Below are 114,670 nucleotides of genomic sequence, written 5' to 3' on the forward strand. Positions count from 1 at the left end.
GGCCGCCGACGACCAGTGAACGTCCGTTGGATTGAAGAGTCACGTCCTGAACCATGCCAGGCCCTGTTAGGACTGTCAGGCGCCCCTGGTCGCCGAATGCGGTGTCGAGTTGTCCATTGGCCTCGAATTGAGCCAGTCCCCATGCGGGGCGCGCCGGGCCGGAGAAACTGTAATTGGTTGTTCCAGCAGCCAGAATCTTGCCGTTTCGCCTGACGATCAGACCTGCGAGGCCCCCGCCCCCAAAACTGGCCCCAGCATCGGCGCGGCCCGTCCCACCCCCGAAAGTCCAGTCAGGTGTACCTGCAGCATCAAGACGCGCGACAGTAAAGCCGATGTCATCGAACACACCACCAATCACGATCCGTCCATCAGCCTGAATGTCCAGTGCCAATACCGGCCCACCCGCAAAGGGGTAAGCGACGCCGTCCTGACCGAAGGTGGGGTCGAGGGCACCATCCATCAGATACCGTGCCACCACGGCATATACCCTGCTCTCTCCTGCGACCTGAAAAAAATCACTGCCACCCACAATAAGCCGGCCCTGCGTATCCAACCGCAGCCGTTGTGCGCCCCCAGAGCCGCGTAGGGGTGTCTGCACGGTGCCGTTCTGGCCAAACGTGGTGTCCAGTTGCCCCGCTGCACTCAGGCGCAGCAGGGTAATGGCTGACGTGGGTACGTCGTGTGAGATGGCGGCAACCACTATCCGGCCATCGCCTTGCACCACCAGATCAACAGGAGTGTCCCGACCTCCCAGATTGACCGTGACTGAGCCGCCCAGTCCGAAGCTCTGGTCGGGGGTGCCGTCACTAAGCAACCGAAAGACCTGAATATCGTCTGTATCGGAAGCCCCGGTCACGATAATTCGTCCATCAGACAGGATCCCGAGACCGATGAGCGGATTCGGGCCGAGCAGCGTGTAACCTCCTGCCCCGAACGCGGGATCCAGGGTGCCATCTGCAAGGTACCGGGTGACCACGCCGCCTCCAGCACTGCCTGCCACCACGATCCGGCCGTCAGCCATGACGACGGCCCTCTGAGCAATCTCATCGACACGCTCCAGCAGATCCGTCGTGACCACGCCGTTCTGTCCGAAAGTGGAGTCTGGGACCTGTTGCGCCGTCAGGGAGCGGGGCACACCGTTCGGGCCTGCCAGTGGGGCAGTGTTTGGGGCGGCCGGTGGGGCGCAGCTGGGGACGAGAGTGGCCAGGGCAAGGCTGAGGCCGAGCAGCAGACGGGACGGGGTGAGGCTGTGTGGGCGGGCCATGATTCCCTCCTTGGACGCCAGGGGCAGGCGATCCAGGAGCAGGGTGACAGGTGGCCAGTGACCGGAGCGTGACCGCCTGGGACAGGTAAGGATCTCGCCAGACGCCAAAGAGATGGACGCAGCCTGGCAGCCGCGTCCTAGTGGGCGTCGTGGCCCAGTTGTGGTGGCGCGCCCTGTAGGACTCGAACCTACGACCGACCGCTTAGAAGGCGGTTGCTCTATCCAGCTGAGCTAAGGGCGCATGAAAAAGGGCTCCCGGGTAGGGGAGCCTTCCTGGAGCGGGATCACGGATTCGAACCGAGGCCAGAAGCTTGGAAGGCTGCTGTGCTACCACTACACCAATCCCGCAGGGTGCGTCGTGTCGTCGGGGGGTGGTCGAGGCGACAGGATTCGAACCTGCGACCCCTTGGTCCCAAACCAAGTGCGCTACCGGCCTGCGCTACGCCTCGTGACCGTATACTCTCCCGTCGAACGCGCGTCGTGAACTATAGCAGAGATTGCGCGTGGGGGAAGGGTGTTGTGTGCATGAGGAGCGTATGCTGCGTCATTGTGAGTGGCGCGCGCGTGAAGACGTTCCTGGATCTGGTGAAGTTCGAACACACGGTGTTCGCCCTGCCGTTCGCGTATGCGGGCATGCTGCTGGCGAGCATGCAGGTGAACGGCACGGGCTGGCCCGGATGGCACGTCCTGGTGTGGGTGACGGTGGCGATGGCGGCGGCGCGCACGGCGGCGATGGGAGCCAACCGTGTGATTGACCGCTTCATCGACGCGCGCAATCCGCGCACGGCGGGTCGGGAGGTGCCGAGCGGGAAGGTCAGCCCGGCGCAGGCGTGGGCGCTGGTGGTGGTGAGTCTGGTCGTCCTGGTGGTCGCGGCGGCGCAGCTGAACCCGCTGTGCCTGGCGCTGTTGCCGCTGGCGGTGGTGTTCCTGATCGGCTACCCGTACACGAAGCGCTTCACGTGGCTGTGTCACGCGTGGCTGGGCGTGACGGACGGCGCGGCGGCGGCCGGGGGCTGGATCGCGGTGACCGGGGAGTTCGCGCCGCCCGCGTGGGCGCTGTGGGCCGTCGTGATCTTCTGGATGATCGGTTTGGACGTGATCTACGCGACGATGGACCGGGATTTCGACGTGGCGAACGGTATCAGGAGCATTCCGGCGCGCTTCGGGATTTCGCGGGCGCTGCGGATCGCGGCCGCCAGCCACGCGCTGACGTTCGCGCTTCTGCTCCTCGTGGGCGTGCTGGCGGGCGCGAGCGTCTGGTATTACCTCGCGGCGCTGGCGATGGGCGGCATCCTGCTGTTCGAGCACCGGATCGTGAACCCGAAGGATCTGGCGCGGGTGAACGTGGCGTTCTTCGACGCGAACATGTGGCTGGCGCTGACCATGCTGGCCGGCGTGGTGGTGGACGTGGCGTGGCGCACCCTGACTTGATACGGACTCCGATTGAGTGGAGTGCAGAAATCCTTCAGTCCGAACGGATACGAGTGGAAGTCAAACGGCTTCCGGGCGTGGAGCTGGCATCCCGGTGCCCTTCCCGGTGGTTGACGAAACAGACGGAAGCCGGATGAGTGGTGCTGAGTACCGCAGCGCTGGGCTGGACTGGGTGCCCCTGGACGCCGCGCAGGCCTTCGTGGACGGGGACGAGCGCCGCGCGGCGGTGCTGCTGGCCCGCGCGCGGGACGCGCAGCCCGCCGGGAGTGTGGCGTGGGCGCAGCTGGAACGGCTGTATGGCCTGACCCTGATTCATATGCAGCGTGAGGTGGAGGGCACCTTCGCGCTGGAACGGGCGGACGCGCTGCTGGACGCGGCGGGGATGCCTCGGCCTGATCTGGAGGTACTGGACCGGCGGGCGCCCGGTGGGCCGCCTGAACGCTAGACTGGCGCGCATGACGGACGCGGTGCGGGCGGGTGTGACCCTGGAAACCTCGGAGCGGGACTTCGCGGCGCGGTACGCCGAGTTCGCTGCCCAGGGCACGCTCTACCCGTCGCGGGAGGGCAGTCCGCTGCTGGAGTTCGGGGTGGCGGGGCGGGTACTGTACCTGTTTGACCGCAGCGGGCCGTACGCGGCGCAGCCCGGTCCGGCGCGGCTGGTGGTCCACGGTGTGGTGGAGGACGGCGGGCTGCACCGGCTGGACGGCGGAGAGCACCAGGAGCAGGTGCAGACCCTGGGGGTCTCCGGGGTGGAGGGCCGTGGGCGGGTGCTGGCCGTGTGGCGGCAGGGGTTCGTGGTGCAGGCGCGCCTGCCGCTGGTGCTGGGCTCGTTCACGCCATTGCCCGACGTGCAGGTGGGGGACTGGGTGGCGTTCCGGACGATGCCGCCCCTGCATGGTTTTGTCCCGGTCTGACCGGGTGCAGGGGCGCTGACGAGAGATGAGCCGGGAAGCAGCCGGCTAGGTGTCGCAGGTCCTGACCTGACAGACCACACCCGGTCTGTACCTTAGGCGGTGACAGAAGACAAATTTTTCTTCACTCAGTCGATTTAACGTCGAAGTGAAAACATCTTCCCTTTCTCCTCACGGTCCTTCATGATGGAAGCGTCCCCATGAACGAGTCGCTGCTCCCCCTCCCCGGCTCCCAGCCGCATGCCACCCCGGCCTGCATGGTGCTGGTCGATCTGGTCGGCAGTACGTTGATGGCGCAGACCCTCGACCTGGGCAGTTACATGGCGCTTATGCAGGAATTCGTGCAGGTCATGATCCTGACCCTGGAGGCCCGCGGAGGGCAGGTCCTGCAGCACCAGGGTGACGCCGTACTGGCCTGGTGGCCCGCCGCGCAGGCGGCGCAGGCCTGCGCCGCCGCGCAGGAGGCGCATATCCGTGCCGGGCGGCTGGCGCTGGCCGGGCATCTTGGGCAGCGGCTGCGGCTGCGCGCCGGGATCTCCAGCGGTGACGTGCTGATGGGCGTAGTCGGGGGACAGATGAGTGCCTACGGCTTGCCCGTCAACTACTCTCGCCGCCTGTGTGACGCGGCGCAGGCCGGGCAGACCCTGATCTGCGACGCGGTGCGCGCGCAGGTGCCGCAGCTGCGGTCAGTGCCCTGTCCGCCCCTGGCCCTGCAGGGCTTCGGGCCGCGCTGCACGGCCCACCGTCTCCTGGACAGCCCGGAGTCGGGGACGCGCATGAAAGTTGATTAAGCGCCCAGGCGGCCTTCTCATGAGAACGCTCCCTAGACTGCGGGCATGGAACGCAAGCCCCTGGTCTTAGTCATCGAGGATGAGAAAGACATCGCTCGATTCATCGAACTTGAACTCGCTGCCGAAGGTTACGCCACGGAGGTCGCCTTCGACGGCGTCACCGGGCTGTCGAAATTCCGTGAAGTCAACCCCGACCTCGTCATCCTGGACCTGATGCTGCCCGTTCTGGACGGCCTGGAAGTCGCGCGGCGCATCCGCAAGACCAGCAACACCCCAATCATCATCCTGACCGCCAAGGACGGCATCCAGGACAAGGTGGAGGGCCTGGATTCCGGCGCCGACGACTACCTCATCAAGCCCTTTTCCATCGAGGAACTGCTTGCCCGCGTGCGCGCCCACCTGCGCCGCGTGAACCCGGCCGTGACCGGCGAGGTGCGCGTGGCCGATCTGGTCATGAACCTCGACGGGCGCGAGATCTTCCGCGGTGGACGCCGCGTGGAACTGTCCGCCAAGGAATTCGAACTGCTCGAACTGCTCGCCCGCAACCCCGGCAAGGTCTTTTCACGCTTCGAGATCGAGGAGAAGGTCTGGCCCGAGTACACCGGCGGCAGCAACGTCGTCGACGTGTATATCGGCTACCTGCGCCGCAAGCTGGAGGAGGGCGGAGAGCGCCGCCTGATTCACACCGTGCGCGGCGTGGGCTACGTCCTGCGCGAGGAGTAAGCGTGCGGCGGGTGGGACGCGCGTGGACTGTTCGCGCGTCCCTCATGCGCCCAGCCTCTACACTGCCCCGCATGACCGCCCCGACCCGGAGCCCCGCATGACGCTGCGCTGGCGGCTCACGCTCTTCTACACGGCGCTGCTGGCTTTCCTGCTGACCGGGGTGGGGGTCATCACGCTGTACATGATGCGCGTGAACCTGATCAGCGGGATCGACAGCGACCTGAACACGACGTACAAGCAGTTCGTGACGTACCTCGTCAAACCCATCGGCCCGGACGACCAGACGGCCCGCATTCCCACCGATCAGCAGCAGCTGACCGCCCAGGGCAACGGGCAGTTCGACCAGATCGGGCAGGCCAAGCTGCTGGCGCGCTACTACTTCTCAAATTCCAGCCTGGCGGTCGAGGAACTCTCCTTCTACTCCCGTCAGACCCTGCTGGATGACCTGAAGGCCGCGCGGACGCCAGACGCCAAGAAGAAGCTGTTCGACTACCTGGCCGGCCTGCGGGAGGACTCCCGCCGCTCCTTGGCCGTGGACATCAACCGGCCCATCACGCTCAGCGACGCTGAGCTGGACGCCCTGATCAATTCTACGGACGGCCGCCTGCGCCTGAACCGCCTGATTGCCGACGCGCCCAACCGCGAGCCGACCCTCATGCGGCTGCTGGTGGTGCTGGGCCCCCTCACGAACACCGAACCCAGCCGTAACGCGGGGATCGGCCAGAACTTCCAGAACGAACCGCCACTGAGTGTCGTGTACGTGGCCCGCAGCCTGAAGACCGTGCAGAGCACCCTGGATGACCTGCGGCAGGTCGTCATGCTGCTGTTCCTGACGGGACTGTTCACGGCGGGGACCGGCGCGTACCTGCTGGCCGGGCAGGCCCTGTTGCCCCTGCGCCGCGTGCAGCGGGCCGCCGAACGGATCGGCGGGCAGAATCTCACCGAGCGGGTGCCCGTCCCGCAGACCGGCGACGAGGTGGAATCCCTGGCGACCGCGCTGAACGCCATGCTGGGGCGTCTGGAGGGCAGCTTCGAGGCGCAGCGGCGCTTTACCAGCGACGCCAGCCACGAGCTGCGCACGCCGGTCACCGCCATCAGCGGGCACGCCAGTTACCTGCTGCGCCGCACCAATCCCACCGGGCAGCAGCAGGAAAGCCTGAAGATCATCCAGAGCGAATCCGCACGGCTCACGAACCTGATTGCCAGCCTGCTGCAGCTGGCCCGCTCGGACAGCGGGGCGCTGGCCCTGCAGCGCGGGCCGATCCTCTCGGCCCTGTTCCTGGCGGAGATCGTGCGTGAACTCGCGCCGCTCGCGCAGGCCCAGCAGACCACGTTGACCAGCGTGGGCGAGGACGTGACCTTCGAGGCGGACGCGGACCGCCTGAAGCAGGTACTGATCAATCTGGTCAGCAACGCCCTGAAGGCCGGCGCGCAGACGGTGACGCTGCGCAGCGAGCGGGTGGATGCCGACGTGCGCCTCAGCGTGCAGGACGACGGCCCGGGCATTCCCGAGGATCAGCTTGAGCGTCTGTTCGACCGTTTCTACCGTCTGGAGGACAGCCGCAGCCGCGACCAGGGCGGCGCGGGCCTGGGCCTGAGCATCGCGCGCGGCATCGTGGACGCCCACGGCGGGCGCATCTGGCTCGACAGCGAGGTGGGCCGGGGGACCACCGCGTACGTGCAGCTGCCGGTCGGGAACGTGCCGGAATTCGATCTGGACGACGTGCCGTAATCAGTCCCGCGGTGAACTCAACAGGCACGCCGCCGGGGGATCCATCCCCGGCGGCGTGCCTGTCGACTCTGCGTCTTACCCGTGCCGGGCAGCGAGGGCCGCGCCGATGACCCCGGCGTTTCCGGCGAGCTGCGCGCGGCGGATCGTGACGGGCGCGAAGCCCTGCGCGTACTCGTCCGCGGCGGCCTGCACGCCGTGGAAGAAGTAGTCCCCGACGCTGGCCACGCCCCCGCCGATCACGAAGACCTCGGGGTCGATGGTCTTCTGGAGGTCCGCCAGCGCGATGCCGATGTAGCGCAGCGCCTGTCCCACCACGCGCCGCGCGGCCGGGTGGCCCTGCTGCGCGAGCTGGAAGGCCTCGGCGGTGCTCACGTCGCGGTTCAGGGCGAAGCTGGCGTCACGGGCGATGGCCGTGCCGCTGGCGACGGCCTCCAGCGCGCCGTCCAGGCCCGCGCCGCTGACCGGGCCGCCCGGCAGGGCCGTGATGTGCCCGATCTCGCCGGCGATGCCGTGCCGGCCGCGCCAGATGCGGCCGTTCAGGACGATGCCGCTGCCGATGCCGGTGCTGACCGTCACGTAGATGCTGCTCTCGGCGCCGCGCGCCGCGCCCAGGTGCGCCTCGGCGAGCGCGGCGGCCTTGGCGTCGTTCTCCAGCACGACGCGCTGCCCCAGGCGGTCGCGCAGGCCGTCCACCATGGGCACGTCGGTGAAGCCGTAGATGTTCGGCGCGAACTTCACGCGGGTGCGGTCCGCGTTCAGGGGGCCGGGGATGCCCACGCCGATCAGGCGGGCGTCCGGGTGGCGCTCCTGGAGGCGGCGCACCTCGCCCGCGATGGCGTCGAGCACGCTCTCCCAGCCGGTGTCCGGGGTGGGAATCATGTGCGCGTCGTGCAGTTCGTCGCCGCGCAGGACGCCGCTGGCGATCTTGGTGCCGCCCACGTCGATGCCGATGCTCAGGGGTTCAGTCAGGTTGGTCATGGGAACTCCGAAGGAAATGAAAGCGGGGAGAAACAGCGCGCGTGGGGCGGGAGCGCTTCCAGCCTCGCCCGGGGCCACCACGGGGGGAACCGGGAGGCGGCTGATCGCCCCGGGGCCGGACGCGCGGCCGGACGGGTGACACTCTGCCCCTGCAATCTACCCCGCCTGACCCCCGCCCGGCCCGGCGTCCTCTGCATGGGTCACCGGGCCGGACTCCGCCTCGTCCACGGCCTCGTCCTCGAAGCCCAGCAGGGCCAGCGCCTCGGGCAGCTGCACTTCCGGCACGTACAGGCCCACGTCCCCCATGTAGCCGCCGGTCTCGATCTCGATCACGGGGCTGCCCATCGACCACTGGAAGGGCGTGCGTACCACGCTCACCACGCCGCCCTCCAGCAGCGTGCGCCGCCAGCCCTCGGCCAGCAGACGCGGCAGGGTGTCCACCCGCACCCACGGGTCACCCTGGTACAGCACCCGGTCCTCGAACGTGGCCATCAGCGCACGCTCCGGTGGGCCACCCGCTCGGCGAAGTCCTGCGGCAGCGCGCGGGGCGCCCCCTGCTCGTCCACGCGGACCTGCACGGACCGCGCGAACGCGCACGGTACCCCGTCGGCCCGGATCAGGGCCACGCTCGTCCAGCTGGTGCGGCCCACCCGCTCGATCAGGGTGTCCACCGCGACCTCCTGCCCCTGGCGGATATCGCGCACGTAGTCGATCTCCAGCCGCGCCAGCACCGAGCGGTCGTCCGCGCCGCCCCCCACCTCCCGCGAGAGGGCCATGCGGCCGACTTCCAGGAATTCCGCGTAGCGGGCGTTGTTCACGTGGCCCATGGCGTCCAGGTCGCCGTAGCGCAGCTGGATGACCGAGCGGCTCGCGTCCTCCCAGTTCAGCGCCGGGAGGCGCGAGGCGGCGGGCGTGACGGCAGCAGACTGACTCATGCGGCCCAGTGTAGTCCGCCGCGTCCGGTCTTCCCACGCGCCCGTCACATGCGGGCGCTATGCTGCGCGTCGTGACCGACCTGCCCCCCCCACCGCCGCCGCGGCGCGACTGGTGGCGGCGACTGCAACGCCTGCCGCTGAGCATGATGCTCGCCAGCGCCCTGCTGGGGCTGGGCATCGTGCAGTTGACCTTCCAGCTGGGCCACAGCCTGTACCGCACCAGCATCTGGACGAGCGACACCCAGGCCACCCGCCTGCGCATCCAGGGGCTCCAGAGCGACATCGAGGAGCTCCAGGACGCCGTGAAGGCCGCCCAGACGCCCGAGCACCTGCGGGAACTGGCCCGCTGCCGGGGCTACGTGGGTGCAGGCGAGCAGGTCATCGTGGCCCGCTCGGCCCCCACCCCCGACACGCCCAGCGAGAACTGCCAGGCGCTGCGGGTGCCGTAGACGCGATCAGAGACCGGTCTGACCCAGGGTCGGCCAGCATCCACGCAAGAGGCGCGACCGCCCGGAAGATGTCCGGGAGGTCGCGCCTCGGATCACCGCCTGGGTTACGCGCCGGGCTGCGTAGCGCTCTTGCTCAGGGGCACCGGGATGTTGCCCTTGTCCTCCTGCGGCTTGGGCAGCAGCAGCAGGTCCAGCACCTGACCCACCCGCTCGAAGGTGTGGATGCGCAGCTCACCGCGGATGCTCTCGGGCACGTCCTGGAGGTTCGGCTCGTTGTCTTTCGGCACGATCACCTCGCGGATACCGCCCTGGTGCGCGGCCAGCAGTTTCTCCTTCACCCCGCCGATGGGCAGCACGCGCCCGCGCAGGCTGATCTCGCCGGTCATGGCGACGTCCATCCGGACCGGGCGGCCGGTGATGGCGCTGATCACGGCCGTGGCGATCGTGATGCCCGCGCTGGGGCCGTCCTTGGGCGTGGCGCCGTCGGGGAAGTGCACGTGCAGGTCCATGGTCTTGTGGAACTCGGGGTCCGCGCCGTACTCGGCGGCGTGGGCGCGCAGGTACGCGATGGCCGCGCCGACGCTCTCCTTCATCACGTCCCCCAGCGAGCCGGTCATGACGATCTTGCCGCTGCCGGGGGTGGCGAGCGCCTCCACGAGCAGCATGGTGCCGCCCACGCTCGTCCAGGCGAGGCCCTGCGCGACGCCGACCTGGGGTTCTTTCTCCATCTTGTCCGGGCGGTGCAGCGGCACGCCCAGGTAATCGGGCACCTGCGCGGCGTCGATGACCTTCAGGCCGTCCCAGGGCTGCTCCAGCAGTTCACGCGCGGCCTTGCGGGCCAGCTTGCTCACCTGACGGTCCAGGTTGCGCACGCCGCTCTCGGCGGTGTACTCCTCGACGATGCGGTTCAGCGCGGCGTCGGTGACCTCCAGGCGGCCGGTCAGGCCGTGCGCCTTGATCTGCCGGGGCACGCGGTAGCGCTTGGCGATCTCGACCTTCTCGACCTGGGTGTAGCCGGGGATGTTGATGATCTCCATGCGGTCCAGCAGGGGCCGGGGGATGGTCTGGAGGCTGTTGGCGGTCGTGATGAACATGACCTGCGACAGGTCGTACGGCACTTCCAGGTAGTGGTCCTGGAAGGTGTGGTTCTGCTCGGGGTCGAGGACTTCCAGCATGGCGCTGCTGGGGTCGCCGCGCCAGTCGCTGCTCATCTTGTCGATCTCGTCGAGGAGGATCACGGGGTTCGTGACGCCCGCGTTCTTCATCGCCTGGATGATGCGGCCAGGCATCGAGCCGATGTACGTGCGGCGGTGACCGCGGATCTCGGCCTCGTCGCGCACGCCGCCCAGCGCCATACGCACGAACTTGCGGTTGAGAGAACGGGCGATGCTCTTGCCCAGGCTGGTCTTGCCGACCCCGGGAGGGCCGACGAGCACCAGGATCGGGGCGCGCAGCTCGGCGTCGTCGGTGCGTTCCTCGGCCGCGCGTTCCTTGCGGGCCTCCTCGGTCTCGCCGGGCTTGTGGGTCAGCTGACGCACGGCCAGGAATTCCAGGATGCGGTCCTTGACGTCACCCAGCGCGTAGTGGTCGGCGTCGAGGATCTCGCGGGTGCGGGCGATGTCGAGGATCTCCTCGTCGCGCTTGCTCCAGGGCACGTCGACCAGCCAGTCGATGTAGTTGCGCACGACGGTGCTCTCGGGGCTGCCGCCGGGGGTGCGCTCCAGCCGCGTCAGTTCCTTGAGGGCCTTCTCCTTGACGCTCTCGGGCATCCCGGCCTGCTCGATCTTCTCGCGCAGCGCCTCGACCTCGGCCGGGCCGTCCTCGCCGCCGCCGAGTTCCTTGCCGATGGCCTTCATCTGCTCGCGCAGGTAGTACTCGCGCTGGTTGGCGTCCATCTGCTCCTTGACGCGCCCGGCGATCTTCTTGTCCATGTTGAAGCGCTCGGTGTCGCGCGACAGGAACTTCAGGGTGGCCTCCAGCCGCTCGCGCAGGCCCACGGCCGAGAGGATCTCCTGCTTCTCCTCGGGCGTCCAGGTGGCGTGGTGCGCGACCTGATCGGCCAGCGCGCCGCCGTCAGTCAGGGCCTTGATGCCCTCAAGCTGGTAGTTGTCCAGGCGCAGGTTCTTGTTCTGGCGCTGGTACTCCTCGAAGGCCGACTTGATCTCGCCGATCAGCACGGGAATCTCGCGGCTGTCGTCGGCGGGGACGGCCTGCGTCTCGGCGCGGACCCGCATGTAGGCGCTGGGGACCTCGTCGAGTACCCGGGCGCGTTCCTGCGCCTCGATGAGCACCTGGTAGGTGTTGTCGGGCATGCGCACGACCTGCTTGATGACGGCCAGGACGCCCATGTCGAACAGTTCGGCGCGGGTGGGGTCGTCGGTGCGGGCGTCACGCTGGGTGAGCAGCAGGACGCGGCGGTCCGAGGCCTGCGCTTCGTCCACGGCGCGTTTGCTCTTGGGGCGGCCCACGTCGACGTTCATGGTGACGCCGGGCAGGATCACGATATTTCTCAGTGCGACGACGGGAAGTTCCCAGATCATGCTTGCTCCTTAACGGCCGCGCGCTGGGCGCGGGAATACTTGAGTGTAACGCGGGGGGTCATGAGACGACACCCCCGCACGGTGTCCCCAGAGTGTAGGGACTGGTGCGGGGGCGTGCTGTAACCTCTATCGCTATGCTCAGGCAGACTTCTTGAGTCCCTTCGACTCAAGTAGTTCCATGGGGGTGTCGATGTGCGCCGCGTCGAAGCGCAGCTCCTTCAGCCCCTCCACCGGCAGCTCGAACAGCAGGTCCGTCATGGCCTTTTCCAGCACCGCCCGCAGGCCGCGCGCCCCGGTCTTGCGCTCGCGGGCCCGGCGAGCCACCTCGCGCAGCGCCTCGTCCGTGAAGGACAGGTCCACGTCCTGGAAGCCGAACAGCGCCTGATACTGCGACGCGATCGCGCCCTGCGGCTCGGTCAGGATGCGCACCAGCGCCTCCTCGTCCAGATCCTGAAGCTGCACCACCAGCGGCAGGCGCCCCACGAACTCCGGGATCAGCCCGAACTTCACGAGGTCCTCGGGCAGGAAGCGCAGCTCTTCCTTCTCGTCGCCCTTGTGCTCGGCGCCGAAGCCCACCGCGCGCACGTTCGTGCGGCTGCGGCCGATGTCCGCGATCCCGTCGAAGGCCCCGCCCACGATGAACAGGATGTTCTTGGTGTTCACCTGCACGAGTTCCTGCTGCGGGTGCTTGCGGCCCCCCTGCGGCGGCACCTGCGCGACCGTGCCCTCGATGATCTTCAGCAGCGCCTGCTGCACGCCCTCGCCGGACACGTCGCGCGTGATGCTGGTGCCCTCGGACTTGCGGGCGATCTTGTCGATCTCGTCGATGTAGATGATGCCGCGTTCGGCGGCCGCCACGTCGTACTCGGCGGCCTGCAGCAGGCGCACGATGACGTTTTCCACGTCGTCGCCCACGTACCCGGCTTCCGTCAGGGTGGTCGCGTCCGCGATCGCGAAGGGCACCTCCAGCATCTCCGCGAGGCTGGACGCCAGCAGCGTCTTGCCGGTCCCGGTCGGCCCGATCAGCAGGATGTTGCTCTTCTGCAGGTTCACGTCCGGGTGCGCCAGCCGCTGGTAGTGACTCACGACCGCCACCGCCAGCGCCTTCTTCGCCTCGTCCTGACCGATCACGAACTCATCGAGGTACGCCTTGATCTCGCGGGGCGTGGGCAGCTCGTCCAGGCTGAAGTCCGCGCCGCCCTTCGTGCGGTTCTGCTTGACCAGCTCGTGCGCCCGCTCGGTGCACTCGTTGCAGATGAACGCGGCGCGGCCCGGCGCCTCGATCAGCTGCGCGATCTGCGGATGTTGCCGCCCACAGAACGAGCAGCGGTCCCCTCCCTTCGTCATACGCTGTCCTCCTGCGCCCGCGTGCGGTCCACCACACTGTCGATCAGGCCGTATTTCATCGCCTCGTCGGGCGACATGAAGTAGTCACGCTCCATGTCCCGCATCAGCTTGTCGTGCGGGATGCTGGTGTGCTCGTGGTAGATGCCCACCAGCTTGTCCCGCAGGTGCAGCACCTCCTTGGCCTGCACCTCCAGGTCCGGGGTGTTCCCGCGGAAGCCCGCCGACCCCTGGTGGATCATGATCCGGCTGTTCGGCAGCGCCATGCGCTTGCCCTTGTCCCCGGCCATCAGCAGCACGCTGCCCATGCTCATCGCGATGCCCACGCAGATCGTCGACACGGGCGCCTTGATGTAGCGCATGGTGTCGTAGATCGCCAGGCCCGCGTACACCTCGCCGCCGGGGCAGTTGATGTACATCTGGATCTCCTGCTCCGGGTTCTGGGAATCCAGCAGCAGCAGCTGAGCCACGATGGTGTTCGCCATCTGCGACTCGATCGGCGTGCCCACGAAAATAATCCGGTCCTTGAGCAGGCGGGAGTAAATGTCGTACATCCGCTCGCCGCGCCCGGTCTGCTCGATCACGTAGGGAATCACGCTCATGGCAGCGATTATCGCACGGGTCGGGAAAGCGAACGTAGGCCAGACCTGACTTCATCCGGTGGGCGGGGACCCGCCCCCGTCCGCCAGATGGCTTACGGCCGGGCCAGCGCGGCAGCCGACGCCCCCCGCCGGGGGCGGGGGGCACGTGGCACGGCGCTGACGGCTCAGTCGACGATCAGGGGGATCAGGACGGGGTTGCGGCCCGTGACCTTGCGCACGAAGCGGCGCACGGCGCCATACATGTCGTCGCGGACGTCTTCCAGACGCTTCTTCTCGCGCAGGCCCTGCTCGATGGCCTCCAGCGCGACCTTGCGGATCTGGGTGTCGAGTTCGCGGTTGGCGCGCACGAAGCCGCGCGAGACGATCTCGACGTGCGGGGTGGGGTGCAGGACGGCCGTCATGATCAGGATGCCCTCCTGGCTCATGTTCACGCGGTCGAGCAGCACGTCGTCCCCGATGTCGCCCACGCCCAGGCCGTCCACGTACACGGCCCCGGCGGGCACGGTCCCCGTGACCTTGAAGTCGTCCTGTGACACGCGCACGACGTCGCCGTTGCGGGCGATCAGGGTGCGTTTGGGCGGGCGGGGGAGGGTCTGGGCGAGGCGGGCGTGGTTGATCTGGTGGCGGGGTTCGCCGTGCCACGGCAGGAAGTACTTGGGCCGCGCGAGGTTCAGCACGGTCGCGAGTTCCTCCTGGCTGCCGTGCCCGGAGGCGTGCACGCGGTAGTTCGGGGGGTAGTAGACATCCACGCCGATCTCGTACAGGCGGTTGATGACGAGGTTCACGGCTTCCTCGTTGCCGGGGATGGGGTTGCTGCTCAGGATGACGCTGTCGCCGCGGCGCAGGGCAATCTTGGCGTGGTTGCCGAACGCGAGGCGCGACAGGACGCTCATAGGCTGCCCCTGGCTGCCGGTGCAGACGTACAGCACCTGCTGGTCCTGCAGGCCGCCGACCTCGTCGCTGGCCAGGAACGGTTCGGGAAGTTCCATGTAGCCCAGGGTCTGGGCGACCTGGGCGTACTTGATCATGCTGCGCCCCTCCATGACCACGCGGCGGCGCTGGCGGTGGGCGATGTTGATGACGTTCTGCACGCGGTGCACGTTCGACGCGAAGGTCGTGAGGAACACGCGGCCCTTGAGGCCCGCGATCAGGGTTTCGAGCTGACGGGCGACCTCGGCCTCGCTGACGGTGCGGCCCTGGCGCTCGGCGTTCGTGGAGTCGCTCATGAGCAGCATGACGCCGTCCTTGCCGGCCTGCTCGATGCGGGCGAGGTCGCTGAGCTTGCCGTCGCTGGGTTCCTCGTCGAGCTTGAAGTCCCCGGTGTGCATCACGACGCCCGCCGGGGTGGTGAGCAGGTACCCGGCGTTGTCGGGGATGGAGTGGGTCATGCGGAAGAACTCCACCTGGAAGTGCATGCCGATCTTGACCGTCTCGCTGAGGTCCACCTCGCGCAGGTCCACCTCGCCGTCCTTGATGCCGAACTCGCTGAGTTTCTCGCGCACGAGGCCCAGGGTCAGGCCCGCGCCGTAGACCGGCACGCGCGGCAGGCGGGGCAGGATGTACGGCAGGCCGCCGATGTGGTCCTCGTGCCCGTGGGTGAGGATCCAGCCTTTGATCAGCCCGGCGTGCTGCTGCAGGTAGTCGATGCGGGGGATGATCAGGTCGATGCCCATCTGGTGGCTCTCGGGGAACGCGAGCCCGGCGTCGACGACCATGATCTCGTCTTCGTAGCGGTAGGCGGTGATGTTCTTGCCGATCTCGCCCATGCCGCCGAGCGGGATGACTTCGAGGTGTGGGGCCGCGCCCTCGGGGCGGGGAGCCTTGCTGGGGTTGCTCATGGGTACTCCGGGAGACCTGCGTGTGGGGCAGGCGGTGAGAGAAGGCGGGGCCAGGGAATGCGGCCTGAGTGAGTGGATTGTGTCGCCGGTCAGGTGCTGCGGGCAGCGGCCAGGGAAGGCGAAGTGCGCTCAACGTAGCACACCGCGCCAGGGGCGCTGCGCGCCACACCTGACGTGCCGGTCATTTACGGAACTGCAAGGGACCTACATCAAGAAAACATCATGAAGATTTGGTGTCACCCGGCAGTATCATGGTCTCGTGACCCCGCAACGCATTCTCATCATCGAGGACGACCTGGATATCGCCAACGTCCTGCGCATGGATCTGACCGACGCCGGCTTCGAGGTTGACCACGCCGACTCCGCCATGAACGGCCTGATCAAGGCGCGCGAGGAGCAGCCCACGCTGATCCTCCTGGACCTGGGCCTGCCGGACTTCGACGGTGGGGACGTCGTGCAGCGCCTGCGCAAGAACAGCAGCGTGCCGATCATCGTCCTGACCGCCCGCGACACCGTGGACGAGAAGGTGCGCCTGCTGGGCCTGGGCGCCGACGACTACCTGATCAAGCCCTTCCACCCGGACGAACTGCTCGCGCGCGTGAAGGTGCAGCTGCGCCAGCGCACCACCGAGAGCCTCACCATGGGCGACCTGACCCTCGACCCGCAGAAGCGGCTCGTGACCTTCAAGGGTGAGGAACTGCGGCTCTCGCCCAAGGAGTTCGACATCCTGGCCCTGCTGATCCGCCAGCCCGGTCGCGTGTACTCGCGCCAGGAGATCGGCCAGGACATCTGGCAGGGCCGCCTGCCCGAGGGCAGCAACGTCGTGGACGTGCACATGGCCAACCTGCGCGCCAAGCTGCGTGACCTCGACGGCTACGGGCTGCTCCGCACCGTGCGCGGCGTCGGGTACGCCCTGCGCGGCTGACGGTGACGCCCACCGACGCGGGCGGCGCCGCGTTCCACGGCGTGGACGCCCAGGCGCTGTTCGCCGCGCTGCCCGACCCGGTCGCGCACCTCACGGCCGGCGGGCAGGTCACGCTCAACCGCGCCGCCCAGGCCCGGGTGCAGCAGTACTCGGCCACCGGCGACTGGATGGCGCTGTTCCACCCGGGCAGCGTGCCAGCCATTCAGGACGGCGTGCAGGCCGCCCTGCGGGGCGAGACCCGGCAGGTGACCGTGCAGGTCGTGGACACGGTCGCCCCGGGCCTGCTGACCGTGGCGCCCACCGCCGGCGGCGCCCTGCTGCACCTGCATGTGGCGCGTGACCCGCTGGAGGTCGCGCTGGAACTCATGGACGGCATGGGCCTGGGCATGACCGTGCAGGCCCCGGACACCCGCATCCTGCTCACGAACGACGCGGCCGCCCGCATCCTGGGCATGACCCAGGAGCAGCTGACCGGGCGCGACTCCATGGACCCCGAGTGGCGCGCCGTGCACCCGGACGGCAGCGAATTCCCCGGCGAGACGCACCCCAGCGTGCAGGCCCTGCGCACCATGCAGGTGCAGCGCGACGTGCCCATGGGCGTGTACCACCCGGGCGAGGCCACCTGGCGCTGGTTGCAGGTGACGGCCATCCCGCGCCGCGCACCCGGCGCCGAGCAGCCCAAGCAGGTCACCACGGTGTTCGCCGACGTCACCGAGCGCCAGCAGATGCAGGCCGAGGTGCGCCGCAGCGAACGCCGCTTCCGCTCGCTGGTGGAGGCCACCACCCAGGTCGTCTGGAACACCGATCCAGCCGGATCGCTCCAGCCCCCGCAGCCGCGCTGGGAGGCCTTCACCGGCCAGACCACGGCCGAGTACCAGGGCGCCGGGTGGCTGAACGCGGTGCACCCCGACGACCGGGCCGGCGCCAGCCGCGACTGGCAGCGCGCCCTGGAGACCGGCACCCTGTACACCACCGAGTACCGCCTGCGCCGCGCCGACGGCACCTACGTGCCCATGCTGACCCGCGGCGTGCCCATCCTGGACGAACGGGGCCAGCTGCTCGAATGGCTCGGCACGAACACGGACCTGAGCGCCATCCGCGAGGCCGAGCAGGCGCTGCGCACCCTGAACGCCGAACTGGAAGAGCGCGTGGAGGCCCGCACCGAGGAACTCTCCCGCGTCACGCGCTTCAGTACCCTGCTGCTCACCGCTGCGGGCGAGAGCATCTTCGGGCTGGACGCCCGGGGCGTCACCACCTTCGCCAACCCGGCGGCCGCCCGCATGCTGGGCTACAGCATCGAGAGCATGATCGGCCAGGAGCAGCACGCGCTGGTGCACCACCACCACGCCGACGGCAGTGCCTACCCGCTGGAGGACTGCCCGATCCACCAGACGCTGAGTGACGGCCAGACGCGCCGCGTGGAGCGCGACGTCATGTGGCACGCCCAGGGACACGCGGTGCCGGTCGCGTACGTCGTGACCGCCACGCACGACAGTGCGGGCGACGTGAACGGCGCAGTCGTGATGGTGCAGGACATCACCGAACGGGTCCGCGCGCAGCAGCAGCTGCAGGATCTCATCACCGACCTGGAGCGCAGCAACCAGGACCTGGAGCAGTTCGCGTACGTCGCCAGTCACGACCTGCAAGAACCCCTGCGCACGGTGGGCAGCTACACCGAGCTGCTGGCCCGGCGCTACCAGGGGCAGCTCGACCCGCGCGCCGACCAGTACCTGCACTTCATGCAGGACGCCGTGGACCGCATGCGCAGCCTCATTCAGGATCTGCTGGGCTTCGCCCGGCTGAGCCGCACCGAACTGAATTTCGCGCCCGTGGCGCTCGACGACCTGATGCGCGCCGCCCAGCAGAACGTGCAGGCCACCCTGACCACCTCGGGCGGGGAGCTGACCTGGCACACCCCGGACCAGGTGTGGGGTCAGGGGTCGCTGCTCACGCAGCTGCTCACCAACCTGATCAGCAACGGCCTGAAATTCCAGCAGCCCGGCCAACCCCCCGGGTGCAGGTCACGTCCCGGCGGGACGGGGACATGATTCACGTCAGCGTGCAGGACAACGGCATCGGCATCGCGCCGGAGTACCACGCCCGGATCTTCGAGATCTTCCAGCGCCTGCACCGCCGCGAAACGTACGCCGGGAACGGTATGGGCCTGGCCATCTGCCGTAAGATCACCGAGCATCACGGCGGCCACATCTGGCTCGACTCTGTCCCGCACCAGGGCAGCACCTTCCACTTCACCCTCCCGGCGGTACCCCAGCCATGACCCACGACCCTGCCGCCACCGAACCCATCGAGATCCTGCTGGTCGAGGACAACGAGCCCGACGTGCTGCTCACCCTGGAAGCCTTCGAGGACGCGCGCGTTCCCAACCGCATGCATGTCGCCCGTGACGGCGTCGAGGCCCTGCGCTTCCTGCGCCGTGAGGGCGAGCACGCCGGCGCCCCGCGCCCGGACGTGATCCTGCTGGACATCAACATGCCCCGCAAGACCGGCCTGGAGGTGCTCTCGGACGTCAAGGCCGACCCGGCGCTGCGCAGCATCCCGGTCGTCATGCTCACCACCAGTCAGGCGGAGGACGACGTCCGCTCCTCCTACGAGCGGCACGCCAGCGGCTACGTGGTCAAACCCGTGGGGTTCGAGAATTTCCTGGGCGCCATGCGGGCCTTCGAGGCCTTCTGGCTGACCTTCGTGCGCTTTCCCCCGCGCGGCTGATCGGCCCGGCCCCTGCGCCCGTTTAGTCGGCGCGTGGGGCGGGCGGGTGCCGCGGCGACTGTGACCACAGCCTGGACAGACGCGCGGCGCCGGCGCCCTCAGGGCCCCAGCAGCGCCTGGAGCAGAGCCGGGACCGCCTCGCGTGCGCCCAGCAGGGGCGCCCCCCCGCGCGCGAGCACCACCACGACCGCGCCGGACTCCAGGTGCACGCCCAGCCCCGCACGCGCCGCGCGGGCCACCCCGTCATGCCAGCGCACCCCGCCCGGCAGCGCGCCGCGGGCGAACCAGCCCGGAGCGATGCCGCCCACCCCGGCCGGCAGGCCCGGCACGCGCCGCGCGTCCAGCCACGCCGGGCCCAGCTGCCCGGCCAGGTGGGCCTGCCCGAAGCGCAGCAGTTCCGCCGCCGCGCCGAAGAGGCCCCCCGCGCCCACCAGCGGCCCGAAGCCCGTCACGCGGCCGGCCGGCGCCAGCGGCCGGTCAGGCGTGACCCGCAGGCCCAGGGGGCCGGTCACCTCGTGCCGCAGCGCCCGCGCGTACCCCTCGGCGCTGAACGCCTCACCCGCTGCGGCGGCGCAGGCCAGCCCCAGCAGGCCCGCGCCCAGGTTCGAGTACCGGTAGCGCCCGGGCGGCTGAGCCCAGCGCCGCACGCTGCTCACGACCTCGTCCGGCGTCATGGAGGTGTAAGGATCGTAGAAGTGCGTGAAGGTCGTCAGCCCCATCCGGGCCGGGTGGGTCGGCACGCCCGCCGTATGGGTCGCCAGCCCCCAGGCCGTGACGGACCTCGGCACGCGCCGCAGCGGTCCCCCCAGGGCCGAGAGGGGCGCGTGCCACTCCAGGGCGCCGCGCCCCACCAGCGCGCCCGCCAGCGCCGCCGTGAACGGCTTGCTGACACTGGCGAGCTCGCCCGGCGCCTCACCGGACGCGCCCCGCAGCCCGAGCGCCACCTGCCGCGCGCCGCGCGCCGCGCCCACCACGCCCCCCTGTGCCAGCGCCACGCGCAGCAGGGGCCGCAGGGGGGACAGGTCGCGGCCCAGCACACCTTCCAGGTCGCGCAACGTGGCGCGCAGCGGGTCACGGAACATACCCGGCAGCGTACCCGACCGGCGGGCGGCCGGACCGGGCTGAATCTGCCACAAGTGTCAGAGTCTTGCGACGGCGCGCCCGCTACCCTGGCCGCAGGCAGGTCGGATGGGCGCAGTGATGTTCCGTCTGGAGTATCCAGCATTCTCGCCGAGGTTCCGCCCCTGACTGCCCCCGCTGACTGGAGGACCAAGCCCATGCCACGCCGCGTTTCCCCACTGCCCCTGCACCAGCAGGTGAGCCGCCTGTACTTCCGGGTGGTGCTGCCTGCCGTGACCGTGGCGCTGGTGCTGGACGGCGGAACCGGCGCGGCCGTGCTCATCGCCCTGATGCTGCTGGCCGCGCTGGGTGCGGCGCTGCACCTGCTGCTGCCCCCGGCCGGGCAGAACGCGCTGCGGTTCGTGTTCGCCCTGGCGGCCATCGTGTTCGTGATCGCGGTGGCGGTCCTGGCCGGCCAGCCGGGCTTCACCGGCACGATCGACCAGCTGGCCGTGGCCCTGCTGCTGACCCCCGCCACCCTGATGGCCTGGACACTGGTGTTCGCCGATCAGCCGCGCACGGGGCAGATCCTGAATCTCGCGCTGGTGCTGGCCGTCACGGCCCTGATGCTGCGCTGGCAGGCGCTGGGGCTGTCGGGCATGAACCACCACCTGCCGCTGCTCGTGTTGCTCGTGGGCGTGACCGTCACGTACTACGCCAGCACCTTCGCCCTCATGAACGCCCGCTTCCACGAGGGTGAACACGACCGCACCCATGATCCCCTGACCGGGCTGCTCAACCGCCGCGCGTTTCAGGACCGGGCCCGCGCGCACGCGACCCTGCACGTGGCGGTGCTCGACATCGACTTCTTCAAGCGCGTGAACGACGCCCACGGGCACCTGGCCGGGGACCGCGTGCTGCGCGCCGTGGCCGACGTCATCCAGGACACCCTGAACGGGCAAGGTGAAGCGTACCGCTGGGGCGGAGAGGAATTCGTGCTGCTGCTGCCGGCGCCCGTGAACGCGCCCGCCGTGATCGAGCAGGTGCGCCGCGAGATCGCCGCGCGGCACTTCAGTGGCGGTCAGCGCGTGACCCTCAGTGCCGGCCTGACCCGCACCGCGCCCGGTGAGCCGGTGCAGCGGGCCTTCGAGCGGGCCGACGCCGCCCTGCGCGCCGCGAAGGACGCGGGGCGCAACCGCGTGGTGCTCAGCTCGCCCCCCACCCCGCTTGACAAGCGCGCCGCTGGCCGGTAACCTTCTCTCCGCTGGTCCGGTAGTGTAGCGGTTAGCATATCTGCCTGTCACGCAGAAGGTCGCGGGTTCAAATCCCGTCCGGACCGCCAGTAAAGGAAGCGCCTCGGTGAATGCCGCAGGCGCTTCCTTCGTTCACCCCGGTCTTTCATTCCGGTGCGTAGCGCGGGCCGCCGGAACATGAAGGCCGCAATGAGGGCGGGGGATACACGCGGGCGCGCCGGTTTGCCGTATCATGCGCCCGGTTTCGCACGGCGTCCGCGAGCTGCGCTCCGAACCCCGCGCACGGCGAGCCTATCCCCACCGGAGGAGGACGCCCCTCAATGACGACCCCAGCAAGTTTTTCCACCACCGACGCCGCCGAACTGTACCAAGTGCCCAACTGGTCGGGCGGGTGGTTCCGCGTGTCCGACAAGGGCCAGGTGGAGGTCACCCCCACCCCCGGCCTGCACGCGCCCCTGCGCGCCATCGTGGACGAGATCGTCGACCGGGGCGAGAGCCTGCCCGTCATCCTGCGCTTCCCGCAGGTGATCAGCGGCCGCGTGAAGCACCTGAACGAGGCGTTCGGGAAGGCCATCGCGGAGTACGGCTACACCAGCCACTACCAGGGCGTGTTCCCGATCAAGGTCAACCAGCGCCGCGTGGTCGTCGAGAGCATCGCCGCCGCCGGGTATGACTACGCGCACGGCCTGGAGGCCGGCAGCAAGGCCGAACTCGCGCTGTGCCTCGCGCAGCGCATGCACCCCGACGCGCTGCTGTGCTGCAACGGCTTCAAGGACGACGGCTTCATCAAGCTGGCCCTGTGGGGCCGCACCCTCGGCAAGAACGTCGTCATCACCATCGAGAAGTACAGCGAACTCGACCGGATCCTGAAGCAGGCCAAGGCGCTCGGCGTGCGGCCCGCCATCGGCGTGCGCTTCAAACTGCACGCGCGCGGCTCGGGCCAGTGGGAGGAATCCGGCGGGGATCAGGCGAAATTCGGCCTGAACGCCTACGAACTCCTGCGCGTCGTCGAGCGCCTGAAGGAAGAGGACATGCTCGACAGTCTGGTCATGCTGCACACCCACATCGGGTCGCAGATCACCGACATCCGCCGCGTGAAGGTCGCCGTGCGTGAAGCCACGCAGACGTACGCGGGCCTGATCGCCGCCGGGGCGCAGCTGAAGTACCTGAACGTCGGCGGCGGCCTCGGCGTGGACTACGACGGGTCGAAGACCACCTTCTACGCCAGCATGAACTACACCGTGCAGGAGTACGCCGCCGACGTCGTGTACACCGTGCAGGAAACCTGCAAGGCCCGCGAGGTGCCCGAACCCGTGATCGTCAGCGAATCCGGCCGGGCCCTGACCGCGCACCACGCCGTGCTGATCCTCCCGGTCGTGGACGTCACCGGCCCCACCCGCGACCTCGAGGACCTCGCCCCGGCCGACGAGAACAGCCACCAGATCATCAAGGACATGGAAGACATCCTGGCGAACATCACTGCCCGGAACTACCGCGAGTCCTACAACGACGCCGTCGGCGACAAGCAGACCCTCCACAACCTCTTCGACCTGGGCTACGTCACCCTGCAGGACCGCGCGCGCGGCGAGGCGCTGTTCAACGCCATCCTGCGCAAGGTCGCCAAACTCATCCAGAACGAGAAGTACGTCCCGGACGAGCTGGAAGACCTCCAGAAGGTCCTGGCGGACAAGTACATCTGCAACTTTTCACTGTTCCAGAGCCTGCCGGACAACTGGGCCATCCAGGCGCTGTTCCCGATCGTGCCGCTGGACCGCCTGAACGAGAAACCCACCCGGCAGGCCACCCTGGTCGACATCACCTGCGACAGCGACGGCAAGATCGAGAAATTCATCGACCTGCGCGACGTCAAGGCGACCCTGCCGCTGCACGAACCCGGCGACAAACCGTACTACCTGGGCGTGTTCCTGATGGGGGCGTACCAGGACGTGCTCGGCAGCGCCCACAACCTCTTCGGGAAGGTCAGCGAGGCGCACGTCACCCTGCGCCCCGGCGGCCGCTTCCACATCGACCTGTTCGTGCGCGGCCAGAAGGCGCGGCGCATGATCGAGTCCATGGGCTACGAGGAACCCATGCTGCGCGACAGCATTGAGGATCAGGCCGACGCCGCCATCAAGAACGGCATCCTGACCAACGAGCAGGAACACGAACTCCTCGAGGACTACGGTGAGGAACTCCTCGGGTACACGTACCTCGAATACGAGAACTGAGCAGGGAACCAGCGGCGGCCAGGAGGCGATCCCTGGCCGCCGCTCTTTACCGCAGCAGGCGCCGTGCCCGCCACAGCAGCCACGCGGCCGTCACGCCCCCCAGCGCGCCCAGCACCATGGGTCGCAGCGGGTCCGGTTCCCCCCGCTGCGCCGCGTGCACGGGCACCGGACGCCCCAGGTACCACCCGCGCGCCGGCCGCCCCCGCGACTCGAACTGGGCGGCCAGCGCCGACAGCTGCTCGCGCAGCGGCTCACCCGCCATCGGGTGCCCGTGCCCGGTCGCCGCCAGCGCCGGACTCAGCGCCGCCAGGCCGCGCACGGACGCAGCCGCCGCCTCCCAGTTCGGCGTGTAGTACGCCGGTGGACGGCGCACCTCCGTCACCGCGTTCAGCAGCGCCCCGGTCGCCGTCTCCTGCCGGGTCGTCACGAACGCGTCGCCCGCCACCAGCGTCCGGTCCGCGGCCCGCCACAGTGACACGTGCCCGCTGGTGTGGCCCGGCGTGTGTAGCCACCGCCACCCCGGCGCGCCCGGCACCGACCCATCCTGCGGCAGGGGCCGCACGTGCGGCCGGAAGTCAAAGGGGCCCGGCAGGAATGCCGGGGACAGGGCGCTCATCACGCCGCCCACCGTCGGGTCCGGAAACGGGTACGGCGCCACGCCCGTCAGGTGCGGCAGCTCCAGCGGGTGCGCGTACACCGGCACGTCCCACGCCGCCAGCAGGTCCGCCAGCGCCCCCACGTGATCCAGGTGCCCGTGCGTCAGCACGATCAGCTCCGGCGGCCGGTCCCCGTGGACCGAGCGGGCTGCCCGGCGGATCAGGCCCGCCGTGCCCGGCATCCCAGCGTCCACCAGCACCCACGGCCCGCCCGGCTGGCCCAGCAGGAACGCATTCACCATCGGCAGGCGTACCCGCACCAGGTCCGCCCGGAGTGTCTGCGTGCCCCCGAGCGACGACACCGGAGGATGAAGGGGCGCGGGCGGCGTCACGGCAGTCATACCTGAGCGTAGAAAGCCATTCTGTGCCCGGCGTGTCCCCCAGCTTCAGGCGCGCAGACGCCACACACCCCCAGCCATGAGGGGGGCTTCACCCTACCTGAACGTGACCACGCACCCTCCACACCGGGCGCCGCGGCAACGCCCTGCCTGGCCCTGTCGTATAAGAAGGTATGAGCCAGCCCCACCGGGACGACACGGTCATCGAACTGCGGCCCTCCACCAGTCAGGCGCCCGCGCCGAGACCCGTCACCGCCGGGAAGATCGCCCTGGCGACCGGGGGCGGCGTGCTGGCCCTCGCCGCGCTGGGCGGCGCCGCCATCGCCGTGTTCAACGTCGCGCTGACCACCGTCACCATCGGCGCGTTCCTCGTGGCGATCCTGGCCGTGATCTTCCTGATGCCCGCCCTGATCCTCGCGCTGAACGCCGGACGCGTGAAAGCCAAGGAAGCCGTGGCGCGCGCCATGCCGCTGGAAACCCTGATCGTGCAGCGCAAGCAGTTCGAAACGCTGATCGGGGCGAAAGCCGCGCAACTTCAGGAAGCGAACGGGCACATCGAGGACTTCCGCCGCCTGATCGACACGAACCGCCGCGACATGGACGCCGCCGACATCGCCCGCTGGGAAACCGACCTGCAGGTCAGCCGCGACGCGTTCGCCCGCGCGCAGACGCACCTGACCGACCTGCGCGCCGACCTCGCCGAGTTCGACCGGCAGATCCGCAAGGCCCGCATCGACACGCAACTCGCGCAGGCCAAGGGCAACGTCGCCAGCGCCCTGCAACAGGCCAAACTCAGCGCCGAGGACCGCCACGTCACCGAGAGCGCCCTCTCGGAAATCGCCCGCCGCGCCGGACGCAATGCCGCCCTCCTCGATCAGGCACTCGCCGCCGGTGAAGAGAACCGCGCGCTCCGGGCAGGACAGGCGTGAACCGCTCCGCGCGCATCGGCGGGCTCCTCGCCCTGATCCTCCTGATCTGCGGCGCCGTGATCGTCCTCGATCAGACCCGCACCCAGACCGGCGCGGCCAGCACCCCCGCCACTGGCACCCCCGCGACCGGCACCCCCACCCCCACGCCGCCCAGCAGCAACGATGGGTACGGCGACCTGAAGTGACCCCGGAGGCCCCATGAACGCACGCACGCTGCCCCTCCTGACCCTGCTGCTCCTGAGCCCCGCACACGCCGCCACGTTCCTGAACGTCGCCACCGGCAGCGCCACCGGCACGTACTCGACCATGTTCAAGAACATCGGCAAGGTCTGCACCCAGAGCGCCTACCTGAAAGAACGCGGCACCAGCGGCAGCCTGGAAAACATCGACCTGCTCCTCAGCAACGAAGTCTCGCTGGCGTTCGTGCAGAGCGACGTCCTGAAAGCCAAAGAACAGATCGACGGCGACACCCGCGTGCAGAACATCAAAGCGCTGCTGCCCCTGCACAACGAAGAAATCCACCTGTTCGCCCCGCCGCCCGTCACCAAGAAAAGCATCCTGGGCAAAGTCACCACCACCGGCGTCACCACCTACGCCGACCTGAAAGGCAAACGCGTCGCCGCGTGGGGCGGCAGCCTCATCACCGCCCGCGTCCTCAGCGCCAAACTCGGCGTGCCCTACACCGTCACCAGCGTCAAGGACCGCGACGCCGCCTTCAACGCCCTGCGCGCCGGACAGGTCGATGCCGTCCTCGCCGTCGTCGGCCAGCCCGCCACCTGGGTCAAGGACCTCAGCGGCGTGAACCTCGTCCCCATCCCCTACGCGCCCACCCTGAACGGCATCTACACCAGCGCCAAACTCCTGTACCCCAACCTGAGCGCCAGCAGCGTCCCCACCGTCGCCGTGCAGAGCGTCCTCGCCACCCGCGACTTCAAAACCCCCGAGAAGAAAGACCTCCTGCTGAAATACCAGAAGTGCGCCACGAGCAAACTCGTGAACCTGCAAGAAGACGAAGGCATGCACCCCAAATGGCAGGAAGTCACGTTCAAGACGTGGCCCTGGCCTCAATACAAGTAACGGGCTGATGGCAGAAGGCGGATGGCTGGGGAGACCCGGCCATTCTGCATTGATGGGGGAGAGGGGAGGCGGGATGCAGGAAGCGGGGTACGTTGCCTCATGCTGCGTCTGCACGCCTCAGCGCCGTGTGACGTTCAGAGAGAACCCTTGTCGCGCCTGACGAACTCAAGAGTTCTCTGAAGTCTGGGGGCAGTTCCACCGGGGTACCTCTGCGCGCGAAGGAATTCCACTTCCGCCAGCCGCTCCTGGGGCGTTTTCGCCCAGTTCGCTTCCCGGTCGGCGCGGGCGGCGTCCGCGTGCGTGGTGAGCGTCAGGGTGCGGCGTAGGGTCATGACGCAGTATCCCACAGGGGGCTGACAGGGGAGAGGGGCGGTTCTGGCTTTTTGGCTCAGTCCGCCCCCCGTCACCACCCCGCGCCCCAGCAGAAGCGCAAATTATTTCAATTTTACATTCATTTAATTATATAGAGGTCTGCCATTTTCGATGCGATTGATCAAAGCGTCCATATCTTGTGGCGAGTATATTGTCACTCCAATTTTCCCTAATCTATATTCTAGAGACCATCCGAAAATTCTCGCGGGTGGTGCATTATGCCGATGCTGAGAAGGCTCAGCCTGCATACCCTACGTGAGATGCTTGCCTTCCTTCATTCCGCTGCTGTCGAAGCGGCTCTGGCCGAACTCACCACGCCGACCCGTGCCGATACCACGCAGTTCTTCGGTCCGCACCCACTCGAACTGGAGCATGGCCTTCCCCGGGTCCACGCCGTCCTCGCCAAGGATGCCCTTTTTGAGGTCTATTTCAAACCGGAGTCGGAGCACTACTTTCTGGTCCTGATGATGGAGCACCACGGCGGCACCTGGACCATTCGTGGGTGCCGTGCGGAGGCCAGAAGCCGGGTCGCCCTGAGTCTGGTCAGTGGCGAGCTCACCGCTGGAGACATCACGCAGGCCATCGGACTGGAGCCGACCGACAGTTGGAGCACAGGCGACCTTCGACCACGACACATGCAGCACCTGGGACCGTACAGGTTTACGCGGTGGACGTTGTGTCCTGAAGGGGACTTGCCAGGTGAGTTTGAGGACAAGCTGACTCGGCTTTTGGATGTGACCGACCACGCGTCATCACGTATTCGGGCCTTGGGGTCGGTGTGTGACATCAACATCTTGGTGGGGTACCAGGGGTACGCACAGCAGATGTGGGGTTTGCCCATTGAAGCCAGAGACATGGCGCGTATCGCGGCCCTGGGGGCGGGGCTGGACGTCGATCTGTACGCTTCAGGTCCTGAACTGGGGCGCCCACACGAAGCGCCGGATGAACAGGTCCACATCACGCAACCAGAAGGCGGAGCAAGATGACGAGACAGGCCAGCTGAACCATCCCGAGGAAGTTCTCTGCCTTCACCTCATCGCGCGTCCGGACGCGCCGAAAACTCTGCAGCCACGCGATGGTGCGTTCGACCTTCCAGCGCCGCTTGAAGCGGCGCAGCGGACGACCATCCTGCGTTTTGCGACGATTTCGTCGATTGGGCGCAATCATCTCGATACCCAGCGCAGCCAGCTCCACATCGAGACCGTCACTGTCATACGCTTTATCCCCGATCAGCCGTTCTGGAAACAGCATCCCGAACGAGGCGTCCAGCGTGTCCTGCACCAATGTCACTTCTGCTGAACGGGCACTGCAGGTGTGCACCGCGAGCGGCATGCCGCTCGCATCCACCATGATCATGATCTTGGTGCCTTTGCCTTTCTTGGTGGGCCCGACATCCGCGCCCCTTTTTTTGCGGCACTGAAGGTGCCGTCGATGAACGCCTCCCGGAGATCCAAGAGTGCGTATTCCTCGCTGAGTTCGGCGAGTGCCGTGAGGATCGTCAGGAACACCCGCCGTTCCACCCACTCCTGGAAACGGTCGTGGCAGGTGGTCTTGGGTGGGTACTCCCCTTGTGGCAGGGCGGCCCACTGTGCTCCAGTACGCAGCACCCAGAGGATGCCTTCAAGCACCTCGCGATCAGAGCGGCGTGGCCGACCCCGGGGGTACGGTTAATTGGTGGTGGGATGAGAGGTGCAAGGACGGCCCATTGGGCATCACTCAGCCGCATCAGCAGAGTGTGCCGCCCAGTTAGGCGGCACACTGTCACCAAATTTCCGGATCAGCTCTAGCGCAACTTCGTCAACTTCTATAATTGTGCAATCGAGAACCGGTACATTCGACATGACTCCAAATTTGGTAGCAATATATTCGGCAGCCATGGTTAATAAATCCTGTTGACTTTTTGCGTGTTTGAGAATATATAATTTTCCATCATCCCCCACTACTAAATACGGCTGAGTAAGTGAGGGATAGCTCTTCATCACCTCTGCTACTTTTACATACGTTGCGGGCATAGTTGGACTATACGGTCGTTATGCCGCACCGTCTGCCATAGTTATGCATATAATCTGCTATGAAATAGATATAGTATAATAATTACGCCATTGGCGAAATTGGCGCACATTTGTCTATACAGCGATCAGTTGCGTATGATGTGTTCCTACATCCATACGCAACTGAGTAAGTAAAGCTTTACGTCAGCCGTTCACCCATTCCTGCAAGCTCTTCACGCCCAGCGCGTCATCCTTCGCGGCGGCAATTGCCTTCGCCGTCCATTCGGCGGCTTCTTTGGTGCTGACGATGGGCACGCCGCGTTCCAGTGCGGTGCGCAGGTACTCGCTGCCGGTCACGTCGATCAGCAGGGCGGGCAGCTGGTCAGTCTGCTCGCGGGTGACGGTCAGGCCTGCGTCCTGAAGTTGCGTGGCGATGTCGTCCAGTCCGTCGCCGAGCAGCAGGGCGGTGCCGGTGGTGGGGAGGTTGTTTTTCGCGCCGATCTGCGCGCGGTAGAACGCGCGGTAGGGGTCGGTGTCGATGCCCATGCTTTCGCCGGTGCTTTTCATTTCGGGGCCGAGGGTGGGGATGACGCCCTTGAATTTCAGGAACGGCAGGTGCACTTCCTTCACGGAGTACATGGGGGGGTGGGGGTGTCGGTGAGGCCGATCTGTTGCAGGGTGTGGCCGACGGCGATGCGGGCGGCGCTCTTGGCGAGGGGGTGGTTCACGGCCTTGCTGACGAAGGGGACGGTGCGGCTGGCGCGGGGGTTCGCTTCGAGGATGTACGCGGTGCCGTCCTTGATGGCCCACTGGACGTTCATGAGGCCCCTGACGCCCAGTTCCAGCGCGAGGCGTTCCGTGTCGGCTTTGACGCGCGCCAGGATGGCGGGGTCGAGGGTGACGGGCGGGAGGATGCAGGCGCTGTCGCCGCTGTGGACGCCGGCCGCTTCGACGTGTTCCATGATGCCCGCGACGACGGCGGTTTCTCCGTCGCAGAGGGTGTCCACGTCGAGTTCCAGCGCGCCTTCGAGGAACTGGTCGAGGAGGATGCTGGGTTGCCCCTCGACGGCGGCGTACACCTCGTTCAGGTAGGTGGTGAGTTCGTCCATGGAGCGGACGGTGCGCATGGCGCGGCCCCCCAGGACGTAGGAGGGGCGGGCCATGAGCGGGAAGCCGAGTTCCGTGGCGAGCGCGGCGGCCTGATCCGGGGTTTCGGCGACCTTGCCCTTGGGTTGGGGGAGGCCGAGGCGTTCGCACAGGGCGTTGAAGCTGGCGCGGTCCTCGGCCTCGTGGATGGTTTCGGGGCTGGTGCCGATGATGGGCGCGCCGGCGTCCGCGAGTCGCCTGGCGAGTTTCAGCGGGGTCTGCCCACCGAGCTGCACGATCACGCCGACGGGTTTCTCGTGCTCGACGATGTTCATGACGTCCTCGAACGTCAGCGGTTCGAAGTACAGGCGGTCGGCGGTGTCGTAGTCGGTGCTGACCGTCTCGGGGTTGGAGTTGACCATGATGGTCTCGTACCCGGCTTCCTGAAGTGCCCAGACGGCGTGGACGGTGGCGTAGTCGAATTCCACGCCCTGTCCGATGCGGTTGGGGCCCGACCCCAGGATGACGACCTTGGGTTTGTCGGTGCTCGTGACCTCGTCCTCCCACTCGTACGTGGAGTAGTGGTAGGGCGTGAAGGCCTCGAATTCGGCGGCGCAGGTGTCCACGGTCTTGTAGACGGGCGTGGCTTTCGCCTCCTTGCGCAGCGCGCGGACGTCCAGTTCGCTCAGGCCGACGATCTCGCCGATGCGGGCGTCACTGAAGCCCAGGCGTTTGACCTCGCGCCAGATCTCGTACTTCCACTCCCCGATGGGGCCGAGCTGCGTGATCTCGGTCTCGGCGTCGATGATCTCCTTGAGCTGGCTGAGGAACCACGGGTCGATCTTCGTGGCGTCGAACAGCGCCGCCGTGGTCTCGCCCCGGCGCAGGAGCTCCAGCACGGCTTCCAGGCGGCGGGGGTTGCCGTACAGCAGCCCGCGCAGGTCGTCTTCGCTCATGGCGGCGAACGCGCCGCGCACGTCGGACTCGATGCTTCGCATGGCCTTCTGGAGGCTCTCCTTGAAGGTGCGGCCGATGGCCATGACCTCGCCCACGGAGCGCATCTGGGTGCCCAGGGCGTCGGGCGTGCCGGGGAACTTCTCGAACGCGAAGCGGGGGATCTTCGTGACCACGTAGTCGATGCTGGGCTCAAAGCTGGCGGGCGTGCTCAGGGTGATGTCGTTCTTCAGCTCGTCGAGGTGGTACCCGACCGCGAGCAGCGCGGCGATCTTGGCAATCGGGAAGCCGGTCGCCTTGCTGGCCAGCGCTGAGGAGCGGCTGACGCGGGGGTTCATCTCGATGACGATCACGCGGCCGTCTTTGGGGTTCACGGCGAACTGGATGTTGCTGCCGCCGGTGTCCACGCCGATCTCGCGGATGATCGCCAGGGACTGGTCGCGCAGCCGCTGGTACTCCACGTCACTGAGGGTCTGCGCCGGGGCGACCGTGATGCTGTCCCCGGTGTGCACGCCCATCGGGTCGAAGTTCTCGATGGAGGTGATGATCACGACCGTGTCGGCGTGGTCGCGCATGACCTCCAACTCGTACTCCTTCCAGCCCAGGATGCTTTCTTCCAGCAGCACGCTGGTGACGGGGCTGTCGCGCAGGCCGCCTTCCGTGATTGCCAGGAACTCCTCGTAGGTGTGCGCGATGCCGCCGCCCGTGCCGCCGAGTGTGAACGAGGGCCGGATCACGATGGGCAGCCCGATCTGCTTCTGGTACTCGACGGCTTCCTCCATCGAGTGCACCATCTGTCCGCGCGCGGTTTCCACGCCGATCTTCTTCATGGCCGCCTGGAACTCCTCGCGGTCCTCGCCCTTGCGGATCGCGGCGGCGTTCGCGCCGATCAGTTCCACGCCGAACTGCTCAAGCGTGCCGTCGGCGTTCAGGTCCATGGCGAGGTTCAGCGCCGTCTGGCCGCCCAGGGTGGGCAGCAGCGCGTCCGGGCGTTCCTTCTCGATGACGCGGCGCACGAACTCGGGCGTCAGGGGTTCCAGGTACGTGGCGTCCGCCAGGTCCGGGTCGGTCATGATCGTCGCCGGGTTGCTGTTCACCAGCACCACCCGGTAGCCTTCCTTCTTCAGGGCCTTGAGGGCCTGCGTGCCGGAATAGTCGAACTCGGCTGCCTGCCCGATCTGGATGGGGCCGCTGCCGAGAATCAGGATGGTCTGGATGTCAGTACGCTTAGGCATTCCAGAGAATGAGCCTAACACGCCGCGCCCCCCGAAAGGTAAGCCGCATGCAAACTTATGCAGTCATCCGGGACGGTCCATTCCCGGCGGACCCGTTCAGCCGGCGACCTCCACGGCGTCGCGCCCGGCACGTTTGGCCGCGTACAGCGCCCGGTCCGCGCGGCCCAGCGTGCTGTCGAGCGGTTCGCCGGGCCGCCGGTGCGCCACCCCGCAGCTCAGGGTGACCGGCCCCGCCACCGGGTGCGGGTCGCGGCGCAGCCGGTCCTGCAGGCGTTCGGCGGCGGCGCGGGCGGCCGCCGCGTCCCCGTCGATCAGCAGCAGGAATTCCTCGCCGCCCCAGCGCACCACGCGGTCCCCGGCGCGCAGGGCGGCGCGGGCGGCGCGCGCCACGTGGCGCAGCACGTCGTCGCCGACGTCGTGCCCGTGGGTGTCGTTCACGCGCTTGAAGTGGTCCAGGTCGAAGTACACGACGCTGTGCATGCCGCCCGGGGGCTGGGGCCAGTCGTCCAGGGCGCGCCGGCCGGGCAGGCCGGTCAGCGGGTCGCGCAGCGCCTGCGCGGAGCGGCGCTCGGCGCGGGTGACCGCCAGCGCGTAGCGGCGGCGCAGGTGCTGCTGCAGCGTGATCACGGTGAGCAGCGCCGCGTGCATGAGCAGCATCTGGAGCCAGGCGTTGCCGTTGTCCTGCCGCAGGCCGGGCGGCACGTCGGGATTCGTCCAGTACGCGGCGCCCAGCGCGCCCAGCACCAGCAGGTACGCGCCGGACACCGCCAGCGCCGCGCGGGGGGGCAGCGCCAGCGAGGCCACGAGGTACGGCAGCGCCAGCCAGTACGAGTAGCCGCTCAGGCCGTGCGCGGTGTGGTCGACGAGCAGCACCTCGCGCATGCGGTACGTGCCGGCCAGCAGTTCGCCGCCCAGTTCCAGCAGGCCGACGAGCTGGAACCGCTGCGGCGCGCGCCGCAGCCACAGGACGTACCCGGCGTGCTGGACGAGCAGCAGGGCCAGCAGGACCTGATCGGTGGGGCCCACCCGCAGCGGCCCGCTCAGGGCCAGGGTGCAGGCGGTGGTCAGCAGCAGGCAGAGCTGCACGGCCAGCAGGCCCGCGTGGCGGTACTGGGCTTCCGGCGTGCCGTCCGGAACGCGGAACCTGCGCATGGAGCGCAGTCTGGCGTCCCGCGTCTGACGCCGGTCTCACGGCGCGGGGCATGAACCGGGGACCCTGTCTGCATGCGCCGCTCCTGGCCGCCGGCGGGTGGGTGCAGACTGCGCGTATGCCACACCTGCATGACCGCGCGGCCGCCCAGGAGAGCGTCTTCGCCCGCATGAGCCGCCTCGCCGCGCAGCGGGGCGCCGTGAACCTGGGCCAGGGCTTTCCCAGCGCGCCGCCTCCCGCGTTCCTGCTGGACGCCGCGCGCGGCGCACTGGGCCGCGCCGACCAGTACGCGCCCCCGGCGGGTCTCCCGGCGCTGCGCGACGCGCTGGGCGCTGATCTGGGTGTGGACGGCGCGGACGTGACCGTCACCTGCGGCGCCACCGAGGCGCTGCACCTGCTGGCCCTGGCCCTGCTGGGTCCCGGTGACGAGGCCCTGATGCTCGAACCCGTCTTCGACGTGTACCTGCCGCAGGTGGCGCTGGCCGGCGCCCGCGGCGTGACGGTCCCCATGACGCTGGATCCCGCGCGCGGCTGGCAGTTCGACCTGGAGGCGCTGGCGGCGGCCGTCACGCCGCGCACGCGGGCGCTGCTGCTGAACAGTCCCTTCAATCCCACCGGCACGGTCTTTACTGGCGAGGAACTGGCCGGGATCGTGGCGCTGGCCCGCCGGCACGACCTGTGGATCGTCAGTGACGAGGTGTACGACGAACTGTACTTCGGTGCGCGGCCCACCCCCCTGCGGACCCTGGCGCCCGAGCGGACTTTCACGGTGGGCAGCGCGGGCAAGCGGCTGGAGGCCACGGGCTGGCGCGTGGGCTGGATCGCCGCGCCGCCCGGCCTGACCCCGGGGGTACTGGGCCTGCGGCAGATCACGAGCTTCTGCGCGCCCGCCCCGCTTCAGGCGGCGGTGGCGGCGGCGCTGCCCGTGGCGCGGGCGGCCGGGTTCTACGAGGAGCTCCGTCAGGGGTACGCGGGGCGCATGCAGCGGCTGGCCGCCGGGCTGCGCGAGCTGGGCGCGGCGGTGTTCGAGCCGCGCGGCACGTATTTCCTGACCGCCCTGCACCCCAGCTGGACGGCCGAGACGCTGGTGCACGAGGCGGGCGTGGCGGTCATTCCGGGCGAGGCCTTCTACGCGCAGCGGGCGGCGCCGGTGGGCTTGACCCGCTGGGCCTTCTGCAAATCCGACGCAGAGATTGACCTGGCCCTGACCCAGCTGGGCGCCGCGCGCCTCCTGACCGGTGCATGAGATTGTAATAAAGGTGACATCAGCGTTCTGTAAGGGATTTTCCCTTATGCAAACGCGCGGGGCGCGGCTATGCTCCGGGTCATGAAGACCACGATCCTTGGCCTGATGACCCTCACCGCCCTGTCCGGCGCCTCCGCCGCCTCGTACGTCGGCGGCTCGATCGGCTCCGGCGCGACCATTCACTACCAGACCGACCTGACCGGCGCGAGCGCCATGCGCTACGGCCTGAATCTCGACGCCACGAACTTCAACTTCAGCCGCGACAACATCTCCATCGGCGGCAGCGTGGACTACCTGGGCGACTTCGTGGGCACCGGCTCCGCGCTGGGTGGCCTGACCCCCTACTACGGCCTGGGTCTCGGCGCGGGCGTGGTGCTCGGCCAGGGCGGCGGCGTGAGCGTCTACCCCCACGGCACCCTGGGCCTGCGCTACAACGTCACCGATCCCCTCAGCTTCTTCGTGGAGGGCAACATCGGCCCCCGCGTGACCGTGGGTGGCAGCGCTGCCAGTGACGTCCGCCTCGGCAGCGGCGCCCGCATCGGCCTGAACTACCGCCTGCCCTGATCGGTTGGACAGCTGTCCAGTGGCCACCCCTCGTGGGGTGGTCACTTTCGCTTGTCTTCATGAGAGGACCTGACTATCCTCACACCCGATGAAGAACTCCCTGATCGCCACTGCCCTCCTCAGCGCCGCCTCCCTCGCCGCCGCCGACAGCCTCGGCCTGAGCGGCAGCTACACCAAGGGCTTCTACCGCGCCGACGGCGAATCCCTCGACTTCGACGGCTCGTTCGGGGTGGGCCTGAGCTACACCTACGATCTCGACAGCGTGTCGGCCGTGCGTACCCAGCTCGAACTGTTCCCCAACCTGTACGGGTCCGACAAGCTCGGCTTCGGCGGGGAGTTCACCTACCTGCGCAGCGTGACCAGCACCGGGGGCGCCGACGTGTACGTGGGTGGCGGCCTGGGCCTGAACACCGTGTCTGAAAGCGGCGCGACCGACGCCGGCAAGTTCACGGCCCGCCTGACCACCATCAACCCCACCCTGCTGGCCGGCGTGCGTTACGCCGTGGCCCCCGGCTTCAGCGGCTTCTTCGAGCTTGCGGGTGGCCCCTCCTTCCTGCGTGCCAGCGTGAGCGGCGGCTCGGCCACCGTGAGCGACACGGCCACCGGCGCGTTCCTGAAGCCCAGCATCGGCTTCACGTACACCCTCCGCTGAGCCGCGCACCGACCCGGCACTGAATCTTTGCTCTGACGGGAGTCGCCTGCGGGCGGCTCCTTTCTGCTACCCCGGCGCGGCTGGGCTGGACACCTCACTTGACCCCCCGCGCTCCCCCTGCTAGCCTCGTCTGCATAGCTATACGCAATCTGCGTATAACCATACAAGCATATGCAGACCCTGACCTCCCGACGCTGAAGCTGACCGCCTGACCCCCCCCGGGGTTTACAGGCGGCACCTTCACGCCGGGCGGTCTTGTGCTGCGCCTTGCACCCCCTTCACCCAGACAGGAGAGAATCGACCCATGACGAAAGACAAGATCGTGCTCGCGTACAGCGGCGGCCTGGACACCAGCATCATCCTCAAGTGGCTCCAGACGGAGAAGAACTACGACGTGGTCTGCTTCACCGCCGACCTCGGTCAGGGTGACGAGGTCGAGGAAGCCCGCGTCAAGGCCCTGAACACCGGCGCCGTCGCCGCCTACGCGCTGGACCTGCGCGAGGAATTCGTGCGCGACTACGTGTTCCCCATGTTCCGCACCAGCGCCCTGTACGAGGGCTACTACCTGCTCGGCACCTCCATCGCCCGCCCGCTGATCGCCAAGAAAATGGTCGAGATCGCCGAGAAGGAAGGCGCGGTCGCCGTGTCGCACGGCGCGACCGGCAAGGGCAACGACCAGGTGCGCTTCGAGATGACCGCCTACGCCCTGAAACCCGACATCGTCACCGTCGCCCCCTGGCGCGACTGGACCTTCCAGGGCCGCGCCGACCTCGAAGCCTTCGCCCACGAGCACGGCATCCCGGTCCCCACCACCAAGAAGGACCCCTGGAGCACCGACGCCAACCTCCTGCACATCTCCTACGAGGGCGGCATTCTCGAAGACCCCTGGGCCGAACCGCCAGCCCACATGTTCAAACTGACCGTGGATCCCACCGAGGCCCCCAGTGAGCCCGAATACGTGGAAGTCGAGTTCGTCAGCGGCGACCCCGTCGCCATCAACGGCGAGAAACTCAGCCCCGCCGCGCTGCTGGCCAAGGCCAACGAACTGGGCGGGAAGCACGGCGTGGGCCGCCTGGACCTCGTCGAGAACCGCTTCGTCGGCATGAAGTCACGCGGCGTGTACGAAACGCCCGGCGGCACCGTCCTGTACCACGCGCGCCGCGCCGTCGAGAGCCTCACCCTTGACCGCGAGGTCCTGCACCAGCGCGACGCGCTGAGCCCCAAGTACGCCGAACTCGTGTACAACGGCTTCTGGTTCGCCCCCGAACGCGAGGCGCTCCAGGTGTACTTCGACCACGTCGCCTCAAGCGTGACCGGCACCGCCCGCCTGAAGCTGTACCGCGGGAACGTCATCGTCGCCGGCCGCAAGGCCCCCCAGAGCCTGTACGACAAGGACCTCGTGAGCTTCGAGGCGGGCGGCGACTACAACCAGCACGACGCCGGCGCGTTCATCAAACTGAACGCCCTGCGCATGCGCGTCCAGGCCCGCGTGAAAGCCAAAGCCGACGCCGCCGACAAGGAACCCGCCCAGGTCTGACCGTGACGGACGCCGCCCTGCCCCCCCACTGCATCCTGCGACCGGCCACCCCGGCGGACGCGGCGCTGCTGGCCCGTTTCCGGGTGCTGATGTTTCAGGACATGGGGGCCCCGCTGGAGGACGGCACGGAGGCGTTCTGGGCGGCGCACTTCGCGGGGGCTGTCGCGGAAGGCCGCTACCGGGCGGTGATCGCGGAACTGGATGGACAGGCGGTGGCCTGCGCGGGCCTGATGATCTTCCCGACCGTGCCCACCCCCGGCGATCCGTTCGGGCGGCTGGCGCACATTCAGGGCGTGTACACCGTGCCGGAGCAGCGCGCGCGGGGGCTGGCGTCCGCCGTGACCCGCGCGGCGCTGCGGCTGGCGCAGGCCGAGGGGATCGGCCGCGCGAACCTGAACGCGTCCGTGATGGGCGCCGGTGTGTACGAACGGATGGGCTTCACACCCGCGAAGGCCCCCGAGTACCGCCTGAACCTGCGGGAGGCTGCGCTGTGACGCTGCCCGCCGGGTTCACCCTGCGCCACGCCACCCCGGCGGACGCCGCGCTCATTCAGGCGCAGCGGGACGCGATGTTCGTGGACATGGGCAGCGACCCCACGCGGCTGGCCGCCGTGCACGACGCCGGGGTCGCGTGGCACGCTCGCACCCTCGCCTCGGGCACGTACACCGGCCTGCTGATTGAGGGTGGGGGAGAGGTGATCGCCGGGGCGGGCATCCTCTGGACTGACCTCCCCCCGAATGCCGACACGACCGCCACGACCCGCGCGTACGTCCTGAACGTGTACGTGCAGCCCGAGCACCGGGGCCAGCGGCTCGCCCGCGCCCTCATGCAGGCCGCACTCGCGGAGTGCCGCGCGCGCGGCGTGGACATCGTGACCCTGACCGCGTCGGACGCCGGGCGCCCCACGTACGAGGCCCTGGGCTTCACGCCGCAGGCCGAACTGAAACTCCTGATCCCGGGAGGACCGCTGTGACCCTGCGCCCCGTGAACCCGGACGACATCCCCGCCTTCCACGCCGTCATGATGGCCGCCGGGATGGACCCCCGCTCCAGCTGGGTCCGCACCACGCCCGCCGACCTCGAACGGTCCCTGCTGGCCCCCGGCTCGGGCGGCTTCCTGGCCGTGGGCGCAGGAGAGGTCCTGGGCTGCGTCGGCTACCGCCCGGACGGCGACCGCACCCTGACGCTGAACAAACTCGCGACCGTCCCGCAGGCCCGCCGCCTGGGCGTGGGCCGCGCCCTGGTGCGCGAGGTCGAACACGTCGCCCGCATGGGCGGGTACGGGCGCGTGCTGCTGGCAGTCAGCCAGTTCAACCTAGACGTGCTGCCCTTCTACGACCGGCTCGGGTACACCGTCACGGACGAACCCTACGCGCACGCCCACCCGGACAGCCCCGCCCCGGTGGTGCTGGTGAAAGCGGTCCGGGCAGAGGAATCCGCCCCTGACCGCCCGATTCCGCCTCCCTCTGACAAGGACGCCCCATGACCCGACCCCACGGCCGCCCGACCTCCCGCGTCACGCTCATGATCACCTTGGCACTGACCGTGTCTCTCGCGTCGTGTGCGCCCTCCGTGCAGACCGGACCGGCGGCGGTGCGGCCACCGGACATCCGCCTGGGGGCCGCCATGCTGTTCGTACCCCGCGTGAACGTCGCGCAGTTCACCGAGGCCACGCCCGACGACCAGTTCGTGATCTTCCCGGACTGCCGCAACGGTGTGGTGGCCGCTGCCGACGTGAAACGCTTGGGCGTGGAGGGGGCCGCCACAGCCTGCCGTGAAGCGGTCACGCGGGAACGGCAGAAGACGGTCACGGTGGGAAACGCGCTGCCCGTGATGCTGTCGGCGGCAATGATCTTCTTTCTGTATGCCCTCGGCCTCTTGTGATCCCGTGGGCACTGGTCACGCCCGGGCCGGGAAGAATGAGGGCACGCCCATCCGGACAGCCCCGGCCCGGTGGTGCTGATCAAATCTCTTCTCTCCCTCCCCACCTGTGGGAGAGGGCCGGGGTGGGGGGCGTGTGACCCACGTTCCCGCCCGGTTTCAACCGAGGACATGACATGACGAATACGCAGGACAAGAAACTCTGGGGTGGGCGCTTCGCGGAGGCGACGGACGGGCTGGTCGAGCTGTTCAACGCGTCGGTGGGCTTCGATCAGCGGCTCGCGGAGCAGGACATTCGCGGCTCGCTGGCGCACGTGGCGATGCTGGGGCAGGTCGGCATTCTGACCGCCGAGGAGGTCGCGCAGATCACCGACGGGCTGACTGCCGTGCTGGCCGATATCCGGGCGGGCAGCTTCGAGTGGCGCCTGGACCGCGAGGACGTGCATATGAACGTCGAGGCGGCCCTGCGGGACCGGATCGGTCCGGTGGCCGGGAAGCTGCACACGGCCCGCAGCCGCAACGATCAGGTGGCGGTGGATTTCCGGCTGTTCACGAAGGAAGCCGCGCTGGATCTGGCGGACAAGACCCGCGCCCTGCGCGCGGTGATGCTCGCGGAGGCCGAGAAGCACCTGGAGACCGAGGTGATCCTGCCCGGCTACACGCACCTTCAGGTGGCGCAGCCCATCCTGCTGAGTCACTGGTTCATGGCGTACGTGGCGATGCTGGAGCGCGACGAGGGCCGCTTCCGGGACGCCGCCGAGCGGATGGACGAGTCGCCGCTGGGCTCCTCGGCGCTGGCGGGGACGCCCTGGCCGGTGGACCGGCACGCGACGGCTTCGGCGCTGGGCTTCGCGCGGCCCACCGCGAACAGCCTGGACGGGGTGGGCAGCCGGGACTTCGCGCTGGAGTTCCTGTCGGCCTGCGCGATCCTGTCGGCGCACCTGTCGCGCCTGTCGGAGGAACTGATCCTGTACTCCACCTTCGAGTTCGGCTTCATCACCCTGCCGGATTCCCACACGACGGGATCGTCGATCATGCCGCAGAAGAAGAACCCGGACGTGTCCGAACTCGCGCGCGGCAAGGCGGGGCGCGTGTTCGGGAACCTGATGGGTCTCCTGACGGTCGTGAAGGGCACGCCCCTGGCGTACAACAAGGACCTCCAGGAGGACAAGGAGGGCGTGTTCGACTCCTACGACACCCTCAGCATCGTGCTGCGCCTGTACGCCGAGATGATGCCGAAGACCGTCTGGCACGCCGACGTGACCCGCGCGGCCGCCGCGCGCGGCTACAGCACGGCCACCGACGTCGCGGACTTCCTGGCCCGGCAGGGCGTCCCGTTCCGCGAGGCGCACGAGGTCGTCGGCGGGCTGGTCGGCGTCGCCAGCCGCAGCGGGCGGCAGCTGTGGGACCTCACCGACGGGGAACTGCGCGCCGCGCATCCCCTCCTGAACGCGGAGGTCGCGCAGTCCCTGACGGTCGAGGAGAGCGTCCGGGGCCGCGCCAGCTTCGGCGGGACCGCCCCGCACCGCGTCCGCGAGGCCATCGAGGACGCCAGAGCCCGCCTGAACACCTGACTCCGCCCCCTGATCCGGCCCGTCCCCCCACCCTCTGTCCCGGTCCCCCTGGAGGAACCCCATGACCCTGACTGACATGCACGTGAAACTTCGTCAGGCCGCCCCGGCGGACCTGCCCACCGTCCTGGACCTCCTGACCCGCTGCGGCCTGCACACCGCGAGTGTGGAGCTGGAGGCCGGCACCTACTGGATCGCGGAGCTGGACGGCGTGCCCGGCGGCTGTATCGGCCTGGAGCACGGCCAGGGCGTGAGCCTGATCCGCTCGACGGCGGTGGTGCCCGAGGCCCGCAGCCAGGGCCTGGGCCGCGCGCTGGTCCGCTCCGCGCTGACGCACGCCAGCCTGCGCGGGGACCGCACGGTGTTCCTGTTCAGCTCGGAGGCCGGGGATTACTGGACGCGCTTCGGCTTCGGGCCGTCGAGCGCGGCCGAGATCGCGGGCGCGCTGCCGGACGTGCCACAGGTGAAAAGCGGCCTGAGCAAGGGCTGGATCGACGAGGAACTCGTGTGGCGGCTGGACCTGCCGCAGCCCGAGGTGACGCAGGGGTGAGCAGCTTCCCTCCGCGCCACCTGACTGTGCGTGCCCTGTGGCAGTGCTTCCACGCGGCCTTGCGCTATGCTGTCGCCACGCAACACCCGTGTCGACCTGCGGTCACCGAGACCGCCGAGCTTTCTTTCACCGAAGGAGCAGCGCATGACCGATTCCGTGCACGTTCGAATGGCGACCCCCGAAGACAAGGACACCGTGACCCGCGTGTTTCACGACGCGGGGCTGGACACCGAGGCGGCCCTCGCGGGCGGCACCACGTACTGGGTGCTGGAGCGGGGCGGGCAGCCGATCGGCGCGATCGGCCTGGAGCACGGGGACGGCGCGTCCCTGCTGCGCGGCGCGGCGGTGCTGCCCGAGGCGCGCGGTGGGGGGCTGGGCCGGCGGCTGGTCATGAGCGCCGTGGAGTACGCGCAGGGGCGCGGGGACCGCGCGATCTACATGTTCAGCCGGGGCGGCGACTGGAGCACGTTCGGCTTCACGCAGGTGCCGCTGGCGGTCGTGATGGGCGAACTGCCCGACGCGCCGCAGGTGCAGGCCTACCGTTCGCGCGGCGAGCGGCCCGGCGGCACCACCTGGATGCGCACCCTGAGCTGATCTCTGTGGTCCGGGGAGGGCGCGCATGACGCTCTCCCTGGACTCCATCGCGGTGCCGGACATCCACCCGGACGCGCCGCTGACCTTCCGCAAGGCGCGGCTGTCCGACATCGACGCGATTCACGAACTGATCGGGTACTGGGCGGCGCGCGGGCTGATGCTCGTGCGCTCCAAGGCGCTGCTCGCCGAGACGATCCGTGACTTCCATCTGGTGCTGGCCGAGCCGCACGAGGGGCGTCCCGGTGGGCTGGGCGGCGTGTGCGGCCTGCACATGCTCGCGCCGGATCTGGCCGAGGTGCGCGGGCTGGCGATCCACCCGAACATGCAGGGGCGCGGCCTGGGGCGGCAGCTCGTGGCGGCGTGCGAGGCCGAGGCCCGCGCGATCGACCTGCCCGCGCTGTTCGCGTGGACGTACCAGCAGGGGTTCTTCGAGAAGTGCGGTTTCACCCGCATCGAGAAGACGAACCTGCACCCGAAGGTCTGGAGTGAATGCCAGCGCTGCGCGTTCTTCGAGAACTGCAACGAGATCGCCATGTACCGGGAGCTGCGGTGACCGGACGGGCGGCGGGGGCGTCGCCGCAGGTGAGGCACCACCCGATCGGGGGGGCGTGTAGGCTCGCGGGCGTGACCCGATTCCTGCCCGCCCTGACCGTCTCCGCCCTTCTCGCCCTGGGTGCCGCCCAAGCGCAGACCGTCCGGCCCCTGGCCGATGGCCTGCCCGCCGGGGCGCTCCTGACCCTGGAAACCCATGGCGCCGCCCCTGCGTTCAAACGGTTCTTCGGCGCGGCGGATCGCCTGCTGAGCAGCACCGACCTGGGTGAGGACAGCGGCAGCATGCTGGGCGTGGCGCAGGCGGTGCTGGGTGACTCGCTGGGCCGCGAGGGGATCGCCGGGGTCTTCAGCGTGCAGGGGAAGAAGGGGACCTTCCAGCCCGCGCTGCTGGCCGTGACCCGCTCGGGCGCCCTGACGGACGAGCTGCTGGGCGAGCTGCTGCCCGAGAAACCCGGCGCGCGGGTGGGCCGCTACACCTTCTCCCGCGTGGACGGCCTGTTCGCGGGCACCTCGAACGGCCTGACGTACGTGTCCAGCGACAAGGCCCTGCTGATGGCGTACCTGGGCCGCCTGAGCGGCAAGGCTGCCCCGACCCTGGCGGCGTCCGCGCCGTACGCGGCGGCGCAGCGCGCGGCGGGCACGCAGGAACTCGGCCTGTACGCGAACTTCAGCGCCGCCGCGAAGGTCATCCGCTCGCAGCTGGCGCAGGTCATGCTGCCCCGCCTGCTCTCGCCGGTCGTGGATGCCCTGGACACCCTGGGCCAGTTCGCGGGCGGCCTGACCACCACGGCGGGCGGCTGGACGACCGCCAGCGCGCAGGTCGTCAACCAGAGCGGCAAGGACAGGCCGCTGGCGCGCATCCTGCTCGACACCACCGACTTCGGGGTGCAGGGCGTGATTCCCGCCAGTGCCGAAGCGGTGCGGGCGACGGCCTGCCACCCCGAGACCGGCGCCTACCTGGGCCGCTGGCTGACCCGTGTGGACCTGCTCGAACCGTTCGGGTTCCTGACCGACAGCCAGCTCGCCAGTCATCTGGAGCAGGCGGGGCGCTACCTGGGCGACGAGTGCGCGCAGGTCACGCTGGCCGGGGGCCTGAAGGCGGTGCTGAACCAGGAGGATCCGCTGGCCGGGCTGGCGACCACGGTCTCGTACCAGCGGGTCACGGACCGCGCCGCGGCCGACGCGCACCTGCCCGAGTACGCCCGCAGTGTGAACGACGCCCTGGAGGGCCTGCGCGGCACCGTGAAGTCCCTGGCGACGTCCGGCATGGACGCCCTGATGGACGGCGCGATGGCCGACAGGGACACCCAGGCCCTGATGCTGGGCGCGGGCCTGGCCGGGGCCAGCCAGGGGCTGGACGAGTCGCTGGCCGGGCTGAAGATGGTGTACGCCTTCCGGGGCGACTACCTGATCACCGCCTTCAGCCAGGAGGCGCTGGACGCCGCGCTGGCCGAGGGGCCGGTGCTGGCCGACGACGCGGGCTTCCGCGCGGCGGGCCTGACCATGCAGGGCTCGGCGGGCTGGTCGTACCAGCCGGACCCGGCGGACCTGACCGCTCAGGACCTCGCCGGGACGCTGCCCAGGGAACTGAGCGGCGACAAGGCCATGAGCGGCATGCTGGGCGGTGCCCTGACGGCCGGGGCGGACCTCATCAACCGATTTGACGGAACGACCTCACAGCGCTCCGTTTCGGGGAATGTCATTATCGGCAAGGCGAGCGTGCGCTACCGCTGGTGACCCCCCGGGGGCTGCCGCGGTGCCGCGCAGAGCTGAGCCATGAAACGCGTCCGGAGAGGCGCGAATGGAGGAAGCATGATCAGGAAAGAACGGGCCATCCTGGCTCTGGAAGACGGCACCGTGTACCGCGGGTACGCGTTCGGGCACCGCGGCGAGACCGTGGGCGAGGTGGTGTTCAACACCTCCATGACCGGATACCAGGAGATCATGACCGATCCCTCGTACAACGGGCAGATCGTGACCATCACGTACCCGCACGTCGGGAACTACGGCGTGGCGATCTACGACATGGAGAGCAACAAGCCCTACGTGCGCGGCTTCATCAGCCGCGAGTTCAGCGGCGAGTACTCCAACCACCGCGCGCAGCAGTCCCTCGAAGCGTTCATGCAGCAGTACGGCGTGGTGTCCATCCAGGGCATCGACACGCGCGCGCTGGTGCGGCGCCTGCGCACGGGCGGCGTGGTCAAGGGCGTCATCGCGCACCGCAGCTACACGCACCCGGAAGATCCGTACGGCGAGTTCACTCCCGCCGAGGAAGCCGTGTACGTGGGGCGCGCCCGTGACCACCAGGACATCGACGGGCACGACATGACCAGGGAGGTCACGACCGCGCTGCCCTACGCGTTCCCCACCCTGCGCCACGGCAAGCGCGTGGTCCTGATGGACTTCGGGATCAAGCACACCATCATCGAGCGGCTGGCCGAGGTCGGTATCGAGCCCATCGTGGTGCCCGCCCACACCACCCCCGCGCAGATCATGGCGCTGCAACCGCACGGGCTGTTCCTGAGTAACGGCCCCGGCGACCCGGCCCCGCTGGAGTACGCCCACAAGACCGCCTGGGAACTCATGGGACTGCTGCCCACCTTCGGCATCTGCCTGGGCCATCAGATCCTGGGCCTCGCGGCGGGCGGGAAGACCTTCAAGATGAAGTTCGGCCACCGGGGCGGCAACCAGCCCGTGAAGAATCTCTTAACGGGCAATGTGGAGATCACCAGCCAGAACCACGGGTACGCGGTGGACATCGACTCGATCCCCAACGGGGCCTTCGTGCCGACCCACGTGAACCTGAACGACGGCACCCTTGAGGGCATGGCGCACAGCCGCTACCCGGTGTTTTCCGTGCAGTACCACCCGGAGGCCAGTCCCGGCCCGCACGACAGCCGCTACCTGTTCGACCGCTTCATCGAGGAGATCGACGCCTTCGATGGGGGGAACGGTACCCCCATCGTGAAGGCCAGCGCGGGACGTCTGGGGGTTTGACAAACCTGGAGCCGGACCAGATGATGGGCGAGATACGTTTAGGTGAGAAACTTCATATTGAACGCGCGGTCAGTGATAAGCGTGTAAGACTCATGAAGTGAGACCAGTATCCTCGGGGATGTGCCCCGGGCCAACAGCTGTTCCGGAGCAATGAATCATCTGGCGCACACGGGCGCCTCAGCCAGATGAGGAGCGAGTGGCGCGACCGACAGAACGGTGGGAGCAATCCCCCCAGCTGTCGGTCAATTTTTTTTTTCCTGGAGGTGCCCCGACGTGAACCGCCTGCTCATCCCCTTCCTGCTCCTGACGGCCGCCGCCGCGCAGCCGGCTGCCCCGCAGAACGTGACCTTCACGCTCACGCAGGATCTGGTCAAGCGCAGCGTGGACGGCAGCGGACAGACCACGGAGACGATCATCGACGCGCCCAAGACCGTCCTGCCCGGCGACATCCTGCGCGAGGAGGTCACGCTGCGAAACGTCTCCGGCCGCCGACTGGGCGCACTCAGCGTCAATGTCCCGGTGCCTCGCGGCACCGAATTCAGTGTGCTGACCACGCCCGCCACCGACCGCTGGACGGTCACGTTCTCCGCCGACAGTGGCCAGACCTTCAGCGCGCAGCCCAGGCGCACCGTCACCACCACCGAGAACGGGCAGCGCGTCACCCGACAGGTGCCCGCCCCCACGAGCAGCTACACCAACGTCCGCTGGACGATCAGCCGCTTGAACCCGGACGAAACGCTGAAGTTCAGCTTCCGCGTGAAAGTCAAGTAACCCTGCCGACCAGCCCCCCCACGGAGGAAGCCCATGAACAGATCCCTGACCCTCACCGCCCTCATCGCCCTTGCGGCCGGCAGCGCCCACGCCGCCGGCACCGCCGCCGGCACGGTCATCACCAACACCGCCGAGATCGTCTTCACCCCCGAGGGCGGCACCACCTCCACCAAGGTGCCCTCCAACGACGTGACGACCACGGTGCTGCCGGTGCCCAGCTTCACCATCACCCCGAACGACGAGGGCGCCGCCGGGCCGACCTTCCCCACCCAGAACGCCACCCTGCAGCGCACCCTGGTGCCCGGCAGCACCGCCGTGTTCCTATACACCCTGACGAACACCGGCAACGTGCCGAACGAGAGCTACGCCCTGACCAGCCTGACCAGCGGCGCCGCCGGGGCGCCCGCCCCCAGCGACGTGCGCTACTACCCCAAGGCGGCTGACAGCAACAGCGACAACACCCTCGACGCCGCCGAGATCGCCGCGGCCACGCCCATCACCACCATCGGCGGCGTCAACCAGGATCAGAAGAAGGACTTCTTCCAGGTGTACACCGTGCCCGCTACCGCCACCAACGGCCAGCAGCTCGGGGCCGACCCGGTCGGTACGCGCCTGCCCAACAGCGGCGCCGGTCTGGAACCCGCCGCGCCCTACACGCAGCCCACCGACAACGACAACTACAACACCGTCACCGTGGACCGCAAGGACGCCACCCTGATCGGGCCCAAGGACGACGCCGACGGCAACGGCACCCCCACCACGCCCCCCTACGCCAGCTCCGAGGGCGTGACCATCACCCCCAGCGCCAGCGACACCCAGACCGCGCAGGCCACCGCCACCACCACGGCCGTGACCTTCACGAACACCGTGCAGAACACCGGCAACCGGCCCGACGTGTTCGACATCACGGCGGCGCTGACCGGCTTCCCCAGCGGCGCGACCGTCACGCTGCTCAAGCCTGACGGCACCCCCCTGACCGACACCGACGGCGACAGCGTCCCCGACGTGGGCAGCCTCGCCCCGGGTCAGACCGCCAACGTCCTAGTGCGCGTGACCTTCCCGGCCGGCGGCCTGCCCAGCGGCACGCCCACCGCGACCGTGACCAGCACGAGCAGCAACGACCCCACCAAGAAAGACGACACCCGCGACCTCGTGAACCTGCCGGGCCTGTCCTTCGGGAATCCCACCCCCACCCTCGGCGGCGACCCCACGATCCCCGGCACGCCCGAGGCGGGCACGCCCGGCAGCCCCACCAGCCCGATCATTCCGCCCTCGACCTGCACCACGGCCTCCCCGACGATCCGCTCTACGGTGGCCCTGGAGATCGCCAACCTGGGCAGCGCCCCCGACACCTTCGACGTGAGCGGCACGGCGACCATCAAGGTCACCACGGGCCCCGACGTGCCTGCACCCGTCCGGTACTTCATCGACACGAACGGCAACAAGGCCCTGGACAGCGGTGAGCCCGCGCTGACCGACACCAACGGCAACGGCACCGCCGACACCGGCCTGCTGGCCCCCGGCGCGGAGCTGAAACTGATCGCCGCCGTGGACGTGCCCTGCGCCGCCGCCGCGCAGACCATCACCCTCAAGCAGACCGCCAAGTCCCCCACGACCGGCGTGGAGGTCAAGGACACCAACGACACCATCCTGGTCGGCAAGACCGACGTTGCCAAGCCCACCAAGACCGTGGACAAGGCCACCGCCAAACCCGGCGACACGCTGACCTACACCATCATCGGGAAGAACACCAGCAACGCCAACGTCACCAAGGCGTTCATCAAGGACGCCCTGCCGGCCAACACCAGCTTCGTGAGCTTCAGCGCCACGAGCACCGCGACCGGCACCATCCTGTACTCCACCAACGGCACCAGCTGGAGCGCGGCCGCCGTCACCACGCTCGCCGACGGCGACACCGTGTACGCCGGCGTGGACACCAACGGCAACGGCACCATCGACACCGGCGACCTCCTGGCCCCCGGGCAGACCATCACCGGCACCTTCAAGGTCACCGTCAAGTAACCCCTCAGGCGCGCCCGCCCCGTTGTGCGGGCGCGCCCCACCGGGCAGGGGAGACCCCCAGCCGCACCCCTTTTCCTCCCCTGTCCGCCCACAACAGCAGAAACCGCTTCATTGCCCTGACCCCCGGGAGGCACCGTGCGAACCCCCCCACTCCTCACCTTCCTGGCCAGCCTGACCCTGGCGCTGAGCCCGCTGTCCGGCGCGGCCCACGCCGCCGGCACCCCCGCCGGCACCGTGATCCAGAACCAGGCCGAGCTGGAATTCACGCCCGAGGAGGGTGGTCCCCCCACCCGCCTGCCCACCCCGCCCGTGACGACCACCGTGCAGGCCCTATGTGCGGTGAGCGCGCTGCCCAACGGCAGCGTGGCCCAGCCCGGGCAGAGCGCGGCCCTGCTGCCCGGCGAGGCGACCACCTTCCGGTACGTGGTCACGAACAGCGGCAACGCGACCAACACCCTCGCCCTGACGGTGGTGCCCGACGCCGCCTCGCAGTTCACGCCCGGCGACCTGAGCGTGCACCGGGACGCGAACGGCAACGGCCAGATCGACCCGGACGAACCGGCCCTGACCAGCCTGACCCTGGACGCCGACGCAGGCGCCACGCTGCTCGTGCGCGCGAGCACCCAGGCCGCCGACCGGGGCAGCGCCTACCCGAACCTGAGCGTGCGCTGCGCGAGCAACGTCCGCGAACAGCCGGGCGAGGTGGACGAGGACAACGTCGCGCGCCTGACCGTGGGCGACCCGCCCGCCCTGACGCTGGACAAGACCTTCACGCCCGCCGCGCTGCGCCCCGGCGAGGTCACCACCGTCACCCTGACCGCCCGCAATGCGGGCAACGGCGCCTCACGCGCCGTGACGATCACCGACGTGCTGAACACGCCCGAGCTGCGCGACTTCGTGTTCGTCAGCGGCAGCGCCCGCCTGAGCGGCAGCGCCGCCCCCGACGCCACCATCGAGTACAGCGCCGACGGCCAGAGCTGGCAGGCTGCCGAGCCCGCCGCGGTCGGCGGCGTGCGCGCCCGCGTGAACACCCTCGCCCCCGGCGCCACCCTGACCCTGACCTTCGCCCTGCGCAGCCCCGAGGTCACCGGCACCCGCCGCAACGTCGCGCAGCTGCGCAGCGGGGACGTCACGGTGGACGCCCCCGCCGACGTCACCCTGCGCTACCAGCCGCTGATCGCCCTGGGCCCGCTGGGCAACCCCCAGGCGCTGCCCGGCGGGGAACTGAGCAGCGACGACCTCCAGCGCAAGGCCAACGCGCTGCTGAACACCGAGGTCTGCTTCCCGCACACCGCGCAGAACCTCGGTGACCGCCCGGACACCCTCACGATCAGCGGCCGCGTGCAGACCGGCGAGGGCGCGGTGCGCTTCACCGAGCGGGACGGCACGCCCATCCCCGAGCCCTTCCGCACGGACCTCGCCCCGCAGGCCACGAAGGACTTCAACGCCTGCTACGTGCCCCGCAAGGCCAGCGCCAGCTCCGCCGCCGAGGCCTTCCGCGCCGTCCTGACCGCCACGAGCAGCCGCGGCGCCGCCGACAACCTGACCGTGGACGTGCTGACCACCGTCGCCCCCCTGACCCTGAACCCGGTCAAGAGCGGTGACGCGAGCGGGCTGGTCGAACCCGGCCAGGTCATCACCTACACCCTGAACGTCACGAACACCCAGAGCTTCGCCCTGACGAACGTCGAGATCCGCGACAGCCTGCGCGCCCTGCAGATCCTCGACGCCAGCGGCACCCTGATCCGCACCGACCTGCTGGAGTTCATCAGCGCCGACCAGGGCGGCGTCCTGGACGGCGAGCGCGTCGTGTGGCGCCTGACCCGCCTGGACCCCGGTCAGGCCGTGACCCTGACCCTGAAAGCCCGCGTGCCGCAGGGCACCCCGGACGGCGCGCGCGCCGTGAACGTCTTCACGGTCAGCAGCGGCGAACTGACCACCCCCGTGCCCAGCAACCCGGTCGTGAACGGCGTGTTCCGCAGCGCCAACCTGACCCTGGTCAAGACCAGCAGCCCCGCCGTGGTCGCCTACGGGCAGACCATCACGTACACCTTCACCGTCACGAATCGCAGCGCCACCGGCGCGCTGGACACCATCCGCGTGCAGGACACCCTGCCGGCGGGGCTGGTGTACGTCGAGGGCAGCAGCCTCCTGAACGGCACCGAGATCGTCCCCACCGTGGACGGGCGCACCTACACCTGGCTGATCCCGGGGCTGGCGCCCGGCGCGAGCGCCGTGATCACCTTCGACGCGGTCGTCACCCCCGAGGCGGGCACCCAGATCCGCAACAGCGCCGTCGCGACCGCCGTGAGCAACAACGGCGAGACGAAGACGCCCCCCAGCAGCGCCGTGAACACCATCGACCCGCTCATCTTCGGCCGCAACACCGCCGATCTGGTCGGCTACGTGTTCCAGGACGTGAACCGCAACGGGGTCTACGACCGCGCAGTGGACGTCCCGGTCCTGAACGCCCGCGTGATCCTGGCCGGCGGCCGCCTGGCACTGACCGACGCGCAGGGCCGCTACCACTTCCGGAACCTCCTGGAAGGCGAGGTCGCGCTGAGGCTCGATCCGAACAGCGTCGCCTACGCGCCCCTGAGCGTCCCGCAGGACGCTGGACGGCCGGGCAGCCGCCTGCTCTACGTGCGGAACCTGACCAGCGCGGACTTCCCGCTGGCACCCGACGCCGGTGACATCGCCGTGGTGCGCGACACCACCCTGCGCGTGACGAGCACGCTGCCGCTGGCGACCCCGCAGACCCTGACCGTCCGCAAGCAGGTCTTCGAGCAGGAGGCCGGGGTGTACCTCGTGCAGCTGACCCTGAGTGCCAGCGCCGACCTGAGCGGCGTGGAGCTGAACGACCCCCTGCCGCAGGGCGCGACGCTGCTCGACGGACAGCCCGCCCTGACCTTCACCACCCTCCCCGCCGGCGAGCGCGTCCTGACCTACCGCTTCCGCTGGGCCGGGGATCTCAAGGGCGCCGTGACCGACCCGGCCGCCCGCTGGAGGTACTGAGTGAAACGCGCCCTGACCACCCTGACCGCGGCCCTGCTGGGTACGGCCGCCGCGCAGGAAATCTCGACCTCGCTCCCCCTGACCTCGGTCGGCGACAAGCTCATGTGGACGGTCGGCGATCAGGACCTGCGACTGGTCGTGGGCGTCGGCTCGCGCGTGCAGCTGGACGTGTACGGCGCGCAGTTCGACCCGGCCGACTACCGCACGCCGGACCAGTACGGCGACGAGAACTACGACCCCGCCACGCCCAAGGCCCCGGTCGGCAGCACCTTCACCCTGCTCGACGACGGCGGGCAGGTCGTCCGGCAGCAGGAGTTCGGGCAGGGCGCGCAGGACTGGCAGACCTTCCTGAACAGCGACCTGAAGGCCGGCACGTACACCCTGCGCGTGCGCACCCAGGGCAACGGCAAGAACACCTTCGCGCTGCGCCTGACCTCGGTCAGCGCCGCCGTCGAGGCCGACCACCTGAACGTCACGGTGCGCAGCAACGACTGGGTGCCCGCCCTGAACGTCTATAACCCCGGCGGGCCCATGAGCATCCGCATGTACGACGGGGACGGCCCCGGCGAACTGCAGGGCGAGCTGCGCGACGCGCAGGGCAACGCCTACCCCGTCAAGGTCAGCGGGCAGCTCCAGTGGGACGAGATCAACGTGCCCGAGGACCAGGGCAACTACACCCTGTACCTGCGCCAGCCGCCCAGGACCTTCCAGTGGTCGAACTCGGTGGGGTTCGAACTGAGCACCGGCCCGATCCAGATCGTCACGGCCGACACCACCGGCAAGCTGGATATCCGGGCCGAACTGGTCCTCCCGGACGAGACGCTGCCCACCCAGGCGAACGTCACGGTGGGTGAACAGACCTACGCGGTCAATGGGCAGGCCGGGCCCTTCACGCTGCCCGCCCGCGAGTACCCCGTGCAGGCCGAGCCGGTCAAGGGAGCCGAGGTCAGCGTCAACGCGCCGGCCGCGACCGTCACGAAGGGCCAGACCGCGCGCGTGGCCGTGCAGGTCAAACCCAGCCTGAACCTCAGCTTCACCGCCGACAAACCCGAGGTCTGCGTGGGCGACGTGGTGACCTTCACCGCGCGCGCCACCACCGACTTCGAGCGGCAGACCCTGCCCGCCAGCCTGCGCGTGGCGCTGCCCGCCGGGTTCGAGGCGCAGGGCGACACGAGCGTCACCGCCCGCGTGGACGCCGCCCACCCCGGCGTGCTGACCTTCGAGGCCCGCGCCGTGGCCGCCACGCAGGGCGAGGCCCGCGCCACCCTGGCCCCCTGGAACCAGACCCGGACGCTGGGCGTGCAGGTGCTGCCCAGCGCCACCCAGATCGAACTGCGCCGCGCGCCGCTGGCCGCGACCCTCCCCGGCGAGACCGTCACCGTGACCCTCACGCTGCGCAACACCAGCGCCGCGCCCGCCCCCTTCGAACTGACCGACCAGCCCGGCGAGACCCTGGAAGCCCTGGACCCCACCAGCTTCAGCGGCGAACTCCAGCCCGGCGAGGAGAAGACCCTCAGCTACCGCGCCCGCGTGAAGGGGACGGGCGGCGAGCAGGGCCAGCTCAGCGCCACCCTGACGAGCAACTGCGCCACGCAGCAGGTCGTGGGCGGCACCCTCGGCGTCACCACGCCCCCGCCCCCCGCGCCCACCCCGGTCGTCACGCAGACCCGCGAGAGCACGGTCCGCATCCCCTACGACGTGCCCACCACGCGGAACGCCACGCAGGTCATCGTGGCGCACCAGCCGCCCGCCGGGGCCAGCTACGTGCCCGGCAGCAGCCAGCTGAGCGGCCGCCCCCTGGCCGACCCGCAGGTGGGCGCCAGTGGCAAGCTGTACTGGACGACGCCCGGCGCACCCCGGGGCGTCCTGACCTACCGCGTCACGCACGAGGGCAGCCTGCCCGCCCTGCAGAGCCCCGCCCTGGTCGGCCGGTACGCCGGGGGCCAGGTCAGCGTCCTGGTCGGCGAGGGTAACCTGGACGACCTGGGCGCCCTGCAACCGGTGGCCGCCGCGCAGACCCGGGAGAACGGCGGCGCGCTGAAACTCCCGCTGGACGGCGCGGTGTACCGCGACCGCGACCGCGTGACCGTCGTGGTGGAAAGCCCCGAGGGCAGCGAGGAACTCCCCCGCATCAACGGCGTGCCGGTCGATCCGGCCAGCCTGGGCCGCAGGGCGGTGGACGCCGAGCGCGGCACGCAGCGCCAGGAGTTCTACGGCGTCGCGCTGCGCAGCGGCGAGAACATCCTCACCTTCGCCGGGCAGACCGTCCGGGTGTCCCTGGCGGGCACGCCCGTCAGCGCCGAGTTCACGGGCCAGCAGCTCATCGCCGACGGCGTCACGCCCATCCGCGTGGGCATCCGGCTGGCCGACGCCGCCGGGATCGGCACCGCCAGCGGCAACGTCACCGTGCAGGCCACCCTGGAACCCACCCAGCCCGACGCGCAGCCCCGCGTGGTCAGCTATCAGGTGAAACTGACCGACGGCGAGGGCGTGCTGGAACTCGAACCGCTCGCCGCGCCGGCCCACTTCGACGTCCGCGTGCGCCTGGGCGACCGGGTGATCAGCAAGGGCTTCGAGGCGCTGCCCAGCCGCACCCGCGTCGGGATCGGCATGCTGAGCGTCGGCGGGGTCCTGAGCCGCGGCGGGGTCGCGGCCGGCGAGGCCCGCGCGCAGGGCTACCTAGAAACGCCCATCGGGGACGGCAAGCTGTACGTCGCGGCCAGCGGCGCTCTCACCGCCGACCGCACCGCCAGCGGGGCCACCACTGTCCGGCAGGACCGCGACCAGGGCCTGCCCACCACCGCCAACCCCCTCCAGCGCTACCCCACCCACGGCGACAGCAGCGCCGAGACCGTGCCGCTCCAGGGCATCGACCCGGTCGCCGTGCGCTACGAGCACCCGGCCTTCTCGGTCAGCTACCGGCAGGCGCCGCTGCCCATCGACGTGTTCAACCTGGGTGTCACGCCCACCGCCCTGAGCGGATTCACGCGCGGCGCCCCCGCGCAGCTGTCGGGCTTCGTGGCCGCGCTGCCCGGTGACCTGAAACGCGTCACGCTGGACGCCAACGGCCTGCGCGCTCTGCCGCTGCCCGACCAGGACCTGGCGGCCGACAGCGAGACCGTCACGCTGATCCTCACCGACCCCGTGACCGGCGCGCAGGACCGCCGCCCGCTGGCCCGCCTGAGCGACTACACCCTGGACCCCGCCGCCGGTGTCCTGTACCTCCAGCGGCCCCTGAACCTGCTCGACGACCAGGGCCGCACCGTGCGCGTCGAGGTCAGCTACCGCCTGAACGATCCCCTCGGGGCGCGCACCCTCGGCTGGGGCGTGCAGGGCAAGTACCGCGTGACCGACACCCTGAGCGTGGCCGCCGCCGCCGTCAGCCTGGACGGCGTGACCAGCGTGGGCGCGCACGTCCGCTACGACGACGGGAACCGCCGCGCCGACCTGCTCGCCGCGTACGCCGCGCCGGGCACCCTGGTGGACGGCAGCGCCAGCGTGCAGGGCGAGCGTTTCGCCGTGAGTGGCAGCGTGCACTACCAGACCCCGGGCTACGCGGGCCTGAACGCCGGCACCCCCGGCCTGGGCGCCGCCGCGGACGCCACCTACCGCCTGACCGACCGCTTCGCGCTGAACGCCCGCGCCACCTACGCCGCTGCGCCCGCCTCGGATAGCGCCCCCGCGACGGGTGGCGGCGCGGCCGACCTGCGCGGCCTGTACAGCTTCTCACCGTTCACGTTGGGCGCCGGCCTCCGCGCGGGCTTCGGGGATCAGCAGGGCGTGGCCGCCATCGTCAGCGCCGCCTACGCGCGGGACGGGCTGGGCGTGCAGGTCGAGCACGCCCAGGCCATCAGCGGCACCCTGGAGACCACCACCACCGTCAAGGCCAGCGTGCCGGTCGCCGATCACGTCACCCTGACCGCCCGCGACGACATCCGCTGGGGCGAGGGCCAGCGCGCCAGCCTGGGCCTCCAGACCGCGCTGGGCGGCACGAATCTCAGCGTCAGCTACGACCTGCCCGGCGCCGACGGCTGGGGCAACCGCGCCCGCATCGGCGTGGACACCACCTTGCCCGTCAGCGACCGCGCGGCGGTGGACCTGCGCGGCAGCCTGATCCTCGACACCGACGGCGACGCGCAGAACGAGAGCGGCTGGAACGCCGGCGCGGGCGTGCGCTACAAGGCCGACACCCTGAGCGCCACGCTGGCCGCCGACGCCGCCCGCACCGGCGCGGGCCTCAGCGTGGCCCTCAAGGGCGGCGCGACCTACAGCGTCAACGATCAGCTCACCCTGAGTGCCGAAGGCCACCAGATCTTCGGCGCGGGGGCTGGCGCGAACTACGCCGTCTCGGGCGCGCTGCGGGCCGGGCCCTGGCAGGGCCTGAGCTACCTGCGCTACAAGGACGGCGCGCTGGCCGGTGGCACCCCGGAACTGATCGGCGAGGCGAACGTCGAGTACCACGTGCCCCGCTACGCCCTGCGCGCCGGGGTGGCCGGCCGCGCCCTGCTGGACCAGCCGGGCAGCGCCACCTACCAGGGCAGCCTCAGCGGCACCTACTACGTCACCGACCGCCTGGGCCTGGGCCTCGCCGCGCGCGGCCTGACGCAGCCCGCCACCGGCAGCGCCCTGCTCAGCGCCGGCCTGGAAGCCAGCTACCGCGTCCTGCCGGGCACCTGGCTGACCGTGGGCTACAACCCGGTGGGCTTCCAGGGGATCGGCACGAACGTGTACACCCGCCAGGGCGCCTACCTGCGCCTGGACCTGATGCTCGACGACGGACAGATTCCCGCCCCCGCCCCCGATACCACCGGAGGGCGCTGAGATGAGGCCCCGCATGCATACCCTCCTGACCGCTGTCCGGCGCCTGCTGCCCCTGGCGGCCCTGTCCGGCCTGAGTCTCGCCGCCGCCACCACCTGCGCCGCCAGCAGCCCCTGGGTGCAGAGCTTCAACAGCAACGCTGCGCTGAGCAGCGTGCAGAACCACGTGTACGTCACTGACCCGGGCACCGTCACGAACACCTGGGGCAAGTACACCTTCTGGCAGGACATCGACCACACCGGCAACGGCGGCTACGCGCTGTTCCTGAACGTCGCCAACTTCGAGAACCGCAGCGGCGCGCTGCTGAGCACGCCCCGCGTGCTGTTCCAGCAGGTGCTGAACGTGCCGGCCGGCTCGCAGCTGAACTACCAGAACTACGCCCGCACGCACGCCACCGCGCCCGCCCAGCTGCGCTACGAGTTCCTGGACACCGCCAGCGGCACGCTGCTGGCGCGCACCGACGGCAGCGTCCTGACCACCGGCTATACCCTGCAGAGCGTCCCGGCGTTCACCGCGCCCGGCGCGCAGGTCACGCTGCGGATCCTGACCCTGAAAGACGGCGTGAGCGGCGACGCGAACGTCCTGAAGCTCGACGACCTGAAACTCAGCTGCGTGCCGCAGGCCCAGCTCACCCTCACCAAGGGCAGCAACGGCCCCTGGACGCCCCTGCAGAGCGGCGCCACGTACACCCTGACCGTCCGGAACAGCGGCAGCGCCACCACCGCCGGTCTGGTCACCGTGAAGGATCAGCTGCCCACCGGGATCAGTGCGCCCGCCAGCTTCACCCCCGCCAGCGGCTGGACCTGCGCGACCAGCGCCGGCACCGTGACCTGCACCGGCACGCCGAATCTCGCGGCGGGTGCCAGCCTGACCCTGAGCGTGCCCGTGAGCGTCGGCCTGGGGGCCGTCGGGACGATCACCAACCGCGCCAGCGTCGGTGGGGGCAGCGACCCGAACCCCATTCCCGATCCCGCGACCTGCACCTCGACCGCCGGGCAGTGCGCCACGGCCACCACCACCGTCACCACGCCCGCGCCGCCGGCCCCTGTGACCGGCACCTGCACCGTCAGCGCGCCCTTCACGCGCACCTTCGACACGAACGCCGCCAGCGGCGAGGTGCGCAACCACACCTACCTGAGTGACCCGACCGTCGTGAACGCCACCGACGGCACCTACACCTTCTGGAAGGACATCGACCACACCGGCAACGGCGGCTTCGCGCTGTTCCTGAACGTCGCCAACTTCGAAGGGAAGAACGGCGGCGCCCTGAGTACCCCCCGCGTGCTGTTCGAGCAGCAGATCACCGTGCCCGCCGGGGCCGAACTGAGCTACAGCAACTGGGTGCGCAGCCACTCCAGCACCGCCACGCAGCTGCGCTACGTCTTCCGCGACGCGGGCGGCAGCGTCCTCCAGCAGGTGGACGGCGCCCTGGTCACCACCGGCTATACCCTGCAGAGCGTGCCCACCTTCACCAGCCCCGGGTCGCAGGTCACGCTGCAGATCCTGACGCTGAAAGACGGCACCAGTGCCGACGCGAACGTCCTGAAACTCGACGACCTGAGCCTCAGCTGCCCTGTGCCGGCCAGGCCCCAGCTGACCCTGACCAAGACCAGCAACGGCCCCTGGACGCCCCTGCAGAGCGGCGCCACGTACACCCTGACCGTCAGGAACGACAGCGCCGTGACGAGCAGCGGCGCCGTGACCGTCAAGGATCAGCTGCCCACCGGGATCAGTGCGCCCGCCAGCTTCACCCCCGCCAACGGCTGGACCTGCGTGACCAGCGCCGGCGCCGTGACCTGCACCGGCACGCCGAACCTCGCGCCGGGCAGCAGCGTCACCCTGACCGTCCCCGTGACCGTCGCCGCCGAGGCCGTGGGGACGGTCACGAACCGCGCCAGTGTGGGCGGCGGCGGTGACCCCGACCCGATCCCCGACCCCGCGACCTGCGCCTCGACCGGCGGGCAGTGCGCCACGACGACCACCACCGTCACCGTGCCCACGGCGGCGCCCACCTGCGAGAAGGTGTACGCGCTGACGGTCACGCCCGGCGGCAGCACCCTGGACGGCGTGAGCATCAACGAGCTGGACGTCACGGGCAACGTGATCGGCACGCAGATCGCCGCCATCGGCGGCACCTCGGCCACCCTGGCCATCTCCCCGGACGCCCGGCGTTTCTTCGTCGCCACCGACGACAACCGCCTGCGGGTCTATGAGCCCGCCACCCGCACCTGGTACGCGGGCGGCACCTTCAGCGGCGTGTCCGGGCGCCTGGTGCGCATGGCCGTCACGAGCAGCGGCGCCGGCTACGCCATGGACGGCGGCGGGAACCTCTGGTCGTTCACGACCGGCGCCAGCAGCGGCTACGCGGTCACGGCGCTCGGACAGGTGACCAGCGTGTCCAGCGGCGCGCCCAGCTTCCAGGACAACGGGGACTTCTTCGCCGACAGCAGCGGGAAGCTGTACATGATCAGCGCTGTGACCGGCTCGACCAGCATCGACCTGTGGCTGATCACCCCGGCGGGCAGCAGCGCCAGCGCCGAGTACCTGGGCAGCTTCAGCAACCCCGGCCAGAACTCGCAGTTCAACGGGATCGCCGCCAGCCCCAGCGGCATCTACGCCCGCGACAACCTGGGCCGACTGGTGAAACTCGACCTGGTGAACGTCACGTACATGCCGGTCGGCTCGCCCAGCCTGGGCTCCACCGACCTCGCCAGCTGCACCTACCCGGTCCTGGCCCCCAGCCTCGGCGCGGTCAAGAGCGTGACCAAGGTCGCGGGGACGACCGGCGACCGGGTGCAGCCGGGCGACACCCTGGAGTACCGCGTCGTGATCCGCAACAGCGGCACGCTGCCCGCCGGGGGCGTGACCTTCACGGACGCGCTGCCCGCCGGGACGACCTACGTGCCGGGCAGCGCCCGCGTGAACGGCGCCTCGACGACCGTCACGAACGGGGCGAGCACCAGCCTGGGCGGCGCGGCGTACCCCTTCGCGCAGCCGGTCGGGATCTGCTCTGGGCCGACGGCGGCCTGCACCACGCAGGTGCTGAAGATCGACAGCACCCCCGCTGCGCTCGACAACGAGGCGGTCGTGACCTTCCGCGTGACCGTGAATGCCCCGGCCAGCTACCCGGCCAGCGTGCGCAACACCGCCCTGGCGCGCTATGCGGGCGGCCCGACCGGCGGCGTGCCCAGCAACGAGGTCGTGACGCCCGTCTTCGAGCCCGCGAAACTGACCGTCACGAAGACCGTGCAGAACATCACGCGGGGCGGCGCCGCCTCCACGAGCAGCAGCGGCAACCCGGGCGACGTGCTGGAATACTGCATCGCCACGACGAACGTGGGGGGCCTGAACGCCACGAACATCATCTTCAGTGACACCGTGCCGGCCAACACGGCCTTCACGGTGGGCGGCTTCGCCCCCGGGCAGGACCTCCGCGTGACCACCCCTGCCGGCACGGTGTACTACACCGCCGCGGCCGACGGGGACGCCGGACTGCTGAGCAGCGGCAAGGTCACGGTGCAGGGCGGCAGCTTCGTGCTGGCCCCCACCCAGACCGTCACGATCTGCTTCCGCGCCAGCATCCAGTAACGGACTGTCAGCCGGCGGGCCGCTTCCTCCGGGGCGGCCCGCCGTTCATGTGCCCTTGAGAGCGCCGGAGATGGGGCGCGGGCACACCGTCGCGCCGCGCCGGGCGGGGGAGAGTGACCGGCATGCCCGGCGGGACTCAACTCGTGTGGTTCAAGAAGGATCTGCGCGCGCACGATCACGCGCCGCTGTGGGAGGCGGCGCGGCGCGGGCCGGTGCTGCCGGTCTTCATCTACGAGCCTGAGCAGCTGACCCACGAGGAGTTCGCCGGGCACCACCTGACGTACCTGAACGACTCGCTGCGTGAACTGGACGCCAGCCTGCGCGCGCTGGGCACCCCGCTGGTCGTGCGGGTGGGCGAGGCGGTCGCGGTGCTCGACGAGCTGCGCGAGGCGCACGGCGTGAGCGCCGTGTGGGCGCACGAGGAGACCGGCAACGGCGTCAGTTTCGGGCGGGACCGCCGCGTGCGGGCCTGGGCGCGGGCGCGTGGCCTGCCCCTGAGCGAACTGCCGCAGAACGGCGTGATCCGCCGCATGCGCAACCGCGACGGGTGGGCCGCCACCTGGGAGGAACGGATGGGCGCCCCGCAGATCGCCGCGCCCGCGCGGCTGAGCGGCGTGGACGCCGACCCCGGCGGCCTGCGCACCCACGCCGAACTGGGTGTGCCTGCCAACGCCAAGATCATTCCGCCGGGGGGCCGCGCCGCCGCGCTGGACACCCTCGACTCGTTCCTGGCGGCGCGCGGCGTGAACTACATGCGCGAGATGAGCAGCCCCCTGAGCGCCGAGGCCAGCTGCTCGCGCCTCAGCGCCCCGCTGGCCTTCGGGACCGTGTCGCTGCGCGAGGTCGTGCAGGCCACCCGCGTGCGCCTCGCGCAGGTGCGGGGCGACCTGGGGGCCGACCCGCGCTGGGTGCGGTCCCTGCGCTCGTACGAGTCGCGGCTGCACTGGCACTGCCATTTTGTACAGCGCCTGGAAAGCCAGCCGGACATGGAATTCCGCACCCTGAACCGCGCCCTGGAGGGCCTGCGCGAGCACGAGTGGACCCCGGAGTTCTTCGACCGCTGGCAACACGGCCAGACCGGCTACCCCCTGATCGACGCCTGCATGCGCATGCTGCGCGAGACGGGCTGGCTGAACTTCCGCATGCGCGCCCTGCTCGTCAGTTTCGCCACGCAGCACCTCTGGCTGCACTGGCGCCAGCCCGGGCTGTTCCTGGCGCGCGAGTGGCTGGACAACGAACCCGGCATCCATTGGTCGCAGATGCAGATGCAGAGCTCCACGGTCGGCATCAACCGCGTGCGCATCTACTCCCCGACCCGGCAGGCCCGCGAACAGGACCCGGACGGAGTGTTCCTGCGCCGCTGGCTGCCGGAACTCGCGGACGTCCCCACGGACTTCATCCACACGCCCTGGGAGTGGAGCGGCGCCGGACGCCTGAGCTACCCGCCGCCCATCGTGAACGAACAGGAGGCCGGACGCCGCGCCCGCGCCCGCATCGGCGCCGCCCGCGCCAGCCCGGCCTTCGAGGCCGAGGCCCGCCGCATCTACGCGACACACGGCAGCCGCAAGAAGGCCGAGCTGCGCGCCGAACGAAGAGCCAAGGGACTCCCGGAGAAACCCCCACCCACGCCGCGCCCCCGTGCCGTACAAAGGACCATCATGAGCGACCAGCCTGACCTCTTCGGCCACACGCCCACCCCCTCCGGTACCCCGAAGGCCATCGTGCCCAGCGGCCTCCCCGACGACTGGCAGCAGGCCCTGCACGGGGAATTCAGCGCCCCGTACTTCCACGAACTCAAGGACTTCCTGGTGGAGGAACGCCGCGCCGGGAACGTGTTCCCGCCCGCGCCGGACGTGTTCAACGCGCTGCGCTTCACGCCCCTAGGAGACGTGAAGGTCCTGATCCTGGGCCAGGACCCGTACCACCGCCCCGGGCAGGCGCACGGCCTGAGCTTCAGCGTCCGCCCCGGCGTGACCATCCCCCCCAGCCTGCGCAACATCTACAAGGAACTGACCGCCGACCTGCCGGGCTTCACCGCGCCCCGCCACGGCTACCTGAAAGCCTGGGCCGAGCAGGGCATCCTGCTGCTGAACGCCGTCCTGACCGTCCGTGAGGGGCAGGCCAACAGTCACGCCAACAAGGGCTGGGAGCACTTCACGGACGCCGTCATCCGCGCCGTGAACGACAAACCCGACCGGGTCGTGTTCGTCCTGTGGGGCGCGTACGCCCGCAAGAAGAAGAAACTCATCACCGCGCCCCAGCACGTCATCATCGAATCCGCGCACCCCAGCCCCCTGAGCGAGGCGAAATTCTTCGGCAGCCGCCCCTTCAGCCAGGTGAACGCCGCCCTGGAAGAGGCGGGCCTCACGCCCATCGACTGGCAACTGCCCATGCAGGTCACGGAATGAAGCGGATTCCGTCTGTTTCGCGATCCACCCGGAACAGCACCGGGTGGCCCACTCCACGCCCGGAACCCGCGCCGCTCCCGCTCTGCTGGGCAGCTCTACGAGTCGCATCCGCTCGGGTGGCACGGTTCTGGCAAACCATGCAACCGGAGGCGATATGACCTCCCGCACCGAACTCCTCGCCGGGGAGTACCTGCGCCGCGAGGGCAACGACCCCAAGAAGTTTAAATACTTCTGGCCCGACGGCACGCCCTACAAGGAGAAGGCGGGCATCGACCGCATCGCGAAACTCGCCGTGCCCCCCGCCTACGAGGACGTGTACGTCAGCCCCGACGCCGACGCCGAACTCCAGGCTTTCGGGCGCGACGCCGCCGGACGCCTCCAGTACCGCTACCACCCGGACTTCGTGCAGGCGGGCGCGCTGAAGAAATGGCAGCGCCTCACCCGCTTCGCCGGGGCGCTCGGCACCCTCAAGACCGTCACCGCCGGTGACCTGCGCGCCCAGGGCCTCCCCCCCCGCAAGGTCACGGCCCTCATGACCCGCCTGCTGCACGTCGCCCGCTTCCGCGTCGGCAGCGACATCTACGCCCAGCAGCACAAGACCTACGGCCTCAGCACCCTTCGCCAGCGGCACGTGCAGGTGGGCGGGAACACCGTCACCTTCCACTTCAAGGGCAAGCACGGCATCACGCAGCACAAGGCCACCACCGACCGCACCCTCGCCACGAACATCACCCGACTGCTCGACCTCCCCGGCCCCTGGCTGTTCCAGACCGTGGACGAAGGCGGCGCGCGCCGACGCGTGCGCAGCGGCGAACTCAACGCCTACCTCAAGGAAGTCATCGGCCCCTTCACCGCCAAGGACTTCCGCACCTGGGGCGGCACCCTCCTCGCCGCCGAATACCTCGCCGAAGCAGGCGTCGCCGACACCGAAAAACAGGCCCGGCAGACCCTCGTCGACTGCGTCAAATACGTCGCCGCCGACCTCGGCAACACGCCCGCCGTCACCCGCAGCTCCTACATCTGCCCCGTCATCTTCGACCGCTACCTCGAAGGCAAGATCCTCGACGACTACGAACCCCGCGCCACGAAGGGCGAGAGCGACCTCGACGGCCTGACCCGCAGCGAAGCTGCTCTCAAGCGGCTGCTGGAAAGCGAGAAGACCCTCAGGACACGGCGGAAGAAAGCGGCGTAGGGGAGACACCTCACCCCGGCCCTCTCCACAGGGGAGAGAACCGCCGACGCACGGAGGCGGGGACCCTCAGCTGAGCTCCTTGCGCATGTTGATGTTGGTGGCGTGGTACCCGAGTTTCTCGTACAGGGCGCGCGCGGCTGCGTTGTGCCCGAAGACGTGCAGGCCGATGCGGGTGGCGCCACGCGCGGCGGCGTCGGCTTCGAGGAGGGTGAAGGCCTGCGTGGCGTACCCGCGCCGCCGGTAGGCTTCAAAGACCTCGACCTCGTAGATGAAGGCGGTGGTGGCGTGGGCGGTGCGCTGGAGGGCGTACCAGAGCACGCCGACGTCCGCGTCCTCGTACGGGTCGTGCAGGGTGTACAAGACGTTGTCGGGCGTGTCCGGCCCCTGGGGGAGCAACTCCTGGAATTCGCGTTCGCTGCGCGCCTGGGCCTCCTCGGGGCTCCACTGGCCGCTCCTGACCTTCTCGGCGGCGTACTCGGGAACGGCGCGGGCCAGGAAGCGGGTGAAGGCGCCGGCGTCCATCGGTCTGAGGTGCAGCATGAGGGCAGTGTAGGTGGGCGCGGCGGGGCGGGCGATACGCGTTTCAGCGCATGCGGGGCCGGGCCCGGGCGGGTACGGTGGCGGGGATGACGGACGCGCCCCCACCCATGCATGATTCGGAGGTGCGGGTCGACGCCGCGCTCGTGAAGCGCCTGCTGGCCGGGCAGTGCCCGCAGTGGGCAGGGCTGCCCGCGACCCTTCTGCGGCACTCCGGGACGGACAACGCGGTGGTGCGGCTGGGGGAGAGGCTGGTGGCCCGCCTGGCCCGGATCGGGTGGGCGGCGACGGACGTGGCGAAGGAGGCCCGCTGGTTGCCGCTGCTCGCGCCGGGCCTGCCGCTGCGCGTGCCGGAGGTGCTGTTCACGGGCGTTCCGGACGCCGGGTACCCGTTCGGGTGGGGTGTGTACGGCTGGCTGCCGGGCGTGGACGCGGCGGTGGGGACCGTACGGGACGAGGCGGAACTGGCGCGGGATCTGGCGGCCTTCGTCCGGGCGCTACAGGCGACGCCGCTCCCGCCTGGGCAGGGGCCGGTGGGGTCGCGTGGCGTGCCGCTGGCGGAGCGGGACGCGGCGACCCGGGCCGCCATTCGCGCGTGCGCGGAGCTGGGGTTCCTGAACGAGGGGGCGGCGCTGGCCGTGTGGGAGGACGCCCTGAACGCCGCGCCGCACGCGGGGCCGCCCGCATGGCTGCACGCGGACCTGAAGCCCGGCAATCTCCTGTCCGGCGGCGGGCGGCTGAGTGCCGTGATCGACTGGGGCGGCCTGACCCTGGGCGACCCGGCGGTGGACCTCCAGCCCGCCTGGAACCTGCTGGGTCCGGTGGGCCGCGCGGCCTTCCGGGAGGCGCTGGGCGTGGAGGACGCCGCCTGGGCGCGCGGGCGGGGCTGGGCGCTGAGCGTGTCCGTGATCGCGCTGCCGTACTACCGGGACAGCAACCCGGGGCTGGCCGGGGTGTGCCGGGACACCCTGCGCGCCCTGCTGCCGGGCTGAGGCGCGGGACTGCGCGCCCGCTTCCGGTGCGTCCCGGGCCGCGCGCCCTATGATGCGGCTCATGACGAAGCGGCCCGCCGTGGGGGACAAGCAGGACAAGGGCAGTGACGTGCAGGCGATGTTCGCCAGCATCGCGCCCCGTTACGACCTTCTCAACCGCGTGCTGAGCCTCGGGGTGGACAGGGGGTGGCGCCGGGCGGCGGCGCACGAGGCGCTGGCGCTCAGGCCCGCGCGGGTGCTGGACGTGGCGACGGGCACGGCGGATTTCGCGCTGGAACTCAAGACCCGCGCCCCAGAGGCCCAGGTGATCGGCAGTGACTTCGTGCCGCAGATGCTCGCCATCGGCCGCGAGAAGGCCGCCGCGCGGCACATCGACATCCGCCTGGAGGAGGGGGACGCGCTGAACCTGCCGTATCCGGACGGGAGTTTCGACTCGATCACCTGCGCGTTCGGGTTCCGGAACTTCGCGGATTACGCGCGGGGCCTCGCGGAGTTCTGGCGGGTGCTCGCGCCGGGCGGGCGGGCCGTGATCCTGGAGTTCCCCCCACCCCGCCCGGGGCTGCTGGGCAGCCTGTTCCGGGTGTACTTCCAGCATGTGCTGCCGCGCATCGGCGGGCTGATCAGCGGGAACGCCTCGGCGTACACGTACCTGCCCGAGAGCGTGCTGGCCTTCCCCGAGCCGGAACGGCTGGCACAGCTCATGCGCGCCACCGGCTTCCGCACCCGCTACCGCCTGCTGACCTTCGGCATCGCCGCGATCCACGTGGGGGACAAGCTGCCCTGACCGGCAGGTCACGGCTGGTGCGCCCCGCCAGTCGCCATGCTGGCGGGGGCACAGGTCGGGAGGCCCGCAGCGTAGAGAAAAGCACCTGGGGCGGGGGCCGCAGGTGCGCTTGACGTGGGGGGCCGTGAGGTGGGGCTCAGTTCAGGGTCTTGATGTACGCCTGGAGGTCCGCGATCTGCGTGTCGCTGATCTGCGCCTCGCCGAAGCGGGGCATGGTGGCGGACAGTTCCCGGTCGGGGGTCTTGCCTTCCCGCAGGGTGGTGGTGAACTGCGCCAGCGTCCAGCTCTTGGGGCCGTCGGCGGTCACGAGACTCGGCCCGATCTGACCCTGGCCGTTCGCGCCGTGGCAGCCCGCGCAGTTCCCGGCGAACACGGTCTGCCCGGCCTGGGCGTCCCCGGCGGCCTCGGTGTCGCCCGCCGCGCTGTCCGAGGTGCCGCCAGCGGCCGCTTCACCTGCGGCGCTGCTGGCGCCCTCACCGGCCGCCATGTCCCCCGAGGACGCCTCGCCCGAGGTGCTCGTGCCGTCGCTGCCCGCACTGTCGCCGCTCGCCATGCTGCCCGACTCGCTGCCAGTCCCTGACGCGCTGCTGGCGCCCGAGGCGCTGCCCTCGCTCTTGCCGGCGTCGGCGGGCCCGTTCTCGTTGGTGTTGGCCGGGGCGGTGCTGGCGGGGGTCGCCTCGGCGGGTTTACCCATCAGCCGGGGCGTGGCGATCAGCACGCCCACGCCCAGGATGACGCCCAGCGTGACCCCCAGGCCCCAGGAGGCGGCGCTGCCCCGCACCCACTGCGTCCGGCGCGTGACCGGAGTCTCGTCCTGCTGCGGTGCGGGACGCTGGGAGGCGCGGCTGGCCGGGGTGGAGTGCGGTGCGTTCATGCGCGGAGCATACCGCCCGGTCAGGCGGACAGCTGCCCCCCGTCTCATGAGCGATCCTTCATGCAGTGCTGAGTGTCACAGCAGCGGCGCAGGCGGCGCGGCGCGCTCCTCGTCCGGCCACCACTGCACGCGGCTCAGGTCGCAGCGGCCGTCCCTGAATGCCACGCCCTCGGCCATCAGCAGGCGTTCCTGCATGTCCCCGAAGCCGACCTTGTGGGTACTGACGCGCCCCTGCGCGTTGATCACCCGCTGCCACGGCAGATCTGATCCGCCGACCAGCGAATTCAGCACGAAGCCCGCCTGCCGCGCCGCGCCGGGATTGCCGGCCAGCAGCGCCAGCTGCCCGTAGGTCATGACGCGGCCCTCGGGAATGCGGGCCACCAGGGCCAGGACGCGCTCACGGAAACCGGGGGTCGGGTCGGTGCTGGTCATGCCGGGGCTGGTCATGAGCGCATTCTGGCAGGCAGGGGCAGGGGGCAGTGCGGCGGGTCAGCGTCTGGCGGCGGTGTGACAGCGGGTCAGTGTTTCGCGGCGGTGCGACAGCGGGTCAGCGTTTGGCGGCGGTGGGTGCGGCCTCGGCCGACGCGCCGTCGGCGGTCACGCCACTGACGAGCGCCTCGCGGATGCCCTGCGCGATGCCCAGCGCCACGCGGTCGAGGTAGTTGCTGTCCTGCAGGTTCTGCCCGTCCACGGGGTGGCTGGTGAAGCCGATCTCGACGAGCGCGGCCGGGATGCGGCTGTTGCGCAGCACGCTCAGGGACTGGCTGTTCTTCAGCCCCTGGTCGAACGCGCCGGTCTGCGAGACCAGGTTGTTCTGGATCAGGGCCGCCAGGGCGCTGCTGCGCGCGTGGTTGGGGTTCCACCAGGTTTCCACGCCGTAGCCGCGCAGGGCGCTGGCGGCGTTCATGGCGTTCACGTGAATGCTGACGAACAGCGCGGTGCCCGGCGTGCCCATCGCGGCGCGCATCTGCAGGTCCGTGTTCTTGACCGGGTGCAGTTCGCGGTCGCTGTCGCGGGTCAGGACGACGTCCACGCCCGCCGCGCTGAGCAGGTCGCGCACGCGCAGCGCGACGTCCAGCGTGACCTGTTTCTCCACGACCGTGCCGACCGCGCCGGGGTCCTTCCCGCCGTGACCGGGGTCGATCACCACGCGGGGTTTCACGAGGCTGGCGCTCAGGGCCAGCAGCCCCGTGCCGCGCGCGGCGAACTGCGGGGCGACCGCCTGCACGGCGCGCTGGCTGCCGGTCAGGGGGGTGCGGTCGGCCAGCGCGGGCGACAGGTCGATGGCCAGGCGGGACAGGTCGCCGCTGGCCGGGGGGAGCAGCTGGGCGCGCCAGCCGCTGCGGTCGGTGGTGCGCCCGGCGGTGCTCAGGGTGACGGTGGCGCCCTGCGCGGTGGGGGCGTAGGTCCAGCCGCGCAGTTCGGGGCTGACCCCTGCGGCCTGCTGGAACGCGGCGCTCACGCCGGTTAGGGTGATGGTCAGGCCGACCGCGCCGGTCGCGATGCGGTAGGAGCTGCCCGGGGGCAGATCGAGCACCACGCGGGTCTGCCCCGGGCTCTTGCCGATGCGTGGCGCGCCCAGCGCGGCGGGGCGGGCGGGGCCGGGCACGCTGCCCTGCAGGGCGCTGGGCTGCGCGGGGTTGCTGCCGTCCAGGGTGGGGGCGGGCAGGGGCACGTTCACGCTGCCGCTGACCTGATCGCCGGGGGGCAGGCTGCCGGGCAGCGGGGCGTTCAGGACGGTCTGCGCGGCGGCGCTGGTGGGGGCGGTGGTGAGGACCTGCCCGCGCACGCTGGTGCCGGCGCCGCCGCTGACGCCCGGTCCGAGTTCCAGGATCAGGACGCGCTTGCCGGTGGCGAGGGTGGCCTCGCTGGCGCGCCAGCCGTCGCTGGGGGCCAGGGGGTAGGGGGTGATCAGGGTGGCCTGCCCGGCCCCAGCGCGGTACTCGCTGACGCTGGCGCCCAGTTTCGCGCTGATGGCCGGCTGCACGCGCGCGCCCTGCACGTCGAGGCGCAGCCCGCCGAAGGTGGGGGTCAGGGCGTACGTGACGCCGGCTGGCAGGTCGAACACGACGCGGGTGACGCTGCCCTGGCTGCTCACGCGCGGGTTGCCGAAGGTGGCGGCGCTGTCTGGTGTGGCCGGAACGCTGGCGGGCGTGACGGCGCCGGAGGTCGTGATGGGCGCGAGGCTGGGCATGCTGATGCCGGGTGCGCCGGGGGTGAAGGGGGTCGCGCCCTGGGCGAGGCTGCCGGTCGCGACCGTGAACAGCAGGCCAGATGAGAGCAGGATGGCTGTTCGCTTCATGTGCCTTTTACTGTACGGGACGGCGGTGAGAACTCCGGGTGCGTCCTCATGGGGGTGTCGTCAGCCAAAAGTGTGACCATGACGGCACTTTCTGGACCTGACTCTCATGAGTCAGTGCGGATGAACCCGTCTTCATGAGGTGACGGCCGTGCTGTGGTCCGGACCAGCGCAGCAGAGACAGATTTGATGGTTTATTTTGCAAAGTATGCTAGAATCCAGGGTATGACTCAGCTCTTCACCCCCTCCGCCCCGGATCGGCTGCGCGTGGACATCTGGTCCGACGTCGCCTGCCCCTGGTGCTACATCGGCAAACGCCGCTTCGAACAGGCCCTCGCCGGATTTGATCACCGCGACAAGGTCGAGGTGGTCTGGCACGCCTTCGAGCTCGACCCCAGCGCGCCCGCCGAGCACCCCCTGAGCATGCGGGACGCCCTGGCGCAGAAGTACGGCCGCACCCCCAGCGACGCGCAGGGCATGATGGATCACGTCACCCGCACGGCCGCCGGCGAGGGCCTGGAGTACCACTTCGGGCGCGCCCGCCTGGGCAGCACCTTCCAGGCACACCAGCTCATCCACCACGCCGCGCAGCACGGCAGGCAGGACGCCATGAAGGAACGCCTGCTGCGCGCCTACATGAGTGACGGCGAGCTCGTCAGCGACCTCGACACCCTGGTGCGCCTCGCGCAGGAGGTCGGCCTGGACGGCACCGAGGCCCGCGCGGCCCTGCTCGACGGCCGCCACGCCCACGCCGTGCGGCAGGATGAGGCGCAGGCGCAGGCGCTGGGCATCAGCGGCGTGCCGTTCTTCGTGCTGGGCGGCAAGTACGGCGTCAGCGGCGCGCAGGACCCCCAGACCCTGCTGGGCGCGCTGAATCAGGTGTGGGAGGAAACCCACCCCGCGCCCCTCCAGATGCTCGGCACCGAGACCCCCGCCGACGGCTGCGAGGACGGCCAGTGCGCCGTGCCCGAACGCGCCTGACCGGAACCCGACACGCACGGAGCACGCCCCCGGCCAGTCGAGCCGGGGGCGTGCTCCGTGCGGTTCAGGCCGGGTCGGGCGCGAGCTGCCCGCTGGGCGCCGGGCCGTCCTCGGGGTCGGGGCGCGTGCCCACCTCCAGGGGGGGCAGGGTACCGCCGGCCAGGACGGTCTGCAGCTCCTCGCCGCTGAGGCTCTCGCGGGCCACGAGTTCGTCGGTCAGGCGGTGCAGGATGTGCGCGTGCTCAGTCAGCAGGGCCAGCGCCCGCTCGAACTGCCCGTTCAGGATGCGGCTCACCTCCGCGTCGATCTGCTCGGCGGTGTGGTCGCTGTACACGCCCTGCTGCGGCCCGAAGCCCAGGTAACTGTCGCTCTCCTGCGCCAGGGCCAGCTGCCCCACCTCGCTCATGCCCCACTCGGTCACCATGCGCCGCGCCAGTCCGGTCGCCTGCTGGAAATCGTTCGCGGCGCCGGTCGTGACCTGCCCGGTCGCCACCTGCTCGGCGGCGTGCCCGGCCAGCGCCACGCAGATGCGGTCCAGCAGCGCCGCCCGGGTGTAGTGCATGCGGTCCTCCGGGGTGTACAGCGCGCTTCCCAGGCTCCGGCCGCGCGGCACGACTGTCAGCTTGTGCGCCTTGTCCGCGTGCGGGAGGAGCTGGGCGGCGAGGGCGTGGCCGACCTCGTGGTAGGCGGTGACCTTGCGGTCGGCCTCACGCACGACCATGCTGCGCCGCTCCGGGCCCATCAGCACCCGGTCCCGCGCCTCGTCCACGTCCCGCCCCGTGATCCGTGTACGCCCCGAGCGCGCCGCCAGCAGCGCCGCCTCGTTCAGCAGGTTCTCCAGGTCCGCCCCTACCATCCCCGCCGTGCGCCGCGCGATCACGCCCAGGTCCACACTGGGGTCCAGCGGTTTCTTGCGCGCGTGGATGCGCAGGATCATCTCGCGGCCCCGCACGTCCGGGGCGTCCACCACGACCTGCCGGTCGAAGCGGCCCGGGCGCAGCAGGGCGGCGTCGAGGACGTCGGGGCGGTTGGTGGCGGCCAGGATGATGACCTCCTGGCCGGAAGAGAAGCCGTCCATCTCGACGAGGAGCTGGTTGAGGGTCTGTTCGCGTTCGTCGTTGCCGCCCTGCATGTTGACGCCGCGTTTGCGGCCGACGGCGTCGATCTCGTCGATGAAGACGATGCAGGGAGCGTTCTTGCGGGCCTGCTCGAAGAGGTCGCGGACCCTCGCGGCACCGACGCCGACGAACATCTCGACGAAGTCGCTGCCGGAGATGCTGAAGTAGGGGACGCGGGCTTCACCGGCGACGGCCTTGGCGAGGAGGGTCTTGCCGGAGCCGGGGGGGCCGACGAGGAGGACACCGTGGGGGATGCGGGCGCCGAGCTGGTGGTAGCGGTCGGGGTGGCGGAGGAAGTCGACGACTTCCTGGAGGTCGGCTTTGGCCTCGTCGCAGCCGGCGACGTCGCCGAAGGTGAGTTTGATCTGGCCTTCGCTGATCACTGCCGCCCGCGACCGCCCGAAATTGCTCGCCGCGTCCGTGCCGCCGCCCTGACGGCTGCGCAGCAGCAGCACGATCAGGCCTACGATCAGCGCCAGGGTCAGCAGCAGGCTCAGGGCGCCCAGCACGCTCAGCCGGGGCGGCGCACCGTACGACACGTTCACCCCTCTGGCCTGCAACGCCGCCAGGTTCAGCAGCGGGTCGGCGGTCAGGGTGCGCGTGCGGTACGGCCCGCTGTCCAGCGCGCCCGTCACGACCGCCGTGCCGTTCTGGTACGTGATCGTGGCCGTTTTCACCTGCCCGCCGTTCAGGGCGCGTGCGAACGCCGTCACGTCCAGGTCGCCGCTCTGCGGGCGCGGCCACAGCACCCACGCCAGCAGCAGCGCCAGCACCGCTCCCCCAGCCACCCACAGCCAAGTCCCGCGCTTCATGCCCCAGTCTATGCCCCCGCTCGCCCCGCCAACTGCAACGCAGCCCGACATCCCGCCTGCCGCACCCCGGACCGGGGGGCACACTTCATGCAGCGCTGAGAGACGGTCACCCGGGGCAGACGTCCGTCAGGTTCACGGGGCATACTCTACCGGTGCTGTCCGCCCGCCCCCCCCACCACCCCCGCGCCCGCCGCGCCCGTTTCCGAACGGCGCTGCTCACCAGCCTGAGCCTGCTCACGCCGCCCCTGACGGGCGGCGCGTCACTGGCCCTGCTGGGCGCCGGCGCCGCGCACGCCGCGCAACCCGGCCTCGGCTCCGTGCAGCTGACCTTCACGCTCGACGACGCCGACCTGTACGTCAACGGCGCGCCGCAACGCTGGCTGAGCCCGCCGCGCAACATCGGCGGGCGCACCATGCTGCCCCTGCGAGAGACGGCCGCGCTGCTCGGCCAGCCCATCCAGGCCAGCGGCACCCAGGTGCAGCTCGCGCGGCTGAGCCTCGACACCCGCAAGAACACGGCGGCCCTGAACGGCGCCGCGCAGCCCGCCGGGACGGTCGCCAGCGTGGGGCCCATCACGTACGTCAGCGCCCGCACCCTCGCCGACGCCCTGAACGCCAACCTGACCGGCGACGACACCGGACGCGGCTTCACCCTGACCGCCCTGCGCGACGGCGGCAACCCCATGAGCCCCCAGGCGCGCTTCAGCACCGACAAGAACATCTACGCGCCCGGCGAGCGCGTCGTGTACACCGAGTACCCCTTCGACCCGGACGGCGCGGACATCACCGCCCGCCGCTGGACCGGGCGGCAGGACGTGTACTTCCAGCCCGGCACGTACACCGTGACCCTGACCGTCACGAACAGCCGCGGCCTGCAGAGCCAGCCCTTCACCCGGACCATCCGCGTGGAGGGCCAGCCGGTCGACACGCCCCTGACGTACGCCCTGAAGTACGCCCAGCCCGGCGACGCCTTCCCGGACCCGCAGATCCTCACCTACCCCGCCGCGCTGATCAGCCCGCAGGCCAGCCCCAGCTACCCGCTGCTGTTCAGTGACAGCCCCGAAGTGCCCGACCAGAGCGGCATCCTGTATCAGGACAGCGTCACGGGCCGCGCCCGCCTGCTCGGGTATCACCTGAACGGCCTGGGCCGGGCCGCGCGGCTGTACGTCATCGCCCGCAACCTCGAGAGCCGCCCGGTCGAGGTGCGCAGCGAACGCCTCGGCGAGACCGCCCCCACCCGCATCGAGAGCATCCTGGGGCAGGTGACGCTGCTGGAGTACTTCGCGTCCACCGGCGGCACCACCCTGACCCTCTCGCCCGGGCAGTCGGCCGCCGTGTACGCCAGCCCCACCCTGGGCGTGGGCAGCGGCGTGAACGTCATGCAGGATCTCAGCTCGTCCGGCAAGGTCGAACTGACCTACGTGATGCTCGAAGACAGCCTGCCGCCCACCCCGCAGGTCATCCAGCAGCTCCCGTACCTGCGCCCCGACGGTCGGCACGTGCGCGGCACCTTCCCGGACGCCGTGCGGACCCTGCGCGTCACGCTGGGCGCCCTGCCCACCAGATTGATCATCGGGGACGGCCGCGTGGACCCCGCCGTGACCGGCACCGACGCCCTGACCGGCCAGACCGTGCGCCTGAGCGGCAACTACGGCGTGCTGTACGACCTGGAAGTCAACGGCGCCGCCGGGACCGCCGTGGCCCTCAGCCCGCGCGGGGGCCTGTACCGGGGCGCCATGAACATCCAGGACGGCCCGATCACGCAGACCATCAAACTGCCGCGCACCGGCAACGCCCTGAAACCCGACGAGCCGGTGCTTCTGTGGCGCGCCCAGAGCGACCGCCTGAACATCGACTTCGTGCCCAGCAGCGGCAGCAACCTGCCCATCAGCCTCGTGTTCTACCGCACGGGCCGCGTGGGCGCCGAGGGCGGCGTCATCAAGACCTACCGCCCCTGAGGGAATCCAACGGGGGAGAGGGGCGCTCTGCGGAACACTGCGGCGCCCCTCCCGGCTGTCATGTCGGGTGCGCGGTCAGCCAGTCCAGCACGTCCTGCGCGCTGCGGTCCGGCGGGAACACCGGGTAGAGGACGTGCTCGATCACGCCGTCGCGCACGATCAGCGTCACGCGCCGGAGCAGCGTCTCGCCGCCCGCCTGGAAGGTCGGCAGCCCCAGTTCCTGGCGGACCGCGCCCGCCGCGTCGGACAGCAGCGCGAACGGCAGGTGCAGCCGCGCCGCCGCCGCCCGCTGGTACGCGGTGTCCTGCACACTCAGGCCGAACACCCGCGCGCCCGCCGCGCGCAGCTCCGCGTGATGATCCCGGAACGCGCACGACTGCGGCGTGCAGCCCCGCGCCCCCGGAATCACGTCCTAGTCCTCCGGCATGGCCTGATCCGGCCGCGCCGTCTTCGGGTACGCGTAGACCACCGTCCGCCCCGGCAGGACCGACACGTCATGGGCCGCGCCGTCCGTGCCGGGCAGCGCGTGCGCGGGCCAGCGCCGGCCGGGCAGGTGGGCGCACGCGCCGTCGTCGGTGGGCACGGGCAGGTGGGCCGGAAGGACGTGCGGGTCGGTCATGCCCGGCAGGATAGGGAAAACGCCACCCCCGGTCAGCGGGGGCGGCGCTCAGTGGTCAGGGTTCAGGCGCCGACGAGCGCTTGTTCCCAGCCGAAGACGGCCTTGTCGTCCACGGCGAGGCTCTCGTTGCCGGCCTTGATGGTCGCGGCGAGGGCCTTGGTCTCGGGGAACAGCTTGGCGAAGTAGAACTTGGCGGTCTGCACCTTGCTGAGGTAGAAGCCGTCCTTGTCCTGCCCGGCGTCGATCCTGTCCTGGGCGACCTTGGCCATGCGGGCCCACAGGTAGCCGTACACGACGTGCCCGAAGTAGCGCAGGTAGTCCACGGCGGCGGCGTTGACCTCGTCGGCCCCGCCCTCCTGCATGGCCTTCTGGCCGATGACCATGGTGAGAGAACCGAGCTGCTGCGCGGCCTTGCCGAGCTGGTTGACGTAGTCGCCGATGTGCTCGTCGCCCTCATGCTCCTCGGCGAATTCCTGGAGGGTCGCGGCGAGCTTCTGGAGTTTCTTGCCGCCGTCCATCAGGACCTTGCGGCCCAGCAGGTCGAGCGCCTGGATGCCGTTGGTGCCTTCGTAGATCTGGCCGATGCGGGCGTCACGGACGAACTGCTCCATGCCCCACTCCTTGATGAAGCCGTGGCCGCCGTACACCTGCTGGCTCTGCACGGCGATGTTGAAGCCGTTGTCGGTCATGAAGGCCTTGGCGATGGGGGTGAGCAGCGCGACCAGATCGGCGGCTTCCTTGCGGGCCGTCTCGTCGGTGTGGTGGTGTTCCACGTCGAGGCTCAGGGCCAGCCACATCGCCAGGGCGCGTCCGGCCTCGGTGTAGGCCTTGCCGGTCAGGAGCATGCGGCGCACGTCGGGGTGCACGATGATCGGGTCGGCCTGCTCGCCCGGGTTCACGCGGGGCTCGTGGCGCATCTGGGTGCGGTCCTTGGCGTAGGTCAGGGCGTTCTGGTACGCGACTTCCCCGAGGCCCAGGCCCTGCAGGCCGGTGCCGAGGCGGGCGGCGTTCATCATGATGAACATGTGGTTCATGCCCTTGTTGATCTCGCCGACCAGCCAGCCCCGGGCGCCGTCGAAGTTCAGCACGGCGGTGGCGTTGCCGTTGATACCCATCTTGTGTTCCAGGCTGCCGCAGATCACGCCGTTGCGCTCGCCGGGCTTGCCGTCGGCGGTGGGGATGTACTTGGGCACGAGGAACAGAGAAATGCCCTTGGTGCCCTGGGGGCTGCCGTCCAGGCGGGCCAGTACGAGGTGCAGGATGTTGTCGGCCATGTCGTGCTCGCCGGCGCTGATGAAGATCTTCGTGCCGGTGATGGCGTAGGTGCCGTCGCCGTTGTCGCTGGCCTTCGTGCGGATGATGCCCAGGTCGGTCCCGGCGTGCGGTTCGGTGAGGCACATGGTGCCGGTCCACTCGCCGGACACCAGCTTGGGCAGGTACAGGTCCTTGAGTTCCTGGCTGCCGACGGCGTGCAGGGCGCTGTACGCGCCGTGCGAGAGGCCGGGGTACATGCTCCAGGCGACGTTGGCGCTGTTCATCATCTCGACGAGCACGTTGCTGATCAGGTGGGGCATGCCCTGGCCGCCGTAGGTCGGGTCGGCGTCGAGCGCGGGCCAGCCGGCGTCGCGGTATTTCTTGTACGCCGCCTTGAAGCCGGTGGGGGTGGTGACCTCGCCGTCGTCGTGGCGCACGCAGCCCTCGCGGTCACCGACGACGTTCAGGGGCACCAGTTCGGTTTCCACGAAGCGGGCGGCCTCGTCGAGGACCTGTTCCAGGAGGTCCTGGTCGGCGGTCTCGTTCTGGGCGTAGTAGGGCATCCGGCCGAGCTGCTCGGGCGCGCCGAGAAGTTCGTTCATCAGGAACTTGATGTCGCGCAGGGGGGCCTTGTAGGTGGGCATTCTGTGTCCTCCTTGGTGGGGTTCGTCCGCTGGTGGACACAACCCGGCACTGTTAGTTGAACCGAGTATAAAACTTTTGTGGGGGAATGTCATGTGGGGCAGATTGCGATTTCCGGACGGCGGAGGCTTCGGGCGCCTGCCACGCGGCCCGGCGGCGGCTTTTCAGGTATGGTGTGAAGAATCATGAACTACCCAAGCCTGGTCTGGCACCTCAAGCGAACGGAGCTCTTCGCCGACCTTGAACTTGCCGAACTGGAACGGGTGGCGGCCAGTACCCCCTACCGCTCCTATCAGCCCGGCGAGGTCATCTACCGTATGGACGACCCCGCCGACGCCCTGTACTTCGTGCGCAGCGGCCTCGTCAAGATCAGCAAACTCTTCCCGAACGGCAAGGAAGCCATCCTGGGGGTCATCGGCCAGCACGACACCTTCGGCGAACTGCTGCTGCAACCCGAGGAACGCCGCCCCACCCAGGCCGAGGCCCTGGAGCGCACCACCCTGATCGTCCTGCCCCGCGCGGAACTCCAGAAACTCCTAGCCACCAAGCCCGAACTGGCCATGAAGCTCATCCGCCTGATGGCCGCCCGGCTGTTCGAGGCGCAGGCCTGGACGGCCACGGTCAGCGCCTACAGCGCCCCGGAGCGTGTCGCCAGCCTGCTCTACCGCCTCGCGCGGGAATTCGGCCGCCCGCACAACCAGGGCGTCGAACTGAACCTGAAACTGAACCAGGAAGACATCGCCCGCATGGTCGGCGCCACCCGCGAGACCGTCAGCCACAGCCTGGGCAAACTGAAGCAGGAGGGTGCGATCGTCCGCGCCCGCACCCCCATCATCGTGCGCATGGACGCCCTGAAGCAGTACATCGAACAGGGCAACTGAAGTCCTTCAGCCCTGCTGCCGCATCTGCGCCGCCTCCCGGGGCGGCGCGCGCCTATGCTGCGCTATGGCCGTGACCCGCACCCCCCTGATCCGCGCCGCCACGCCCGCCGACGCCCCCGGCATTGCCGCCGTGCACGTCCAGAGCTGGCGTGATACCTACGCCGGGCTGCTGCCCGACGGGTTCCTGGCGCGCATGACCAGCCCCGAGACGCAGGCGCAGCGTGAAGGGTTCTGGCAGGGCAACATCGGGGCCGGGCAGGACGTGGTGCTCGTCGCCGAGGACGCCGGGGAGATCGTGGCCTTCGCGTCGGCCGGGGCGGCGCGCGACCATCCGGGCTTCGACGCGGAACTCTTCACCCTGTACAGCCTGAAAGCCGCGCAGGGCGCAGGCACCGGCCGTGAGCTGCTGCGGCGGGCGGCCCAGGCCCTGCACGCACGCGGTGCGGGCAGCCTCGCCCTGTGGGTGCTCGACACCAACCCCACCCGCCACTGGTACGCCCGCCAGGGCGCCCACGAGTGCGGCGAGAAGCAGGACGGCGCCCTGCGCGAGCTCCGCATGGGCTGGTCAGACCTCGGCGTCCTCGTGGGCACGCCCACGTGACAGGCTCAGACTCATGGCGACCGACCTCAAACCCACCGTCAGCCCGGCCCAGACCCTCGACCTGCTCGACATCCGCCTCGGCCGCGTCCTGAAGGCCGAACCCGCGCCCGGCACCCCCAAACCCGCCTACCGCCTGACGGTCGACTTCGGGAAGTTCGGCACGCGCGTCAGCGTGGGGCGCTTCACCGGGCACACCCCGCAGGAACTGATCGGCGCGCAGGTGCTGGGTGTCCTGAATTTCGAGCCCCGCCCCGTCGGGGACAGCGTGTCCGAGGTGCTGATCCTGGGCGTGCAGCTGCCCGGTGCACCCAGCGGCGACGCCACCCCCCTGGTCCCGCTGCACGCGGCGAAACTGGGCAGCAAGGTCTTCTGAATAAGGTGTGGGGCGGGGGCACAGCGCTGGCTGCCCCTCCACGGCCCAGTGCCCCCGCCTAGCGGCGCAGTTTGCGCGCGGCCTCGTCCGGGGTGATCTCGCCGCGCTCGAGGCTGGCGAGCACCTCGGCCTGCGGGTCGGCCTGCTCGGGTTCGTAGCCGATGGCGCGCAGCAGCGTGTCGAAACGCGCCCGCACCGTGGGGTAGCTGATGCCCAGGACCCGCTCGACCTCCTTCAGGTTGCCGCGCACGCGGATGTACAGGCGCAGGAACTCCAGGTTCTCCGGGGTCAGCACCGCGAACTCGTTCAGTTCGAACACGCCGCGCACTGTCACGCCACTCGTGGGAAAGCGCAGCTCGGTCACCAGCGGGGACTCGGTCTCGTCGGGAAAGGGGAGGGGCAGGGGCCGCATCCTCCCACTGTACGCCCCGCCTGATCAGCGCAGCCGGGTCACGAGGCGCGTCTCCGGGTCCGGCTGGTGTTCCAGGCGCAGGATCGGCGCGTCCGGGTACTCGGCGTACAGGCCCTCGCCCCACTCGATCACGCTGACGCGGCTGCCACTCACGAGTTCCTCCAGGTCCATCTCGAACAGTTCCTGCACGTCCCGCACGCGGTAGGCGTCCACGTGCAGCACCTGCCCGCCCGGCGCGGGGTACACGTTCATCAGCGCGTACGTGGGGCTCGTGACCGGCTCGGTGAAGCCGTGCGCGCCCACCAGTCCCTGCGTGAGACTGGTCTTCCCGGCGCCCAGCTCGCCTTCCAGGAACAGCACGCTCCCGGCCGGGAGCGCCCCGGCCAGCGCCGCACCGAGCGCGTGCTGCTCGCGCAGGCCGCGCAGGACGCGGGACTCGCCGGGGCTCAGGGGCAGGGGAGGGGTGACGCTCATGCGCTCCAGTATCGCGCTGGGCGCCTACTCGCGCCAGATCGCCCAGTGCCTGTCCAGCGCGTCCATCTGCTCGGGCGTGCGGCCGCCCTGACGGATCAGGCTCAGGATCTGCCCGCGGTGGTGGCTGTCGTGCACGATGGTGTGCATCAGGAAGTGCGCCGGGTCGCTCCGGTACGTGCCCTCGCCCCACGGGTCGGCGAAGGGCTCGCCGGACGCGCGGTGCGCCTCCACAGCGGTGATGGCGGCAGCGTCCCCGGCAGCCAGCGCCTCGGGCAGAGCGGTGGCCGGGGCGTTCGCCCAGCGCCACTGCGGGTCGCCGTCGGCGTCCAGCTCGTCGGGGTTCAGCAGGGGCATGGCGTGGTCGCGGCTCATGTTCCACAGCCAGCCCACCCGGAAGCCCGCCATGTGGCGCAGGTGCCGCTCGACGGTCCACCCGCCATGCCCGTCGGTCATGGAAAATTCTTCGGGCGTCAGGGCGGCGATCAGGGTGTCGTTCACGCGGGCGTTGCGGCGGAAGGCGTCGAGCAGCAGGGTCAGGTCAGTCATGGGGTCTCCGGTGAAAGGGGGTGGCGCCACACGGCCCAGGCGTCCTCCAGCTCGTCCAGACGCTCTGGCGGGGTGCCCGCGTGGCGCAGCAGGGTCATGATCTGCCCCCGGTGCCCCGCGTCGTGCACGGTCATGTAGGTCAGGAACAGCGCCGGGCGGGTGTGGAAGGTGCCGGCGCCGTGCGGGTCGGCGAACGGGGTGCCGCTCGCCGCATGCGCCTGCACCGCCTGAATGGCGGCCTCGTCCCCGGCGCGCAGCATGGCGCGGATCAGGGCCGGGTCGGTCGTGTGCCAGCTCCAGGGGTCGGCGCCGCCGGTCAGGGCCAGGGTGGACGCGGCGAACCCGGGCGCCATCTCCAGCAGCCACCCGCCGCGCGACGCGCCCATGTGCGACAGCAGCTGCGCGACAGTCATGCCGCCCCGCCCGTCCGAGAGGATCAGGTCGTCCGGGGTCAGGCGGTCCAGCAGGAAGTCGTTCACGCGGGCGTTCAGCGCGAAGGCCTCCAGCGGCAGGGTCAGGTCGGTCATGGGGTCTCCGGGGGTGTGGGGGTCACGGCAGCTGGCAGCGGATGCGGGTGGCGGGCCGCTGCGGCGCGGGGCGGGCCGGGGGCGGCGTGGGGTTCGGGGGAGCGGCGGGGGTCATGGGTCCTCCGGGGGTGGGTTCACGAAGGGGGCGGCGGCGCGTCCGGTCTCCAGTGCGGGCAGGTAGAACAGCAGGTCCAGCTGCGGCGGCCGGACGCCCTGGGTGCGCAGCAGCGCGGCGATCTGCGCCGCATGCCGCACCTCGTGCAGCAGGATGTGCCAGATCAGGCCGTCCAGCGTGAACTGGCGGTGCCCCTCGGGCCAGTCGTCCAGCGTGACGGTGCGCTCCAGATCGGCTTCCGTCAGGCTGCCGAGGTACGCGCGGGTGTCCGCCTCGACCGCCTGCCAGTACGCGGCGATGGCGTCCAGGCTGAGGGTCGTGCCGGGCCCCGCCGCACCTGTCTGAATGTCCGGGAAGCGGTCCTGCACCATCGGGAGACCCTGGAAGTCCCCGTGGATCCAGCCGTCCTCGACCTCGGCTGTGTGGACCAGCAGGTCCAGAATCGAGTGGAAGCGCTCGCCGCGCAGCAGGGAGAGGCGCAGCACGCCCTCCGGCGTGGCGCGCAGCGTGCCCAGCAGGTCGCGCCGCGCCTGGGTCAGGTGGCCGTACAGCGTGGCGGGGTTCACGCCTCAGCGCTCGTAGAAGGCGGGGGGTTCGATCCCGAGGGCGCGCAGGTAGACGTACCCCTGGGCGCGGTGATGGATGCCGTTGTCCACGGCGTAGATCGCGGCGACCCAGCCGGGCATCTCGCCCCACGGCAGCGCGTGCATGCCGCTGAGGAAGGCGGGATCGGTGCGCGGGCCGTGCTCGGCCAGTTCGGCGCTCACCGCGTCCCAGGCGGCCAGCAGGCTGGCGCGGTCGGTGGGTCCGCTCGCCCAGTCGGGTTCGGGCCACTCGCCGGTCCGCATGGCGGTGACGGTCATGGCGTCCACGAGGTGGATCTCGGTGGCCTGCGCGCCGAAGGGCCGCATGCCGCCCAGGCTGAAGCTGAACAGCTGATCCTCGGGGAAGGCCTCGATGACGCGGCGGGTCAGGGCGCGGTGCCCCTGCCAGTGAGCGGTGAAGTCGGGAATGGACAGGGCGGGCGACAGGGCAGCGGCGGACTCGGCAGCGGGTGCGGTCATGATGGAACCTCCTGGGGTTGAATCTGCCCTCAGCATAATCCGGATTCCCGTCAGAACGTGACGCCTATTCCGATTACCATGACGGCATGTACGACCCGAGCATGCGGGTGCTGACCGTGCTGGAACTCCTCCAGGCGCACGAGGAGGTCAGCGGCGCCGACCTGGCCCGCCGCCTGGAGGTCAGCCCCCGCACCGTGCAGCGCTACGTCGCCCGCCTCCAGGACCTCGGGATTCCGGTCGAGGGCCGCCGGGGCGTGGGCGGCGCGTACCGCCTGAAGGCCGGTTTCCGCCTGCCCCCACTGATGTTCACGCCCGAGGAGGCGCTGGCCGCCGCGCTGGGCCTGCGCACCCTGCGCCACCTGGGCCTGCACGCCCTGGCCCCCGCCGCCGAGGCCGCCAGCGCGAAGCTCTCGCGTAGCCTTCCGCACGACCTGCGCGCCGACATGCTGGCCCTGGAAAGCAGCGTGCAGTTCGACACCGGCCCCTGGGTGGCGCCCACCGACGCCCACCTGCTCGCGGCGCTGCTGCGCGCCGTGCGCGACGCCTGCACCGTCACCTTCACGTACGCCGCCCCGGAAGCCCCCGAGACGCGCCGGGACGCGGACGTGCACCGCGTGGTGCACCTGGAGGGCCGCTGGTACGCCGTCGCGCACTGCCACCTGCGCGGGGCGCGCCGCTCGTTCCGGCTCGACCGCATGAGCGCCCTGACTGTGCAGGACCGCCACTTCACGCCCGAACCCGACTTCGACGCCGCCGCGTACCTGCGCTCCACGCTGCGCGCCCCGGCACCCACCTACGAGATCAGCGTGTGGCTGGGCTGCCCGCCGGAGGACCTGCGCGGCCGGGTGTCCACCTGGGGCACCGACCTCCGGCCCGACGCCCACGGCACGCGCCTGACCACCACCCGCGAGGGCCTGAGCAGCTTCGCGGCGTTCCTGCTGGGCCTGGACTGCGACTTCCGCGTGGACAGCCCCCCGGAACTGCGCGCCGAGTTCGCCCGGCTGGCCGAGCGCTGCGCCGCCGCGCAGCGGGCGGTCCGCCATGAGGGACAGCCCAGGCCCACGTTGCGGTCCCCTTAAGACCCGGTGAGTCCACGCGCGGACCGCTGGTGGTATCCCTGAGAACAGTTCACGGCGCTCCACCTCACCGCTGACCCGCCCGGTCCGCGCACCTGCCCTGTGACGGGGCCGGGGGGTCCTCTGCCGTGTTCCGGAGGTGCACGATGCCCACTCCAGACCGTCCGAACCCCCTGAGAGCCAGCCTCACCCTGGCTGGCGGCGCGCTGCTGGCGCTGTCCGCCGCCCTGGCCGTTCCACCCCCCGCCAGCCAGGGCCCCGCCTACACGGCGGCGCAGGCTACTGCGGGCGCGCAGGTGTACACCACGAGCTGCGCCGGCTGCCACGGCGCGAACCTCCAGGGCGCCGCCGGACCTGCCCTGAGCGGCGCGTCCTTCCTGGCCAAGTGGGCCGGCGGCACGCACCCGCTGGCCGACCTGCACGGCGTGATCGCCCACCAGATGCCCCTGACCGCCCCGGGCAGCCTCAGCGCCGCGCAGTACCTGAACGTCACGGCGTTCATCCTCTCGAAGAACGGGTACGCCGCCGGGGGCACCGCCCTGAGCCCCGCCACCCTGCAGGCCAAGCTGACCAGGCCCGCCGGGGGCAGCGGCGCCGCCGCCAGTGCGCCCACACCGGCCCCAGGCACCCTGCCGCGCGTGGTGGGAAGCGTCAAGCCTGCCAGCACCCGGGCGCCCGACCAGGAGGAACTGACCGGCCCCATCGGCGACAACTGGATGACCTACAACGGCAACTACGCCGGGCAGCGCTACTCCACCCTCAAGCAGATCACCACTGGCAACGCCGCGCAGCTCGGCGTGAAATGCGTGTACCAGCTGGGCGAGGTCGGCAGCTTCCAGACCGGCCCCGTCGTGTATCAGGGCCGCATGTACGTCACCACCCCCCGCAACACCTACGCCCTGCGCGCCGACACCTGCACGGCCCTGTGGCAGCACAGCTACGCCCCCAAGGGTGCCGAGCCGCAACCCGCCAACCGCGGCGTGGCCCTCTACCAGGGGCGCCTGTTCCGTGGGACCACCGACGGCCACCTGATCGCGCTGGACGCCGCCACCGGCACCCTCCTGTGGGACACCTGGGTCGCCGACAGCGCCAAGGGGTACTTCCTGTCCGCCGCGCCCATCGCCGCCCACGGCCTGGTGTTTGTCGGGGAAGCCGGCGCCGACTGGGGCGCCAACGGCCACATCCGCGCGTTCGATGCGCAGACCGGGCAGCAGGTCTGGAGTTTCAACGTCATCCCGCAGGGCCAGGAAAAGGGCGCCGACACCTGGAAGAAAGGCGCCGAGCACGGCGGCGGCTCCATGTGGACCACCCTCACCCTGGACGCCGCCAGCGGCCTGCTGTACGCCAGCATCGGCAACCCCGCGCCGGACTTCAACGGCGGCATGCGCCCCGGCGACAACCTGTACACCAACTCCGTGATCGTGCTGGACGCCAGGACCGGCAAGCTCGCCTGGTACGTGCAGCAGGTGCCGCACGACACCCACGACTGGGACACGGCGGCCGCGCCCCTGATCTACGACCTGAACGGCCGCAAGATCATGGCCGTGGCGAACAAGGGCGGCTGGCTGTACCTGTACGACCGCGCCACCCACCAGCTCATCAGCCGCCAGGAGACCACCACGCACCTGAACGCCGACAAACCCGTCAGCCTGACCGGACGGCGCGACTGCCCCGGCATCCTGGGCGGCGTGGAATGGAACGGCCCGGCCCTGAACCCTGCCATGAACGCCCTGTTCGTGAACTCCGTCGACTGGTGCGCCACCTACAAGCTCGGTGAAACCCGCTACGTGGACGGCAGCCTGTACTTCGGCGGGGACGCCACCTTCGACCCGGTCAAGGACGCCCGCGGCTGGGTGCGGGCCTACAACGCCACGACCGGCGCGCCGCTGTGGCAGAAGAAGATGGCCACGCCCATGATCGCCGCGATCACCCCCACGGCGGGCGGGGTGCTGTTCACCGGCGATCAGAACGGCGACTTCATGGCCCTGAACGCCAGAGACGGCAGGACCCTGTACCAGTTCCGCACCGGGGGCGCCATCGCCGGGGGTGTGGTCACGTACTCCGTGGGCGGGCAGCAGTTCGTGGCCGTCGCGTCCGGGAACGCCTCGCGGTCCATCTGGAGCACCACCGGCTCGGCCAGCATCTTCGTGTTCAGCGTGCCCAGGCCGTGAAACGCGCCGCGCTGCTGGCGCTGCTGCTGGGCAGCGCCCTGGCCGTGCGTCCCGCCGTGACCCCGGCCCTGCTGCAGGCGGCCGCCGCCGAGGGCGAGCGGCTGGCCGCCGCGCCGGAAGCCGGGTACCCGCTGCGCCCCTACACCGTGTACGCCGTGCCGGACACCCTGAAACTCGTGGCCGCGAACGGCAGCGTGGACGCCGTGACCATCGCCACGCCCTTCGAACGCACCCGCTACGAGGTCTTCCTGCACCGCCTGGGCGAGGACCCCGTCACGCCCGCCGGGGCCCGCGCGCAGGCCGGGCTGCCTGACCATCAGGTGGCGTTCATCGTCTTCGCGCACGGCCGCACACCTGACGATCAGGCGTTCCTGTCGCAGTTCAGCGCGGCCCGCCTGACCCTGGGGGGCCAGCGCGCGCCGCTGCTGGGCACGGCCCGCTCCGGGGCGTCCATCTCGCAGTACCCCCGCACCGAAGGCGAGATCGGCCTGCGCTTCATCGGGACCGTCACGTACCGGTTCCGCCTGCCCGCCGGGCTGGAGAACGCCAGCGGCACCCTGAGCTTCACCGACGCCACCGGGAAGGCCTTCACGCTGCCCGTGCGGCTCGCCCGCTACCGCTAGGCGCGCCCCGGCGCCCGTACACTGGGGCATGACCACGCCCACCAACGAGGAACTGGCGCAGGGGAAGGCGTACGCGGCGCCTGGCATCACGGTCTACTACGACGCGCGGCGCTGCCTGCACGTCGCGAGCTGCGTGCGCGGCCTGCCAGATGTCTTCGACCCGAAGGCCCGCCCGTGGATCCAGCCCGCCAACGCCGGGGCCGAGGCGGTCGCGGCGGTCGTCCGCACCTGCCCCACCGGGGCGCTGCACTACGTCCTGGATGGACAGGAGGCCGAGATGCCCGACGAGATCACCACCATCACCCCCAGCCCCGACGGTCCACTGATGATCCGGGGCAACCTCGTGATCGATACGCCTGCCGGGGAGAAGAAGGACGTGCGCGCCGCGCTGTGCCGCTGCGGCCAGAGCGGCAACAAGCCCTACTGCGACGGTACCCACAAGAAGGTCGGCTGGACGAGCGGCGAGGAGACCGCGCAGGCCGACTGACCGCGGCAGTGGTGCCCGGCACCCTGGGGCCCCTGGCCGCTGCCTGCCGCCGGGCGACCTGCCCCGCGTGCCGGGACAGTTTTCCACCCCTGGGCCGTACACTGGCCTATGACCGCGATCATTCCCGACCTGATCCGCAAGAAACGCGACGGCCTAGAACACACCCGCGAGGAACTCGAGACCCTGGTGCTGGGGTACACGCGCGGCGACGTGCCCGACTATCAGATGAGCGCGTGGCTGATGGCCGTGTTCCTGCGCGGCATGGCCGAACAGGAAACCGCCGACCTGACCATGGTCATGGCCGAGAGTGGCGACCTGATGAACCTCGGCGACCTGCCGCGTACGGTGGACAAGCACTCCACGGGCGGCGTGGGCGACAAGACCAGCCTGATCCTGACGCCCATGCTGGCCGCGCTGGGCCTGACCGTCGCCAAGATGAGCGGGCGCGGCCTGGCGCACACCGGCGGCACCATCGACAAACTGGAGAGCGTTCCCGGCTGGACCAGCGAACTGGAAGAGGAGCAGTTCCTGACCCAGGCCCGCGAGATCGGCCTCGCGCTGGTGGGCCAGAGCAGGGACCTCGCCCCGGCCGACGGCAAGCTGTACGCGCTGCGGGACGTGACCGCCACCGTGGACTGCCTGCCGCTGATCGCCAGCTCGATCATGAGCAAGAAGCTCGCGTCCGGCGCGCACACCGTCGTGCTGGACGTCAAGGTGGGTGCCGGGGCGTTCATGCGCACCCTGGACGCCGGGCGCGGCCTGGCCCGCGCGATGGTGGACATCGGCACCCGCGCCGGGCGGCAGGTGCGCGCCGTCCTGACCGACATGGACACCCCGCTGGGCCACATGGCCGGCAACAGCCTGGAGGTCCTGGAGGCCCTGGCGACCCTGCGCGGCGAGGGCCCCCATGACCTGACCGAGCTGTGCGTGGCGCTGGCCGTGGAGGCCCTGGCCGCCCAGGGCGAGGACGAGACGGCCGCCGAGGCCCGCGCGCGCGCCACCCTGACGGACGGCAGCGCCCTGGCGAAGTTCCGCGCGTTCATCGCCGCGCAGGGCGGCGACGCCACCTACGTGGACGACGTGAGCAAGTTCGACGTGGCGCCCGGCCGCGCTGACGTGACCGCCCCCGAATCCGGTTTCGTGGCGGGCATCGACGCCCTGAGCGTGGGCCGCGCGGTGCTCGTGCTGGGCGGCGGCCGTGAACGCAAGGGCGAAGCCATCGACCACGGCGTGGGCGTGGAACTCCTGCGCAAACCCGGCGAGGCCGTCCAGGCGGGCGAACCCGTGCTGCGCATCTACCACCGTGACGGGCGCGGCCTGGATGCCGCCACGCGCCTCCTCACCGAGGGCCTGACCCTGAGCGCGCAGGCCCCGGCCCCCGAGGCGCTGATTCTCGACCGCGTGAACTGACCACCGACTGCAGACTTCAGTGAGGGTCGAGCTCGACCCTCACTCTCATGGCTGCTCTGTGCCGACAGGGTGCCGCGTCAGGTCAGCTGATCCTGACGCGGAAGCACATGGTGCCCGTCTCCCCGGGGGGCACGACCAGATTGGAGGCCGTGACCGTGGTGCCGTCGAACCCCACCGAGGCCGCTGGCGTGGTCACGGGGCTGTTCACCCAGCTGGCGCCAGGGGCCTGCATGCTGCCCCGCAGCAGCGCGGCGCTGCCCGCAACGTAGGTCGTGTTGGCCGGCACCCCGTCCGCGACGCTGAAACTGCTCAGGGTGACCGTACCGTGGTTCCGGAAGTCGATGCAGTACTCCAGGATCTCTCCGGGCAGGCCGCCGCTCGTGCTGGACCAGGCCGGTGCCGCCTGGGGAATGGCGGCCGCCGGGGCGCTGCCCAGATTGTGCACCTGCTTGAACAGCCTCGAATACACCACGTCGGTGCGCACCTGATTCGAGGTGACCGTGCTGACGCCGGTGGCGGTGGCCGTGGCGGTGTTGAGCAGCGCCGCCTGATTGGTGTTCGCACTGAGGGCGCCCGTCACGGTGATCACGATCCTGGCCGACTGGCCCGGCTCGGTGACGTTCAGGGTGCCGGCCGAGAACACCAGATCCTGGCCTCTGCCGGTGTTGGTGGCGGCGACGGGCGCGGTGTAGCCGCCGCCCCCGGTCGAGAAGGCGATGGTGGCCGAGCTGTAGAGCATCCCGGCGGGCAAACTGTCGCGGATCACGGTATTGGCGGCGGGAGCGGTGCCGGCGCCCGTGACGATCAGGGTGTAGGTCAGCTGGCTGGGGGTCAGCGTGCTGGCCGGCAACGTGGCGGCGCCCTGGTCGGTGGGGTCGGCACTGACCCGGATGAACGCGCTGCTCACGGCCTTGGTCAGGTTCAGGGCCGGGACAAGCACCGTGTCCGTATCGGTCGCTGCGTTGTTGCCTGCACCGCTGGGATCCGTGACGTTCGCGGGCACGCTCGCGCTGGCCGCGTTGCTGACCGTGCCGCTGGTGGCGGTCACGGTACCGGTCACGCTGAAGGTCAGGGTGCTGCCGGCGGGCAGGTTCAGCAGGCTGTTGGAGTACCCGCCGCTGGCCGGGAGACTGGCGGGGCAGGACGCGGTGCCTGCCGTCACGGCGCAGGTCCAGTTGCTCAGCGTGACGCCGCTGAAGGAGGTGTCGACGAAATTCACGGTGGTGGTGCTGGGCCCGGCGTTCCGGAGGACGATCTGGTAGGTCACCGCCTGTCCGGCCGTGACGCCCGTGAGACTGTCGGTCTTGCTCAGGCTGATGTCCGCCGTCCGGGTCAGGGTGGTACTCACGGTGCTGCTGGTGTTGTTGGCGCTGGTGGGGTCCACCACGTTGGCGTTCGGCGCGGCGATGCTGGCCGAGTTGGTCAGGGTGGCCGTGGCGCCGGCCGGAATGGTGCCGGTGATCTGCACCTGCACGCTGCCGCCGCTGGGGAAGGTCGCCACGCTGCCGGTGACGTTGTTGCCGCTGCCCACGGTCGCCGTGCAGCCGCTGACCCCCGCGCCGGGGTTGATGCAGACGGCACTCACACCGGTGAGGTTGTTGGGCACGTTGTCGCTGTACGTCGCGCCGTTGGCGGCATTCGGGCCGGCATTGCCCAGCGTGAGGACATAGGTGATCTGCGTGCCGGCCACGGCGGTACTGGGACCCGTCTTGGTGACGCTCAGGTCCGCGCTCAGGTAGACCGTGGTGGACACCCGCGCGCAGTTGTCGGTGGCGCAGCTGGCGCCGGGGGTGGGGGCCGCCCGCGTGTCGCCGCCGCCGCTGACCGCCGCGTAGTTGGTCACGCTGTTGGTGCCCAGTGGCGCCGCCGTGGTCACGGTGACCGGCAGGGTGAAACTGCTGCTCGCGCCGCTGGCGATGGCGGCCGTGGTGGCGGTGACGGTCTGACCGCTGACCGTCCACGTCCAGCCGCTGCCCGAGCCGCTGGACGCCGTGACGCCGCCTGGCAGCGTGTCCGTCACTGTGACGGCCGCGGAGGTCGAGGAGCCCATGTTGGTGGTGGTCAGGGTGTAGCTCGCCCCACTCTGGCCGGGGAACCAGGGACCGTTGCTGGTCTTGGCCTGCGTCAGGTACGGCGGGCAGGCGTAGACCGAGGAGGTGTAGCCCAGATCGTCGGAGGTCGTTGGCGCGGTGGTCGTCTTGTAGGCCGTGAACCGGATGCGCGCGGTCGAGATGCTGGTCACGGCGGTGGGCAGCAGGACGTAGGCGTCCGTCCCGGTGGCGGTGTTGGCCGCCCCGGACGTGTTGACCGGGATGGACAGACTCGTGGCGCTGCTGGGCCCCAGGGTGGCGCCGTTCGTGGCCGCGAGGGTGGCGGTGGTGCCTGAACCGTTCGTGGTGGTCATGGTGGCGTACACCACGCCGTTGATGAGCAGCTCCATCGTTGAGCGTCCTGACGACGCGGCGGGATTGCCGTTACTCCACGACCACTGCATGTCCACGATGAAGCGCCCGTTCGGCCCGGCTCCCTCGTCGTAGATGCCGGGACTGGCCACGACACTGTTCATGTCGACGGTCAGCGTCGAGGGGGTACTCGTGTTGACGGCGTCAACGTAATAGGTGTTGGCGCCACCGGTGGTGGTCGAGAGAATCTGCACCGGGGTCCCGGCCGGGCAGGTGGGTGTCGAGGCGGCAGAGGCCGTACCGGCCAGACCGCTCAGCGACAGCAGCAGGATCAACCTGCTGAGCACCTGAGCGGCCATCCAGCCCCTCCGTGAGGCGCGTGTCCTCTGAGCGGCTGCTGGCGCGCGCCGGCCGTCCTGCCCACCCGAGTGAATTCCGCTGCTGTCTTCTGGCACCTGGGTCGTCCTCCTTCCGCTGATCGGGAGGTGAGTGCCGTGCGGGCATGACAGAGAAGAGAACGGCAGGGGAACCCACTCCTGACCTACAGGGTAAGGAGCCGGAATGACAAATTTCCCTCATTCCGCGCTGCACCTCGCGGCGCCCTTTCCAGCGTGGCTGCGGCCCGGCACGTGGGGACACGGCAGCGCGGCGCCACTGAATGCGGCGCCGCGTGCGGACAGGAGTGAACACGGAGAGGCGAGGGGGCAACAGCCTGCGCGCCTCTGCCGCGCGCTGCTAGCGCCGGCCGTAGCCTCCGCCGCCGTTCGTTTCGGGGGTGCTGGTGGTGCGGGCGTCCCCGCTGCTGTTGCCGCGCCCGAAGTCGCTGCGGCCCGAGGCGTAGCCGCCCTGGGCGGGGGTGACGGTCGCGCCGAAGCCCTGCACGGGCGCCTGGCCGTACCCGGCGGGCATGCTGGCCGCGCCGCCCGCCGTGGCGATGCTGGGGTCGTTCGCGAGTCGGGCGAATTCCTTGCTGTCCACGGCGCGCTCGACACCGGTGTCGAAGGAGATCACGCGGCGGCGGTACAGGTTCGCCAGGAAGGCGTCCATGGTGACCATGCCCTCGCGGGCGCCGGTCTGCATGACGGACGTGATCTGGTACGTCTTGCCCTCGCGGATCAGGGCGCGCACGGCCGGGTTGGCGATGAGCAGCTCGTACGCCAGGATGCGGCCTTGCCCGTCCAGGCGCGGCAGCAGCTGCTGCGTCATGACCGCCACGAGGTTGTTCGCGAGCTGCACGCGGATCTGCTCCTGCTGCTCTTCGGGGAACACGTCCACGATACGGTCGATGGATTCCGGAGCACTGTTCGTGTGCAGGGTGCCCATCACGAGGTGCCCGGTCTCGGCGGCGGTCACGGCGGCCTTGATGGTCTCGTAGTCGCGCATTTCGCCCACCAGGATCACGTCGGGCGCCTGACGCAGCACGGCGCGCAGCGCGTCGTTGAAGCTCATGGTGTCCGCGCCGACCTCACGCTGGTTGATGATCGACTGCTTGTGCGTGTGCATGAACTCGATGGGATCCTCGATGGTCATGATGTGCAGCCGCTTGGTGGTGTTGATGTGGTCGATCATCGCCGCGAGCGTCGTGGACTTGCCCGAGCCGGTCGGGCCGGTCACGAGCACCAGGCCGCGCGGGGCGTTGGCGATCTCGATGACGTTGGCCGGCAGGCCCATCTCCTGGGCGCTCTTGATCTTCGTGGGAATCAGGCGCAGCACGCCGCCCACGTTGCCGCGCTGCATGAAGGCGTTCACGCGGAAGCGGGCCTTCTCGCCCAGCGCGAACGAGAAGTCCAGCTCGCGGCGTTCCTCGAAGGTCCGCTGCTGCTTCTCGTTCATCATGGAGTACATCAGTTTGCGGGTGTCGGTCGGGGCGAGCTCCGTGAAGCCCTGCGAGTCGTATACGCCCTGCAGCTTGAACTGCGGCGCGAGCCCGACCGTGATGATCACGTCGGAGGCGCCCTTGTCGGCGGCGAAACGCAGGATGTCGGTGATGTCGGCGGCAGGCTGGGTCATAGGGGTCACCTCAGGCGGGGGGCGGGGTGTGGGGCGTCAGGGTTACTTGCTGGTGACGGCCAGGACCTCTTCCAGGGTGGTGATCCCCTTGAGTGCCTTCTCGATGCCGTCCTGCCGCAGGGTCTTCATGCCACTCTGGTTGACGGCGACCTCGGTGATCTCGGTGGCGTTCTTCCCGGAGCCGATGGCGACGCGCAGCGCCTCGTCGATCACCATCAGCTCGTGGATGCCCATGCGGCCCTTGTAGCCGGTGCCGCCGCAGCGGTTGCAGCCCGCGCCGCGCATGAGCTGCGCGCCGCGCAGGTCCCGCTCGGTGATGCCGAGGCGGCGCAGGACGTCCGGGTCGGCGTTCGTGGGGGCCCTGCAGTCCGGGCAGACCTTGCGCACGAGTCGCTGCGCGACCACGCCCACCACGGCCGCGCCGATGTTGAAGTGCTCGACGCCCATCTCCTCCAGACGCACGATGGCGCCCGGCGCGTCGTTGGTGTGCAGCGTAGCCAGCACGAGGTGACCGGTCAGCGCGGCCTCCACGGCGATTTTGGCGGTCTCGGTGTCGCGGATCTCGCCCACGAAGATGATGTCCGGGTCCTGGCGCAGGAAGGCGCGCAGCGCGCGGGCGAAGGTCATGCCTGCGGCGTTGTTCACCTGCGACTGGATGATGCCCGGAATCTCGTATTCGACCGGGTCCTCGATGGTGGTGGTGTTCTTCTCGGGCACCGCGATGCGCTTGAGGGTCGAGAACGACGTGAAGGATTTCCCCGAGCCGGTGGGGCCGGTCACCAGGAAGATGCCGTTGGGCTTGTGGATGGTGTCCAGGTAACGCTGGTAGTTGTGCTCGGAAAAGCCCAGCTGCTCGACCTCGGGGATGTTGCTGGCCTTCTGCAGCAGACGCATCACAGCCTTCTCGCCGTACACGGTGGGCAGCGTGGAGAGTCGCAGGTCGAGGTCGATGCTGCCCTTCTTGAAGCGGATGCGGCCGTCCTGGGGGATGCGGCGCTCGCTGATATCCAGGTGCCCCATGATCTTGATGCGCGCCAGGATGCTCTGCGAACTGCCCTTGGGCAGCTCGTTCTGCTCGCGCAGGATGCCGTCGACCCGGTAGCGCACCTTCAGGGCCGTCTCGGTCGGCTCGACGTGGATGTCGCTGGCCTCCTGGAGGGCCGCCTCGCGGATGATGTTGTCCACCACGCGCACCACGGCGTTGTCGTCCAGCCCGGCCGACAGGTCCTCGGCGTCCTGGCGCTTGTTGGCGTTCTCGCGCTCCTTGCTCTCCTTGGCGAGCTGCTGGTTCAGGTTCGCCATGTCCTTGCTGCCGAAGTACCGCTCGATCAGGCGGGTGATGTCCTTTTCCGCCATGACCGCCGGGATGATCTCGCGCCCGGTGATCAGCTTCAGGTCGTCCAGCGCGAACACGTTGCGCGGGTCCTTCATCGCCACGACCAGCGATTCGCCCTGCAACCGGACCGGGACCACGCCGTAGCGGCGGGCGGTCGTCTCGGGGATCATCAGCGCGACCTTGTTGTCCGGTGGGTTCTGAACCGGGTCCAGGAACTCGTAGCCGAGCTGCGCGGCCAGGGAGCGCGCCAGCATCTCCGGGCTGAGTTTCCCGGACTGCACCAGCGTGTCTTCCAGGCGTCCGCCCCCGGAGTTCTGTTTCTGCAGGGCGCTGTCGATCTCGTCCGCGGCCGCGAAGCCCAGCTCCACGATGACCTCGCCCAGCGGCTTGACGCGGCCCTCGCGGGCCTGCACCTGCAGCGCCTCGCGCAGCTGCTCGCGCGACAGGGTGCCCTGCTGCACCATCTGCTCGCCCAGCCGCCCACGCTGCGGGTAGAAGCGCTCGATCAGCGTCTCGATGTCGCGCGGTTTGGCCAGCACGATCTGTACGGGGCGGCCCACCAGCGCCTCGATGTCCTCGCGTTTGCGGGGGTCGCTGGCAACCACGGTCACGCCGTGATCGGTTTCATCCACCGGTACCGCCGTCAGGCGCAGCGCGTCGGCGCGCAGCATGCTGCCCAGCACGTCCTCGCTGGGCTGGAAATCCCGCGGGTTGCGCAGGAACACCGCGTTGGTCTGCTCGGCCAGCACCTCGTACAGCTGATCCTCACTGATGATCCGCTGCGCGATCAGGGTGCTGCCCAGCGGCTCGCCGGTCTGCTGCTGCGCGTCGAGCGCCACCTGCAGCTGCGCGTCGGTGATCAGGCCGCGCCCGATCAGGCGCTGCCCCAGCATCCCGCCCGCCGGGCCGCCCTCGGCCTCGCTGGGCAGCTCGGCCGTCAGATGCAGTTCGGGGTAGTACGTGGCGATGGCCCACATGATCTGGTCACGCAGCGCCTGATACACCTCGATGTTCAGGCCGCTGTCGTCCTCCAGCGCCTCGATCGCCATGCTCGAGAGCGGATCGACGATCGCCACGCGCAGCGTCTGCCCGTCCAGCGCGAACGGGAACGCCTGGTGTTGCAGGGCCGTCTGCGCCCGCACGGCCTGCAGCGCGCCGGGTTCGGGATTCACGACCAGCAGGTTCACGAGCGGGATGCCTAGCGCCTCCTCGATGGCGCGCGCGATGCGTTTCTCGCCCACCAGGCCGGAGTCGATCAGGATCTCCGCGAGTCGGCCGCCGACCTCGGCGTGACGGACGAGGGCTTTTTGCAGGTCCGTGTCGTTCACGTACCCCTGTTCGAGCAGGATGGCGCCCAGGCGCCGGTCACCGATGGAAAGAGCCATAGCGTTTCAGTCTCCTTGCGTGAGGGAAATGGGGAGGACAGTGAGGGAACAGGTGAGGGTGCATCAGGGGTGCCAGTCGTGCCCGTAGCGTTTCAGGACCGCGCGTTCCAGCCGGCGGGCCACCCGCGTGTGCGGCAGGGCGTTCGTGACCAGCGGCCGCACCAGGATGGTGTGCATGCCGCTCAGGTTGCCGCCCAGCACGTCCGTGAACAGCTGGTCGCCCACCATACCCACCTGCGCGGGCGGCAGGTTCAGCGCGCGCAGGGCCTTGCGGAAGGCGCGTGGGTTGGGTTTCCCGGCCAGCCCCACGCCCTGGAATTCCAGTTTGTCCAGCCAGAACGCGGCCCGCTGCCCGGTCGCGTTGCTCAGGAGGTACAGGCCCACCCCGCAGAGTTTCAGATCCCGCACCCACGTCAGGGTCTGGGCGACCCCCGCCTCGTCGTAGCTGCCGTACGGCACCAGGGTGTTGTCGAGGTCCAGCAGCAGGCCGTGGAGGCCCCGGTCGGCCAGGAATTCCGGCGTGATGTGCGTGACGTGGTCGATCACGTCCGCCGGGCGCAGCAGGCTGCGGGAGGGGGCGGGGCGGCTCATATGGACTCCGGTGGAATGGTTTGCCAGAACCGTTCCATCCGAGCGGAGGCGAGAAGGAGCAGAACGGACTCCGGGCGTGGAGTGAGCAACCCGGTGGGGTTCCGGGTGGTGAACGAACCAGATGGGGTCCGGATCACGCGGCCCTGCCAGGGCGGCCGATCACGGCCCACATGCGCCCGGTGACGCCCGCGTCGCGCCGGAACGAGTAGAAGTCGCCTTCGGTGGAGCAGCGCCCGCTGACCCACACTCCCGCCTCCGGCACCCCCGCCTCCAGCAGCGCGGCGCGGTTCGCCCCGGCGAGTTCCAGGTGCGGGCCGTCCGCGCCGGGCTGCACGAACGCGCCCAGACCGGCCTCCGTGAAGGCGTCCGCGACGCCCTGACCCACCGGGTACGCGGCGGCGCAGATGCCGGGCCCCACCGCCGCGCGGATCCGCTCCGGGCGGGCGCCCAGCGCGGTCATGGCCGCCACGGTGCGCGCGCCGATGCGGCCCAGCGTGCCCTTCCACCCGGCGTGCGCGGCGCCCAGCACCCCCGCCTCCGGATCCTCGAGCAGCAGGGGGTAGCAGTCGGCGGTGCCGATAGCGAGCAGCACGCCCGCCTGCCCGGTCACCAGCGCGTCCCCGGTCCAGTGGCCGCCGCCGGTCACGGTCACCACGTCGGTCCCGTGCACCTGGGTCAGCCGGGCCACCTGCGCGGGCGTGAAGCCCAGCGCCCCGGTCAGCCGCGCGCGGTTCTCGGCGACCGCCTGCGGATCGTCCTCACGGTCGTCGAGATTCAATCCCGCGTAGGGGCCGCCCGAAACGCCACCCCGACGCGTGGTGAACGCGTGCGGCGCGCTCAGGTGCGGCGCGTGAAGCAACATCAGCCCAGTATCGCGTGTCATCTCTCACCGGATTCTGACGCTTTTTCGCGCTGCGACGCTGTGAAGAGGCCGAGATTCGCCTCAGCGGCCCGAAACCGGGCTCTAGCGGGGGGCCGGACCCCCGCACGTTTTTGCACCCGCATCAGCGCGGCGGGCGGCAGGGTTGCTAGAGTCCCCCGCATGACGGTGCAGATTGACCTGAGTGACAAGACCGCCCTGGTGATGGGCGTCGCGAACGCCCGCAGCCTCGGCTGGGCCATCGCCGAGCAGCTCCTCGCGGCCGGGTGCCGCGTGGGCTTCTCCTACCAGGGCGAGCGCCTGAAGAGCGAACTCGACAAGCTCCTGACCGGCAAAGAGGGCGTGTGGGCCCAGCAGGCCGACGCGACCAGCGAAGCAGACCTGAGCGCCCTGTTCGCCCGCGTCAAGGAAGAGTTCGGGCACCTGGACTACCTGATCCACTCCATCGCGTTCGCGCCGCGCACCGCCATGGACGGCCGCTTCCTGGACACCACCGAGGCCGACTGGAACACCGCCCTGAACGTCAGCGCGTACACGCTGGTGTCCACCGCCCGCCACGCCGAGCCCCTGCTGCGTCCCGGCGCGAGCATCGTGAGCCTCACGTACCACGCCTCGCAGAAGGTCGTGCCCAAGTACAACGTCATGGGCGTCGCCAAGGCCGCGCTGGAGGCCACCACCCGCTACCTCGCTAGCGAGATGGGCGCCGCCGGCGTGCGCGTGAACACCATCAGCGCCGGCCCCATGCGCACCATCGCCGCGCGCAGCATCCCCGGCTTCGGCAGCATGTTCGAGAAGGCCGCCGAGGCCGCCCCGCTGGGCCGCAACGCCACCCCCGAGGAAGTCGGCAAGCTGGCCCTGTTCCTCCTCAGCGACCTGGGCAGCGGCGTGACCGGACAGACCGTGTACGTGGACGCCGGGTCCAGCATCATGGCCATGAAGATCGAACAGCCGAGCTGAGCGCCGCCCCCTGAGGGCCGGCCTTGCGGTGTGGAGGTCGGCCCTCAGTCCGTTCAGGCGCCCTGGTCCCGCTGGCGGTACGTTTCGCCCCAGGCGAGCATGGCGCGCACGATGGGTTCCAGCGTCTGACCCAGCGGGGTCAGCGAGTACTCCACTTTCGGCGGGACCTGCGGGTAGACCTCGCGGTGCACGAGGCCGTCGGCTTCGAGTTCGCGCAGTTGCAGGGTCAGCATGCGCTGCGTGACGCCCGGCATGCGCCGCTGGAGGTCCGAGAAGCGGCGCGGCCCGCCGAGCAGGTGGTACACCGCCACGGCCTTCCACTTCCCACCGATCACGGACACGGTGGTGGTGACCGCGCAGGTGGGGGGCGCCTCGGTGGGGGAGGGGTGTGGCGCGGGCGCGGTCATGCGGTCAGGATAGGCCTTCACGGTTCCCAGAATGTGCGTACCTACCTTTACTGTACGTACTTGGAAAGTCGTGGGTACCCTGGCACACTGGAGGCACCGCAGGGGGGAGCCGCCCGCCTGCCCCAACCTCCCAGTTCAGACCGGCGGGCGCCCTGACAGGTCCGCCGCAGGAGTCCCCATGTCCCTGACCGAACCCCTGTCCCTTCCCGGGACCATGACCGTGATCGAACTCGCGCAGCCCGGCGGGCCCGAGGTGCTGCGCCCCGCGACCCGCCCCGTCCCCACGCCCGGCCTGGGCGAGGTGCTCGTGCGCGTGCGGGCCGTGAGCATCAACCCGGTGGACACCAAGGTGCGCCGGAACGGCCCGCTGCCCACGCTGCCGGCCGTGCTGGGCTGGGACGTGTCCGGCGAGGTGGTGGCTGTGGGGCCCTTCGTGAACGAGTTTGCCGTGGGCGACGAGGTGTTCGGCATGCTGGCCTTCCCCGAGCAGCCCGGCGCGTACGCCGAGTACGTCCTGGCCCGCGCCGGGGACATCACCATCAAGCCCGCCGAGCTGAGCCACACGGACGCCGCCGCCATGACCCTGGCCGCCCTGACCGCCGAGCAGGCGCTGGAGAAGATGAACCTGCGGGCCGGGCAGCGGATCCTGATTCACGCCGGGGCCGGGGGGGTCGGGCACTACGCGGTGCAGCTGGCCCGCGCGCGCGGCGCGCACGTGATCGCCACCGCGTCCGCCCACAACATGGACTTCGTGCGGTCCCTGGGCGCCGACGAGGTCATCGACTACCGCGCCCGGCCCTTCGAGGAGCAGGTGCAGGGCCTGGACGCCGTGCTGGACACCGTGGGCGGCGACACCGCCACGCGCTCGCTGGAGGTGCTGCGGCCCGGCGGGTGGCTGGTGTGCATCGCCGCGCAGCCCGACGCCGCGCGGGCGCAGGCGCTGGGCGTGCACGCGGCGCGCATTCTCGTGTACCCGTCGCGCGCGGGGCTGAACACCCTGGTGAAACTGGTGGAGGCCGGACGGTTGCGCTCGCACGTGAGCCGCACCTTCCCGCTGGCGCAGGTCGCGGACGCCCACCGCGCGCAGGAAACCGGACGCACGGTCGGCAAGCTGGTCCTGACCGTCCCCTGAGCCTGAGGGGGTGCAGGACGGCTGAGACCGTCAGCGGTCATGCCGTCCTGGCGGGCGCGGGGCCGCTATCCTGGGCGGCATGACCCTTTCCGCGCACGCCCTGCTGCTCCTGAACGCGCAGCGTCACGATCTGGACGACCGGCCCGACGAGCGGTCGGTGGCGCGCGACTGGGCGCACCACGTCGCGGAGGCCCGCGCGCAGGGCTGGGTGGTGGCGTTCGTGCAGTGGGACGCCCCGCACGGCGCCGGGTGGGACACCTTCTCGAAGGACTGGACGCTGCACCCGGACTTCCGCGCCGAGCAGGGCGACGTGCTCGTGCGCGCCGAGCTGCCCGACGCGTTCGCGGGCAGTGAGCTGGCCGCGCAGCTGCACGCCCGCGCCGTGCAGAGCCTGCACCTGCTGGCCCTGAGCGGCACGCCCGCGCTGGACGCCACGCTGGCCTCCGCCGAGGCGCAGGGCTTCCGGATCGAGTCGCTGGAGGTGCCCGCGTGAACCTGGACGCCACGCTGGACGTCCTCGTGCGCCTGCTCGCCACGCCCAGTCCCACCGGCTTCACCGAGGCGGCGGTGGCGCTGCTGGAGCAGGAGCTGCAGGCGCTGGGCGTGGCGTCGCAGCGGACCCGCAAGGGCGCCCTGACCTGGGAGGTCGCGGGCACCGGCGCGGGGCACGTGACGTTCAGCGGGCACGTGGACACCCTGGGCGCGATGGTCAAGACCATCAAGCACAGCGGGCGGCTGCAACTGTGGCCGCTGGGCGGCTACGACTGGGCGACCGTGGAGGGCGAGGACGTCCTCGTGCACACCCAGGCGGGGCGCACCCTGACCGGCACGGTCGTGAACGTCCGCCAGAGCACCCACGTGCACGGCGTGGCCCTGCGGGAACTGAAGCGCGAGGCGGCCGTCATGGAGGTCCGCCTGGACGAGACGGTCTTCAGCGCCGGGGACGTCCGCGCGCTCGGCGTGCAGGAGGGGGACTTCGTGAGTTTCGACGCGCGCCCCCGCGTGACCGCGAGCGGGTACGTGAAGGCCCGCCACCTCGACAACAAGGCGGCGGTCGCGGTGTTCCTGGCCGTCACGCGTGAACTGCTCGCGGCCCCCGCGCCGGTCACCGCGTCCTTCCACGTGACCACCTACGAGGAGGTCGGGCACGGCGCCGCCACCGGCATCCCCGCCCACACCGACGCGCTGATCGCGGTGGACATGGCGGCGGTGGGGGACGGGCAGACGAGCAGCGAACACTGCGTCTCGCTGTGCGTCGCGGACGGCGGCGGGCCGTACGACCACGCGCTGGGCAACCGCCTGCGCGCCGCCGCCCGCACGGCGGGCCTGGACCTGCGGGTGGACATCTACCCCTACTACGCCTCGGACGGTACGGCCGCGTGGCGCGCGGGCGGGGACTACCCGGTCGCGCTGATCGGGCCGGGCGTGGACGCCAGCCACGCCTACGAGCGCACGCACACCGACGCGCTGCGCGCCACGGGCGAACTGATGCTGGCCTACCTGCGGCAGTAGACGGCGCGGCGGGCATGGGGCTGGGTGCAGACAGCCCGGGTCCGCCGGCCGGTCGTGGCGCTGCCGGTCAGGGCGTCGGCGTGACGTGGTCGAGCGTGTCGGCGCTCAGTGCCCCCTCGGGCAGCGGCAGGTCGTTTTCACGTAGCAGGTAAGCGGTGACGTCCAGCACCTCCTGCGGGCTGAGGGTGCCCCGGCGGTCGTACGGCATGGTGTCGCGGATCAGGTCGTGCAGCGCGCGGGGCGGCAGGGCGCGGTACAGCGCGCGGAAGTCCCCGCCGCCCAGTTCGGGGGCGCTGACGCCCTCCAGGCGGTCGCCGTGGCAGATCGCGCAGGCCAGGAAGTAGGTGGTCTCGCCGCGCTGAAGCTGCCCGGCCTGCGCGGGCGTGGGGGCGGCAGGCGGCGTGGTGGGGGAGGGGGTCCCGGCGGCCACCGCACTCAGGGAGGCCAGGAGGGGCAGCAGGAGCAGGGCAGGGGCGCGGCGCACGCCCGGCACTCTAGCGGCGCGCGGCCCGGGGGCGGGTGAACCGGGTACAGTGGTCGAACCAGATGTATACAATCCGGGCTCGTCCCTGTAGGCTGGACAGGTGCTCTCTCTTCAGAAGGCGGCCAACATCCTGGGCGCATTCAGCGCCGAACAGCCCGAATGGGGCGTCCGTGCGCTCGCCGCGCACCTGGGTGTGCCGCGTGCCACCGCCCACGCCTACCTCGCCGGGCTGACCGAGGCCGGATTCCTGCGCCGCACCCCCGCCGGCAAGTACCGCCTGTCCTGGCACATCGCCGAGATGGGCGCCCAGCTCACCTCCTCGCTGCCGTGGTTCCAGGAGGCCCGCGCCCTGATCACCCGCCTCGCGCTGGACGTCCGCGCCGTGGCCTTCCTGTGCATCCTCGAAGGCGACGAGGTCGTCGCCGCCATCCGCGAACGCCACCCCGACGCCGACATCGACCTGCCGCTGGACATCTACCTGCCCGCCACCGCCACCGCCAGCGGCAAGATCCTCTACGCCCACGCCGACATGACCCCCCGCACCTTCGCCGCCTGCACGCCCAGCTCCATCACCAGCCTGGACGAGTGGCGCACCGAGGTCGCCAAGGTCAAACGCCTCGGGTACGCGTACTCCATCGAGGAATGGGTGCCCGGCCAGTGCACCCTGGGCGTGCCCTACCACGCGCTGCACACCGCGCACGGCGACACTGACACCGTCGTGGCCGCCATCGGCGTGCAGATGAGCGCCCAGCGCTACCTGCGCGAGGAACGTCACATCCGCGAGCGCGTCGTGCAGATCGTCCGCGAGGCCGAAGCCCTCCCGTAACCCGCCCGCCGACCCAGCGCGCCGCCCGGCACTGACTTCCGGGCGGCGCGCTGTTCATACGGGATTCAAGTGATTCCAAGTCACTTGGAGTCGCCTGGTGGCCCCCTCACCCTTCCGTCGCTTCGCTTCTCAGCTGCGCAGCTCTTCGAGTCCCTCCCTATCCCACAGGGGGAGAGGGGACAACGGAACGTGACCACATTAGAAGCAAGTCAATTTCATTCCGTATGAACGGCTTTGCAGGCCATTCAACCGGAGTCCGTCTCACTCCTCGGTCAGTTCGCCCGTGCGGGGCACCAGCGTCCAGTCCGTCACGGCCCAGCCCTGCGCGCCGCGCGCGAGGTTCACGATCATCGTGAAGCGCTCGCCGTTCACGTACTCGCTGTCCGTCTTCGTGTCCGTGAAGCCCACCGTGGTCGTCATGACCGCCTGCGCCCGCGTGGGCGTGTCCGTCAGCAGCCGCACGGAGCTGAACGTGAAGTTCCCCAGCCGCTCCAGCGCGAACGGCTCCTGGCCCTTCCAGCCTGCCAGCCATGGCTGCGCGCGGCTCACGGCCGCCTGCACGCGCCGCTTCACCTCGGCCTGCTGCTCGGGCGTGCGTTTCACGTCCCGGAACTGCGCTGCCACGTGCTCCGCCACGGCGCTCAGGTCCCCCAGCAGGCGCGCGGTGACGCCCAGCGCGTCGTCCTTCAGTTCCGCCATGCCCTGCGCCGACACGCGCACCGGCAGGTAGCGCACGCTGCCGCTGCGCGTATCCCGCAGCAGCGCGTCGTCCCGGCCCGACGCGCGGCGCACCGTCACCTGGGGCCACACCGGCACGACCGGCTCGCCGTACCCGTCACGGGTCACCGGCACCGACAGCAGGACGGGCCCCGCCACCACCTCGGTCCCCTGCGCGCGGTACAGGCGCAGCGTCGCCGCGTCCGTGCCGATCACCTGCGCCAGGTACGCCCGCGTGCCCGGCGTGAGGAACGCCCCGCCGATCCCGCCCCGCCCCGCGTCCGCGTTCACCCCGGCCCGCGTGGGCCAGTCCCACATGCCGACATCCGACAGGTCCTGCCCCACATCCGGGCCGTAGTTCGCCAGCCACGCCCGGCACGGCTGCGGCTGCCCCTGCGCCCACGCGTCCGCAGCGGCCGCGCCCTGCGTGAGCACCCGCGTGGCGTACGCCACCAGCACGCCCCCACTGAACACGTCGCCGCTGTTCATGCGCGCGGCGAAGGTCTGCATGAACCCCGGAAAGGCCCGCGTGTTCTCCACGAACCGCGCGCCGCCCGGCGTGGGCAGCAGCGAGTACACCACCGGCAGCGGCGCACTCTCCGCGAAACTCATGCCGTACCCGTACGCGAAGCGCCAGTCCGACCCGACCAGTTCCAGCGGCCCCCGCCCGTCCAGCTGCCGCGCCTCCAGCGTGTCGCTGTGCGCGCTGAACGCCGTCAGGAGCTTGCGGGGCGGCGAGGTCAGCGAGTACAGGTGATGCGTGAAGCAGCAGTGCGCGCCGCCCGAGAAGCCCGCCAGCAGCACCTCCGGCACGCCGTCCCCCGTCACGTCCCGGCACCAGTCCACACTGACCATCGTGTCCGAGACGGTCGCGTACGTCACGCCCGCCCGCGACAGGGTCACGCGGTCCGGCGGGTCGTCGAAGCCGTTCTCCACGGTCTTCACGGTGTACGCCCCGCAGGTGCTCAGGGTCGTCTTGGTGGTCTGGGCCGCCTGCGCGCGGGCAGGCGCACTCAGCAGCAGGGTGGGCAGGAACAGGAGCAGCAGGGCGCGGTTCATGGAAACCTCCGGAACGTGAGAGCGTGCGCCCTCATCTTCCCCGGTCTGGACGTGTGAAACCACCCCGGCTTCCACGCCCGGGCGGCGGGGTGTACACTCGCCGCACAGTCACCAGGGGTGCCGACCGTCAAGGGCGTCGGCTGAGAGAACACCGTGTTCAACCCTAGGAACCTGATCTGGTTCACACCAGCGGAGGGAGCGTGACGGGTGCCGAAGCAGTTGTCGTGTTTCGCCCCCCTCCGACGCGTGAGGGGGGCGTTTTGTTGTTGCGAATCCACTGACCTGAAAGGCCCCGACCTGATCTGCCCTGACGGGCTGCCCGGCTGACGGCAGCCCCCACATCCGGACGCCCGCATGGGTGCCCGGCGGCCCCGTCCTGTTCCCATTTCTCTGGAGTGTTCATGACCACCCTGACCCCACCCCCGACCGACCCCGCGACCGAAGCCCTGACGATCCTCGACCCGGAGCTGACCGCGCCGTTCCCGAACAGCGAGAAGGTGTACCTGACCGGCACCATTCATGCAGGGGTGCGGGTGCCCGCGCGGCGCATCCGGCAGTCGCCGACCCTGGAGCGCGTGGGCGACCTGACCCGCACGGTCCCGAACCCGGCGGTCCTCGTGCCGGACACCAGCGGGCCGTACACGGACGCCCGCCTGAGCGTGGACCTGCGCGCCGGGCTGGGCCACGCGCGGCCCTGGCTGGCCGGGGACACCCGGCTGGCACTGGCGCAGGAGCGGCACCACCCCGCGCTGGACGTCAGCGGCCCGCTGCCGTTCCCGCGCGTGCCCCGCCCCCGCCGCGCCCGCCCCGGTGCGGGGATCACGCAGCTGCAGGCGGCGCGCCGCGGCGAGATCACCCCGGAGATGGAATTCGTCGCCCTGCGCGAGGCGCTGCGGCAGGACCCGGATTTCGACCTGACCCACCAGCACACCGGGCAGGGGTTCGGGGCCGCCATCCCGCGCGAGATCACGCCGGAATTCGTCCGGGCGGAGGTCGCGCGGGGCCGCGCGGTGATCCCCGCGAACATCAACCACCCGGAACTGGAACCCACCGTGATCGGGCGGAACTTCCGCGTGAAGATCAACGCGAACCTCGGCACCAGCATCGTGACCAGCTCCATCGAGGAGGAGGTCGGGAAGATGATCTGGGCGACCCGCTGGGGCGCGGACACGATCATGGATCTCTCGACCGGGCGGCACATCCACCCCACCCGCGAGTGGATCGTGCGCGGCAGCGCCGTGCCGGTCGGCACCGTGCCGATCTATCAGGCGCTGGAGAAGGTCGGGGGCGTGGCCGAGGACCTCACCTGGGCCGTGTACCGCGACACGCTGATCGAGCAGGCCGAGCAGGGCGTGGACTACATGACCGTCCACGCGGGGGTGCGGCTGGCGCACCTGCCGCTGACCGCGCGGCGGCGCACCGGGATCGTGTCGCGCGGCGGGAGCATCCTCGCCAAGTGGTGCCTCGCGCACCACCGCGAGAACTTCCTGCATACGCACTTCGCGGACATCTGCGAGATCCTCGCCGCGTACGACATCACCTTCAGTCTCGGGGACGGCCTGCGCCCCGGCAGCATCGAGGACGCGAACGACGCCGCGCAGTTCGCGGAGCTGGACACGCTGGGCGAACTCACCCGCGTCGCGTGGGACCACGGCGTGCAGACCATGATCGAGGGCCCCGGCCACGTGCCCATGCAGCTCATCCGCGAGAACATGACCCGCCAGCTCGACGTGTGCCAGGAGGCGCCTTTCTACACGCTGGGGCCACTCACGACCGACATCGCGCCCGGCTACGACCACATCACGTCCGCGATTGGCGCGGCTCAGATCGCGTGGTACGGCACCGCCATGCTCTGCTACGTCACGCCCAAGGAGCACCTGGGCCTCCCGGACCGGCAGGACGTGCGCGACGGCGTGATCGCGTACCGCATTGCCGCGCACGCCGCGGACCTCGCCAAGGGCCACCCCGGCGCGCAGGCCCGCGACAACGCCCTCAGTAAAGCCCGGTTCGAGTTCCGCTGGGAGGACCAGTTCAACCTGTCCCTGGACCCCCTGAAGGCCCGCGCGCTGCACGACGAGACGCTGCCCGCCGACGCGGCGAAGACCGCGCACTTCTGCTCGATGTGCGGCCCGCACTTCTGCTCCATGAAACTCAGTCACGACCTGCGCGCCCCCGACGTGCTGGCCGGACTGGAGGAGAAGGCCCGCGAGTTCCGCGCGCTGGGCGGCGAGGTGTACGTGCCGCGCCAGGAACAGGCGCCCGAGGGGGAGGCGTGAACCTCGGCTGCCTGTACCTCGTCGCCACGCCCCGCGCCGGGCAACCGGAACCCGAGTTCCTGGCGCGCCTTGAGGCTGCGCTGGACGGTGGGGTGGACACGCTGCAACTGCGCTGCAAGGACTGGGAGGCAGGGGCGTACATCGCGCTGGGCGAGCGGGTGGCGGCGCTGGCCCGCCCGCGCGGCGTGCCCTTCTTCATCAACGACCGCGTGGACGTGGCCGCCGCGTGCGGCGCGGACGGGGTGCACCTGGGGCAGGGGGACCTGCCGCCCGCCTGGGCACGCAGGCTCGCGCCGGGGCTACGCCTGGGCCTGAGCACGCACGCGCCCGCGCAGGCGCATGCCGCGCTGGCCGAGGCCCCTGCGTACATCGCCGCCGGGCCGGTGCACGCCACGCCCACCAAACCGGGCCGCGCGCCCGCCGGACTGGCCTACGTGCGCGCCGTGGCCGCGCTGAAGCCCCCGCTGCCCTGGTACGCCATCGGTGGGATCGACACCTCGAACGTCCACGAGGTGCTGACCGCCGGGGCGACCCGCGTGGCGGTCGTGCGCGCCGTGCTGGACGCCCGCGACCCCGCGCAGGCGGCCTCTGACCTGCTGGGGGCGCTGCGGGGGGTGCCCGCGTGACCGGCCCCGCCACCCTGACCGTGAACGGCGAGGCGCGGCCCCTCACGCCCGGCCTGACCCTGCACGCCCTGCTGCGTGACCTGAACGTGAACCCCTCGCGCGTGGCGGTGGGCGTGAACGACGACGTGTACCCCGGCGCCCGCGCGCCGCACCGCACCCTGGAGGCCGGAGATGTCATCGAGATCGTCCGCGTTATCGGGGGGGGCTGACAGTTCCGGGGCAGCGTGGGTCGTCAGACCCTCTGCCCCCGAGCGGAGCGAGCAGGAACAGGTGCGGGTTCTGCGGAATGGAGAACCTGCGCGTCCATTCACCGGAGGTTCGTCATGAAGCAGCATCCGCACACGCCCGACCCCCTCACCCTCGGCGGGAAGACCTTCACCTCGCGCCTGATGACGGGTACGGGCAAGTTCACGGATTTCGGCGTGATGCGCGAGGCGCTCGCCGCGAGCGGGTCGCAGATCGTGACCGTCGCCATCCGCCGCGTGGAGCTACGCGCGCCGGGGCACGACGGCTTACTGGATGCCCTGAACTGGGACGCCCTGCAACTCCTCCCGAACACCGCCGGGTGCCGCACCGCCGACGAGGCCCTGCGGGTCGCGCGGCTGGCGCGCGTGGCGACCGGCGTGAACTGGATCAAGCTGGAGGTCATCCCCGACGCCCGCTACCTCCTGCCCGACCCGGTCGGCACGCTCCGCGCCGCCGAGGCACTGGCCGCCGACGGGTTCACGGTGCTGCCGTACGTGCAGGCGGACGCGGTGCTGGCCCGCGCGCTGGAGGACGCGGGGTGCGCCGCCGTGATGCCCCTGGCGAGCCCCATCGGCTCCGGGCGGGGCCTGCGCAGCCCCGAGCTGCTGCGGACCGTGCTGGACGGGGCGCGCGTGCCCACCATCGTGGACGCGGGCCTGGGCGTCCCGAGCGACGCGGCGCAGGCACTGGAACTCGGCGCGGACGCCGTGCTGGTGAACACCGCGATTGCCGAGGCGCGCGACCCGGTCGGCATGGCCCACGCCTTCGCGCTGGGCGTGCAGGCGGGCCGCGCGGCGTTCCTCGCGGGGCGCATGCCGGAACGCGCGCAGGCCAGCCCCAGCAGCCCCACGAGCGGGGTGGTGCGCCTGCCCGACCCGGAAGTGCCCGTGTGAACCGCGCGCGGGAGGTGATCGTGGTGGGCGGCGGCCTGATCGGGTCGCTGGTGGCGTTCACGCTGCGTCGGGCGGGCGCGGACGTGCTGGTGCTGGACGCGGACCGGCCGGGCGCGGCGTGGCGGGCGGCGGCGGGCCTGCTCACCCCGGACGGCGAGCGGCTGCGCGGCACGCCCCTGCACGCGGACGCGCTGGAGGGCCTGCGCCGCTGGCCGGCGCTGGCGGCGCAGCTGGAACGGTCTGGGCTGCCCATTCACTTGCGCCCCGGCGTGGCCCGCGTGCAGCGCGGCGGTGGGGTGGCCTGCACACCGGGGGAGGGGAGCCTGCACCCGCCCTCGGTGGTCCGCGCCGCCCGGCAGGGGCTGGAGGTGATGGCCGCGCAGGTCCAGGGCCTCGTGCCGTCGGGTGGCGGGGTGCGGGTGCGGACGGACGCGGGCGACTGGTTCGCCGGGCAGGTGATCCTCGCGGCGGGCGCGTGGAGCGGCGCGTTAGGCGTGGATGTGGGGGCGCAGCAGGGGCAGGCGCTGCTGCTGCGCGGCGCGGAGGATGTGGGGGCGCGATATGGCCCGCCCGCGCGGGGTTGCTCCCGGTACGCGCTGTCCCGCCCGGACGGCCTGTACGTCGGCGCGACCAGCCGCGACACCTGGGCCACCACACCCGACGCCCACGCGGCCCGCTGGTTGCGTGGCGCCGCCCGGACGCTCGTGCCCGGCGCAGACGGGGCGGAGGTCGCCGCGCACCTCGTGGGCCTGCGCCCGGTCACGCCGGACGGGCGGCCGCTGGTCGGCCAGCACCCCACCCTGCCGGGGGTGCTCGTCGCGGCGGGGCACGGGCGGCACGGGTCGCTCCTCGCCCCGGTCACGGCGGCGCGCGTGCTGGCGCTGGCGGAACGCGGGGTGAAGATGAATTGCGGTGAGCCGCAGGCGAACCCGACCGGAGGGAGAGGCAACAACCACCGGAGTTCAGGAGATGGACGAACGTCCGGTGGTGTCCCGGACGTTCGGGAATCGTATGAATCCGGTGTCAGCGCGTGACCGTTCCAGTCGCCCTGACCATCGCGGGTTCGGATTCCGGCGGCGGGGCGGGCATCCAGGCGGACCTGAAGACCTTCGAGGCGCACGGCGTGTACGGCACGAGCGTCCTGACGCTGATCACCGCGCAGAACACGCGGGGCGTGCAGGCGGCGCACCCCCTGCCGCCAGAGCTGGTCGCGGCGCAGCTGCGTGCCGTGCTGGACGATTTCCCGGTCGCGGCGGTGAAGACGGGTGCGCTGGGGAACGCGGGGCGGGTGCGCGCGGTCGCAGACGTCCTGCGGGGCCGCCATCTGCCGCTGGTCGTCGATCCGGTCATGCTCGCCAAGAGTGGGGACGCCCTGCTGGACGCCCGCGCCCTGCACGCCCTGCGGGACGAGCTGCTGCCCCTGGCGACACTGGTCACCCCGAACGTCCCCGAATGGGCGGCCCTGCGCGCGGCGGGCGTGCCGGACACCACGCCGCTGCTCCTGAAGGGCGGGCACGCGCCCGGCGAGACCGTCACCGACGAGCTGCGCGCCCACGGGCACCACCTCACGCTGAGCGCGGCGCGGCAGCACACCCGGCACACGCACGGCACCGGCTGCACACTGTCGGCGGCGATCACCGCGAACCTCGCGCGCGGTCTGGCCCTGCCGGACGCGGTGCAGGCCGCGCACGCCTACCTTCAGGCCGCGATCCGCGCTGCGCCGGGGCTGGGCGGGGGGCACGGGCCGCTGGGGCACCGGGCGGCCGGGCTGACCCTGCAACCCAGACCACACCCGACCTAACGCTCGTTAGGTACACTGGGGGCAAGTCCCCATCCGGAGGTTGTCCCCATGACCCACCCCACCCCCGCCCAGACCGGTATCACACCCGGCGAAACTGCCGAGCAGCACGCCCACTTCGAGGCCCGCATCGCCCGCGGCGAGAAGATCGAGGCCGGCGACTGGATGCCCGCCGAGTACCGCCGCCAGCTCATCCGCATGATCAGCCAGCACGCCCACAGCGAAGTCGTCGGCATGCTCCCCGAAGGCGAATGGATCACCCGCGCGCCCAGCCTGAAACGCAAGACCATCCTCATGGCCAAGGTCCAGGACGAGGCCGGGCACGGCCAGTACCTCTACCACGCCGCCGAAACGCTCGGCGCCACCCGCGAGGACATGCTGCAGGCCCTCCTGAGCGGCAGGGCCAAATACAGCAGCATCTTCAACTACCCCACCCACACCTGGGCGGACGTCGGCATGATCGGCTGGCTCGTGGACGGCGCTGCCATCAAGAACCAGACCATGCTCGCCGGCTGCTCCTACGGCCCGTACAGCCGCGCCATGGTCCGCATCTGCTCGGAGGAAACCTTCCACCACAAGCAGGGCAAGGAAATGATCGTCGCCTACGCCCAGGGCACCCCCGAGCAGCGCGCCATGGCGCAGGACGCCCTGAACCGCTGGTGGTGGCCCGCCATGATGATGCTCGGCCCACACGACGCCGACAGCCCCAACAGCGGCGTCCTGAGCAAATGGGGCATCAAGCTCAAGAGCAACGACGAGGTCCGGCAGGAATTCATCAACGAGCACGTCCCCGAACTGCTCGAAGCGGGCCTCACCATCCCCGACCCGGACCTCCACCAGGACGGGCAGGGCAACTGGCGCCACGGCCCCATCCACTGGGATGAGTTCTGGGCCGTCATCCGCGGCGAGCAGGGCCTCAACAGGGAACGCCTCGGTGCCCGACAGGCCGCCCACGACGACGGCGCCTGGGTGCGCGACGCCCTCCAGGCCTACGCAGACCGCCAGCGCGCAGTCGCGGCCGACTGAAGAACCCCTCAGTCAGCTTCGCTCAAGGGGAGCCAACCACCACAGGGGCTCCCCTCTGAGGGGAGCTGGCCGCGCAGCGGACTGAGGGGTCACCCTGCAGCCCAGAAAGGAACTCTATCCATGACTCAACCTCAATCCTCTTCTCCCGACACGCAGTGGCCGCGCTGGGAGGTGTTCAAGCAGGACGCCCCGAACCGCCCGCATCAGGCGGTGGGCAGTGTGCATGCCGGTGATCCCCAGCACGCGCTCCTCACTGCGCGGAACGTGTTCGTGCGCCGCCCGGCGGCCGTGAGCCTCTGGTGCGTCCGTGAGGATGACATCCTGACCGCCACGCCCGAGGAACTGACCACGAATTCCGCGCTGCTGGATACGCCGGGCGAGGCCGGAACGTACCACGTGGGCGTGAAACGCACGAACAAGCGCAGCATGACCTTCGTGGATCTCAGCGGCACCGTGCAGGCCAGCGGGAGCGGCGACGCGCTGCGGCAGGCGCAGAGCCTGCACCCCGACGTGCTCGCCTGGATGGTCTTCCCGGAAACGGCCGTCGTCCGCACGGACGAGGACCCCGGCACCGTCGAGAGCTGGTTCGCGCCCGCGAAAGACAAGACGTACAAGCAGCAGCAGCACTACGGCGTGATCGGCCGTCACGTCGGCGAACTGAAACGCGCCGGGCTGATGCCGGGCCGCGCCGCCAGCGAGGAAGGCGCATGACCACCACTCCATCCATCAGCGGCACCGAACTGACCGACACGCAGACGCGAGCCCTCCTCCTGAAACTCACGGTCCTGGCCGACGACGAGATCATCCTCGCGCACCGCGACGGCGAGTGGACCGGGCACGCCCCCATCCTGGAAGAGGACATCGCGCTGGCGAACATCGCGCAGGACGAACTCGGGCACGCCGGGCTGTACCTGAGCCTCGCGCAGACCCTCGGCGGCAGCGACCCCGACCAGGTCGCCTTCTGGCGTGGCCCGGACGACTACCGCAACACCCGCCTCGTGGAACTCCCGAAAGGCGACTGGGCATTCACGATGGTCCGGCAGTTCCTGTACGACACCTCCGAAGCGCTGTGGCTGGAGGCCGCCACCCGCAGCACCTACGCGCCCCTGGCAGAAATTGCCGCGAAGGCCGTGCGCGAGGAGAAATTCCACGTGCAGCACACCGCCCTGTGGGTCGAACGCCTCGCCCTGGGCACGCCGGAGAGCGAACGCCGCACCCAGGCCGCCCTGACCGAACTGTGGCCGCACGCCGCGCAGCTCTTCCAGCCCGTCGAGGGCGAGGCCGAGCTGACCGCCTCTGGCATCCTGACCGACCTGAACGCCGTGCACGCCCGCTGGAGCGACCTCGTCACCCGGCACCTCGTGGACAAATGCGGCCTCACCCTCCCCGACGCGCCCGCCACCCAGCCCGGCCGCGACACGCACACCGAGCACCTCGCCCCCCTGCTGGAAGAGATGCAGCGCGTCGCCCGGCAACACCCCGACGCCGAGGTCTGGTGAACGGGCGGATGGCAGAAGGCGGAAGGCAGAAGGCAGAGTGCCCTGCATCATCGGCCATCAGCATTCAGCCATCTGCCGTCTGGGCCGCGCTGGCCAGCGTCCCAGATCCCGAGATTCCCGTCGTGAGCATCACGGACATGGGCATGGTCCGCGACGTGACCGTGAGCGACGCGGGGCGCGTGACGGTGACGTTCACGCCCACCTTCAGCGGCTGCCCCGCCCTGCACGTCATCCGGGACAGCATTGAGCAGGCGGTGCGCGACCTGGGTGTCACGGACGTCGAGGTCCGCAGCACCCTCACCCCCCCCTGGACGACCGACTGGATCAATGACGACGCCCGGGAGCGGCTGCGGCAGTACGGCATCGCGCCCCCCGCCCCCACCGGGGAAGGGCAACTGATTCAGCTGGACGCGGAACCCACCCGCTGCCCCCGCTGCGGCAGCCTGAACGTCCGCATGACCGCCTCGTTCGGCCCGACCCTGTGCAAGCGCATGTACGTCTGCGACACCTGCCGCGAACCCTTCGAGGGCTTCAAGAGCGTATGAGTGACATTCAGCCGGAGGCCCTGGAGACGCTGCGTGGAATACAGGAGCGACTGGCTGCTTTTCCCAGGATGCACGGGAAATACAGGCTGGATTTGATCTCTACGGCAGAGTGGCAGCGGGGCGGTTTGAGTGAAGAAGAGATGCTTGATCGGCTCTTCAAGCTGTGGGGTGAGCACGAAACTCTCAGTGCATACCTGGAAAAAATGCCGCCCATTGCCTCGCAAGGGCAGGTCGCGTCAGGTTGGGTGGAGTACGCAACCAACCCCAGCGATGCCCCTGAGTTTCTGCGTCAGTCATTGATAGGCGGCGGAAGCATCGGCCACACGGTCGAAACTGTACCTGCACGTGTCGCCGAAGAATTGGTCACTGACTTTTTCGGTCTTTTTGAGCAGCCCACCGCTTACTCAGGTTTGGGGTGGAGCGATCCCCAATACGTCTTCGAAAACGGTGTTGTTATTCTCGACGAGAAAATGGCTGGCATGTTCCTCGTGGTTGAGAGCGACTGAGTCTCAATGTTCAAGCCCTGGACGGTCTCAACAGAAAAATTACTTTCATGCCGTCAGGATCACCGGTTTCCCTTTGGTGATCATGATGGTGTGTTCGACGTGGGCGGCGAGGCCGCCGTCGGTGGTGGCGAGCGTCCAGCCGTCGCGGCGGGTGCGGACTCGGGGGCTTCTGCCGGTGCTGATCATGGGTTCCACGGCGATCACGAGGCCCTCGTGCAGGGGTTTGCGGAGTGCGGGGCGGTAGTAGTTCGGGACGTCGGGTTTCTCGTGGATGGCGCGGCCCACGCCGTGCCCCTGAAGTTCCGGCAGGAGGGTGAAGCCCCGGCGCTGAACCTCGGTCTGAATGGCGCGCCCGATGCCGTTCAGGGGTTGTCCGGCGCGGGCGGCGTTCAGTCCGCGCGCCAGGGCAGCCTCGGCAGCCTCGATGAGGCGGGCGGCGGTGGGGGAGACGGGCGGCACGGCGACCGTGATGGCGGCGTCCGCGACGAACCCGCCGACGTTCGGCGTGACGTCGATGCACACCACGTCCCCCGCCTGAAGCGGGCGGTGGGTGGGCAGGCCGTGGACGATGTCGTCGTTCACGCTGATGAACACGTTCACGGGCGCGCCGTACTCGGCCCGCGGGGCGGAGAACGCCCCGAACCCCGCGAACACCTGCCCGGCCAGGGCGTCCAGTTCGGCGGGCGTCACGCCCGGTTCGACGGCGGCGCGCAGGGCGTCCAGGGTGCGGGCGACGACCTGCCCGGCGAGGGTCATGCCGTCCAGTTCATGCTGCGTGGTGATCGTCATGCAGCAGTGTAAGCGCGTCGTTGCAGTTCGGACTGTGGTGGAGCGGTGAGCTGCATGTTTGCCCGGCTCCCCCTCAACATCAGATCGAATCTTCTTTCTCTCCAAGGAGCGTTTCTTTGTGACTCAATCAATCACTTCTGATCTTCTTCGTCCGGCGTCTTACGTGTCTGGTTCGTGGCATGCGAATGCGGATGGGCAGGTGCTCTTGGACGCGGTGTATGGGCGTCCGGTGGCTGTGATTTCCTCGGAGGGCGTGGATTTCGGCGGGGCGCTGGCGTATGGCCGGCGGGCGGGTGGGGCGCTGCGGCGCATGACGTTCCATGAGCGGGCGCGGGCGCTGAAGGCGCTGGGCGCGTTCCTCATGGAGCGCAAGGAGGCGTACTACGCCCTGAGTGCGTTGACGGGCGCGACGCGGCGGGATTCGTGGGTGGATATCGAGGGTGGGATCGGCACGCTGTTCAGTTACGCGAGTGCGGCGCGGCGGGAACTGCCGGACGAGCGCTTCTGGCCGGACGGCAAGGTGGAGCGCCTGGGGCGCGAGGGGACGTTCGTGGGGCGTCACCTGCTCGTGCCGCGTGAGGGCGTGGCGGTGCAGATCAATGCGTTCAACTTCCCGGTGTGGGGGATGCTGGAGAAGTTCGCGCCGGCGTTCATCGGGGGGATGCCGAGTCTGGTGAAGCCCGCGCCGCAGACGGCGTACCTGACCGAGCGGGTCGTGCGGGACATCGTGGCGTCGGGCCTGATTCCGGAGGGGACGCTGCAACTCGTGACCGGAGAGCCGGGGTCGCTGCTCGATCACGTGGAGGAGCAGGACGTGGTGGCGTTCACCGGGTCGGCGGCTACAGCGGCGAAACTGCGGGTGCATCCGGCGATCGTGGGGCGGTCAGTGCCGTTCAATGCGGAGGCGGACAGTCTGAACGCGTCTGTGCTGGGCCTGTCGGTGAAGCCCGAGGACCCGGAATTCGCGCTGTTCGTGCGCGAGGTGGCGCGCGAGATGACCGGGAAGGCCGGGCAGAAGTGCACCGCGATCCGCCGGGCGCTGGTGCCGTCCCATCTGGTGGAGGCGGTGACGGAGGGCCTGCGCCGCGAGTTGAGCAAGGTGACGCTGGGCGACCCGGCGCGCGACGACGTGCGGATGGGCGCACTGGTGAGCGTGGAGCAGCGTGAGCGGGTCCGTGAGACGCTGGAGAAGTTGCAGGCCGAGGCCCGCGTGGTGATCAGCGGCGAGGCGCAGCTGCTGGGCGGCGACCGCGAGAAGGGCGCGTTCCTCGACCCGACGGTGCTGCTGTGCGAGAGCCCCCTGACCGCGCGGGGACCGCACGAGCTGGAGGCGTTCGGGCCGGTGGCGACGCTGCTGCCGTACGACTCGCTGGAGGACGCGATTCACCTCACGAAGCTGGGCCGGGGGTCGCTGGCCGGGAGCATCGTGTCCCGCGACCGCGCCGAGGCGACGGAACTCGTGCTGGGCATGGCGAGTTCGCACGGGCGCCTGCTGGTGCTCAACCGCGACAACGCGAAGGAGAACACCGGGCACGGGTCGCCGCTGCCACAGCTGAACCACGGCGGGCCGGGCCGCGCGGGGGGCGGCTCGGAACTGGGGGGCCTCAGCGCGGTGCGGCACCACATGAACCGCGTGGCGGTGCAGGCCGACCCGACCACCCT

The 114,670-nt window shown here is 70.3% G+C and carries 102 protein-coding genes, 4 tRNA genes, 2 pseudogenes and 2 riboswitches (2 of these 110 running past the window's edge); of the genes and pseudogenes, 68 read left to right on the plus strand and 40 right to left on the minus strand.

Features of this window, described 5'->3' with window-relative positions; all coding sequences use genetic code 11:
* The 4 genes from AUC44_RS16015 to AUC44_RS00655 all read right to left on the minus strand — a co-directional run.
* Positions 1-1,264, minus strand: the 5' portion of a protein-coding gene (locus AUC44_RS16015) for a PxKF domain-containing protein (RefSeq protein ID WP_082688889.1). 848 nt of this gene lie to the left of the window's left edge; only the first 1,264 of its 2,112 coding nucleotides appear in the window; its start codon is at positions 1,262-1,264; its stop codon lies beyond the left edge, outside the window.
* A gap of 164 nt (positions 1,265-1,428) precedes the next feature.
* Positions 1,429-1,505, minus strand: a tRNA-Arg gene (locus tag AUC44_RS00645).
* A gap of 33 nt (positions 1,506-1,538) precedes the next feature.
* A tRNA-Gly gene (locus AUC44_RS00650) sits at positions 1,539-1,612 on the minus strand.
* Positions 1,613-1,636: 24 nt separating this feature from the next.
* Positions 1,637-1,713 (minus strand) — tRNA-Pro (locus AUC44_RS00655).
* 100 nt (positions 1,714-1,813) lie between these two features.
* Between AUC44_RS00655 and mqnP the strand changes: the two genes are divergently transcribed.
* The 6 genes from mqnP to AUC44_RS00685 all read left to right on the plus strand — a co-directional run bounded on the left by mqnP (position 1,814) and on the right by AUC44_RS00685 (position 6,852).
* A complete protein-coding gene (gene mqnP / locus AUC44_RS00660; protein WP_197408558.1) occupies positions 1,814-2,695 on the plus strand; it encodes a menaquinone biosynthesis prenyltransferase MqnP in 882 nt (293 codons plus the stop codon).
* 133 nt (positions 2,696-2,828) lie between these two features.
* Entirely contained in the window at positions 2,829-3,140 is a 312-nt protein-coding gene (locus AUC44_RS00665) for a hypothetical protein (RefSeq protein ID WP_062156945.1), read from the plus strand.
* A gap of 10 nt (positions 3,141-3,150) precedes the next feature.
* Complete coding sequence (locus AUC44_RS00670; RefSeq protein WP_062156946.1) at positions 3,151-3,609, plus strand: hypothetical protein; 459 nt, start codon at positions 3,151-3,153, stop codon at positions 3,607-3,609.
* Positions 3,610-3,806: 197 nt separating this feature from the next.
* Positions 3,807-4,397: an adenylate/guanylate cyclase domain-containing protein gene (locus AUC44_RS00675; protein ID WP_062156947.1), complete on the plus strand. Its 591-nt coding sequence runs from the start codon at positions 3,807-3,809 to the stop codon at positions 4,395-4,397.
* Positions 4,398-4,442: 45 nt separating this feature from the next.
* Positions 4,443-5,120, plus strand: coding sequence for a response regulator transcription factor (locus AUC44_RS00680; RefSeq protein WP_010887388.1), 678 nt, complete (start codon positions 4,443-4,445; stop codon positions 5,118-5,120).
* Positions 5,121-5,217: 97 nt separating this feature from the next.
* Entirely contained in the window at positions 5,218-6,852 is a 1,635-nt protein-coding gene (locus AUC44_RS00685; RefSeq protein WP_062156948.1) for a sensor histidine kinase, read from the plus strand.
* 75 nt (positions 6,853-6,927) lie between these two features.
* Here AUC44_RS00685 and AUC44_RS00690 read toward each other — a convergent pair whose 3' ends face one another.
* The 3 genes from AUC44_RS00690 to AUC44_RS00700 all read right to left on the minus strand — a co-directional run bounded on the left by AUC44_RS00690 (position 6,928) and on the right by AUC44_RS00700 (position 8,765).
* Positions 6,928-7,830 carry an ROK family protein gene (locus AUC44_RS00690; protein ID WP_062156949.1) on the minus strand — a complete coding sequence of 301 codons (903 nt, stop codon included), beginning with the start codon at positions 7,828-7,830 and terminating at the stop codon, positions 6,928-6,930.
* 156 nt (positions 7,831-7,986) lie between these two features.
* On the minus strand, positions 7,987-8,322 hold the full coding sequence (locus AUC44_RS00695) for a hypothetical protein (protein WP_062156950.1): 336 nt from the start codon (positions 8,320-8,322) through the stop codon (positions 7,987-7,989).
* Positions 8,322-8,765: an acyl-CoA thioesterase gene (locus tag AUC44_RS00700; RefSeq protein ID WP_062156951.1), complete on the minus strand. Its 444-nt coding sequence runs from the start codon at positions 8,763-8,765 to the stop codon at positions 8,322-8,324. The genes AUC44_RS00695 and AUC44_RS00700 overlap by 1 nt, the downstream gene beginning before the upstream one ends.
* Before the next feature lie 71 nt (positions 8,766-8,836).
* Between AUC44_RS00700 and AUC44_RS00705 the strand changes: the two genes are divergently transcribed.
* Positions 8,837-9,214 (plus strand): Nif11-like leader peptide family natural product precursor, encoded by a 378-nt coding sequence (locus AUC44_RS00705; protein WP_231724490.1) that lies wholly within the window; start codon positions 8,837-8,839, stop codon positions 9,212-9,214.
* 104 nt (positions 9,215-9,318) lie between these two features.
* Here AUC44_RS00705 and lon read toward each other — a convergent pair whose 3' ends face one another.
* The 4 genes from lon to AUC44_RS00725 all read right to left on the minus strand — a co-directional run bounded on the left by lon (position 9,319) and on the right by AUC44_RS00725 (position 15,538).
* Entirely contained in the window at positions 9,319-11,754 is a 2,436-nt protein-coding gene (gene lon / locus AUC44_RS00710; RefSeq protein WP_062156953.1) for an endopeptidase La, read from the minus strand.
* Between the two features lie 138 nt (positions 11,755-11,892).
* Positions 11,893-13,101 (minus strand): ATP-dependent Clp protease ATP-binding subunit ClpX, encoded by a 1,209-nt coding sequence (gene clpX / locus AUC44_RS00715; RefSeq protein ID WP_062156954.1) that lies wholly within the window; start codon positions 13,099-13,101, stop codon positions 11,893-11,895.
* A complete protein-coding gene (gene clpP, locus AUC44_RS00720) occupies positions 13,098-13,709 on the minus strand; it encodes an ATP-dependent Clp protease proteolytic subunit (RefSeq protein ID WP_110827722.1) in 612 nt (203 codons plus the stop codon). Before clpP ends, clpX begins: the two co-directional genes overlap by 4 nt.
* Positions 13,710-13,864: 155 nt before the next feature.
* Positions 13,865-15,538, minus strand: a complete 1,674-nt coding sequence (locus AUC44_RS00725) for a ribonuclease J (RefSeq protein ID WP_062156956.1) — start codon at positions 15,536-15,538, stop codon at positions 13,865-13,867.
* Between the two features lie 259 nt (positions 15,539-15,797).
* Between AUC44_RS00725 and AUC44_RS00730 the strand changes: the two genes are divergently transcribed.
* The 4 genes from AUC44_RS00730 to AUC44_RS00745 are packed head-to-tail and all read left to right on the plus strand — an operon-like array spanning position 15,798 to position 19,190.
* Positions 15,798-16,463: a response regulator transcription factor gene (locus AUC44_RS00730; protein ID WP_082688890.1), complete on the plus strand. Its 666-nt coding sequence runs from the start codon at positions 15,798-15,800 to the stop codon at positions 16,461-16,463.
* A 2-nt stretch (positions 16,464-16,465) separates the two neighbouring features.
* Positions 16,466-18,511 (plus strand): PAS domain-containing sensor histidine kinase, encoded by a 2,046-nt coding sequence (locus AUC44_RS00735; RefSeq protein ID WP_062156957.1) that lies wholly within the window; start codon positions 16,466-16,468, stop codon positions 18,509-18,511.
* Complete coding sequence (locus AUC44_RS00740) at positions 18,508-18,741, plus strand: sensor histidine kinase (RefSeq protein WP_157445114.1); 234 nt, start codon at positions 18,508-18,510, stop codon at positions 18,739-18,741. The genes AUC44_RS00735 and AUC44_RS00740 overlap by 4 nt, the downstream gene beginning before the upstream one ends.
* On the plus strand, positions 18,738-19,190 hold the full coding sequence (locus tag AUC44_RS00745) for a response regulator (RefSeq protein ID WP_062156959.1): 453 nt from the start codon (positions 18,738-18,740) through the stop codon (positions 19,188-19,190). The genes AUC44_RS00740 and AUC44_RS00745 overlap by 4 nt, the downstream gene beginning before the upstream one ends.
* Positions 19,191-19,288: 98 nt before the next feature.
* Here the strand turns inward: AUC44_RS00745 and AUC44_RS00750 are convergent, their stop codons facing one another.
* Complete coding sequence (locus AUC44_RS00750; RefSeq protein ID WP_062156960.1) at positions 19,289-20,272, minus strand: serine hydrolase domain-containing protein; 984 nt, start codon at positions 20,270-20,272, stop codon at positions 19,289-19,291.
* A 195-nt stretch (positions 20,273-20,467) separates the two neighbouring features.
* On the opposite strand from AUC44_RS00750, the gene AUC44_RS00755 reads away from it, so the two are divergent.
* The 3 genes from AUC44_RS00755 to speA all read left to right on the plus strand — a co-directional run bounded on the left by AUC44_RS00755 (position 20,468) and on the right by speA (position 23,730).
* On the plus strand, positions 20,468-21,502 hold the full coding sequence (locus AUC44_RS00755; protein WP_062156961.1) for a GGDEF domain-containing protein: 1,035 nt from the start codon (positions 20,468-20,470) through the stop codon (positions 21,500-21,502).
* A 13-nt stretch (positions 21,503-21,515) separates the two neighbouring features.
* A tRNA-Asp gene (locus tag AUC44_RS00760) sits at positions 21,516-21,591 on the plus strand.
* Between the two features lie 231 nt (positions 21,592-21,822).
* The gene (gene speA, locus AUC44_RS00765; protein WP_062156962.1) at positions 21,823-23,730 is read left to right on the plus strand and encodes a biosynthetic arginine decarboxylase; all 1,908 of its coding nucleotides are present in this window, start codon (positions 21,823-21,825) and stop codon (positions 23,728-23,730) included.
* Between the two features lie 46 nt (positions 23,731-23,776).
* Here speA and AUC44_RS00770 read toward each other — a convergent pair whose 3' ends face one another.
* Positions 23,777-24,727, minus strand: a complete 951-nt coding sequence (locus AUC44_RS00770) for an MBL fold metallo-hydrolase (protein ID WP_062156963.1) — start codon at positions 24,725-24,727, stop codon at positions 23,777-23,779.
* A 170-nt stretch (positions 24,728-24,897) separates the two neighbouring features.
* On the opposite strand from AUC44_RS00770, the gene AUC44_RS00775 reads away from it, so the two are divergent.
* From AUC44_RS00775 to AUC44_RS00795, 4 genes are all read left to right on the plus strand, one after another.
* Positions 24,898-25,653 carry a hypothetical protein gene (locus AUC44_RS00775; RefSeq protein ID WP_062156964.1) on the plus strand — a complete coding sequence of 252 codons (756 nt, stop codon included), beginning with the start codon at positions 24,898-24,900 and terminating at the stop codon, positions 25,651-25,653.
* Positions 25,650-25,838 carry a hypothetical protein gene (locus AUC44_RS00780; protein WP_062156965.1) on the plus strand — a complete coding sequence of 63 codons (189 nt, stop codon included), beginning with the start codon at positions 25,650-25,652 and terminating at the stop codon, positions 25,836-25,838. Before AUC44_RS00775 ends, AUC44_RS00780 begins: the two co-directional genes overlap by 4 nt.
* A gap of 13 nt (positions 25,839-25,851) precedes the next feature.
* A complete protein-coding gene (locus AUC44_RS00785) occupies positions 25,852-26,730 on the plus strand; it encodes a TAXI family TRAP transporter solute-binding subunit (RefSeq protein WP_062156966.1) in 879 nt (292 codons plus the stop codon).
* Between the two features lie 632 nt (positions 26,731-27,362).
* Positions 27,363-28,088: a DUF4279 domain-containing protein gene (locus AUC44_RS00795; RefSeq protein ID WP_062156968.1), complete on the plus strand. Its 726-nt coding sequence runs from the start codon at positions 27,363-27,365 to the stop codon at positions 28,086-28,088.
* On the opposite strand, the pseudogene AUC44_RS16020 reads toward AUC44_RS00795, so the two are convergent.
* The 4 genes and pseudogenes from AUC44_RS16020 to AUC44_RS00810 form a co-directional block, all read right to left on the minus strand.
* Positions 28,060-28,831 (minus strand): annotated as a pseudogene (locus tag AUC44_RS16020) (IS5 family transposase). The gene AUC44_RS00795 and the pseudogene AUC44_RS16020 sit on opposite strands and share 29 nt — an antisense overlap.
* The gene (locus AUC44_RS16355; RefSeq protein WP_157445115.1) at positions 28,815-29,114 is read right to left on the minus strand and encodes a HipA family kinase; all 300 of its coding nucleotides are present in this window, start codon (positions 29,112-29,114) and stop codon (positions 28,815-28,817) included. The pseudogene AUC44_RS16020 and the gene AUC44_RS16355 overlap by 17 nt, the downstream one beginning before the upstream one ends.
* A gap of 183 nt (positions 29,115-29,297) precedes the next feature.
* Positions 29,298-32,368: pseudogene (carB, locus tag AUC44_RS00805) on the minus strand (carbamoyl-phosphate synthase large subunit).
* 96 nt (positions 32,369-32,464) lie between these two features.
* A complete protein-coding gene (locus AUC44_RS00810; RefSeq protein WP_062156970.1) occupies positions 32,465-33,520 on the minus strand; it encodes a GGDEF domain-containing protein in 1,056 nt (351 codons plus the stop codon).
* A 116-nt stretch (positions 33,521-33,636) separates the two neighbouring features.
* Here AUC44_RS00810 and AUC44_RS00815 point away from each other — a divergent pair, with 116 nt between their 5' ends.
* The 21 genes from AUC44_RS00815 (at position 33,637) to AUC44_RS00915 (ending at position 63,476) form a co-directional block, all read left to right on the plus strand.
* A complete protein-coding gene (locus AUC44_RS00815; protein ID WP_062156971.1) occupies positions 33,637-34,764 on the plus strand; it encodes a pyridoxal phosphate-dependent aminotransferase in 1,128 nt (375 codons plus the stop codon).
* Positions 34,765-34,845: 81 nt separating this feature from the next.
* On the plus strand, positions 34,846-35,328 hold the full coding sequence (locus tag AUC44_RS00820; RefSeq protein WP_062156972.1) for a hypothetical protein: 483 nt from the start codon (positions 34,846-34,848) through the stop codon (positions 35,326-35,328).
* 88 nt (positions 35,329-35,416) lie between these two features.
* Positions 35,417-35,980: a hypothetical protein gene (locus AUC44_RS00825; RefSeq protein ID WP_062156973.1), complete on the plus strand. Its 564-nt coding sequence runs from the start codon at positions 35,417-35,419 to the stop codon at positions 35,978-35,980.
* Positions 35,981-36,284: 304 nt separating this feature from the next.
* Positions 36,285-37,517: an argininosuccinate synthase gene (locus AUC44_RS00830; protein ID WP_062156974.1), complete on the plus strand. Its 1,233-nt coding sequence runs from the start codon at positions 36,285-36,287 to the stop codon at positions 37,515-37,517.
* A gap of 2 nt (positions 37,518-37,519) precedes the next feature.
* Positions 37,520-38,011, plus strand: coding sequence for a GNAT family N-acetyltransferase (locus AUC44_RS00835; RefSeq protein ID WP_062156975.1), 492 nt, complete (start codon positions 37,520-37,522; stop codon positions 38,009-38,011).
* On the plus strand, positions 38,008-38,490 hold the full coding sequence (locus AUC44_RS00840) for a GNAT family N-acetyltransferase (RefSeq protein ID WP_231724491.1): 483 nt from the start codon (positions 38,008-38,010) through the stop codon (positions 38,488-38,490). Before AUC44_RS00835 ends, AUC44_RS00840 begins: the two co-directional genes overlap by 4 nt.
* Positions 38,487-39,002: a GNAT family N-acetyltransferase gene (locus AUC44_RS00845; RefSeq protein WP_231724492.1), complete on the plus strand. Its 516-nt coding sequence runs from the start codon at positions 38,487-38,489 to the stop codon at positions 39,000-39,002. Before AUC44_RS00840 ends, AUC44_RS00845 begins: the two co-directional genes overlap by 4 nt.
* Positions 38,999-39,400, plus strand: coding sequence for a hypothetical protein (locus AUC44_RS00850; RefSeq protein WP_157445116.1), 402 nt, complete (start codon positions 38,999-39,001; stop codon positions 39,398-39,400). Before AUC44_RS00845 ends, AUC44_RS00850 begins: the two co-directional genes overlap by 4 nt.
* Before the next feature lie 173 nt (positions 39,401-39,573).
* The gene (gene argH, locus AUC44_RS00855; RefSeq protein WP_062156977.1) at positions 39,574-40,971 is read left to right on the plus strand and encodes an argininosuccinate lyase; all 1,398 of its coding nucleotides are present in this window, start codon (positions 39,574-39,576) and stop codon (positions 40,969-40,971) included.
* A gap of 61 nt (positions 40,972-41,032) precedes the next feature.
* Positions 41,033-41,518 (plus strand): GNAT family N-acetyltransferase, encoded by a 486-nt coding sequence (locus AUC44_RS00860; protein WP_062156978.1) that lies wholly within the window; start codon positions 41,033-41,035, stop codon positions 41,516-41,518.
* A 144-nt stretch (positions 41,519-41,662) separates the two neighbouring features.
* Entirely contained in the window at positions 41,663-42,112 is a 450-nt protein-coding gene (locus AUC44_RS00865) for a GNAT family N-acetyltransferase (protein WP_046843857.1), read from the plus strand.
* 25 nt (positions 42,113-42,137) lie between these two features.
* A complete protein-coding gene (locus AUC44_RS00870) occupies positions 42,138-42,665 on the plus strand; it encodes an N-acetyltransferase (RefSeq protein ID WP_062156979.1) in 528 nt (175 codons plus the stop codon).
* Positions 42,666-42,736: 71 nt separating this feature from the next.
* Positions 42,737-44,401, plus strand: a complete 1,665-nt coding sequence (locus AUC44_RS00875) for a hypothetical protein (protein ID WP_082688893.1) — start codon at positions 42,737-42,739, stop codon at positions 44,399-44,401.
* 75 nt (positions 44,402-44,476) lie between these two features.
* Positions 44,477-45,661: a glutamine-hydrolyzing carbamoyl-phosphate synthase small subunit gene (carA, locus tag AUC44_RS00880; RefSeq protein ID WP_046843859.1), complete on the plus strand. Its 1,185-nt coding sequence runs from the start codon at positions 44,477-44,479 to the stop codon at positions 45,659-45,661.
* Positions 45,662-45,795: 134 nt separating this feature from the next.
* Positions 45,796-45,881, plus strand: a riboswitch (cyclic di-GMP riboswitch).
* 53 nt (positions 45,882-45,934) lie between these two features.
* Positions 45,935-46,432, plus strand: coding sequence for a hypothetical protein (locus AUC44_RS00885; protein ID WP_062156980.1), 498 nt, complete (start codon positions 45,935-45,937; stop codon positions 46,430-46,432).
* 33 nt (positions 46,433-46,465) lie between these two features.
* Positions 46,466-48,454, plus strand: a complete 1,989-nt coding sequence (locus AUC44_RS17160; protein WP_062156981.1) for a DUF11 domain-containing protein — start codon at positions 46,466-46,468, stop codon at positions 48,452-48,454.
* Positions 48,455-48,589: 135 nt separating this feature from the next.
* On the plus strand, positions 48,590-51,469 hold the full coding sequence (locus tag AUC44_RS00895; RefSeq protein ID WP_231724493.1) for a DUF7933 domain-containing protein: 2,880 nt from the start codon (positions 48,590-48,592) through the stop codon (positions 51,467-51,469).
* Positions 51,470-56,290 (plus strand): COG1361 family protein, encoded by a 4,821-nt coding sequence (locus tag AUC44_RS00900; RefSeq protein ID WP_062156982.1) that lies wholly within the window; start codon positions 51,470-51,472, stop codon positions 56,288-56,290.
* Positions 56,291-56,303: 13 nt separating this feature from the next.
* Positions 56,304-59,876, plus strand: a complete 3,573-nt coding sequence (locus AUC44_RS00905) for a DUF11 domain-containing protein (RefSeq protein WP_062156983.1) — start codon at positions 56,304-56,306, stop codon at positions 59,874-59,876.
* A 122-nt stretch (positions 59,877-59,998) separates the two neighbouring features.
* Positions 59,999-62,284, plus strand: coding sequence for a uracil-DNA glycosylase (gene ung / locus AUC44_RS16025; protein WP_082688894.1), 2,286 nt, complete (start codon positions 59,999-60,001; stop codon positions 62,282-62,284).
* A gap of 154 nt (positions 62,285-62,438) precedes the next feature.
* Entirely contained in the window at positions 62,439-63,476 is a 1,038-nt protein-coding gene (locus tag AUC44_RS00915) for a DNA topoisomerase IB (protein WP_062156984.1), read from the plus strand.
* Between the two features lie 66 nt (positions 63,477-63,542).
* Here AUC44_RS00915 and AUC44_RS00920 read toward each other — a convergent pair whose 3' ends face one another.
* Positions 63,543-64,016, minus strand: coding sequence for a GNAT family N-acetyltransferase (locus tag AUC44_RS00920; protein ID WP_062156985.1), 474 nt, complete (start codon positions 64,014-64,016; stop codon positions 63,543-63,545).
* An 86-nt stretch (positions 64,017-64,102) separates the two neighbouring features.
* Here AUC44_RS00920 and AUC44_RS00925 point away from each other — a divergent pair, with 86 nt between their 5' ends.
* Both AUC44_RS00925 and ubiE read left to right on the plus strand, forming a co-directional pair.
* Positions 64,103-65,005 carry an aminoglycoside phosphotransferase family protein gene (locus tag AUC44_RS00925; RefSeq protein WP_231724494.1) on the plus strand — a complete coding sequence of 301 codons (903 nt, stop codon included), beginning with the start codon at positions 64,103-64,105 and terminating at the stop codon, positions 65,003-65,005.
* Positions 65,006-65,066: 61 nt separating this feature from the next.
* Positions 65,067-65,789 carry a bifunctional demethylmenaquinone methyltransferase/2-methoxy-6-polyprenyl-1,4-benzoquinol methylase UbiE gene (ubiE, locus tag AUC44_RS00930; RefSeq protein ID WP_062156986.1) on the plus strand — a complete coding sequence of 241 codons (723 nt, stop codon included), beginning with the start codon at positions 65,067-65,069 and terminating at the stop codon, positions 65,787-65,789.
* 136 nt (positions 65,790-65,925) lie between these two features.
* On the opposite strand, the gene AUC44_RS00935 is transcribed toward ubiE, so the two are convergent.
* The 3 genes from AUC44_RS00935 to AUC44_RS00945 all read right to left on the minus strand — a co-directional run bounded on the left by AUC44_RS00935 (position 65,926) and on the right by AUC44_RS00945 (position 68,965).
* A complete protein-coding gene (locus tag AUC44_RS00935; protein WP_062156987.1) occupies positions 65,926-66,663 on the minus strand; it encodes a c-type cytochrome in 738 nt (245 codons plus the stop codon).
* Positions 66,664-66,738: 75 nt separating this feature from the next.
* Positions 66,739-67,110 carry an MGMT family protein gene (locus tag AUC44_RS00940; protein WP_062156988.1) on the minus strand — a complete coding sequence of 124 codons (372 nt, stop codon included), beginning with the start codon at positions 67,108-67,110 and terminating at the stop codon, positions 66,739-66,741.
* Between the two features lie 100 nt (positions 67,111-67,210).
* The gene (locus tag AUC44_RS00945; protein WP_062156989.1) at positions 67,211-68,965 is read right to left on the minus strand and encodes an N-acetylmuramoyl-L-alanine amidase family protein; all 1,755 of its coding nucleotides are present in this window, start codon (positions 68,963-68,965) and stop codon (positions 67,211-67,213) included.
* A gap of 222 nt (positions 68,966-69,187) precedes the next feature.
* Between AUC44_RS00945 and AUC44_RS00950 the strand changes: the two genes are divergently transcribed.
* Entirely contained in the window at positions 69,188-69,943 is a 756-nt protein-coding gene (locus tag AUC44_RS00950; RefSeq protein ID WP_062156990.1) for a DsbA family oxidoreductase, read from the plus strand.
* A 64-nt stretch (positions 69,944-70,007) separates the two neighbouring features.
* Here AUC44_RS00950 and ftsH read toward each other — a convergent pair whose 3' ends face one another.
* A complete protein-coding gene (gene ftsH / locus AUC44_RS00955) occupies positions 70,008-71,873 on the minus strand; it encodes an ATP-dependent zinc metalloprotease FtsH (RefSeq protein ID WP_062156991.1) in 1,866 nt (621 codons plus the stop codon).
* A gap of 152 nt (positions 71,874-72,025) precedes the next feature.
* Between ftsH and AUC44_RS00960 the strand changes: the two genes are divergently transcribed.
* Complete coding sequence (locus AUC44_RS00960) at positions 72,026-73,831, plus strand: stalk domain-containing protein (protein WP_417926355.1); 1,806 nt, start codon at positions 72,026-72,028, stop codon at positions 73,829-73,831.
* Between the two features lie 58 nt (positions 73,832-73,889).
* On the opposite strand, the gene AUC44_RS16725 is transcribed toward AUC44_RS00960, so the two are convergent.
* The 3 genes from AUC44_RS16725 to AUC44_RS00970 all read right to left on the minus strand — a co-directional run bounded on the left by AUC44_RS16725 (position 73,890) and on the right by AUC44_RS00970 (position 76,348).
* Positions 73,890-74,240 carry a peroxiredoxin gene (locus AUC44_RS16725; RefSeq protein ID WP_197408559.1) on the minus strand — a complete coding sequence of 117 codons (351 nt, stop codon included), beginning with the start codon at positions 74,238-74,240 and terminating at the stop codon, positions 73,890-73,892.
* Positions 74,241-74,243: 3 nt separating this feature from the next.
* Positions 74,244-74,450, minus strand: coding sequence for a hypothetical protein (locus AUC44_RS16730; protein ID WP_197408560.1), 207 nt, complete (start codon positions 74,448-74,450; stop codon positions 74,244-74,246).
* Between the two features lie 62 nt (positions 74,451-74,512).
* Positions 74,513-76,348 carry an acyl-CoA dehydrogenase C-terminal domain-containing protein gene (locus tag AUC44_RS00970; protein ID WP_062156992.1) on the minus strand — a complete coding sequence of 612 codons (1,836 nt, stop codon included), beginning with the start codon at positions 76,346-76,348 and terminating at the stop codon, positions 74,513-74,515.
* 183 nt (positions 76,349-76,531) lie between these two features.
* Between AUC44_RS00970 and AUC44_RS00975 the strand changes: the two genes are divergently transcribed.
* The 3 genes from AUC44_RS00975 (at position 76,532) to AUC44_RS00985 (ending at position 78,201) form a co-directional block, all read left to right on the plus strand.
* Positions 76,532-77,227 carry a Crp/Fnr family transcriptional regulator gene (locus AUC44_RS00975; RefSeq protein WP_062156993.1) on the plus strand — a complete coding sequence of 232 codons (696 nt, stop codon included), beginning with the start codon at positions 76,532-76,534 and terminating at the stop codon, positions 77,225-77,227.
* Positions 77,228-77,297: 70 nt separating this feature from the next.
* Entirely contained in the window at positions 77,298-77,828 is a 531-nt protein-coding gene (locus AUC44_RS00980; protein WP_417926356.1) for a GNAT family N-acetyltransferase, read from the plus strand.
* Between the two features lie 13 nt (positions 77,829-77,841).
* Entirely contained in the window at positions 77,842-78,201 is a 360-nt protein-coding gene (locus AUC44_RS00985; RefSeq protein WP_062156995.1) for a tRNA-binding protein, read from the plus strand.
* A gap of 58 nt (positions 78,202-78,259) precedes the next feature.
* On the opposite strand, the gene AUC44_RS00990 is transcribed toward AUC44_RS00985, so the two are convergent.
* The 6 genes from AUC44_RS00990 to AUC44_RS01015 all read right to left on the minus strand — a co-directional run bounded on the left by AUC44_RS00990 (position 78,260) and on the right by AUC44_RS01015 (position 81,339).
* Entirely contained in the window at positions 78,260-78,613 is a 354-nt protein-coding gene (locus AUC44_RS00990) for a DUF2089 domain-containing protein (protein WP_046843876.1), read from the minus strand.
* 24 nt (positions 78,614-78,637) lie between these two features.
* Positions 78,638-79,087, minus strand: coding sequence for a tRNA (adenosine(37)-N6)-threonylcarbamoyltransferase complex ATPase subunit type 1 TsaE (gene tsaE / locus AUC44_RS00995; protein WP_062156996.1), 450 nt, complete (start codon positions 79,085-79,087; stop codon positions 78,638-78,640).
* Between the two features lie 24 nt (positions 79,088-79,111).
* On the minus strand, positions 79,112-79,633 hold the full coding sequence (locus AUC44_RS01000) for a DinB family protein (RefSeq protein ID WP_062156997.1): 522 nt from the start codon (positions 79,631-79,633) through the stop codon (positions 79,112-79,114).
* Positions 79,630-80,160: a DinB family protein gene (locus AUC44_RS01005; RefSeq protein ID WP_062156998.1), complete on the minus strand. Its 531-nt coding sequence runs from the start codon at positions 80,158-80,160 to the stop codon at positions 79,630-79,632. The genes AUC44_RS01000 and AUC44_RS01005 overlap by 4 nt, the downstream gene beginning before the upstream one ends.
* A 111-nt stretch (positions 80,161-80,271) precedes the next feature.
* Entirely contained in the window at positions 80,272-80,841 is a 570-nt protein-coding gene (locus tag AUC44_RS01010) for a DinB family protein (RefSeq protein WP_062156999.1), read from the minus strand.
* 3 nt (positions 80,842-80,844) lie between these two features.
* Positions 80,845-81,339, minus strand: coding sequence for a DinB family protein (locus AUC44_RS01015; protein ID WP_062157000.1), 495 nt, complete (start codon positions 81,337-81,339; stop codon positions 80,845-80,847).
* A gap of 86 nt (positions 81,340-81,425) precedes the next feature.
* Here AUC44_RS01015 and AUC44_RS01020 point away from each other — a divergent pair, with 86 nt between their 5' ends.
* The 5 genes from AUC44_RS01020 to AUC44_RS01040 all read left to right on the plus strand — a co-directional run bounded on the left by AUC44_RS01020 (position 81,426) and on the right by AUC44_RS01040 (position 87,106).
* The gene (locus AUC44_RS01020; RefSeq protein WP_062157001.1) at positions 81,426-82,418 is read left to right on the plus strand and encodes a helix-turn-helix transcriptional regulator; all 993 of its coding nucleotides are present in this window, start codon (positions 81,426-81,428) and stop codon (positions 82,416-82,418) included.
* 143 nt (positions 82,419-82,561) lie between these two features.
* Positions 82,562-84,586, plus strand: coding sequence for an outer membrane protein assembly factor BamB family protein (locus tag AUC44_RS01025; protein WP_062157002.1), 2,025 nt, complete (start codon positions 82,562-82,564; stop codon positions 84,584-84,586).
* Positions 84,583-85,209 (plus strand): hypothetical protein, encoded by a 627-nt coding sequence (locus AUC44_RS01030; RefSeq protein ID WP_062157003.1) that lies wholly within the window; start codon positions 84,583-84,585, stop codon positions 85,207-85,209. Before AUC44_RS01025 ends, AUC44_RS01030 begins: the two co-directional genes overlap by 4 nt.
* A gap of 28 nt (positions 85,210-85,237) precedes the next feature.
* The gene (locus AUC44_RS01035) at positions 85,238-85,696 is read left to right on the plus strand and encodes a (4Fe-4S)-binding protein (RefSeq protein ID WP_062157004.1); all 459 of its coding nucleotides are present in this window, start codon (positions 85,238-85,240) and stop codon (positions 85,694-85,696) included.
* Between the two features lie 108 nt (positions 85,697-85,804).
* Complete coding sequence (locus AUC44_RS01040; protein ID WP_062157005.1) at positions 85,805-87,106, plus strand: thymidine phosphorylase; 1,302 nt, start codon at positions 85,805-85,807, stop codon at positions 87,104-87,106.
* 82 nt (positions 87,107-87,188) lie between these two features.
* On the opposite strand, the gene AUC44_RS01045 is transcribed toward AUC44_RS01040, so the two are convergent.
* The 5 genes from AUC44_RS01045 to pgeF form a co-directional block, all read right to left on the minus strand.
* Entirely contained in the window at positions 87,189-89,867 is a 2,679-nt protein-coding gene (locus AUC44_RS01045) for a DUF11 domain-containing protein (RefSeq protein ID WP_082688896.1), read from the minus strand.
* A 376-nt stretch (positions 89,868-90,243) separates the two neighbouring features.
* Positions 90,244-91,518, minus strand: a complete 1,275-nt coding sequence (locus AUC44_RS01050; RefSeq protein WP_062157007.1) for a type IV pilus twitching motility protein PilT — start codon at positions 91,516-91,518, stop codon at positions 90,244-90,246.
* A gap of 42 nt (positions 91,519-91,560) precedes the next feature.
* Positions 91,561-94,239: a type II/IV secretion system protein gene (locus AUC44_RS01055; protein ID WP_062157008.1), complete on the minus strand. Its 2,679-nt coding sequence runs from the start codon at positions 94,237-94,239 to the stop codon at positions 91,561-91,563.
* A 63-nt stretch (positions 94,240-94,302) separates the two neighbouring features.
* Positions 94,303-94,830, minus strand: coding sequence for a YqeG family HAD IIIA-type phosphatase (locus tag AUC44_RS01060; RefSeq protein ID WP_062157009.1), 528 nt, complete (start codon positions 94,828-94,830; stop codon positions 94,303-94,305).
* A 133-nt stretch (positions 94,831-94,963) separates the two neighbouring features.
* A complete protein-coding gene (pgeF, locus tag AUC44_RS01065) occupies positions 94,964-95,692 on the minus strand; it encodes a peptidoglycan editing factor PgeF (RefSeq protein ID WP_231724495.1) in 729 nt (242 codons plus the stop codon).
* Positions 95,693-95,872: 180 nt separating this feature from the next.
* Between pgeF and AUC44_RS01070 the strand changes: the two genes are divergently transcribed.
* Positions 95,873-96,667: an enoyl-ACP reductase FabI gene (locus AUC44_RS01070; protein ID WP_062157011.1), complete on the plus strand. Its 795-nt coding sequence runs from the start codon at positions 95,873-95,875 to the stop codon at positions 96,665-96,667.
* Between the two features lie 53 nt (positions 96,668-96,720).
* Here the strand turns inward: AUC44_RS01070 and AUC44_RS01075 are convergent, their stop codons facing one another.
* Positions 96,721-97,074 (minus strand): winged helix-turn-helix transcriptional regulator, encoded by a 354-nt coding sequence (locus tag AUC44_RS01075; RefSeq protein ID WP_062157012.1) that lies wholly within the window; start codon positions 97,072-97,074, stop codon positions 96,721-96,723.
* A gap of 178 nt (positions 97,075-97,252) precedes the next feature.
* On the opposite strand from AUC44_RS01075, the gene AUC44_RS01080 reads away from it, so the two are divergent.
* From AUC44_RS01080 to AUC44_RS01090, 3 genes are all read left to right on the plus strand, one after another.
* On the plus strand, positions 97,253-98,206 hold the full coding sequence (locus tag AUC44_RS01080; protein ID WP_197408561.1) for an NADP-dependent oxidoreductase: 954 nt from the start codon (positions 97,253-97,255) through the stop codon (positions 98,204-98,206).
* Between the two features lie 79 nt (positions 98,207-98,285).
* Positions 98,286-98,699, plus strand: coding sequence for an isochorismatase family protein (locus tag AUC44_RS01085; RefSeq protein ID WP_062157013.1), 414 nt, complete (start codon positions 98,286-98,288; stop codon positions 98,697-98,699).
* Between the two features lie 2 nt (positions 98,700-98,701).
* On the plus strand, positions 98,702-99,718 hold the full coding sequence (locus AUC44_RS01090) for a M42 family metallopeptidase (protein ID WP_062159613.1): 1,017 nt from the start codon (positions 98,702-98,704) through the stop codon (positions 99,716-99,718).
* 67 nt (positions 99,719-99,785) lie between these two features.
* Here AUC44_RS01090 and AUC44_RS01095 read toward each other — a convergent pair whose 3' ends face one another.
* Entirely contained in the window at positions 99,786-100,202 is a 417-nt protein-coding gene (locus tag AUC44_RS01095; RefSeq protein ID WP_062157014.1) for a c-type cytochrome, read from the minus strand.
* A gap of 100 nt (positions 100,203-100,302) precedes the next feature.
* Here AUC44_RS01095 and AUC44_RS01100 point away from each other — a divergent pair, with 100 nt between their 5' ends.
* On the plus strand, positions 100,303-101,028 hold the full coding sequence (locus AUC44_RS01100; RefSeq protein WP_062157015.1) for an IclR family transcriptional regulator: 726 nt from the start codon (positions 100,303-100,305) through the stop codon (positions 101,026-101,028).
* A 261-nt stretch (positions 101,029-101,289) separates the two neighbouring features.
* On the opposite strand, the gene AUC44_RS01105 is transcribed toward AUC44_RS01100, so the two are convergent.
* Complete coding sequence (locus AUC44_RS01105) at positions 101,290-102,804, minus strand: hypothetical protein (RefSeq protein WP_062157016.1); 1,515 nt, start codon at positions 102,802-102,804, stop codon at positions 101,290-101,292.
* Between the two features lie 103 nt (positions 102,805-102,907).
* A riboswitch (TPP riboswitch) is annotated at positions 102,908-103,020 on the plus strand.
* Between the two features lie 185 nt (positions 103,021-103,205).
* Between AUC44_RS01105 and thiC the strand changes: the two genes are divergently transcribed.
* The 11 genes from thiC to AUC44_RS01160 all read left to right on the plus strand — a co-directional run bounded on the left by thiC (position 103,206) and on the right by AUC44_RS01160 (position 112,219).
* A complete protein-coding gene (gene thiC / locus AUC44_RS01110; protein WP_082689112.1) occupies positions 103,206-105,080 on the plus strand; it encodes a phosphomethylpyrimidine synthase ThiC in 1,875 nt (624 codons plus the stop codon).
* Complete coding sequence (gene thiE, locus AUC44_RS01115) at positions 105,077-105,706, plus strand: thiamine phosphate synthase (RefSeq protein ID WP_062157017.1); 630 nt, start codon at positions 105,077-105,079, stop codon at positions 105,704-105,706. The genes thiC and thiE overlap by 4 nt, the downstream gene beginning before the upstream one ends.
* Positions 105,703-105,915, plus strand: a complete 213-nt coding sequence (thiS, locus tag AUC44_RS01120; RefSeq protein WP_231724496.1) for a sulfur carrier protein ThiS — start codon at positions 105,703-105,705, stop codon at positions 105,913-105,915. Before thiE ends, thiS begins: the two co-directional genes overlap by 4 nt.
* Before the next feature lie 114 nt (positions 105,916-106,029).
* Entirely contained in the window at positions 106,030-106,845 is an 816-nt protein-coding gene (locus AUC44_RS01125; RefSeq protein ID WP_062157018.1) for a thiazole synthase, read from the plus strand.
* On the plus strand, positions 106,842-107,879 hold the full coding sequence (locus tag AUC44_RS01130; RefSeq protein ID WP_082688897.1) for an NAD(P)/FAD-dependent oxidoreductase: 1,038 nt from the start codon (positions 106,842-106,844) through the stop codon (positions 107,877-107,879). Before AUC44_RS01125 ends, AUC44_RS01130 begins: the two co-directional genes overlap by 4 nt.
* A complete protein-coding gene (gene thiD, locus AUC44_RS01135) occupies positions 107,876-108,646 on the plus strand; it encodes a bifunctional hydroxymethylpyrimidine kinase/phosphomethylpyrimidine kinase (protein ID WP_062157019.1) in 771 nt (256 codons plus the stop codon). Before AUC44_RS01130 ends, thiD begins: the two co-directional genes overlap by 4 nt.
* Positions 108,647-108,694: 48 nt before the next feature.
* Positions 108,695-109,669, plus strand: coding sequence for a 1,2-phenylacetyl-CoA epoxidase subunit PaaA (gene paaA, locus AUC44_RS01140; RefSeq protein ID WP_062157020.1), 975 nt, complete (start codon positions 108,695-108,697; stop codon positions 109,667-109,669).
* A 120-nt stretch (positions 109,670-109,789) separates the two neighbouring features.
* On the plus strand, positions 109,790-110,380 hold the full coding sequence (locus AUC44_RS01145; RefSeq protein WP_062157021.1) for a phenylacetic acid degradation protein: 591 nt from the start codon (positions 109,790-109,792) through the stop codon (positions 110,378-110,380).
* Positions 110,377-111,168, plus strand: coding sequence for a 1,2-phenylacetyl-CoA epoxidase subunit PaaC (gene paaC, locus AUC44_RS01150; protein ID WP_062157022.1), 792 nt, complete (start codon positions 110,377-110,379; stop codon positions 111,166-111,168). Before AUC44_RS01145 ends, paaC begins: the two co-directional genes overlap by 4 nt.
* A gap of 122 nt (positions 111,169-111,290) precedes the next feature.
* Positions 111,291-111,713, plus strand: coding sequence for a 1,2-phenylacetyl-CoA epoxidase subunit PaaD (gene paaD, locus AUC44_RS01155; RefSeq protein WP_417926357.1), 423 nt, complete (start codon positions 111,291-111,293; stop codon positions 111,711-111,713).
* Complete coding sequence (locus AUC44_RS01160; protein ID WP_062157024.1) at positions 111,710-112,219, plus strand: hypothetical protein; 510 nt, start codon at positions 111,710-111,712, stop codon at positions 112,217-112,219. Before paaD ends, AUC44_RS01160 begins: the two co-directional genes overlap by 4 nt.
* A gap of 45 nt (positions 112,220-112,264) precedes the next feature.
* On the opposite strand, the gene map is transcribed toward AUC44_RS01160, so the two are convergent.
* A complete protein-coding gene (gene map, locus AUC44_RS01165) occupies positions 112,265-113,008 on the minus strand; it encodes a type I methionyl aminopeptidase (protein ID WP_062157025.1) in 744 nt (247 codons plus the stop codon).
* A 118-nt stretch (positions 113,009-113,126) separates the two neighbouring features.
* On the opposite strand from map, the gene paaZ reads away from it, so the two are divergent.
* Positions 113,127-114,670, plus strand: partial view of a phenylacetic acid degradation bifunctional protein PaaZ gene (paaZ, locus tag AUC44_RS01170; protein WP_062157026.1) — the 5' portion only. It continues 556 nt past the right edge of the window; 1,544 of the gene's 2,100 nt are visible here — the first part of the coding sequence; it begins with the start codon at positions 113,127-113,129; its stop codon lies beyond the right edge, outside the window.

It is taken from the genome of Deinococcus actinosclerus (assembly GCF_001507665.1).
GTDB classification, from domain to species: Bacteria; Deinococcota; Deinococci; order Deinococcales; family Deinococcaceae; genus Deinococcus; species Deinococcus actinosclerus.

Coding starts and splice junctions, on each gene's coding strand:
- AUC44_RS00915 (WP_062156984.1), top strand. CDS start 62,439: ATGACCTCCCGCACCGAACTCCTCGCCGGGGAGTACCTGCGCCGCGAG.
- AUC44_RS00925 (WP_231724494.1), top strand. CDS start 64,103: ATGACGGACGCGCCCCCACCCATGCATGATTCGGAGGTGCGGGTCGAC.
- tsaE (WP_062156996.1), bottom strand. CDS start 79,087: ATGAGCGTCACCCCTCCCCTGCCCCTGAGCCCCGGCGAGTCCCGCGTC.
- AUC44_RS00905 (WP_062156983.1), top strand. CDS start 56,304: ATGCATACCCTCCTGACCGCTGTCCGGCGCCTGCTGCCCCTGGCGGCC.
- AUC44_RS00870 (WP_062156979.1), top strand. CDS start 42,138: ATGACGCTCTCCCTGGACTCCATCGCGGTGCCGGACATCCACCCGGAC.
- AUC44_RS00665 (WP_062156945.1), top strand. CDS start 2,829: ATGAGTGGTGCTGAGTACCGCAGCGCTGGGCTGGACTGGGTGCCCCTG.
- AUC44_RS01035 (WP_062157004.1), top strand. CDS start 85,238: ATGACCACGCCCACCAACGAGGAACTGGCGCAGGGGAAGGCGTACGCG.
- AUC44_RS00680 (WP_010887388.1), top strand. CDS start 4,443: ATGGAACGCAAGCCCCTGGTCTTAGTCATCGAGGATGAGAAAGACATC.
- argH (WP_062156977.1), top strand. CDS start 39,574: ATGACGAATACGCAGGACAAGAAACTCTGGGGTGGGCGCTTCGCGGAG.
- AUC44_RS01145 (WP_062157021.1), top strand. CDS start 109,790: ATGACTCAACCTCAATCCTCTTCTCCCGACACGCAGTGGCCGCGCTGG.
- AUC44_RS01040 (WP_062157005.1), top strand. CDS start 85,805: ATGACCGCGATCATTCCCGACCTGATCCGCAAGAAACGCGACGGCCTA.
- AUC44_RS01075 (WP_062157012.1), bottom strand. CDS start 97,074: ATGACCGCGCCCGCGCCACACCCCTCCCCCACCGAGGCGCCCCCCACC.
- AUC44_RS00950 (WP_062156990.1), top strand. CDS start 69,188: ATGACTCAGCTCTTCACCCCCTCCGCCCCGGATCGGCTGCGCGTGGAC.
- AUC44_RS01050 (WP_062157007.1), bottom strand. CDS start 91,518: ATGACCCAGCCTGCCGCCGACATCACCGACATCCTGCGTTTCGCCGCC.
- ung (WP_082688894.1), top strand. CDS start 59,999: ATGCCCGGCGGGACTCAACTCGTGTGGTTCAAGAAGGATCTGCGCGCG.
- AUC44_RS00920 (WP_062156985.1), bottom strand. CDS start 64,016: ATGCTGCACCTCAGACCGATGGACGCCGGCGCCTTCACCCGCTTCCTG.
- AUC44_RS00935 (WP_062156987.1), bottom strand. CDS start 66,663: ATGAACGCACCGCACTCCACCCCGGCCAGCCGCGCCTCCCAGCGTCCC.
- AUC44_RS16730 (WP_197408560.1), bottom strand. CDS start 74,450: ATGACCGACCCGCACGTCCTTCCGGCCCACCTGCCCGTGCCCACCGAC.
- AUC44_RS01025 (WP_062157002.1), top strand. CDS start 82,562: ATGCCCACTCCAGACCGTCCGAACCCCCTGAGAGCCAGCCTCACCCTG.
- paaC (WP_062157022.1), top strand. CDS start 110,377: ATGACCACCACTCCATCCATCAGCGGCACCGAACTGACCGACACGCAG.
- AUC44_RS00695 (WP_062156950.1), bottom strand. CDS start 8,322: ATGGCCACGTTCGAGGACCGGGTGCTGTACCAGGGTGACCCGTGGGTG.
- AUC44_RS17160 (WP_062156981.1), top strand. CDS start 46,466: ATGAACAGATCCCTGACCCTCACCGCCCTCATCGCCCTTGCGGCCGGC.
- AUC44_RS00860 (WP_062156978.1), top strand. CDS start 41,033: ATGACCCTGACTGACATGCACGTGAAACTTCGTCAGGCCGCCCCGGCG.
- AUC44_RS00750 (WP_062156960.1), bottom strand. CDS start 20,272: ATGTTCCGTGACCCGCTGCGCGCCACGTTGCGCGACCTGGAAGGTGTG.
- paaA (WP_062157020.1), top strand. CDS start 108,695: ATGACCCACCCCACCCCCGCCCAGACCGGTATCACACCCGGCGAAACT.
- AUC44_RS00825 (WP_062156973.1), top strand. CDS start 35,417: ATGAAGAACTCCCTGATCGCCACTGCCCTCCTCAGCGCCGCCTCCCTC.
- AUC44_RS01000 (WP_062156997.1), bottom strand. CDS start 79,633: ATGACTGACCTGACCCTGCTGCTCGACGCCTTCCGCCGCAACGCCCGC.
- ubiE (WP_062156986.1), top strand. CDS start 65,067: ATGACGAAGCGGCCCGCCGTGGGGGACAAGCAGGACAAGGGCAGTGAC.
- speA (WP_062156962.1), top strand. CDS start 21,823: ATGACGACCCCAGCAAGTTTTTCCACCACCGACGCCGCCGAACTGTAC.
- AUC44_RS00945 (WP_062156989.1), bottom strand. CDS start 68,965: ATGAAGCGAACAGCCATCCTGCTCTCATCTGGCCTGCTGTTCACGGTC.
- AUC44_RS00685 (WP_062156948.1), top strand. CDS start 5,218: ATGACGCTGCGCTGGCGGCTCACGCTCTTCTACACGGCGCTGCTGGCT.
- AUC44_RS01045 (WP_082688896.1), bottom strand. CDS start 89,867: ATGGCCGCTCAGGTGCTCAGCAGGTTGATCCTGCTGCTGTCGCTGAGC.
- AUC44_RS01060 (WP_062157009.1), bottom strand. CDS start 94,830: ATGAGCCGCCCCGCCCCCTCCCGCAGCCTGCTGCGCCCGGCGGACGTG.
- clpX (WP_062156954.1), bottom strand. CDS start 13,101: ATGACGAAGGGAGGGGACCGCTGCTCGTTCTGTGGGCGGCAACATCCG.
- AUC44_RS00745 (WP_062156959.1), top strand. CDS start 18,738: ATGACCCACGACCCTGCCGCCACCGAACCCATCGAGATCCTGCTGGTC.
- AUC44_RS00985 (WP_062156995.1), top strand. CDS start 77,842: ATGGCGACCGACCTCAAACCCACCGTCAGCCCGGCCCAGACCCTCGAC.
- AUC44_RS00700 (WP_062156951.1), bottom strand. CDS start 8,765: ATGAGTCAGTCTGCTGCCGTCACGCCCGCCGCCTCGCGCCTCCCGGCG.
- AUC44_RS00755 (WP_062156961.1), top strand. CDS start 20,468: ATGCCACGCCGCGTTTCCCCACTGCCCCTGCACCAGCAGGTGAGCCGC.
- AUC44_RS00775 (WP_062156964.1), top strand. CDS start 24,898: ATGAGCCAGCCCCACCGGGACGACACGGTCATCGAACTGCGGCCCTCC.
- AUC44_RS00670 (WP_062156946.1), top strand. CDS start 3,151: ATGACGGACGCGGTGCGGGCGGGTGTGACCCTGGAAACCTCGGAGCGG.
- AUC44_RS00770 (WP_062156963.1), bottom strand. CDS start 24,727: ATGACTGCCGTGACGCCGCCCGCGCCCCTTCATCCTCCGGTGTCGTCG.
- AUC44_RS01070 (WP_062157011.1), top strand. CDS start 95,873: ATGACGGTGCAGATTGACCTGAGTGACAAGACCGCCCTGGTGATGGGC.
- AUC44_RS00820 (WP_062156972.1), top strand. CDS start 34,846: ATGAAGACCACGATCCTTGGCCTGATGACCCTCACCGCCCTGTCCGGC.
- AUC44_RS00850 (WP_157445116.1), top strand. CDS start 38,999: ATGACCCGACCCCACGGCCGCCCGACCTCCCGCGTCACGCTCATGATC.
- map (WP_062157025.1), bottom strand. CDS start 113,008: ATGACGATCACCACGCAGCATGAACTGGACGGCATGACCCTCGCCGGG.
- AUC44_RS00975 (WP_062156993.1), top strand. CDS start 76,532: ATGAACTACCCAAGCCTGGTCTGGCACCTCAAGCGAACGGAGCTCTTC.
- AUC44_RS01160 (WP_062157024.1), top strand. CDS start 111,710: ATGAGTGACATTCAGCCGGAGGCCCTGGAGACGCTGCGTGGAATACAG.
- AUC44_RS01005 (WP_062156998.1), bottom strand. CDS start 80,160: ATGACCGACCTGACCCTGCCGCTGGAGGCCTTCGCGCTGAACGCCCGC.
- AUC44_RS00940 (WP_062156988.1), bottom strand. CDS start 67,110: ATGACCAGCCCCGGCATGACCAGCACCGACCCGACCCCCGGTTTCCGT.
- AUC44_RS00785 (WP_062156966.1), top strand. CDS start 25,852: ATGAACGCACGCACGCTGCCCCTCCTGACCCTGCTGCTCCTGAGCCCC.
- AUC44_RS00675 (WP_062156947.1), top strand. CDS start 3,807: ATGAACGAGTCGCTGCTCCCCCTCCCCGGCTCCCAGCCGCATGCCACC.
- AUC44_RS16355 (WP_157445115.1), bottom strand. CDS start 29,114: ATGCCCGCAACGTATGTAAAAGTAGCAGAGGTGATGAAGAGCTATCCC.
- AUC44_RS01020 (WP_062157001.1), top strand. CDS start 81,426: ATGTACGACCCGAGCATGCGGGTGCTGACCGTGCTGGAACTCCTCCAG.
- AUC44_RS00865 (WP_046843857.1), top strand. CDS start 41,663: ATGACCGATTCCGTGCACGTTCGAATGGCGACCCCCGAAGACAAGGAC.
- thiC (WP_082689112.1), top strand. CDS start 103,206: ATGACCACCCTGACCCCACCCCCGACCGACCCCGCGACCGAAGCCCTG.
- ftsH (WP_062156991.1), bottom strand. CDS start 71,873: ATGAAGCGCGGGACTTGGCTGTGGGTGGCTGGGGGAGCGGTGCTGGCG.
- AUC44_RS01015 (WP_062157000.1), bottom strand. CDS start 81,339: ATGACCGCACCCGCTGCCGAGTCCGCCGCTGCCCTGTCGCCCGCCCTG.
- AUC44_RS01085 (WP_062157013.1), top strand. CDS start 98,286: ATGACCCTTTCCGCGCACGCCCTGCTGCTCCTGAACGCGCAGCGTCAC.
- AUC44_RS00810 (WP_062156970.1), bottom strand. CDS start 33,520: ATGCGCAGGTTCCGCGTTCCGGACGGCACGCCGGAAGCCCAGTACCGC.
- AUC44_RS01055 (WP_062157008.1), bottom strand. CDS start 94,239: ATGGCTCTTTCCATCGGTGACCGGCGCCTGGGCGCCATCCTGCTCGAA.
- carA (WP_046843859.1), top strand. CDS start 44,477: ATGATCAGGAAAGAACGGGCCATCCTGGCTCTGGAAGACGGCACCGTG.
- AUC44_RS00970 (WP_062156992.1), bottom strand. CDS start 76,348: ATGCCCACCTACAAGGCCCCCCTGCGCGACATCAAGTTCCTGATGAAC.
- AUC44_RS01125 (WP_062157018.1), top strand. CDS start 106,030: ATGAAGCAGCATCCGCACACGCCCGACCCCCTCACCCTCGGCGGGAAG.
- AUC44_RS00830 (WP_062156974.1), top strand. CDS start 36,285: ATGACGAAAGACAAGATCGTGCTCGCGTACAGCGGCGGCCTGGACACC.
- AUC44_RS01105 (WP_062157016.1), bottom strand. CDS start 102,804: ATGAACCGCGCCCTGCTGCTCCTGTTCCTGCCCACCCTGCTGCTGAGT.
- AUC44_RS01080 (WP_197408561.1), top strand. CDS start 97,253: ATGTCCCTGACCGAACCCCTGTCCCTTCCCGGGACCATGACCGTGATC.
- lon (WP_062156953.1), bottom strand. CDS start 11,754: ATGATCTGGGAACTTCCCGTCGTCGCACTGAGAAATATCGTGATCCTG.
- AUC44_RS00795 (WP_062156968.1), top strand. CDS start 27,363: ATGCTTGCCTTCCTTCATTCCGCTGCTGTCGAAGCGGCTCTGGCCGAA.
- AUC44_RS00690 (WP_062156949.1), bottom strand. CDS start 7,830: ATGACCAACCTGACTGAACCCCTGAGCATCGGCATCGACGTGGGCGGC.
- pgeF (WP_231724495.1), bottom strand. CDS start 95,692: ATGTTGCTTCACGCGCCGCACCTGAGCGCGCCGCACGCGTTCACCACG.
- AUC44_RS00740 (WP_157445114.1), top strand. CDS start 18,508: ATGATTCACGTCAGCGTGCAGGACAACGGCATCGGCATCGCGCCGGAG.
- AUC44_RS00725 (WP_062156956.1), bottom strand. CDS start 15,538: ATGAGCAACCCCAGCAAGGCTCCCCGCCCCGAGGGCGCGGCCCCACAC.
- AUC44_RS00990 (WP_046843876.1), bottom strand. CDS start 78,613: ATGCGGCCCCTGCCCCTCCCCTTTCCCGACGAGACCGAGTCCCCGCTG.
- AUC44_RS00815 (WP_062156971.1), top strand. CDS start 33,637: ATGCCACACCTGCATGACCGCGCGGCCGCCCAGGAGAGCGTCTTCGCC.